Annotated in this window: 119 protein-coding genes and 1 pseudogene (2 of these 120 running past the window's edge); 115 read left to right on the top strand and 5 right to left on the bottom strand. The window is 30.9% G+C overall.

All coding sequences use genetic code 11. The annotated features are described in order from the left end of the window. On the bottom strand, positions 1-2,560 hold the 5' portion of the coding sequence (locus tag ACUN3A_RS06355) for a SusC/RagA family TonB-linked outer membrane protein (RefSeq protein ID WP_445550470.1). The gene continues 680 nt to the left of window position 1, outside the view; the window shows 2,560 of its 3,240 coding nt (coding positions 1-2,560); the start codon lies at positions 2,558-2,560; the stop codon falls past the left edge of the window. A 272-nt stretch (positions 2,561-2,832) separates the two neighbouring features. Continuing rightward, a complete protein-coding gene (locus ACUN3A_RS06350; protein WP_445550469.1) occupies positions 2,833-4,527 on the bottom strand; it encodes a hypothetical protein in 1,695 nt (564 codons plus the stop codon). Positions 4,528-4,794: 267 nt separating this feature from the next. Between ACUN3A_RS06350 and rpsL the strand changes: the two genes are divergently transcribed. The 37 genes from rpsL to ctlX all read left to right on the top strand — a co-directional run bounded on the left by rpsL (position 4,795) and on the right by ctlX (position 28,250). After that, positions 4,795-5,178: a 30S ribosomal protein S12 gene (rpsL, locus tag ACUN3A_RS06345; protein WP_007136570.1), complete on the top strand. Its 384-nt coding sequence runs from the start codon at positions 4,795-4,797 to the stop codon at positions 5,176-5,178. A 73-nt stretch (positions 5,179-5,251) separates the two neighbouring features. Next, on the top strand, positions 5,252-5,728 hold the full coding sequence (gene rpsG / locus ACUN3A_RS06340) for a 30S ribosomal protein S7 (RefSeq protein ID WP_026727879.1): 477 nt from the start codon (positions 5,252-5,254) through the stop codon (positions 5,726-5,728). A gap of 10 nt (positions 5,729-5,738) precedes the next feature. Further along, positions 5,739-7,895: an elongation factor G gene (gene fusA / locus ACUN3A_RS06335; protein WP_445550468.1), complete on the top strand. Its 2,157-nt coding sequence runs from the start codon at positions 5,739-5,741 to the stop codon at positions 7,893-7,895. An 11-nt stretch (positions 7,896-7,906) separates the two neighbouring features. Further along, complete coding sequence (rpsJ, locus tag ACUN3A_RS06330) at positions 7,907-8,212, top strand: 30S ribosomal protein S10 (protein ID WP_007803605.1); 306 nt, start codon at positions 7,907-7,909, stop codon at positions 8,210-8,212. A 154-nt stretch (positions 8,213-8,366) separates the two neighbouring features. Beyond that, on the top strand, positions 8,367-8,984 hold the full coding sequence (gene rplC, locus ACUN3A_RS06325) for a 50S ribosomal protein L3 (RefSeq protein WP_315262992.1): 618 nt from the start codon (positions 8,367-8,369) through the stop codon (positions 8,982-8,984). Beyond that, positions 8,984-9,613 carry a 50S ribosomal protein L4 gene (rplD, locus tag ACUN3A_RS06320; RefSeq protein WP_445550467.1) on the top strand — a complete coding sequence of 210 codons (630 nt, stop codon included), beginning with the start codon at positions 8,984-8,986 and terminating at the stop codon, positions 9,611-9,613. The genes rplC and rplD overlap by 1 nt, the downstream gene beginning before the upstream one ends. Positions 9,614-9,619: 6 nt before the next feature. After that, the gene (gene rplW / locus ACUN3A_RS06315) at positions 9,620-9,910 is read left to right on the top strand and encodes a 50S ribosomal protein L23 (protein WP_077377770.1); all 291 of its coding nucleotides are present in this window, start codon (positions 9,620-9,622) and stop codon (positions 9,908-9,910) included. Between the two features lie 6 nt (positions 9,911-9,916). Next, positions 9,917-10,741: a 50S ribosomal protein L2 gene (gene rplB / locus ACUN3A_RS06310; protein WP_077377767.1), complete on the top strand. Its 825-nt coding sequence runs from the start codon at positions 9,917-9,919 to the stop codon at positions 10,739-10,741. Between the two features lie 6 nt (positions 10,742-10,747). Then, positions 10,748-11,026, top strand: coding sequence for a 30S ribosomal protein S19 (gene rpsS / locus ACUN3A_RS06305; RefSeq protein WP_024981511.1), 279 nt, complete (start codon positions 10,748-10,750; stop codon positions 11,024-11,026). A 6-nt stretch (positions 11,027-11,032) separates the two neighbouring features. Further along, positions 11,033-11,446 (top strand): 50S ribosomal protein L22, encoded by a 414-nt coding sequence (gene rplV / locus ACUN3A_RS06300; RefSeq protein WP_007803631.1) that lies wholly within the window; start codon positions 11,033-11,035, stop codon positions 11,444-11,446. 5 nt (positions 11,447-11,451) lie between these two features. Then, positions 11,452-12,204: a 30S ribosomal protein S3 gene (rpsC, locus tag ACUN3A_RS06295; protein ID WP_115813675.1), complete on the top strand. Its 753-nt coding sequence runs from the start codon at positions 11,452-11,454 to the stop codon at positions 12,202-12,204. Positions 12,205-12,224: 20 nt separating this feature from the next. After that, positions 12,225-12,650 carry a 50S ribosomal protein L16 gene (gene rplP / locus ACUN3A_RS06290; protein WP_100433326.1) on the top strand — a complete coding sequence of 142 codons (426 nt, stop codon included), beginning with the start codon at positions 12,225-12,227 and terminating at the stop codon, positions 12,648-12,650. 13 nt (positions 12,651-12,663) lie between these two features. Next, the gene (gene rpmC / locus ACUN3A_RS06285; RefSeq protein ID WP_445550466.1) at positions 12,664-12,855 is read left to right on the top strand and encodes a 50S ribosomal protein L29; all 192 of its coding nucleotides are present in this window, start codon (positions 12,664-12,666) and stop codon (positions 12,853-12,855) included. A 17-nt stretch (positions 12,856-12,872) separates the two neighbouring features. Beyond that, positions 12,873-13,133 (top strand): 30S ribosomal protein S17, encoded by a 261-nt coding sequence (gene rpsQ, locus ACUN3A_RS06280; protein WP_026706247.1) that lies wholly within the window; start codon positions 12,873-12,875, stop codon positions 13,131-13,133. Positions 13,134-13,135: 2 nt separating this feature from the next. Further along, a complete protein-coding gene (gene rplN / locus ACUN3A_RS06275) occupies positions 13,136-13,504 on the top strand; it encodes a 50S ribosomal protein L14 (RefSeq protein ID WP_007803649.1) in 369 nt (122 codons plus the stop codon). 11 nt (positions 13,505-13,515) lie between these two features. Next, on the top strand, positions 13,516-13,830 hold the full coding sequence (rplX, locus tag ACUN3A_RS06270; RefSeq protein WP_035668111.1) for a 50S ribosomal protein L24: 315 nt from the start codon (positions 13,516-13,518) through the stop codon (positions 13,828-13,830). Positions 13,831-13,832: 2 nt separating this feature from the next. Beyond that, positions 13,833-14,384, top strand: coding sequence for a 50S ribosomal protein L5 (rplE, locus tag ACUN3A_RS06265; protein ID WP_315263014.1), 552 nt, complete (start codon positions 13,833-13,835; stop codon positions 14,382-14,384). A 3-nt stretch (positions 14,385-14,387) separates the two neighbouring features. Next, positions 14,388-14,657: a 30S ribosomal protein S14 gene (rpsN, locus tag ACUN3A_RS06260; protein WP_026707007.1), complete on the top strand. Its 270-nt coding sequence runs from the start codon at positions 14,388-14,390 to the stop codon at positions 14,655-14,657. A 163-nt stretch (positions 14,658-14,820) separates the two neighbouring features. Next, entirely contained in the window at positions 14,821-15,219 is a 399-nt protein-coding gene (gene rpsH / locus ACUN3A_RS06255) for a 30S ribosomal protein S8 (protein ID WP_100433328.1), read from the top strand. Positions 15,220-15,237: 18 nt separating this feature from the next. Beyond that, positions 15,238-15,780 carry a 50S ribosomal protein L6 gene (rplF, locus tag ACUN3A_RS06250; RefSeq protein WP_445550465.1) on the top strand — a complete coding sequence of 181 codons (543 nt, stop codon included), beginning with the start codon at positions 15,238-15,240 and terminating at the stop codon, positions 15,778-15,780. Positions 15,781-15,791: 11 nt separating this feature from the next. Beyond that, positions 15,792-16,142 (top strand): 50S ribosomal protein L18, encoded by a 351-nt coding sequence (rplR, locus tag ACUN3A_RS06245; protein ID WP_100843392.1) that lies wholly within the window; start codon positions 15,792-15,794, stop codon positions 16,140-16,142. Between the two features lie 6 nt (positions 16,143-16,148). Continuing rightward, positions 16,149-16,673, top strand: a complete 525-nt coding sequence (gene rpsE / locus ACUN3A_RS06240; RefSeq protein WP_100433331.1) for a 30S ribosomal protein S5 — start codon at positions 16,149-16,151, stop codon at positions 16,671-16,673. A gap of 12 nt (positions 16,674-16,685) precedes the next feature. Further along, positions 16,686-16,868 (top strand): 50S ribosomal protein L30, encoded by a 183-nt coding sequence (gene rpmD / locus ACUN3A_RS06235; RefSeq protein ID WP_017495010.1) that lies wholly within the window; start codon positions 16,686-16,688, stop codon positions 16,866-16,868. An 11-nt stretch (positions 16,869-16,879) separates the two neighbouring features. Beyond that, positions 16,880-17,332: a 50S ribosomal protein L15 gene (gene rplO / locus ACUN3A_RS06230; RefSeq protein WP_100433332.1), complete on the top strand. Its 453-nt coding sequence runs from the start codon at positions 16,880-16,882 to the stop codon at positions 17,330-17,332. 13 nt (positions 17,333-17,345) lie between these two features. Further along, positions 17,346-18,692, top strand: a complete 1,347-nt coding sequence (gene secY, locus ACUN3A_RS06225; RefSeq protein ID WP_445550464.1) for a preprotein translocase subunit SecY — start codon at positions 17,346-17,348, stop codon at positions 18,690-18,692. A 3-nt stretch (positions 18,693-18,695) separates the two neighbouring features. Further along, positions 18,696-18,911 carry a translation initiation factor IF-1 gene (gene infA / locus ACUN3A_RS06220; RefSeq protein ID WP_007136545.1) on the top strand — a complete coding sequence of 72 codons (216 nt, stop codon included), beginning with the start codon at positions 18,696-18,698 and terminating at the stop codon, positions 18,909-18,911. A gap of 12 nt (positions 18,912-18,923) precedes the next feature. Beyond that, a complete protein-coding gene (gene ykgO, locus ACUN3A_RS06215; protein ID WP_008992256.1) occupies positions 18,924-19,040 on the top strand; it encodes a type B 50S ribosomal protein L36 in 117 nt (38 codons plus the stop codon). A 2-nt stretch (positions 19,041-19,042) separates the two neighbouring features. Then, positions 19,043-19,417 (top strand): 30S ribosomal protein S13, encoded by a 375-nt coding sequence (gene rpsM, locus ACUN3A_RS06210; RefSeq protein WP_100433334.1) that lies wholly within the window; start codon positions 19,043-19,045, stop codon positions 19,415-19,417. Between the two features lie 8 nt (positions 19,418-19,425). Then, on the top strand, positions 19,426-19,809 hold the full coding sequence (rpsK, locus tag ACUN3A_RS06205; RefSeq protein ID WP_024981527.1) for a 30S ribosomal protein S11: 384 nt from the start codon (positions 19,426-19,428) through the stop codon (positions 19,807-19,809). Between the two features lie 92 nt (positions 19,810-19,901). Continuing rightward, positions 19,902-20,507: a 30S ribosomal protein S4 gene (rpsD, locus tag ACUN3A_RS06200; RefSeq protein WP_100433335.1), complete on the top strand. Its 606-nt coding sequence runs from the start codon at positions 19,902-19,904 to the stop codon at positions 20,505-20,507. Positions 20,508-20,528: 21 nt separating this feature from the next. Further along, on the top strand, positions 20,529-21,521 hold the full coding sequence (locus tag ACUN3A_RS06195; RefSeq protein WP_035637337.1) for a DNA-directed RNA polymerase subunit alpha: 993 nt from the start codon (positions 20,529-20,531) through the stop codon (positions 21,519-21,521). A gap of 38 nt (positions 21,522-21,559) precedes the next feature. Beyond that, complete coding sequence (gene rplQ, locus ACUN3A_RS06190; RefSeq protein WP_100433336.1) at positions 21,560-22,048, top strand: 50S ribosomal protein L17; 489 nt, start codon at positions 21,560-21,562, stop codon at positions 22,046-22,048. Between the two features lie 269 nt (positions 22,049-22,317). Continuing rightward, on the top strand, positions 22,318-23,421 hold the full coding sequence (gene carA, locus ACUN3A_RS06185) for a glutamine-hydrolyzing carbamoyl-phosphate synthase small subunit (RefSeq protein ID WP_445550463.1): 1,104 nt from the start codon (positions 22,318-22,320) through the stop codon (positions 23,419-23,421). Between the two features lie 118 nt (positions 23,422-23,539). After that, a complete protein-coding gene (eno, locus tag ACUN3A_RS06180) occupies positions 23,540-24,832 on the top strand; it encodes a phosphopyruvate hydratase (protein ID WP_445550462.1) in 1,293 nt (430 codons plus the stop codon). A 153-nt stretch (positions 24,833-24,985) separates the two neighbouring features. Next, complete coding sequence (locus ACUN3A_RS06175; RefSeq protein ID WP_445550461.1) at positions 24,986-26,260, top strand: citrate synthase; 1,275 nt, start codon at positions 24,986-24,988, stop codon at positions 26,258-26,260. A gap of 73 nt (positions 26,261-26,333) precedes the next feature. Beyond that, positions 26,334-27,248 carry a dimethylarginine dimethylaminohydrolase family protein gene (locus ACUN3A_RS06170; RefSeq protein WP_445550460.1) on the top strand — a complete coding sequence of 305 codons (915 nt, stop codon included), beginning with the start codon at positions 26,334-26,336 and terminating at the stop codon, positions 27,246-27,248. A gap of 66 nt (positions 27,249-27,314) precedes the next feature. Continuing rightward, a complete protein-coding gene (gene ctlX, locus ACUN3A_RS06165; RefSeq protein ID WP_445550459.1) occupies positions 27,315-28,250 on the top strand; it encodes a citrulline utilization hydrolase CtlX in 936 nt (311 codons plus the stop codon). A gap of 69 nt (positions 28,251-28,319) precedes the next feature. Here ctlX and ACUN3A_RS06160 read toward each other — a convergent pair whose 3' ends face one another. After that, entirely contained in the window at positions 28,320-28,949 is a 630-nt protein-coding gene (locus tag ACUN3A_RS06160; RefSeq protein ID WP_445550458.1) for a MarC family protein, read from the bottom strand. Between the two features lie 233 nt (positions 28,950-29,182). Between ACUN3A_RS06160 and ACUN3A_RS06155 the strand changes: the two genes are divergently transcribed. From ACUN3A_RS06155 to ACUN3A_RS05770, 78 genes and pseudogenes are all read left to right on the top strand, one after another. Then, positions 29,183-29,548 (top strand): CoA-binding protein, encoded by a 366-nt coding sequence (locus tag ACUN3A_RS06155; protein ID WP_445552814.1) that lies wholly within the window; start codon positions 29,183-29,185, stop codon positions 29,546-29,548. A gap of 128 nt (positions 29,549-29,676) precedes the next feature. Next, complete coding sequence (gene recR / locus ACUN3A_RS06150; RefSeq protein WP_445550457.1) at positions 29,677-30,297, top strand: recombination mediator RecR; 621 nt, start codon at positions 29,677-29,679, stop codon at positions 30,295-30,297. A gap of 69 nt (positions 30,298-30,366) precedes the next feature. Beyond that, entirely contained in the window at positions 30,367-31,161 is a 795-nt protein-coding gene (locus tag ACUN3A_RS06145) for a polysaccharide biosynthesis/export family protein (protein WP_445550456.1), read from the top strand. Between the two features lie 5 nt (positions 31,162-31,166). Beyond that, positions 31,167-33,620 (top strand): polysaccharide biosynthesis tyrosine autokinase, encoded by a 2,454-nt coding sequence (locus ACUN3A_RS06140; protein ID WP_445550455.1) that lies wholly within the window; start codon positions 31,167-31,169, stop codon positions 33,618-33,620. Positions 33,621-33,646: 26 nt separating this feature from the next. Beyond that, complete coding sequence (locus tag ACUN3A_RS06135; protein WP_445550454.1) at positions 33,647-34,633, top strand: SDR family oxidoreductase; 987 nt, start codon at positions 33,647-33,649, stop codon at positions 34,631-34,633. Positions 34,634-34,657: 24 nt separating this feature from the next. Beyond that, positions 34,658-36,049, top strand: a complete 1,392-nt coding sequence (locus ACUN3A_RS06130; protein WP_445550453.1) for a UDP-glucose 6-dehydrogenase — start codon at positions 34,658-34,660, stop codon at positions 36,047-36,049. Positions 36,050-36,343: 294 nt separating this feature from the next. Then, complete coding sequence (locus ACUN3A_RS06125) at positions 36,344-37,627, top strand: nucleotide sugar dehydrogenase (protein ID WP_445550452.1); 1,284 nt, start codon at positions 36,344-36,346, stop codon at positions 37,625-37,627. Positions 37,628-37,686: 59 nt separating this feature from the next. Further along, a complete protein-coding gene (gene rfbB, locus ACUN3A_RS06120; RefSeq protein WP_445550451.1) occupies positions 37,687-38,733 on the top strand; it encodes a dTDP-glucose 4,6-dehydratase in 1,047 nt (348 codons plus the stop codon). A gap of 40 nt (positions 38,734-38,773) precedes the next feature. After that, positions 38,774-39,244, top strand: coding sequence for a UpxY family transcription antiterminator (locus ACUN3A_RS06115; RefSeq protein ID WP_445550450.1), 471 nt, complete (start codon positions 38,774-38,776; stop codon positions 39,242-39,244). A 349-nt stretch (positions 39,245-39,593) separates the two neighbouring features. Next, positions 39,594-42,059: an SLBB domain-containing protein gene (locus tag ACUN3A_RS06110; RefSeq protein ID WP_445550449.1), complete on the top strand. Its 2,466-nt coding sequence runs from the start codon at positions 39,594-39,596 to the stop codon at positions 42,057-42,059. 143 nt (positions 42,060-42,202) lie between these two features. Continuing rightward, positions 42,203-43,273: a lipopolysaccharide biosynthesis protein gene (locus ACUN3A_RS06105; RefSeq protein ID WP_445550448.1), complete on the top strand. Its 1,071-nt coding sequence runs from the start codon at positions 42,203-42,205 to the stop codon at positions 43,271-43,273. Between the two features lie 19 nt (positions 43,274-43,292). Next, positions 43,293-44,060, top strand: coding sequence for a cytidylyltransferase domain-containing protein (locus tag ACUN3A_RS06100; RefSeq protein ID WP_445550447.1), 768 nt, complete (start codon positions 43,293-43,295; stop codon positions 44,058-44,060). Next, a complete protein-coding gene (locus ACUN3A_RS06095) occupies positions 44,057-45,091 on the top strand; it encodes an N-acetylneuraminate synthase family protein (protein WP_445550446.1) in 1,035 nt (344 codons plus the stop codon). Before ACUN3A_RS06100 ends, ACUN3A_RS06095 begins: the two co-directional genes overlap by 4 nt. 7 nt (positions 45,092-45,098) lie before the next feature. After that, on the top strand, positions 45,099-45,617 hold the full coding sequence (locus tag ACUN3A_RS06090; RefSeq protein ID WP_445550445.1) for a KdsC family phosphatase: 519 nt from the start codon (positions 45,099-45,101) through the stop codon (positions 45,615-45,617). 112 nt (positions 45,618-45,729) lie between these two features. Beyond that, positions 45,730-46,791: a sialidase family protein gene (locus ACUN3A_RS06085; RefSeq protein ID WP_445550444.1), complete on the top strand. Its 1,062-nt coding sequence runs from the start codon at positions 45,730-45,732 to the stop codon at positions 46,789-46,791. A 260-nt stretch (positions 46,792-47,051) separates the two neighbouring features. Continuing rightward, entirely contained in the window at positions 47,052-48,251 is a 1,200-nt protein-coding gene (locus ACUN3A_RS06080) for a capsular polysaccharide export protein, LipB/KpsS family (protein ID WP_445550443.1), read from the top strand. A gap of 19 nt (positions 48,252-48,270) precedes the next feature. Beyond that, positions 48,271-49,704 carry a lipopolysaccharide biosynthesis protein gene (locus tag ACUN3A_RS06075; protein WP_445550442.1) on the top strand — a complete coding sequence of 478 codons (1,434 nt, stop codon included), beginning with the start codon at positions 48,271-48,273 and terminating at the stop codon, positions 49,702-49,704. Positions 49,705-49,706: 2 nt separating this feature from the next. Next, positions 49,707-50,312, top strand: coding sequence for an acyltransferase (locus ACUN3A_RS06070; protein ID WP_445550441.1), 606 nt, complete (start codon positions 49,707-49,709; stop codon positions 50,310-50,312). Next, on the top strand, positions 50,312-51,451 hold the full coding sequence (locus tag ACUN3A_RS06065; RefSeq protein WP_445550440.1) for an NAD-dependent epimerase/dehydratase family protein: 1,140 nt from the start codon (positions 50,312-50,314) through the stop codon (positions 51,449-51,451). The genes ACUN3A_RS06070 and ACUN3A_RS06065 overlap by 1 nt, the downstream gene beginning before the upstream one ends. Next, complete coding sequence (locus tag ACUN3A_RS06060; RefSeq protein ID WP_445550439.1) at positions 51,451-52,431, top strand: hypothetical protein; 981 nt, start codon at positions 51,451-51,453, stop codon at positions 52,429-52,431. Before ACUN3A_RS06065 ends, ACUN3A_RS06060 begins: the two co-directional genes overlap by 1 nt. Before the next feature lie 168 nt (positions 52,432-52,599). Continuing rightward, complete coding sequence (locus ACUN3A_RS06055; RefSeq protein WP_445550438.1) at positions 52,600-53,700, top strand: O-antigen polymerase; 1,101 nt, start codon at positions 52,600-52,602, stop codon at positions 53,698-53,700. A gap of 9 nt (positions 53,701-53,709) precedes the next feature. Beyond that, complete coding sequence (locus tag ACUN3A_RS06050) at positions 53,710-54,582, top strand: glycosyltransferase family 2 protein (protein ID WP_445550437.1); 873 nt, start codon at positions 53,710-53,712, stop codon at positions 54,580-54,582. Positions 54,583-54,616: 34 nt separating this feature from the next. After that, the gene (locus tag ACUN3A_RS06045; RefSeq protein WP_445550436.1) at positions 54,617-55,333 is read left to right on the top strand and encodes a glycosyltransferase; all 717 of its coding nucleotides are present in this window, start codon (positions 54,617-54,619) and stop codon (positions 55,331-55,333) included. Position 55,334: 1 nt separating this feature from the next. Beyond that, positions 55,335-56,477 (top strand): N-acetyl sugar amidotransferase, encoded by a 1,143-nt coding sequence (locus tag ACUN3A_RS06040; RefSeq protein WP_445550435.1) that lies wholly within the window; start codon positions 55,335-55,337, stop codon positions 56,475-56,477. Between the two features lies 1 nt (position 56,478). Beyond that, positions 56,479-57,093 carry an imidazole glycerol phosphate synthase subunit HisH gene (gene hisH, locus ACUN3A_RS06035; RefSeq protein WP_445550434.1) on the top strand — a complete coding sequence of 205 codons (615 nt, stop codon included), beginning with the start codon at positions 56,479-56,481 and terminating at the stop codon, positions 57,091-57,093. 3 nt (positions 57,094-57,096) lie between these two features. Further along, the gene (locus ACUN3A_RS06030; protein ID WP_445550433.1) at positions 57,097-57,867 is read left to right on the top strand and encodes an AglZ/HisF2 family acetamidino modification protein; all 771 of its coding nucleotides are present in this window, start codon (positions 57,097-57,099) and stop codon (positions 57,865-57,867) included. Further along, on the top strand, positions 57,867-58,907 hold the full coding sequence (locus ACUN3A_RS06025; protein ID WP_445550432.1) for a polysaccharide biosynthesis protein: 1,041 nt from the start codon (positions 57,867-57,869) through the stop codon (positions 58,905-58,907). The genes ACUN3A_RS06030 and ACUN3A_RS06025 overlap by 1 nt, the downstream gene beginning before the upstream one ends. An 8-nt stretch (positions 58,908-58,915) precedes the next feature. Continuing rightward, the gene (locus ACUN3A_RS06020; RefSeq protein WP_445550431.1) at positions 58,916-59,332 is read left to right on the top strand and encodes a WxcM-like domain-containing protein; all 417 of its coding nucleotides are present in this window, start codon (positions 58,916-58,918) and stop codon (positions 59,330-59,332) included. A 9-nt stretch (positions 59,333-59,341) separates the two neighbouring features. Next, complete coding sequence (locus ACUN3A_RS06015; RefSeq protein ID WP_445550430.1) at positions 59,342-60,460, top strand: polysaccharide biosynthesis C-terminal domain-containing protein; 1,119 nt, start codon at positions 59,342-59,344, stop codon at positions 60,458-60,460. Positions 60,461-60,490: 30 nt separating this feature from the next. Beyond that, positions 60,491-61,633 carry a non-hydrolyzing UDP-N-acetylglucosamine 2-epimerase gene (gene wecB / locus ACUN3A_RS06010; protein ID WP_445550429.1) on the top strand — a complete coding sequence of 381 codons (1,143 nt, stop codon included), beginning with the start codon at positions 60,491-60,493 and terminating at the stop codon, positions 61,631-61,633. A 2-nt stretch (positions 61,634-61,635) separates the two neighbouring features. Continuing rightward, on the top strand, positions 61,636-62,850 hold the full coding sequence (locus tag ACUN3A_RS06005) for a glycosyltransferase family 4 protein (protein WP_445550428.1): 1,215 nt from the start codon (positions 61,636-61,638) through the stop codon (positions 62,848-62,850). Between the two features lie 254 nt (positions 62,851-63,104). Continuing rightward, positions 63,105-63,653, top strand: a complete 549-nt coding sequence (gene rfbC, locus ACUN3A_RS06000; RefSeq protein WP_445550427.1) for a dTDP-4-dehydrorhamnose 3,5-epimerase — start codon at positions 63,105-63,107, stop codon at positions 63,651-63,653. Continuing rightward, the gene (gene rfbD / locus ACUN3A_RS05995; RefSeq protein ID WP_445550426.1) at positions 63,653-64,519 is read left to right on the top strand and encodes a dTDP-4-dehydrorhamnose reductase; all 867 of its coding nucleotides are present in this window, start codon (positions 63,653-63,655) and stop codon (positions 64,517-64,519) included. The genes rfbC and rfbD overlap by 1 nt, the downstream gene beginning before the upstream one ends. 61 nt (positions 64,520-64,580) lie before the next feature. Beyond that, positions 64,581-65,450: a glucose-1-phosphate thymidylyltransferase RfbA gene (gene rfbA, locus ACUN3A_RS05990; RefSeq protein WP_445550425.1), complete on the top strand. Its 870-nt coding sequence runs from the start codon at positions 64,581-64,583 to the stop codon at positions 65,448-65,450. A 71-nt stretch (positions 65,451-65,521) separates the two neighbouring features. Beyond that, positions 65,522-66,475, top strand: coding sequence for a UDP-GlcNAc--UDP-phosphate GlcNAc-1-phosphate transferase (locus ACUN3A_RS05985; RefSeq protein ID WP_445550424.1), 954 nt, complete (start codon positions 65,522-65,524; stop codon positions 66,473-66,475). 51 nt (positions 66,476-66,526) lie between these two features. Next, on the top strand, positions 66,527-67,117 hold the full coding sequence (locus ACUN3A_RS05980; protein ID WP_445550423.1) for a sugar transferase: 591 nt from the start codon (positions 66,527-66,529) through the stop codon (positions 67,115-67,117). Positions 67,118-67,303: 186 nt separating this feature from the next. Further along, complete coding sequence (locus ACUN3A_RS05975) at positions 67,304-69,253, top strand: polysaccharide biosynthesis protein (RefSeq protein ID WP_445550422.1); 1,950 nt, start codon at positions 67,304-67,306, stop codon at positions 69,251-69,253. 241 nt (positions 69,254-69,494) lie between these two features. Beyond that, positions 69,495-69,602: pseudogene (locus ACUN3A_RS05970) on the top strand (XRE family transcriptional regulator); the annotation flags it as partial. Positions 69,603-70,569: 967 nt separating this feature from the next. Next, positions 70,570-71,364 (top strand): ABC transporter permease, encoded by a 795-nt coding sequence (locus tag ACUN3A_RS05965; RefSeq protein WP_445550421.1) that lies wholly within the window; start codon positions 70,570-70,572, stop codon positions 71,362-71,364. Between the two features lie 2 nt (positions 71,365-71,366). Beyond that, complete coding sequence (locus ACUN3A_RS05960) at positions 71,367-72,563, top strand: ABC transporter ATP-binding protein (RefSeq protein ID WP_445550420.1); 1,197 nt, start codon at positions 71,367-71,369, stop codon at positions 72,561-72,563. Then, complete coding sequence (locus tag ACUN3A_RS05955; protein ID WP_445550419.1) at positions 72,556-73,629, top strand: DegT/DnrJ/EryC1/StrS family aminotransferase; 1,074 nt, start codon at positions 72,556-72,558, stop codon at positions 73,627-73,629. The genes ACUN3A_RS05960 and ACUN3A_RS05955 overlap by 8 nt, the downstream gene beginning before the upstream one ends. After that, positions 73,629-74,333, top strand: a complete 705-nt coding sequence (locus ACUN3A_RS05950) for a WbqC family protein (RefSeq protein ID WP_445550418.1) — start codon at positions 73,629-73,631, stop codon at positions 74,331-74,333. The genes ACUN3A_RS05955 and ACUN3A_RS05950 overlap by 1 nt, the downstream gene beginning before the upstream one ends. A gap of 1 nt (position 74,334) precedes the next feature. Further along, on the top strand, positions 74,335-75,015 hold the full coding sequence (locus tag ACUN3A_RS05945) for an acetyltransferase (protein WP_445550417.1): 681 nt from the start codon (positions 74,335-74,337) through the stop codon (positions 75,013-75,015). A 1-nt stretch (position 75,016) separates the two neighbouring features. Further along, positions 75,017-75,949, top strand: coding sequence for a hypothetical protein (locus tag ACUN3A_RS05940; protein WP_445550416.1), 933 nt, complete (start codon positions 75,017-75,019; stop codon positions 75,947-75,949). Next, a complete protein-coding gene (locus ACUN3A_RS05935; protein WP_445550415.1) occupies positions 75,946-76,833 on the top strand; it encodes a glycosyltransferase in 888 nt (295 codons plus the stop codon). Before ACUN3A_RS05940 ends, ACUN3A_RS05935 begins: the two co-directional genes overlap by 4 nt. Positions 76,834-76,842: 9 nt before the next feature. Next, a complete protein-coding gene (locus ACUN3A_RS05930; protein WP_445550414.1) occupies positions 76,843-77,949 on the top strand; it encodes a glycosyltransferase family 4 protein in 1,107 nt (368 codons plus the stop codon). After that, on the top strand, positions 77,949-79,034 hold the full coding sequence (locus ACUN3A_RS05925; RefSeq protein WP_445550413.1) for a glycosyltransferase WbsX family protein: 1,086 nt from the start codon (positions 77,949-77,951) through the stop codon (positions 79,032-79,034). The genes ACUN3A_RS05930 and ACUN3A_RS05925 overlap by 1 nt, the downstream gene beginning before the upstream one ends. Positions 79,035-79,081: 47 nt before the next feature. Further along, positions 79,082-80,077 carry a glycosyltransferase gene (locus ACUN3A_RS05920; protein WP_445550412.1) on the top strand — a complete coding sequence of 332 codons (996 nt, stop codon included), beginning with the start codon at positions 79,082-79,084 and terminating at the stop codon, positions 80,075-80,077. Beyond that, complete coding sequence (locus ACUN3A_RS05915; protein WP_445550411.1) at positions 80,074-80,925, top strand: glycosyltransferase; 852 nt, start codon at positions 80,074-80,076, stop codon at positions 80,923-80,925. Before ACUN3A_RS05920 ends, ACUN3A_RS05915 begins: the two co-directional genes overlap by 4 nt. A 4-nt stretch (positions 80,926-80,929) precedes the next feature. Beyond that, the gene (locus ACUN3A_RS05910) at positions 80,930-81,853 is read left to right on the top strand and encodes a glycosyltransferase family 2 protein (protein ID WP_445550410.1); all 924 of its coding nucleotides are present in this window, start codon (positions 80,930-80,932) and stop codon (positions 81,851-81,853) included. 10 nt (positions 81,854-81,863) lie between these two features. Further along, positions 81,864-82,694: a glycosyltransferase family A protein gene (locus ACUN3A_RS05905; RefSeq protein WP_445550409.1), complete on the top strand. Its 831-nt coding sequence runs from the start codon at positions 81,864-81,866 to the stop codon at positions 82,692-82,694. A gap of 5 nt (positions 82,695-82,699) precedes the next feature. Further along, positions 82,700-83,515 (top strand): hypothetical protein, encoded by an 816-nt coding sequence (locus ACUN3A_RS05900; RefSeq protein WP_445550408.1) that lies wholly within the window; start codon positions 82,700-82,702, stop codon positions 83,513-83,515. A gap of 2 nt (positions 83,516-83,517) precedes the next feature. Further along, positions 83,518-84,447 (top strand): glycosyltransferase family 2 protein, encoded by a 930-nt coding sequence (locus ACUN3A_RS05895; protein ID WP_445550407.1) that lies wholly within the window; start codon positions 83,518-83,520, stop codon positions 84,445-84,447. Then, positions 84,444-85,550, top strand: coding sequence for a non-hydrolyzing UDP-N-acetylglucosamine 2-epimerase (wecB, locus tag ACUN3A_RS05890; protein ID WP_445550406.1), 1,107 nt, complete (start codon positions 84,444-84,446; stop codon positions 85,548-85,550). The genes ACUN3A_RS05895 and wecB (ACUN3A_RS05890) overlap by 4 nt, the downstream gene beginning before the upstream one ends. 1 nt (position 85,551) lies before the next feature. Beyond that, positions 85,552-86,799: a UDP-glycosyltransferase gene (locus tag ACUN3A_RS05885; RefSeq protein WP_445550405.1), complete on the top strand. Its 1,248-nt coding sequence runs from the start codon at positions 85,552-85,554 to the stop codon at positions 86,797-86,799. 2 nt (positions 86,800-86,801) lie between these two features. Further along, complete coding sequence (locus ACUN3A_RS05880; protein WP_445550404.1) at positions 86,802-87,713, top strand: glycosyltransferase family 2 protein; 912 nt, start codon at positions 86,802-86,804, stop codon at positions 87,711-87,713. Positions 87,714-87,744: 31 nt separating this feature from the next. Beyond that, positions 87,745-88,761, top strand: a complete 1,017-nt coding sequence (locus ACUN3A_RS05875) for an N-acetylneuraminate synthase family protein (protein WP_445550403.1) — start codon at positions 87,745-87,747, stop codon at positions 88,759-88,761. 68 nt (positions 88,762-88,829) lie between these two features. Beyond that, complete coding sequence (neuC, locus tag ACUN3A_RS05870) at positions 88,830-89,987, top strand: UDP-N-acetylglucosamine 2-epimerase (protein WP_445550402.1); 1,158 nt, start codon at positions 88,830-88,832, stop codon at positions 89,985-89,987. Position 89,988: 1 nt separating this feature from the next. Next, positions 89,989-90,855: an FkbM family methyltransferase gene (locus ACUN3A_RS05865; protein ID WP_445550401.1), complete on the top strand. Its 867-nt coding sequence runs from the start codon at positions 89,989-89,991 to the stop codon at positions 90,853-90,855. Positions 90,856-90,918: 63 nt separating this feature from the next. Then, complete coding sequence (locus tag ACUN3A_RS05860) at positions 90,919-91,905, top strand: glycosyltransferase family A protein (RefSeq protein WP_445550400.1); 987 nt, start codon at positions 90,919-90,921, stop codon at positions 91,903-91,905. A gap of 3 nt (positions 91,906-91,908) precedes the next feature. Continuing rightward, complete coding sequence (locus ACUN3A_RS05855; RefSeq protein WP_445550399.1) at positions 91,909-92,607, top strand: acylneuraminate cytidylyltransferase family protein; 699 nt, start codon at positions 91,909-91,911, stop codon at positions 92,605-92,607. Then, on the top strand, positions 92,607-94,316 hold the full coding sequence (gene asnB, locus ACUN3A_RS05850) for an asparagine synthase (glutamine-hydrolyzing) (protein WP_445550398.1): 1,710 nt from the start codon (positions 92,607-92,609) through the stop codon (positions 94,314-94,316). The genes ACUN3A_RS05855 and asnB overlap by 1 nt, the downstream gene beginning before the upstream one ends. Then, positions 94,316-95,254 carry a polysaccharide deacetylase family protein gene (locus ACUN3A_RS05845; RefSeq protein WP_445550397.1) on the top strand — a complete coding sequence of 313 codons (939 nt, stop codon included), beginning with the start codon at positions 94,316-94,318 and terminating at the stop codon, positions 95,252-95,254. Before asnB ends, ACUN3A_RS05845 begins: the two co-directional genes overlap by 1 nt. Then, positions 95,255-96,082, top strand: a complete 828-nt coding sequence (locus tag ACUN3A_RS05840) for a hypothetical protein (RefSeq protein WP_445550396.1) — start codon at positions 95,255-95,257, stop codon at positions 96,080-96,082. Then, positions 96,079-97,473, top strand: a complete 1,395-nt coding sequence (locus tag ACUN3A_RS05835; protein WP_445550395.1) for a hypothetical protein — start codon at positions 96,079-96,081, stop codon at positions 97,471-97,473. Before ACUN3A_RS05840 ends, ACUN3A_RS05835 begins: the two co-directional genes overlap by 4 nt. A gap of 27 nt (positions 97,474-97,500) precedes the next feature. Next, on the top strand, positions 97,501-98,565 hold the full coding sequence (locus ACUN3A_RS05830; RefSeq protein ID WP_445550394.1) for an acyltransferase family protein: 1,065 nt from the start codon (positions 97,501-97,503) through the stop codon (positions 98,563-98,565). After that, entirely contained in the window at positions 98,562-99,662 is a 1,101-nt protein-coding gene (locus tag ACUN3A_RS05825; protein ID WP_445550393.1) for a glycosyltransferase family 4 protein, read from the top strand. The genes ACUN3A_RS05830 and ACUN3A_RS05825 overlap by 4 nt, the downstream gene beginning before the upstream one ends. 353 nt (positions 99,663-100,015) lie before the next feature. Then, the gene (locus tag ACUN3A_RS05820) at positions 100,016-101,449 is read left to right on the top strand and encodes an MBOAT family O-acyltransferase (RefSeq protein WP_445550392.1); all 1,434 of its coding nucleotides are present in this window, start codon (positions 100,016-100,018) and stop codon (positions 101,447-101,449) included. A gap of 199 nt (positions 101,450-101,648) precedes the next feature. Continuing rightward, on the top strand, positions 101,649-102,041 hold the full coding sequence (locus ACUN3A_RS05815) for an endonuclease domain-containing protein (RefSeq protein WP_445550391.1): 393 nt from the start codon (positions 101,649-101,651) through the stop codon (positions 102,039-102,041). A 236-nt stretch (positions 102,042-102,277) separates the two neighbouring features. Next, positions 102,278-103,159 (top strand): hypothetical protein, encoded by an 882-nt coding sequence (locus ACUN3A_RS05810; protein WP_445550390.1) that lies wholly within the window; start codon positions 102,278-102,280, stop codon positions 103,157-103,159. Between the two features lie 36 nt (positions 103,160-103,195). Beyond that, positions 103,196-104,344, top strand: a complete 1,149-nt coding sequence (locus ACUN3A_RS05805) for a glycosyltransferase family 4 protein (protein ID WP_445550389.1) — start codon at positions 103,196-103,198, stop codon at positions 104,342-104,344. Then, positions 104,341-105,879, top strand: coding sequence for a glycosyltransferase family 2 protein (locus tag ACUN3A_RS05800; protein ID WP_445550388.1), 1,539 nt, complete (start codon positions 104,341-104,343; stop codon positions 105,877-105,879). The genes ACUN3A_RS05805 and ACUN3A_RS05800 overlap by 4 nt, the downstream gene beginning before the upstream one ends. Before the next feature lie 3 nt (positions 105,880-105,882). Further along, the gene (locus tag ACUN3A_RS05795; RefSeq protein ID WP_445550387.1) at positions 105,883-106,884 is read left to right on the top strand and encodes a glycosyltransferase family 2 protein; all 1,002 of its coding nucleotides are present in this window, start codon (positions 105,883-105,885) and stop codon (positions 106,882-106,884) included. Beyond that, positions 106,884-108,032 carry a glycosyltransferase gene (locus ACUN3A_RS05790; RefSeq protein WP_445550386.1) on the top strand — a complete coding sequence of 383 codons (1,149 nt, stop codon included), beginning with the start codon at positions 106,884-106,886 and terminating at the stop codon, positions 108,030-108,032. Before ACUN3A_RS05795 ends, ACUN3A_RS05790 begins: the two co-directional genes overlap by 1 nt. After that, on the top strand, positions 108,029-109,102 hold the full coding sequence (locus tag ACUN3A_RS05785; protein WP_445550385.1) for a glycosyltransferase family 4 protein: 1,074 nt from the start codon (positions 108,029-108,031) through the stop codon (positions 109,100-109,102). The genes ACUN3A_RS05790 and ACUN3A_RS05785 overlap by 4 nt, the downstream gene beginning before the upstream one ends. A gap of 1 nt (position 109,103) precedes the next feature. Further along, a complete protein-coding gene (locus ACUN3A_RS05780) occupies positions 109,104-110,447 on the top strand; it encodes an O-antigen ligase family protein (RefSeq protein ID WP_445550384.1) in 1,344 nt (447 codons plus the stop codon). Continuing rightward, positions 110,419-111,426 (top strand): glycosyltransferase family 4 protein, encoded by a 1,008-nt coding sequence (locus ACUN3A_RS05775; protein ID WP_445550383.1) that lies wholly within the window; start codon positions 110,419-110,421, stop codon positions 111,424-111,426. Before ACUN3A_RS05780 ends, ACUN3A_RS05775 begins: the two co-directional genes overlap by 29 nt. A 58-nt stretch (positions 111,427-111,484) precedes the next feature. Then, on the top strand, positions 111,485-112,879 hold the full coding sequence (locus ACUN3A_RS05770) for an exopolysaccharide biosynthesis polyprenyl glycosylphosphotransferase (protein WP_445550382.1): 1,395 nt from the start codon (positions 111,485-111,487) through the stop codon (positions 112,877-112,879). 1 nt (position 112,880) lies between these two features. On the opposite strand, the gene ACUN3A_RS05765 is transcribed toward ACUN3A_RS05770, so the two are convergent. Beyond that, entirely contained in the window at positions 112,881-114,020 is a 1,140-nt protein-coding gene (locus tag ACUN3A_RS05765; protein WP_445550381.1) for a lipoprotein N-acyltransferase Lnb domain-containing protein, read from the bottom strand. Between the two features lie 258 nt (positions 114,021-114,278). Next, positions 114,279-115,343, bottom strand: partial view of a putative type IX sorting system protein PorV2 gene (locus ACUN3A_RS05760; protein ID WP_445550380.1) — the 3' portion only. It continues 6 nt past the right edge of the window; 1,065 of the gene's 1,071 nt are visible here — the last part of the coding sequence; its start codon lies off the right edge, out of view; the stop codon is at positions 114,279-114,281.

Raw genomic sequence — 115,343 nt, 5'->3', positions numbered from 1 at the left:
CAGGTGTTGCATTTACAGTAACACCACCTTGGAAAGATCCTAATTGTAAGTTATCTACTCCTTCAGGTAATGAAATTACTTTACTTTTATTGTTAGACCAGTTTACAGTAATATCCCAACTAAAATCTTTAGTTCTGATTGGTGTTCCAGTTAGTTGTATCTCTAAACCTTTGTTTTCGATATTACCACCGTTTACATAAGCGTTTGTATATGAGGATGCAGATGAAACTGCTGCAGCAACGATTTGATCTACAGAGTTAGTTTTGTAGTAAGTTGCATCAAAACCTAAACGTCTGTCAAAAAAGCTACTCTCTAAACCAACTTCAAATGATTTTGTTCTTTCAGGTTTAAGGTTTGGATTATTATTGATACTACGGAATGGATTTTGTAATGCGTTCGTGTAAACAGGTTGGTCTTGGAAATTTGGATTTCTGTTGTAAGTGTTTACTAAGCTTAATGCAGGTGCATCATTACCAACTTCAGCATAATTTACTCTAAGTTTTCCTAAGTTTAACCAATCAGCTTTAAGTACATTAGAAAAAACAAATGACCCAGAAACTGCAGGATAAACGTATGAGTTATTTCCTTTTGGTAATGTAGAAGAAGCATCTCTTCTGATAGATGCGTCAATAAAATAAGTATCTAGATACCCAACAGATCCTTGAGCATAAATACCATTTACACCAGCATTAATATCTTGCTCTTTAGGGAAAGGTAGTTCATATCTAGAATTAGATAATGCATAAATACCTGGAGTTACTAAACCACCAAGTGTTGAAGCAAGTACATTGTCTTTATCAGTTCTTCTGATACTTCCACCAAGTACTCCGTTTAAGCTAATGTTTTCGCCGATTTTTTTGTTAAAATTTAACATTAAATCATAGTTAACTTCTTGGAAGTTAATAGTGTTTCTTTGGTATCCTGAAGCTTCATCTGCAGGAGAAAGTCCAAATGCTGCTGGTATAGAACCTACTGCTCTTCTTTCTTCTTGAAGTTGATTATAAGTATCTAATGATACTCTACCTAGAGCACTCATCCAATCTGTAATCTTGTAGTCAAGAGAAGCATAACTAAATAAACGTGTTCTGTTATCTGATGAATAATTTTGATAACGTGTGAAGTACGGGTTATCCCAGTAAATAGGTGTTAGTCCTTCAGGAGTTGTTGGGTCAGCCCAGTTCCATGTCACATTTTGACCTCCAGAAGCATTGTAAACTTGCTCTAAAGATTTAATGTCTGTGTTTGTTTGCCACCATTGTCTAAAAGTACCCATGATGTTGTCATTGTAACCTGTAGAGTTTCGACCTACAGTATTTTGTAGTGTTACAGCAGCATAAACATTTGCAGTTAATCTATCTGTTATTTTTTGACTGAATCTAGCGCTTAATTGATTTTTTTTCAATTCACTATTTGGCATAATACCAGTTTGATTCGTGTTTACATAAGACATAGATAAACTTGATCTTTCAGTAGATTTCTCAAGTGAGATACTGTTTGTAAAAGTTTGTGCAGTTTCGAAGAATGTAATTGGGCCATTTTTAGCAGCTGTCCAAGGAGTAGCTTTTCCGTAATTTGGAGAGTATGGAGTGAAAGCATCCCATTGGTATACTGGTTCACCAGTAAAGGCATCTCCGTATGAAGCATCATTTGATGTATCTACAGTGTCAGGTGTTCCGGTTCCTAAGAATGAACTTCCAAATCCATAACCTGATCCGTATTTGTTTTGGTATTCTGGGAAAGTTGATTTATCAACAGTTCCAATAGATGCATTACTAGAAAAAGTAAAACCAACTTTATTATCTTTAGTTGCTTTACCTTTTTTTGTAGTAACCATTACTACACCATTACTCGCTCTTGATCCGTATAAAGCTGTTGCAGCCGCACCTTTAAGAACGTTAATACTCTCGATGTCTTCTTGGTTAATATCAGAAATAGTGTTACCGTAATCATAACCACCACCACCAGTTAACTGAGTTGTAGCGTTTGAATTGGAATTATCAACAGGTACACCATCAATTACCCATAGAGCTTGATTGTTTCCTGTTAAAGATTTATTACCTCTAATTACAACGTTTGTAGAACCACCAAAGTTAGTATTTCTTGATACTTCAAGACCTGCTACTTTTCCTGAAAGTAGATTTGCGACGTTAGGTGTTGCAGTACCACCGTTTAGGTCTTTTCCTGAAACTTGTTGAGAAGAGTATCCAAGAGATTTTTTCTCTCTTTTAATTCCCATAGCTGTAACAACTACACTTTCTAATTGTGTTGCATCACTAGCTAATTTCACATTGAGTGTTGTAGAGCTTGCAGATTTCTCTGAAGATTTCATACCAATGTAGCTAAATACTAGTACATCATTTGGTGTTGCTTTGATGGAGAATTTCCCATCAAAATCTGATTGAGTTCCATTTTTTGTTCCTTTAACTAATACACTCACACCTGGTAAAGGTATGCCTGCATTGTCCGAAACAACTCCTGAAACAGATCTTTCTTGCGCAAAAGTAATTTGCGCTACTAGCACTACAAGGAGTACTAGGAATCCATTTAACTTTAGTTTCATTTTTAAATATTTTGAATTAGTGCAGCAAAAATCATAATAATTTGTTAACCATCCTATAACATTCAAAAATTTTTATGCATGCATAATGATTTTACATTTTTAACCCATAACGATAATAATGTTATAAATAATAATAAGTTTTATGTCATTAAGGAGATTTTTTAACAGATTTATTTCTGAATATTTAAAAAAGTAGTTTTTTGCAATACTAATAATATTTTTTTGTAACAAATTAACTAATTTTTGTTATAAAAAAAACAAGCTTTGTAGTGTTAAAATTTAACGTTGTAATTTATGGTAACGATGGTGTTGGAGAACTTTAATTCCTCATTTTTTGTCTTACCGTTTGAGATGGCAAATTTTAATAACCCATTTAAAGTTTGGGCGCCTAAACCGAGTCCGATCCCTAGAAGCTTTTCGTTTTTTGTAAAGCTTGAAAGTGTAGGGTCTTCATAATAACAGTAGTCTAGGATTGAATTTAAGTATAGACTAGGGGATAGTAGGTATTTGTATTCTGTAATGACGGCTAACATCAAATTGGCTTGTAGGCTATTTTCTGAAAATCCTCTTATGGAGTTGATTCCTCCAAAACGATATAGTTCATTTGTGATGTAGTCTTTGCTTTTTAGGTAATAATTTTGGCTTTTAAAAGTTATGATGTTTTTTTCGTCAATATAAAAGTCATTCATTAAGTTGAGATTGATGAAATTTTGTTTTAACGAGGGATTTGTGGTTGTTGTTCTATTTCCAGTGCCGAGAATGAGGTTTAGATATGATTTTGTTGGTAGTAGTTTGTTTTTGGTGTTGTTTTTCTTGTATTCTACTGTAGAGGTGTAAAAAGTGTTTTTGTAATCAGTTATATTTTGACTGTTTAGATTTTGGATATCGCTTGACTCAGTTGATTCGAATCCAAGGTAGATTCGTTTGTTGTAGTTTAAGAAATATCCCAATTGTAATGCGGTTTTGGTGTTTTGAAAAATACTGTCTTGTTTGAAAATATTGATCTGTGCTTTTATGGCAATTGGACTATTGAATAAATAAGGGATATTTAAATTGGCATTAAATAGTTTTTGGTTATTTCCATCGTTCTTCCAGTAAATGGATAGTTCTTCTCCGTTTCTAAGGGCGTTTACTAAAGTTAGGTCTAGGTAGCCATTAAATTTTACTTTTTCGTTTTCTTCATTGTTGAAGCCTAAGTATCCGTCAAAATTATTGGCTTTTCTTTTTTCTAAATAAACAAATACTTTAGTGGTGTCTTGAGTGAATAATATTTCAGGAAATTTAATTTGGCTGACAAATCCGAATTCTTCAAAGTCTAGACTGATTTGTTGAACGGTTTCCTGGTTGAAAATTTTGTTTTTATATTTTTTGCTAATTTGTTTTTCGGCTCCTTTTGGAAATATTTTTTTTTGTTGTTGATCGCTGTATTTTATTTCAATAGAGTTTAAATTTCTCCTGTTGCTTGTTGAGATTGATAAGTCGGCATATAGATTTTGGTTTCTTTGTTGGATATTAATGAGTTTTATTTTTGCGAATGCATATCCATTTTTTTCTAAATTTTGTAGAGTGTGTTTTAAAAAGACTTCTGTTTGTGAATATGGTAATGTTATAGAATCTTTGTTTGTTTCAAATAAATTGAATGGTAACGAATTATTTTTTGCACCTATATATATATGTATGTGTTTGATTTTTTGTCCAAGAGAAATTTTAGCACTATAACTACTGTTGTTTTCTTTGATTTTGTCTAATAGCTGATTGTTGATATAGCCTGTTTCTGATAGCTTTTTGCTAATTGTATTTATTTCTTCAATTATTTGCTTAGTGTTTTGTTTTTCTTTGGAGTAGCCAATGGAGTCAATTATTTTGGTTTCAAATGTTGTTTGTCCAATTATTTTTAATTGAATGGTTTGACTTTTTGAAGTCAAATAAGTAAGTAAAAAAAATAGAATAAGAATTTTTGATTTCAATTTTTGATTTCTTTTGATATTTGATAACGCAAATATCCATCGTTTGTTACAATAATCATAATGTTTGTCTTTGAAGTTGTCATTGTTGTTGTTCTCTTTTTTGGCTTCTTGGGTGTTTTGTTGGTGTGATGTATTTTGTTAAAAGACAAATGTTTACTTCTTTTGAAAATAAATCAATTATGGTTTGTAGAGTGAAAATTAATTTATACATTTGCAACCCCGTAAAAAGCGGGATTTTAATATAATAAGAAATTTTAGTATTTAATTATGCCAACAATTCAACAATTAGTAAGAACAGGAAGAACTCAGATAACTAAGAAGAGTAAATCGGTTGCTTTAGATTCTTGTCCTCAAAGAAGAGGGGTTTGTACGCGTGTTTACACTACTACACCAAAAAAACCAAACTCTGCAATGCGTAAAGTTGCGCGTGTACGTTTGACAAATGGTAATGAAGTGAATGCTTACATCCCTGGAGAAGGACACAATTTACAAGAGCACTCGATAGTATTAGTTAGGGGTGGAAGGGTAAAAGATTTGCCAGGAGTTAGATATCACATCGTTCGTGGTGCACTTGATACATCAGGTGTAGCAGGAAGAACGCAAAGAAGATCTAAATACGGAGCAAAACGACCAAAAGAAGCGAAAAAGTAATTTAAAAAATTATTCTTGTAGAGTTGCGATCTATTGCGACTAGATAAGTATGAAATTTTATTAAAAAAAAGACATGAGAAAAAGAGCGGCAAAGAAAAGACCACTTTTACCAGATCCAAGGTTTAACGACCAATTGGTAACGCGTTTTGTGAACAACTTAATGTGGGATGGTAAGAAATCAACAGCTTTTAAAGTTTTTTATGATGCAATTGACATCATTGAAACTAAAAAGCAAAATGACGAAAAAACTTCATTAGAAATCTGGAAAGATGCTTTAACAAACGTTATGCCTCACGTAGAAGTACGTAGTCGTAGAGTAGGTGGAGCTACATTTCAAATTCCAATGCAAATTAGACCAGACAGAAAAATTTCTATGGCTATGAAATGGTTGATTCTTTATTCAAGAAGAAGAAACGAAAAATCTATGGCTCAGAGATTAGCTTCAGAATGTTTAGCTGCGGCTAAAGAAGAAGGAGCTGCTGTTAAGAAAAGAATGGATACTCACAAGATGGCAGAAGCTAATAAAGCTTTCTCTCACTTTAGATTTTAATTCTTAAGAAATGGCTAGAGAACTTAAATATACAAGAAACATAGGAATTGCTGCTCACATTGATGCTGGTAAAACAACAACAACTGAGCGTATATTATTCTATACTGGAAAATCACACAAAATTGGTGAAGTACACGATGGTGCTGCAACAATGGACTGGATGGCACAAGAGCAAGAAAGAGGTATTACAATTACTTCTGCAGCTACAACTTGTGAATGGAATTTTCCAACTACACAAGGTAAAATTTTACCTGAAACATTGCCTTACCACTTTAATATTATTGATACTCCGGGACACGTTGACTTTACAGTTGAAGTAAACCGTTCTTTGCGTGTACTTGATGGTTTGGTTTTCTTATTTAGTGCTGTTGATGGTGTTGAGCCTCAATCTGAAACTAACTGGAGACTTGCAGATCAATACAGAGTGCCGCGTATTGGTTTCGTTAATAAAATGGATAGACAAGGTTCTAACTTTTTGGCAGTTTGTCAACAAGTAAGAGATATGTTGAAATCAAACGCTGTTGCAATCACTTTGCCAATCGGTGAAGAGAATGATTTTAGAGGTGTTGTAGATTTAGTAAGAAACCAAGCTATTGTTTGGGATGATGCTGGAATGGGGGCGACTTATGAAGTTGTTGATATTCCTGCTGATATGATCGCTGAAGTAAAAGAATACAGAGATATTCTTATTGAAGCAGTTGCTGATTATGATGAGAACTTGCTTGATAAGTATATGGAAGCTCCAGAATCTATCACGGAAGAGGAGATTAACACTGCATTAAGAGCTGCAGTAATGGATATGGCTATCATTCCTATGATTGCTGGTTCATCTTTTAAAAACAAAGGAGTTCAATTCATGTTAGATGCTGTATGTAAATACTTGCCATCTCCAATGGATAAAGAAGGTATCGAAGGAATTCACCCTGATGATGCTGAATTATTAGAAGAAGATCAAACTAAAATCTTGCGTAAGCCAGATGTTAAAGAGCCATTCGCTGCTTTAGCATTTAAAATTGCTACTGACCCATTCGTTGGTCGTTTAGCTTTCTTCCGTGCTTATTCAGGACGTTTAGATGCTGGTTCTTATGTATTGAATACTCGTTCTGGCAACAAAGAAAGAATTTCTCGTATCTACCAAATGCACGCTAACAAACAAAATCCAATCGAATATATTGAGGCTGGAGATATTGGAGCTGCTGTTGGATTTAAAGATATCAAAACTGGAGATACATTGTGTGATGAAAAACACCCAATTATTCTTGAGTCAATGAAATTCCCTGCACCGGTAATTGGTATTGCTATTGAGCCTAAAACTAAAGCTGACGTGGATAAAATGGGTATGGCTTTGGCTAAATTAGCTGAAGAGGATCCAACTTTTACAGTTAGAACTGATGAGGCTTCAGGGCAAACTATTATCTCTGGTATGGGTGAGCTTCACTTGGATATCTTAGTTGATAGAATGAAACGTGAATTTAAAGTTGAAGTAAACCAAGGTGAGCCTCAAGTTGAATATAAAGAAGCGTTTACTAAAAAAGCACAACATAGAGAGACTTATAAAAAACAATCAGGTGGTCGTGGTAAATTCGGTGATATCGTATTTATTCTTGAGCCAGCAGATGAAGTTGATGGTAAAGCTCCAGTTGGATTGCAGTTTGTTAACTCTGTAAAAGGAGGTAACGTACCAAAAGAATATATTCCTTCTGTAGAGAAAGGTTTCCGTGAAGCTATGAAAACTGGTCCTTTAGCAGGATACCAAGTGGATAGTTTGAAAGTTACTTTATTGGATGGATCTTTCCACCCTGTGGATTCTGATGCACTTTCTTTTGAGCTTGCAGCTAGAATGGGTTATAGAGAAGTAGCAAAAGCTGCTGGAGCTGTAATTCTTGAGCCAATCATGAAAATGGAAGTTATTACACCAGAAGAAAACATGGGAGATATCGTAGGTGATATTAACCGTCGTAGAGGTCAAGTGAATGACATGGGAGATAGAAATGGTGCTAAAACTATTAAAGCAGATGTGCCATTGTCTGAAATGTTTGGATATGTAACAACTTTAAGAACTTTGTCTTCAGGTCGTGCAACATCTACAATGGAATTTTCACACTACGCTGAAACACCTTCTAATATTTCAGAAGCAGTTATCAAAAAAGCAAAAGGAAACGCATAATCTTTAAGAAAATGAGTCAAAAAATCAGAATAAAATTGAAATCTTACGATCACATGTTGGTAGATAAGTCTGCTGAAAAGATTGTAAAAACAGTAAAAACTACTGGTGCTGTTGTAACTGGGCCAATCCCATTGCCAACTCACAAAAAACTTTTTACAGTATTGCGTTCTCCACACGTAAACAAAAAAGCAAGAGAGCAGTTTGAAGTAATGTCATACAAGAGATTAATTGACATTTATTCATCTTCATCTAAAACTATTGATGCTTTAATGAAACTTGAATTGCCAAGTGGAGTTGAAGTTGAAATCAAAGTTTAAGTACTTTAAGAGTAAAAAGGAACGCTGTTTTTAGGTAAAAAATATTTTTTTGGTTTGTGTGTAAATATGTTATACATTTGCACCCACTTAAAAAATAGGATTTGCTTAAAAGCTGCGTTCTATATTTATATTTAATAATTAATAATTAATATTTATGTCTGGGTTAATTGGTAGAAAAATCGGCATGACTAGTATTTTCGACGAAAACGGGAAGAATATTCCTTGTACAGTAATCGAAGCTGGACCATGCGTTGTTACCCAAGTCAGAACCAAAGGTGTTGACGGGTACGAAGCGTTGCAACTTGGTTTCGATGACAAAAACGAGAAACATTCCACAAAAGCGGCTGTAGGTCACTTTAAGAAAGCGGGAACTGTTGCTAAGAAAAAAGTCGTTGAATTCCAAGATTTCGCAACTGAACAAAAATTAGGAGATCTTATTGATGTTTCTATTTTTGCTGAAGGAGAATTTGTAGATATACAAGGTGTATCTAAAGGTAAAGGTTTTCAAGGGGTTGTTAAACGTCACGGTTTTGGTGGTGTTGGACAAGCAACTCACGGTCAACACAACCGTTTAAGAGCGCCAGGTTCTGTAGGAGCTTCTTCTTATCCATCTAGAGTATTCAAAGGAATGCGTATGGCTGGAAGAATGGGAGGAGATAATGTAAAAGTTCAAAACCTTAGAGTTTTAAAAGTAGTTTCTGAAAAGAATTTACTTGTTGTTAAAGGATGTATTCCTGGTTGCAAAAACTCTTATGTAATCATTCAGAAGTAATGGAAGCAAAAGTATTAGATTTCAACGGAAAAGATACTGGAAGAAAAGTTCAACTTTCTGATTCAGTATTTGGTATAGAGCCAAATAATCACGCAGTATATCTTGATGTTAAGCAATATCTTGCTAATCAACGTCAAGGAACGCACAAGGCTAAAGAAAGAGCTGAAGTAGCGGGAAGTACTCGTAAGATAAAAAAACAAAAAGGAACTGGTACTGCTCGTGCGGGTAGTGCAAAGAATCCATTGTTTAAAGGTGGTGGAACAGTTTTCGGACCAAGACCAAGAAGTTATTCATTCAAATTGAATAAAAGCTTGAAACGTTTGGCTAGAAAATCTGCTTTCTCAATTAAAGCAAAAGAGTCGAATATTATCGTTCTTGAAGACTTTAATTTTGAAACACCAAACACTAAAAATTTCATTAATGTTTTGAAAGCTTTAGAGTTAGAAAATAAAAAATCACTGTTTGTGTTGGGTGATACCAATAAAAACGTATATTTGTCGTCACGTAATTTAAAAGCGTCTAACGTTGTAAGTAGTTATGAATTAAGCACTTACGCTATTTTAAATGCTAATAATTTAGTGCTTTTAGAGAGTTCTTTGGAAGTAATTGAAGAAAATTTAAGTAAATAATAGGATATGAGCATCATAATTAAACCTATAGTAACGGAAAAAGTAACCAAAGAAAGTGAAGTTTTAAACCGCTTCGGATTCGTTGTTGACAGAAAAGCAAACAAAGTACAAATTAAGAAAGCTGTTGAGGCTGCTTATGGAGTAAATGTTTTGAGTGTTAATACAATGAATGTGAGACCGGATAGAACTACAAAATACACTAAAAGTGGTTTAATCAGTGGAAAGACTAACGCTATTAAAAAAGCGATTGTTCAAGTACAAGAAGGAGAAACAATTGATTTTTACAACAATATCTAAGATAAAATGTCAGTAAGAAAATTAAAACCTATTACCCCAGGTCAGCGATTTAGAGTTGTGAATGGTTATGACGCCATTACAACTGATAAGCCGGAACGCTCTTTGATAGCACCGATAAAAAACTCTGGAGGTAGAAATAGTCAAGGAAAGATGACCATGCGTTATACGGGTGGTGGTCACAAGCAGAGATATCGTATTATTGATTTCAAACGTACAAAAGAAGCAATTCCAGCTACAGTGAAATCAATTGAATATGATCCAAATCGTACTGCATTTATCGCTTTATTAGCTTATGCTGATGGTGAGAAAACTTATATTATTGCTCAAAATGGATTGAAAGTTGGACAGAAAGTTGTTTCTGGACCAGAATCTCAACCTGAAATTGGTAATACTTTACCTTTAAGCAGAATTCCTTTAGGAACTGTTATTTCTTGTATCGAATTGAGACCAGGTCAAGGAGCTGTAATTGCTCGTTCTGCTGGAACATTTGCTCAATTAATGGCAAGAGATGGAAAATATGCAACAATTAAAATGCCTTCAGGTGAAACGAGATTAATCTTGTTGACTTGTTCAGCTACAATTGGAGCAGTTTCTAATTCAGACCACCAATTAGTTGTATCAGGAAAAGCTGGTAGAACAAGATGGTTAGGAAGAAGACCTAGAACAAGACCTGTTGCAATGAACCCTGTTGATCACCCAATGGGTGGTGGTGAAGGACGTTCTTCTGGTGGACATCCACGTTCAAGAAATGGAATACCAGCTAAAGGTTATAGAACTCGTTCTAAGAAAAACCCGAGTAACAAGTATATCGTAGAACGTAGAAAGAAATAATAAGATATGGCACGTTCATTAAAAAAAGGACCTTTCGTTCATTATAAGTTAGAAAAGAAAGTTGAAGAAAACATCGCAGGTGGAAATAAAGGAGTAGTAAAGACTTGGTCTAGAGCTTCTATGATTACTCCTGACTTCGTTGGACAAACTATCGCAGTTCATAACGGTCGTCAATTTGTACCAGTTTACGTAACAGAAAACATGGTAGGTCACAAATTAGGAGAATTTTCACCAACTAGATCTTTTAGAGGTCATGCTGGAGCAAAAAATAAAGGTAAAAAATAAGAAGCAATGGGAGTTCGTAAAAGAGAAACAGCAGATGCGAGAAAAGAGGCTAATAAGTCTATAGCTTTCGCAAAATTGAATAACTGCCCTACTTCACCTAGAAAAATGCGCTTAGTAGCGGACTTGGTAAGAGGTCAGAAGGTAGAGAGAGCACTTAACATATTAAGATTCAGTTCGAAAGAAGCTTCAAGAAAATTAGAAAAACTATTATTATCTGCAATCAATAACTGGGAGCAAAAAAATAGTGAAGGTAATCTTGAAGAAGCTGGATTATTTGTTAAAGAAATCCGTGTAGATGGTGGAATGATGTTAAAAAGACTTCGTCCAGCTCCACAAGGTAGAGCACACAGAATAAGAAAACGTTCTAATCACGTTACAATCGTGTTAGGAGCTATCAATAACACACAAAGCAATTCTTAGGCAGCATGGGACAAAAGACAAATCCAATTGGAAATAGACTTGGTATCATCAGAGGATGGGACTCAAACTGGTATGGTGGAAATGATTACGGTGATAAATTAGCCGAAGATCAAAAAATCAGAAAGTATATCCACGCTCGTTTATCAAAAGCTAGTGTATCAAAAGTAATCATCGAGAGAACTTTGAAACTTGTAACCGTTACTATCACTACTGCAAGACCTGGTATCATTATTGGGAAAGGTGGACAAGAGGTAGACAAGTTGAAAGAGGAACTTAAGAAAATTACTGACAAAGAGGTTCAAATCAACATCTTTGAAATTAAAAGACCTGAACTTGACGCGTATCTAGTTGCTACAAGCATCTGTCGTCAAATCGAAAGCCGTATTTCTTACAGACGTGCAATCAAAATGGCTATTGCTGCTTCTATGCGTATGAACGCTGAAGGTATCAAAGTTTTGATTTCTGGTCGTTTGAATGGTGCTGAGATGGCTCGTTCAGAGGGTTTCAAAGAAGGTAGAATTCCTCTATCAACTTTCAGAGCTGATATTGATTATGCTTTGGCTGAAGCTCATACTACTTATGGTAGAATGGGTATCAAAGTATGGATCATGAAAGGTGAAGTTTACGGAAAGAGAGATCTTTCTCCACTTGCCGGAATGGACAAAAAACAAGCTGGTGGTAAAGGTGGAGATGCTCCAAGAGGAGACAGAAAGCCTTTTAATAAAGGTGGAAAACCTGACGCTCGTAAAAGAAAGTAATTTTTTAAATTTAAAGAAAAATGTTACAACCTAAAAGAACAAAATACCGTAAGGTACAAAAGGGTAAAATGAAAGGGAACTCTCAAAGAGGGCATGAACTTTCTAATGGAATGTTTGGTATTAAATCTGTACATGAAGATGGAATGTTCTTAACCTCTCGTCAAATCGAAGCTGCACGTATCGCTGCAACTCGTTTTATGAAAAGAGAAGGACAATTATGGATCAAAATATTTCCAGACAAACCTATCACTAAGAAACCTCTTGAGGTACGTATGGGTAAAGGTAAAGGTGCCGTTGAATATTGGGCTGCCGTTGTTAAACCCGGAAGAATTATGTTTGAAGTTGGAGGAGTTCCTTTGTCAGTTGCAAAAGAGGCGTTACGTCTTGCAGCTCAAAAACTTCCAGTAAAAACTAAATTTGTCATAGCTAGAGATTTCGAAGCATAATTAATATTATATTATGAAACAATCAGAAATAAAAAATCTTTCTATAGCTGAGTTGCAAAGTGCACTTAGCCAAGCTAAGAAAGCACATGCTGACCTAAAATTAGCTCACGCTATCTCACCAATTGAAAATCCACTTCAAATTAGAAGTGCTAGAAGAACAGTTGCAAGATTAGCTACAGAGCTTACTAAAAAAGAATTACAATAATTGTATTCTGCTTAAAGATGGAAGAAAAAAGAAATTTAAGAAAAGAAAGAATTGGGGTTGTTACTTCAAACAAAATGGATAAATCCATTGTAGTTGCTCAAGTAACTAAAGTAAAACACCCATTATACGGTAAGTTCGTGTTGAAAACAAAGAAATTTGTTGCACATGACGAAACAAACGACTGTAACATTGGAGATACTGTAAGAATTAGCGAAACGCGTCCTTTGAGTAAATCAAAATGTTGGAGATTAGTTGAAATCCTAGAAAGAGCTAAATAATTATGGTACAACAAGAATCAAGACTAAAAGTAGCAGATAACACAGGAGCTAAAGAAGTTTTAACTATCCGTGTTTTAGGAGGTACCAAAAGAAGGTATGCCTCTGTTGGAGACAAGATTGTAGTATCAATTAAAGACGCAACACCTAACGGAAACGTTAAAAAAGGTGCTGTTTCAACTGCAGTTGTTGTACGTACCAAAAAAGAAGTGAGAAGAGCTGATGGTTCTTATATCCGTTTCGATGATAATGCATGTGTTCTTTTGAATGCTGCAGGGGAAATGAGAGGAACTCGTGTTTTTGGTCCGGTAGCAAGAGAACTTCGTGAAAAACAATTCATGAAAATTGTATCATTAGCACCAGAAGTGCTTTAATTCGTTTTAAGATGATAAAGCTAAAAATAAAATCAGGAGATATCGTAAGAGTAATTGCTGGGGACCATAAAGGTGCTGAAGGTAAAGTATTACGTGTTTACCGTGAGAAAAACAAAGCGATTGTTGAAGGTGTAAACATGGTTTCTAAACATACGAAACCTAGTGCAAAAAGCCCTCAAGGTGGTATTGTAAAAAAAGAAGCTTCTATTCAAATATCTAACATTTCTCTAATTGATCCTAAAACTAAGGAAACAACAAGAGTAGGTATTAGAGTTGAAGGAGATAAGAAAGTAAGATTTTCAAAAAAATCTAATCAAGTACTATAGTAATGGCATATATACCTAGACTAAAAGAAGAATATAAGAGTAGAGTTATCTCTGCTCTTAAAGAAGAATTCGGTTACACAAACGTTATGCAAGTTCCAAAATTGGAAAAAATCGTTTTGAGTAAAGGAGTTGGTGCAGCAGTATCTGATAAAAAATTGATTGACTATGCAGTTGATGAATTAACTAAGATTACTGGACAAAAAGCAGTATCTACTATTTCAAAGAAAGACGTTGCGTCTTTTAAATTGAGAAAAGGGATGCCTATTGGAGCAAAAGTTACTTTGCGCGGTGAAAGAATGTATGAGTTTTTAGATAGACTTATTACTTCTTCATTGCCACGTGTTAGAGATTTCAGTGGTATTAAAGCAACTGGTTTTGACGGTAGAGGAAACTATAATTTAGGTGTTTTAGAGCAAATCATTTTCCCTGAAATTGATATTGACAAAGTAAATAAAATATCTGGAATGGACATTTCTTTTGTTACTACTGCAAAAACAGACAAAGAAGCAAAGTCATTGTTGGCTGAATTAGGTTTACCTTTTAAAAAGAATTAAGATATGGCTAAAGAATCAATGAAAGCCCGTGAGGTTAAAAGAGAAAAAACGGTAGCTAAGTATGCTGAGAAAAGAAAAGCTTTATTAGAAGCTGGAGATTTCGTAGGTTTGCAAAAATTACCGAAAAATGCTTCGCCAGTTCGTTTGCACAATCGTTGTAAATTGACAGGTAGACCAAGAGGGTATATGCGTCAATTCGGTATTTCACGTGTTACATTTCGTGAAATGGCAAATAATGGACTAATTCCAGGTGTTAAAAAAGCAAGCTGGTAATAAATATTATTTGCGATTTTGATATTTCAACAGATAGTTGTAAGTTTGCCGGATTTTTGTCGGTAAATTGACAACTATCTGTTGATTAATTATTAATGAGTTTAATGGTTTAAGGTTCTTCCGGAAGGTCCGGTAAGAAAACCAAGACCACAATTTTATACATATGTATACAGATCCAATTGCAGATTATTTGACGAGAGTTAGAAACGCTGTGGCTGCAAACCACAAAGTTGTCGAAATTCCAGCATCTAATCTTAAAAAAGAAATAACAAAGATCTTATTTGATCAAGGTTATATCTTAAGCTACAAGTTTGAAGACAACTCTGTTCAGGGTTCAATCAAAATCGCTTTGAAGTATGATAAAGATACTAAAGAGCCTGTAATCAAAGATATCCAAAGAATTAGTAAACCAGGTTTACGTAAGTACGCAGGTGCTTCTAAAATCCCGAGAATCCTTAACGGATTAGGAATTGCTATTGTTTCAACTTCAAAAGGTCTTATGACTGGGAAACAAGCTAAGCAATTAAATGTAGGTGGAGAAGTAATTTGTTACGTATACTAATTTTAAAGACTATATAAGATGTCAAGAATAGGTAAAAGCCCAGTAACAATACCAGCTGGTGTAACTATTACAGTTGCAGACGGTATTATTACTGTAAAAGGAAAAAACGGTCAACTAACTCAGGAGTTTTCGGACGTAACTGTAACAGTTGAAGGAGATCAAGTTCTAGTAGAAAGATCTTCTGATCATAAAGACCAAAGAGCAAAACACGGTTTGTACAGATCTTTAATTAATAACATGGTTATTGGTGTAACAGAAGGTTTTACAAAATCTTTAGAATTGGTTGGAGTTGGTTATAGAGCTTCAAATCAAGGACAAAAATTAGATTTAGCACTTGGTTTCTCTCACAATATTATATTAGAAATAGCTCCAGAGGTTGCTCTTGAAACTATCTCTGAAAAAGGTAAAAACCCTATTGTGAAATTAACATCATTGGATAAACAACTTTTAGGTCAGGTTGCTGCGAAAATCAGAGGTTTCCGTAAACCAGAGCCGTACAAAGGAAAAGGTGTTAAATTTGTAGGTGAAGTATTAAGAAGAAAAGCAGGTAAATCAGCTTAAAAAATAAGATTATGTCATTAACAAAACCTGAAAGAAGACAACGTATTAGATTCAGAATTAGAAAAACGATTAGTGGTATTGCTACTAAACCGAGACTATCTGTTTTTAGAAGTAACAAAGAAATTTATGCTCAATTAATTGATGATGTAAATGGAGTTACTATATTAGCTGCTTCTTCAAGAGAAAAAGAAATTGGAAACGGTACGAATATTGAAGTGGCTACTGCAGTAGGAAAACTTATTGCAGAGAAAGCTTTAAAAGCTGGTATAAATGATGTTACTTTCGATAGAGGAGGTTACTTATACCACGGTCGTATTAAATCATTAGCGGAAGGCGCGAGAGCGGCTGGACTTAAATTCTAAGATAGTATGTCTAATAAATACAAGAATATAGAGTTAGTAAAACCAAGTGGTCTTGAATTAAAAGATCGTTTGGTGAGTGTAAATCGTGTTACTAAGGTTACAAAGGGTGGTAGAGCTTTCGGTTTTTCTGCTATTGTAGTTGTAGGTGATGAAAACGGAGTTGTAGGTCATGGATTAGGAAAATCTAAAGACGTTTCTGAAGCAATTGCGAAAGCAGTAGAAGATGCAAAGAAAAATCTTGTAAAAATTCCTTTGAATGGACAATCAGTTCCTCACGAACAAAAAGGTAAATTTGGTGGTGCACGTGTATTTTTAATTCCTGCCTCTCATGGTACAGGAGTTATTGCTGGTGGAGCTGTTCGTTCAGTTCTTGAATCAGTTGGAATTCATGATGTATTATCTAAATCACAAGGATCTTCAAATCCTCACAACGTAGTGAAAGCAACTTTTGATGCTTTATTACAAATGAGAAGTGCTTATACTGTTGCAAAACAAAGAGGTGTTTCTTTAGAAAAAGTTTTTAAAGGTTAATTCAAGGAAATTATGGCTAAATTATTAGTAAAACAAGTTCGAAGCAAAATCAACTGTCCTCTTTCTCAAAAGAGAGGTTTGGAAGCTTTAGGCCTACGTAAAATGGGACAAGTTGTAGAGCATGATTCAAATCCTGCTATCCTTGGGATGATAAATAAAGTTAAACACTTAGTTTCTGTTGAAGAAGCTAAATAACAAATACTGTTATGAATTTAAGTAACTTACAACCTGCTGAGGGTTCTACACACAATCAAAATAAAAGATTAGGTAGAGGTGAAGGTTCTGGTAAAGGTGGTACTTCTGCAAGAGGTCACAAAGGAGCAAAATCTCGTTCTGGTTATTCTAAAAAGATTGGTTTTGAAGGTGGACAAATGCCACTTCAAAGACGTGTGCCTAAGTTTGGTTTCACTAACATCAATCGTAAAGAATACGAAGGTGTTAATCTTGATACTCTTCAATTATTGGTTGATAATGGAGTAATTACAGATACTGTTGATATGACAGTTTATGTAGCTAATCGTCTTGCTACTAAAAATGAAATCGTTAAGATTTTAGGTAGAGGAGAATTGAAAGCAAAATTAAAAGTAACTGCTCACAAATTTACTGCTACTGCAAAAGCTGCTATTGAAGCTGCTGGTGGAGAAGCTGTAATCATGTAATTCGACACGTAAGATGAAGAAATTTATTGAATCAATAAGTAATGTTTGGAAAATTGAAGAGCTAAAAAATAGAATCCTAATTACTTTAGGTCTACTTTTAGTTTATCGTTTTGGTGCTCATGTTACGTTACCGGGAATTGACGCAACTCAATTAACTGGTTTAGCGGGACAAACCAAAAACGGTTTAGGTTCTATTCTAGACATGTTTACCGGAGGTGCATTTTCTAAAGCGTCAGTTTTTGCTTTAGGGATTATGCCTTATATTTCTGCATCTATTGTTGTGCAACTTATGGGAATTGCGATTCCTTATTTGCAAAAACTACAAAGTGATGGAGAGAGTGGTAGAAAAAAAATCAATCAAATTACCCGTTGGTTAACTATTGTTATCACTTTGGTACAAGGTCCAACTTATATCTACAATCTTTACAGAACTTTACCTAGTTCAGCTTTCATTTTGGGATTTAATTCTTTTGAATTTTTATTTTCATCAGTTGTTATTTTAGTTACAGGGACAATTTTTGCCATGTGGTTAGGAGAAAAAATTACTGATAAAGGTATTGGAAACGGTATTTCCCTTTTGATTATGGTTGGTATCTTAGCTAGGTTGCCACAAGCTTTTATTCAAGAATTTACAACTAGAGTTACTAATAATAATGGAGGACCAATGTTATTGGTTGTTGAAATCATTATTTGGTTGCTTGTAATTATTTCTTGTGTATTACTTGTAATGGCAGTTAGAAAAATTCCAGTACAGTATGCTCGTCGTACAACATCTGGAGATTTCGAACAAGATATGATGGGTGGTAACAGACAATGGATTCCATTAAAGCTTAATGCATCTGGTGTAATGCCAATTATATTTGCACAAGCAATTATGTTTATTCCTGCTGCTGTTGCTGGTTTGTCTAAGTCAGATGCTTCTCAATCTGTTGTTGGTGCTTTTAGTAATATGTTCGGTTTTTGGTATAATTTCTTATTTGCAACATTAATTGTTGTATTTACTTTCTTTTATACTGCAATTACAGTTCCTACTAATAAGATGTCTGATGATTTAAAGAGAAGCGGAGGTTTTATACCAGGTATTAGACCAGGTGTTGAAACTTCAGATTATCTTGACAAAGTGATGTCTTTAATAACTTTTCCAGGATCTTTATTTCTTGCTTTGATAGCTGTGTTCCCAGCCATTGTTGTAAGTCTTATGGATGTTCAACAATCTTGGGCTATGTTTTTTGGAGGGACTTCATTGATAATTATGGTTGGAGTTGCAATAGATACGATTCAACAAATTAATTCATACTTGTTGAATAAGCATTATGATGGTTTGATGAAAAGTGGTAAAAATAGAAAAGCGGTAGCTTAATTTATGGCAAAACAATCAGCAATAGAACAAGACGGATCAATCATCGAAGCGTTATCAAATGCGATGTTCCGTGTAGAGTTAGAAAATGGACATATCGTAATTGCTCATATTTCTGGAAAAATGCGAATGCATTATATCAAATTATTACCTGGTGATAAAGTGAAACTAGAAATGAGTCCTTATGATTTGTCAAAAGCAAGAATTACTTATAGATATTAAAGGATATTCACTATGAAAGTTAGAGCATCAGTAAAAAAGAGAAGTCCCGAGTGCAAAATTGTGCGTAGAAAAGGGAGATTGTACGTAATAAACAAAAAGAATCCTAGATTTAAACAAAGACAAGGATAATTATGGCAAGAATAGCAGGGGTAGATATCCCAAAAAATAAGAGAGGTGTTATAGCACTTACCTATATCTTCGGATTAGGAAGAAGTAGAGCAATTGAGATTTTAGAAAAAGCTCAAGTTAGCCAAGATAAAAAAGTTCAAGATTGGAATGATGACGAGATCGGAGCAATTCGTGAAGCTGTTGGAACATTCAAAATTGAAGGAGAATTACGTTCTGAAGTTTCTTTGAACATCAAACGTTTAATGGATATTGGATGTTATAGAGGTATTCGTCACAGATCTGGTCTTCCATTAAGAGGACAAAGAACTAAAAACAACTCTAGAACAAGAAAAGGTAAAAGAAAAACTGTTGCGAACAAGAAAAAAGCAACTAAATAATAAGTAATATGGCTAAAGCAACTGCAAAAAAACGTAAAGTTATCGTTGAATCAACGGGAGAGGCTCATATTTCTGCTACCTTCAATAACATCATCATCTCTTTGACTAATAAAAAAGGTGAAGTTATTTCTTGGTCATCAGCTGGTAAAATGGGTTTTAGAGGTTCTAAAAAGAATACTCCATACGCGGCTCAAATGGCAGCAGAAGATTGTAGTAAAGTAGCTCTTGAGGCTGGATTGAAAAAAGTTAAAGTTTATGTTAAAGGACCAGGAAACGGACGTGAGTCTGCTATTCGTTCTTTGCATAATGGTGGAATTGAAGTTACAGAAATTATTGATGTTACTCCAATGCCTCATAACGGATGTCGTCCTCCAAAAAGACGTAGAGTATAATACTCAAACAAATTATAGTATAATAAAGGTAGAATAACGATTATCGAAGGATAAGACCTGAATTCATAATCTCTACCTTAAATTTTTTTAAAATGGCAAGATATACTGGTCCAAGTACAAGAATCGCACGTAAATTCGGCGAAGCAATTTTCGGAGATGATAAAGCTTTCGAAAAAAGAAATTACCCTCCTGGACAACACGGGATGGCAAAAAAAAGAGGAAAAAAATCTGAGTACGCTGTTCAGTTAATGGAAAAGCAAAAAGCTAAATATTCTTATGGAATTTTAGAAAAACAATTCAGAAATTTATTCGAAAAAGCATCAGCTACTAAAGGTGTTACTGGTGAAGTTTTATTACAATTATGTGAAGCTAGATTAGATAACGTTGTTTTTAGAATGGGTATTGCTCCTTCTAGAAGAGGTGCTCGTCAAATCGTTTCTCATAGACACGTTACTGTAAACGGTGAAGTGGTTAATATTCCTTCTTACCACCTTAAGCCTGGTGATAAAGTTGCTGTTCGTGAAAAATCTAAATCATTAGAGGCTATCGAACGTTCTTTATCAAATTCAAGTCATGTTTATGAATGGATTACTTGGAATCAAGATCTTAAAGAAGGAACTTTTGTTTCTGTACCTGCAAGACTTCAAATTCCAGAAAACATTAAAGAACAATTAATCGTAGAGTTGTACAACAAATAATAATTGACTTAGTCGAAATTTATGGCAATATTTAATTTTCAGAAGCCCGATAAAGTTATCATGATCGATTCAACCGATTTTGAAGGTAAATTTGAATTTAGACCTTTAGAACCTGGTTATGGATTGACTGTTGGTAATGCACTTAGAAGAGTTTTGCTTTCAGCATTAGAAGGTTATGCAATTACATCTGTTCGCATTGAAGGTGTAGATCATGAGTTTTCTACTATTTCAGGAGTTGTTGAAGATGTTACCGAAATTATCCTTAATCTTAAACAAGTGCGTTTCAAACGTCAAATTGAAGATATCGATAATGAATCAGTTACTATTTCTGTTTCTGGTAAAGATCAATTAACAGCTGGTGATTTTCAAAAATTTATTTCAGGTTTCCAAGTTTTGAATCCAGAACTTGTTATCTGTAATTTAGATAGTAAAATTAAACTGAATTTCGATTTAACTATCGAAAAAGGTAGAGGATATGTTCCTGCTGAAGAGAACAAAAAACAAAATGCTGCAATAGGAACTATATTTACTGACTCAATTTTTACTCCGGTAAAGAATGTTAAGTATGCAATTGAAAACTTCCGTGTAGAGCAAAAAACAGATTATGAAAAATTAGTTTTTGAAATAAAAACTGATGGCTCAATCAATCCTAAAGATGCTCTTACTGAGGCTGCAAAAGTTTTAATTCACCATTTCATGTTGTTTTCTGATGAAAGAATTACACTTGAGGCTGACGAAATTGCACAAACAGAATCATATGATGAAGAATCATTACACATGAGACAATTGCTTAAAACTAAGCTTGTTGATATGGATCTTTCTGTTAGAGCATTAAATTGTTTGAAAGCGGCTGAAGTTGATACACTTGGTGATTTAGTATCGTTCAATAAAAATGACCTAATGAAATTCCGTAATTTCGGTAAAAAATCTTTAACTGAGCTAGATGAACTAGTTGCAATTAAAAATTTGACTTTCGGAATGGATTTAGCAAAATACAAACTAGATAAAGAATAATCTAATCCTGATTAATCAGGGTTAAATTTCATAAAGCAATGAGACACGGAAAAAAATTCAATCACTTAAGCAGACAGACTGCACATAGAAGTTCTATGTTGGCTAATATGGCTTGTTCTCTTATAGAGCACAAACGTATTAACACTACTGTTGCTAAAGCTAAAGCGCTTAAACAATTTGTTGAGCCGCTTATAACAAAATCAAAATCAGATACTACTCACAATCGTCGTATCGTTTTTGCTTACTTACGTAGTAAATATGCAGTAACTGACTTGTTCAGAGATGTTGCAGCTAAAGTAGGTGACCGTCCAGGTGGATACACTCGTATCATTAAAGTTGGAAATCGTTTAGGAGATAATGCTGATATGGCAATGATCGAATTAGTAGATTTCAATGAACTTTACAATGGAGGTAAAAAAGAAGTTAAAAAAGCGAAAAGCCGTCGTGGTGGAAAAGCTAAAAAAGCAGACGAAGCTACTGAAGCTCCAGCTGCTGAAGCAGAACCTACAACTGACGCAGCTGAATAATTATGAAAATAATAATTCAATAATAATCAAGGATAAGCTATTTATAGTTTATCCTTTTTTTTTGAAAAATAAATAAGCATTTTTTGTCAAACCTTAAAAAATTACACACATTGTATTGCAGTTTGATTTATATAGGGTATTCTTTTTTAAAACATTTTATTGTCATTTTGTTAGTCTTTAGCTTACTGTTTTAAATTGATTGAATTATTCCTAAAAAAGATTGCGTTCACTGTTTTAAAAATTTAAATTTGCACAATATTAAATTACATATGAAATATACAACACGAAAAAGCGCTATTCTTTTATTAAGTGACGGAACTATTTTTCACGGTAAATCAATTGGGATTACTGGAAAAACATTTGGTGAGGTTTGTTTTAATACTGGTATGACTGGATATCAAGAGATTTTTACAGATCCTTCTTATTTTGGTCAATTAATGGTTGCTACAAATGCTCATATTGGAAATTATGGGGTAAATGACAAGGAAGTTGAATCTAGTAGTATAAAAATTGCTGGATTGATTTGTAAAAATTTTAGTTTCAATTATTCTAGAGTTGATTCATCAGGTAGCCTAGAAGATTATTTTGCTAAAGAAAATTTGATTTGCATTTCTGATGTTGATACACGTGCGTTGGTAAGTTACATACGTGATAATGGTGCTATGAATGCAGTTATTTGTACTGATGATACGCCTATCGAAGAATTAAAAGCATTATTGGCTGATGTTCCAGATATGAAAGGATTGGAATTAGCTTCTAAGGTGTCTACGCTGGAGCCATATTTCTATGGGGATGAAAATGCAACGTATAAAATTGCTGCTTTAGATTTGGGTATTAAAGAGAATATTCTTCGAAACTTAGCTAAAAGAGATTGTTATATTAAAGTTTATCCTTATAACGCTTCGTATTCTGAATTAGCGTCTTTTAATCCAGATGGTTTTTTCTTGTCTAATGGTCCTGGTGATCCAGATCCTTTAGATAGTGCAATACAAGTTGCTAAAGAGATTCTTCAGAATAATAAACCTTTGTTTGGTATTTGTTTAGGACATCAGGTTATTGCTTTGGCAAATGGAGTTTCTACTTATAAAATGTTTAATGGTCATAGAGGTATTAATCACCCAGTGAAAAATATCATTACAGGTAGAGGGGAGATTACTTCTCAAAATCATGGTTTTGCTGTGAATAAGGAAGAATTGGATAAACATCCAGATTTAGAAATCACACATTTGCATTTGAATGACGGAACAGTTGCAGGTATGCGTATGAAAAATAAGAATTGTTTTTCTGTACAATATCACCCTGAAGCAAGTCCAGGACCACACGATTCTTCTTATCTTTTTGATCAGTTTATAGAAAATATCAAATCAGTATAAGACTAAAACGTTATCGTTAATAAATAAAATTATATTAACGTTTGAATAATAAAGACTAACGAATTTTTTTACTTAGTTTTGAATAAAATACAAATTAATAACATAAAAAATAAGAATAATGAGTATTATTGTTAAAATCCACGCAAGACAAATTTTTGATTCAAGAGGAAATCCTACAGTAGAAGTAGATGTAGTAACAGAAAACGGAGTTTTAGGAAGAGCTGCTGTGCCATCAGGAGCATCAACTGGTAAATTTGAAGCTGTTGAGTTACGTGACGGAGGGAAATCTTTCTTAGGAAAAGGTGTTTTAAAAGCGGTTGAAAATGTAAATACTAAAATTGCTGAAGAATTAATTGGATATTCAGTTTTTGAACAAAACTTGATTGACCAAGCAATGATTGACTTGGATGGTACGCCAAACAAAGCAAACTTGGGAGCAAATGCTATTCTTGGAGTTTCTCTTGCTGTTGCAAAAGCAGCTGCTAATGAACTAGGATTGCCTTTATATAGATATGTAGGTGGTGTTTCTGCAAATACTTTGCCAGTTCCTATGATGAACATCATCAATGGAGGTTCGCACTCTGATGCGCCTATCGCATTTCAAGAATTTATGATTTTTCCAGTAAAAGCAACTTCTTTTACACATGCTATGCAAATGGGAACTGAGATTTTTCACAATCTTAAAAAAGTATTACACGATAGAGGTTTAAGTACAGCTGTTGGTGACGAAGGAGGATTTGCTCCTAACTTAGCTGGAGGTACTGAAGATGCTCTAGATACTATCAAATTGGCTGTTGAAAAAGCTGGCTATACTTTTGGAGACGAAATTATGGTTGCTTTAGATTGTGCTGCTTCAGAATTTTATGTTGATGGAAAATATGATTATTCTAAATTTGAAGGACCAACTGGAAAAATTAGAACTTCTGCTGAACAAGTTGATTATTTAGCTGAATTAGCTGCTAAATATCCAATTATCTCTATTGAAGATGGAATGGATGAAAATGACTGGGATGGATGGAAATTATTAACAGAGAAAATTGGAACTAAAACACAATTAGTTGGTGATGATTTATTTGTTACTAACGTAGAGCGTTTGTCAACTGGAATTGAAAAAGGAATTGCTAATTCAATTTTGATTAAAGTAAACCAAATCGGAACTTTAACAGAGACTATTGCAGCTGTAAATATGGCTAAAAATGCAGGATATACTTCAGTAATGTCTCACCGTTCAGGAGAAACAGAAGATAATACAATTGCAGATTTAGCAGTAGCTTTAAACTGTGGTCAAATTAAAACTGGTTCTGCTTCACGTTCTGATCGTATGGCAAAATACAATCAATTATTAAGAATTGAAGAGGAATTAGGGAATTCTGCATATTTTCCAGGAAAAAATGCTTTTAAAATAAAGTAATTATAATGGATTTATAGTAATTGAGCCATTCATCTATGATGAATGGCTTTTTTATTGAATTTTTAACAAATTCATTACGTAATAAGTTTTTAAATTACTTAGAAATTACTTAGATTTGGTAAATTATAAATTAAATTTTATTTCATAAAAAATATGTCAAAAATAGCAATATTAGAAATTGACGGTAATAAATTTGAGCTCCCAATTATCGTAGGAAGTGAAAATGAGGCTGCCGTTGATATTAGTAAATTACGTGATATGTCTGGTGTAATTACACTTGATCCAGGGTATAAAAATTCAGGTGCTTGTAAAAGTGAAATTACCTTTTTGGATGGTGAACTAGGTATCTTACGTTATAGAGGATACTCAATCGAAGATCTAGCCGAAAAATCTCATTTTTTAGAAGTTTCATATTTAATAATTTTTGGAGAATTACCTTCTGCTGAAAAATTGCAACAATTTGAAAATGACATTAGAAAACATACTTTGGTAAGTGAGGAAATGAAGATTATCTTAGATGGTTTTCCAAGAACAGCTCATCCAATGGGAGTTTTGTCTACCTTGACTAGTGCTTTAACAGCTTTTAATCCTAAATCTGTTGATGCTAGTAATGAAAAAGACATGTATGATGCTATTTGTAAAACTATTGCTAAATTCTTAGTTATTGCTACTTGGACTTATAGAAAAAGTATGGGATTTCCATTGAATTATTATGATAATACAATAGGATATGTTGAAAACTTCATGAGTTTGATGTTTAAATTGCCTACTGAGCCGTATATTGCTGATCCAGTTATTACGGATGCTTTAGATAAATTATTTATTCTTCATGCAGATCATGAACAAAACTGTTCAACTTCTACAGTTAGGATGGTAGGTTCTTCACATGCAGGACTTTTTGCATCTTTATCAGCTGGAGTTTCTGCTTTATGGGGACCTTTACATGGAGGGGCAAATCAAGCAGTTCTTGAGATGTTAGAGGAAATACATGCTAATGGTGGTGATGCTGATAAGTATTTAGCTAAAGCTAAAGATAAAAATGATCCTTTTAGATTAATGGGATTTGGTCATAGAGTTTATAAAAACTTTGATCCTAGAGCAAAAATTATCAAGAAAGCTGCAGATGATGTTCTTTCAACTTTAGGAGTGAATGATCCTATTCTTGAAATTGCTAAAAAATTAGAAAAATCTGCTTTGGAAGATGAATATTTCAAATCAAGAAATTTATATCCGAATGTTGATTTTTATTCTGGTATTATTTATAGAGCTTTAGGGATTCCAACTGATATGTTTACTGTATTGTTTGCAATTGGAAGATTACCAGGTTGGATTGCTCAATGGAAAGAAATGAGAGAAAATAAAGAACCGATTGGAAGACCAAGACAGATTTATACAGGATATCCTTTAAGAGAATTTGTTAAAGCGTAATTTATTAAAATAGATCATCAAAGCTTCACTTTCTAGTGAAGCTTTTTTTTTATCTTTGACAAAATTTATAACAATGATAGAGTTAAATGTTAAGAATGAAACTTCAAGGTTAAGGACGGTAGTGTTGGGGTTGGCAGTGAATAATGGGCCTACACCAAAAGTTGAAGAAGCATATGATCCTAAATCTTTGGAACATATCTTGGCGAATACCTATCCGATTGAAGCTGATATGGTTGTTGAAACCGAAGCGTTTAATTCTGTTTTTGAAAAATATGGAGTGACAGTTTTACGCCCAAAAATGATTGAAAATTACAATCAAATATTTACAAGAGATATTGGTTTTGTAATCGATGATATTTTTATAAAATCTAATATTTTACCAGATCGCGAAAGAGAGTTAGATGCGATACAATATGTAATCGATGAAATAAATCCAATAAAAGTTGTTTGTCCACCAGAAGAAGTTCATATTGAAGGAGGGGATGTGATGCTTTGGGGTAACTATGTATTTGTTGGGACATATAAAGGAAGCGATTATGCGAGTTATATTACCGCAAGGACTAATATGCATGGAGTTAACTTCATAAAAAAGCTGTTCCCCAATAAAATAGTCAAAGAATTTGATTTGATAAAATCTAAAATTGAAGCGCGTGATAATGCATTGCATTTGGATTGTTGCTTTCAACCTGTTGGGAAAGACAAAGGGATTATTTATAAAAGAGGATTTAGAGAAGAATCGGATTATCTGTTTTTGGTAAATCTTTTTGGTAAAGAAAACCTGTTTCATATAACAAGAGATGAGATGTATAGTATGAATTCTAATGTGTTTTCGATAGATGTCAATGTAGTTGTTTCTGAAAAAAAATTTACTAGATTGAATAATTGGCTAAGAACCAATGGATTTGTGGTTGAAGAAATTCCATATGCTGAAATTTCCAAACAAGAAGGATTGTTAAGATGTTCTACTTTGCCATTAATAAGAGATTAATATTTTATTTTAATTTTTATTGTTTAATTTTAAGCAATAGATTTCGAAAAATAAAACAACATAAATATGACACAAACAACAAACTCCATTTTGATGATTCGGCCAGTTGCATTTCGTATGAATGAACAAACGGCGGTGAATAATTACTATCAAAAAGTTTTAGATGGTCTTTTGCCAGCAACAGTTAATGCAAAAGCACAACAGGAATTTGATGTTTTTGTTGATAAGCTTCGTGCGGTTGGCGTAGATGTTACGGTAGTAGATGATAAAGAAAATTCAGATACGCCAGATAGTATTTTTCCAAATAATTGGATTTCTTTTCATGAGAACGGAGATGTCGCATTATATCCTATGTTCGCTGAGAATCGTCGTCTAGAAAGGCGAGAAGATATTCTTGATATTTTGGAAGAAGAAGGGTTTGTAATAGATAATATTATGGATTATACTTCTGCTGAAGAAGATGGTTTTTTCTTAGAAGGAACAGGAAGTATAGTTTTGGATAGGGAAAATGGAAAAGCCTATTGTGCTCTTTCTCCAAGAGCAGATGAAGAATTGTTTATTGAATTTTGTGAAGATTTTGAATTTACACCAGTAATTTTCGAAGCTTTTCAAACTGTTAATAAAGAGCGAAAATTGATTTATCATACCAATGTTATGATGTGTATTGGGGATACATTTGCAGTTATTTGTGCAGATTGTATTGACGATAAAAAAGAACGAAAAATGGTTCTTGATAGTCTTAAAGGGGATGAAAAAGAAGTGATTCTGATTACCGAAGAGCAGTTGAATAATTTTGCGGGTAACATGCTTGAAGTAAAAGGCGCAGATGACAGAAGGTATTTAGTAATGAGTACTTCTGCATATCAAAGTTTAACTAAAAAGCAAATTGCTCAAATAGAAGAGCATGTAACTATTCTAAGTTCAAGTTTAGATACTGTCGAGGCTTGTGGTGGTGGAAGTGCCCGCTGTATGATGGCTGAGATTTTTTTGCCAAAAGAATAAATCTTTAAATTGTAATAAAAAATCCAAATCTTAAATATTGTTATTTAAGATTTGGATTTTTTTTTGGAGTTACATCAAATTGCTTTTGATAATATTGATTGCAGCACCAACTATATATTGAATTCCGATAGCAACAACAATAAACCCAATAATTCTAGATATTGCGACAATACCTGATGCTCCGAGTATTTTTGCTAAATAATGAGCACTTCTTAAAATAATAAAAATTGAAATTGCAATGGCTAATATTGCTAAAGAGGCAATTATAAGTTCGTTAGTTGCATGATGTTCTTGGTAAAACGCAATTAATAATGAAATAGAGCCTGGTCCAGCAAGCATAGGGATTGCCAATGGAGTTAGAGCGATATCATTTCGTTTTTGAGCATCGGTTTCTATCTTTTTATTAATACCACGCTTTTTGTTGAATTTTCCAGAAAGTAAAGAAAACCCAGAACTTACGATAATTAAACCTCCGGCAATTCTAAGGGAATCGATACTAATTCCAAAAAAACTCAAAACATATTTTCCTATAAAAAATGAAATTATAAGAATTAGAAATACATTTATAGAAGTCCATAATGAAATTCTTGAACATTCTTGTTTGGAGTCACCATGTGTTAAGCCTACAAAGATAGGAACAGTTCCAATAGGATTTAACACAGAAAACAAAGCGACAAATAAGTAAATAAATAAATCCATCTAGTTTTTGTTTGTAAAATTACGATTTTCTCTATAATTAAGTTGAAATGAGGATTAGATTATTGTTTATTTCAGTGAAAATTAAAATTTAATGAAAAAAGTTGAATAATAAGTGTTTTGGTTGAATTGTTAAATATTTTAGATTTCTAATAGAGAATGTGGGTTTAAAATAACTATTTAGTTAGTGCTTACCGCTTTTTGCTTACTTTTGCATCTCATAAAGATTTAAAATGATAAAAAATAAAAAGACCTTAATAATTGGAGCTACATTAAAGCCAGAGAAAGCAGCTTTCAAAGCAATTGAAATGCTTGTAGGTAAAGGACATTCTGTGCTAGCATTGGGACAAAATACGGGAGAAGTAGCAGGTGTTAAAATAAATACCAAAGCAATTCCTGTAAAAAACATTGATACCATTTCACTTTATATAAATGCTACGCGTCAAAGGGATTATTATAATTATATCGTAGACGCCAAGCCAAAACGTGTTTTGTTTAATCCTGGGACTGAGAATCCAGAATTTTATCAGCTATTGGAATTAAATAATATAAAATTTGAAGCCGCTTGTACATTAGTTTTATTGACATTAAATAAATATTGATTTTTTGGAAATAATTTGCATTGGCTCATACTAAAAAATGAAAGTTGTTTGTTTAAAGTTAAATATTGTCTTTAAAATAGCTTTAATTTTCTAAATGACAGTTTGTCAAATTGCTTACTTTTGTGCCCATGGAATTTTCTTCAAAATTAATAGAAAAAGCAGTTAATGAAATGGCTCAATTACCAGGAATTGGTAAAAGAACTGCTTTGCGTTTGGTTTTGCATATTTTAAAGCAACCCAAAGAACAAGCAACTTTTTTAGCTCAGGCATTAGTCAACATGCGGGAAGAAATTAAGTATTGTAATAGTTGTCATAATATATCTGATAGAGAGATTTGTGAAATTTGTAGCAATTCAAATAGAAATCATCAAATTATATGTGTAGTTGAGGATATTCGAGATGTAATGGCTATCGAAAACACAGGGCAATTTAGAGGGATTTATCATGTATTAGGGGGGAAAATTTCTCCAATAGATGGAGTAGGGCCTAGTCAGCTTACAATTAATACTTTAGTAGAGAAAGCCAAGTTGGGTCAAGTCACAGAGATTATTTTTGCTTTGAGTTCTACTATGGAAGGTGATACTACCAATTTTTATATCTACAAACAAATAGCTAATTTACCTATTATAGTTTCAACAATTGCAAGGGGAATAGCCGTTGGAGATGAATTAGAATATGCTGATGAAGTTACTCTAGGAAGAAGTATATTACAGAGAGTTCCTTTTGAAAAATCATTAAAAACCAATTAAGCTGTCTATTAAGTTTCATGCTTTTTAAATAGTAATCTAAAAACTAAATTTGTTATTAAATAAATACAAATGAACAAACATTTACTATACATATACGTAGGTATCATTGTCTTATTCTCGTCCTGCATTTCTGTAAAAGATTTAGTTTATCTTCAGAAAAAAGAAAATTCTGAAAAAGAAAATCCGATAACAATGGTTGAATCAAAACCATATCGGTTGCAAACACATGATGTTTTAAGTATTACTATTAAAGCACCAGATCCCAAACTCGTTGCTATTTTTAATCCAACAGCTGATGGCGCTGCAGCGGATCAGTCAGAATCTGCTTTGTACTTTAATGGTTTTACAATAGATGATCATGGGAATATTAGAATTCCTGTTTTAGGAGAAATGAATGTAATAGGATTTACTCTTGATGAAGTGCGTGTTAATATTGAAAAGAAATTATTAGCGGATTATTTTAAAGACAATGCAAGTATTTTTGTAACAGTAAAATTAGCTGGTTTTCGATATACAATAAATGGTGAAGTAGGTAGTACTGGTACAAAAACTTTGTTTCAAGAAAAAGTAAATATAATGGAAGCCATTGCTAATGCAGGAGATATAACTATTACAGGAGATAGAAAATCGGTAACGATTATCAGGCAAACACCAAATGGTACAGAAATGAAAGATATTGATTTAACTAATGTTAAAGTAATGAATTCACCCTATTACTTCTTACAGCCGAATGATTATATATATGTAAAGCCACTCAAACAAAAAACATGGGGAACGGGTACTACAGGAATACAATCTTTAGCGACTATTATTACTTTGTTGTCTTTATTTACAACTACTTATTTGTTACTTAAAACATTATAAATAATATGTTAGATATTAAAGATTTTGCAGTTTTTGAAAATGGTCCAAGTTTTGACTTTAAGGGATTTTTACTTAAAATAGTAAGTTATTGGATATGGTTTTTAATATCTATATGTATTGCCTTAACGATTGCGTATCAGGTTAATATACGTAAAGAAAAAATATATACTATCGATACTTTAATTTCGGTAAAAGAAGAAACTAATCCACTTTTTACCTCGAGTACTAATTTGGTTTTTAATTGGGGAGGAGCTTCAGATCAAATGCAAACTATTTCGACCACATTGCAGTCTCGCTCTCACAATGAATTAGTGGTAGATAAATTACAATTTTATATTGATTATTTAGTTCAAGGTGAATATAATCTTGAAGATGCTTATGGAGCTGTACCGTTTTATGTAGATATCGATAAAAAGCAAGGGCAATTAGTTGGGAGTCTTATTAAAATTAAATTTTTAAGTGAAAATGTGTACGAAATAAGTACTCCTTTTATAGGTTCTTCTGTTTCATTATTTCATTACTCGGATAATAGTTATAGTAATACTTCAGTTGCTCAGGGAGAATTTGTCAAAAGATATAAAGTTGGTGAACAAGTGTCATTACCTTTTTTGAATTTGAAATTACAAATAAAAGATAACCCAGGTTTATACAAAGGGAATGAATACTTTATTCGATTTAATGACTTTAATGGAACTGTTTCGGGTTATAGAGGGGTAAATGTTAAAACAGATGATAAAGGAAGTTCTATAATTACTTTATCAATGCAAGGTACCAATAAAGCTAGAATGGTTGAGTATCTGAATGCAACTGTAAAAATGTTGATAAAAAGGCAATTAGATAGTAAAAATCAGTTTGCAACGAATACTGTTAATTTTATTGACAGCACGCTTGTGGCAATGGAGTCTGAATTGAAAAAAACGGGCGATGAACTAAAATCTTTTAGAAAAGATAAAAATATCTATGAGATTGAAGGAGAAGGAGGGTCTAAATTTTCGGATAAAATTCTTGATATTGATGCTGAAAAGGATGCTATAAATAGAAAAATAACCTATTATAATTCGTTAAAAGCGTATTTAAAAAATAGTGTAGATTATTCGAAATTACCAGCTCCTTCGGTAGCAGGAATTGAAGATCCTAATATAGTTGTCAATGTGTCTAAATTAATTGCCCTTTCTACCCAAAGATCGGAAATGGCGTATGCTGTAAAAAGCGAAAAAATATTTAGAGATTTTGATAATCAAATGGAAGCTGTTAAGAATGTTTTGTTAGAAAATATAGTTTCAGCAAAATCTTCTTTACAATATGATTTGGCAATTGCTGAAAGTAAAATCAATGAAGCAGAGAGTAAGATTAAACGACTTCCGGATGAACAGCAAGAATTAATTAAAATTAAAAGAAAATACGATTTAAATGATAATATCTATAACACTTTTTTACAAAAACGAAGTGAAGCAGATATTGTAAAAGCTGCAAATTTATCGGATATACATTTTATAGATCCAGCAAAAGATATTGGTGGAGGACCTGTTGGACCTAAAACAGGGGTAAATTATATTTTAGCTTTATTTTTAGGGGTTTTGTTACCATTGCTAGTTATTACAGTTATTTTCTTTCTTAATAATACCATTCATAATCCTGAGGACATTAGGAAGTTAACATCTATTCCTATAATTGGTACGGTTGGAGTTAATCATGATGCAACAGAATTGGCAGTTTTTGATAAACCAAAATCAGCATTGTCCGAATCTTTTAGAGCTATTCGATCTTCCCTTCAATTTTTATACAAGAAGAGTAATGTAGAAGGTGCAAAAACCCTTATGATAACGTCTTCAGTGAGTGGAGAAGGAAAAACGTTTTGTTCTATTAATATTGCGACAGTATTTGCTTTAAGCGAAAAACGAACAGTCATTGTTGGTATGGACTTAAGAAAACCAAAATTATTCGATGAATTTAATTTAACCAATACGGTAGGTGTTGTAAATTATTTAATCAAAGATAAAAAATTGGAAGAGGTTGTAAATCACACTTCAATTCCTCATTTAGATGTAATATTAGCTGGTCCAATACCTCCTAATCCGTCAGAATTGATTTTGAGTGATGTAATGAAAGAATTAATAGACGAGCTCAAAACCAAGTATGATTATATAATATTAGATACACCGCCAGTAGGATTAGTAGCTGATTCTCTTGAATTGGTGCAGTATAGTGATGTCATTTTATATATAGTGAGGCAAAATTTCACTAAAAAGGAGATGATAACATTATTGAATAACAGAATCGGTAGAGAAGAGCTTAAGAATACGAGTATCATTTTGAATAGCTTTGAAAATAAAGCTAAATACGGAGGAGGATATGGTTACGGTTATGGTTATGGAGAAGGAAATTATTCAAATGGTTATCATGAAGTTGAAAAGAAAAAAAGTTTTATAGAAAAAATTGTAATTAAAAAGAAATCATAGTATCCTAACTTAAACCTAATATTGAAATGACTGGAAATACTAGAAAAACAATTCTAATTACGGGAGGAGCTGGATTTATTGGTTCCAATCTTTGTGAGTATTTTTTATCCAAAAAGTATAAGGTGGTTTGTCTGGATAATTTTGCAACAGGTCATCGTCACAATTTAAAAGATTTTTTGGACAATGATAATTTTACTTTAATCGAAGGAGACATACGTGATTTAGAAACTTGTAAGTTAGCAGTACAAGGAGTTGATTATGTATTGCATCAAGCAGCATTAGGTTCTGTGCCAAGATCTATAAACGATCCAATTACGACTAATGATGTTAATGTTTCTGGTTTTTTGAATATGTTAGTTGCTGCTAGAGATGCTAATGTAAAGCGTTTTGTTTATGCGGCAAGTTCTTCTACTTACGGAGATTCTGAAGGATTGCCAAAAGTTGAAGAAATAATTGGGAAGCCACTTTCTCCTTATGCTATTACAAAATATGTAAATGAGTTGTATGCTGAAATTTTTAGTAGAACTTATGGATTGGAAACTATCGGATTGCGCTATTTTAATGTATTCGGACGCAAACAAGATCCTAACGGGGCTTATGCTGCAGTAATTCCTAAATTTGTAATACAATTGATGAAACATGAAAGCCCAAAAATAAATGGAGATGGAAATTATTCAAGAGATTTCACCTATATCGATAATGTAATTCAGATGAATGAATTGGCGATGACGACTGAAAATCCTGAGGCTATAAATACGGTTTACAATACCGCTTATGGTGATCGCAATACATTGAATGATTTAATTGGTTACTTGAAAACATTTTTAGCGGAGTATGATCCGGAGATTACTAAAATAGAAATTGAATACGGTCCTAACCGAGCAGGAGATATTCCTCATTCTTTAGCAAGTATTGATAAAGGCAAAACAGTTTTAGGGTATAATCCTCAGTTTTCCTTACAAGGAGGTTTGAAAGAAGCAGTGAGTTGGTATTGGGAGAATCTTAAAAAATAAAGACTAGAAATAAAGATTAACTATATGAAAATTACAAAAATTTGTTGCATTGGAGCAGGATATGTTGGTGGTCCAACGATGGCTGTTATTGCACAAAAATGTCCTCACATTCAAGTGACAGTTGTGGATTTGAATGCAGAAAGAATTGCCGCATGGAATGATGAAAATACAGATAATATTCCAATTTATGAACCAGGTTTAGATGCTATTGTTGCCGAAGCAAGAGGAAGAAATTTATTTTTTTCTACTGATGTTGATAAGGCAATAGACGAAGCTCAAGTTGTTTTTATATCGGTAAATACGCCAACTAAAACTTATGGTAAGGGAAAAGGTATGGCAGCCGATTTGAAATATATTGAATTGTGTGCGAGACAAATTGCACAAGTTGCTAAAGATAATAAGATTGTAGTTGAAAAATCAACTTTGCCAGTGCGCACTGCAGAAGCTATCAAAAGTATTCTTGATACAACTGGAAATGGCGTTCAGTTTCAAATTCTGTCAAATCCTGAGTTTTTAGCTGAAGGTACCGCTGTTGAAGATTTGTTGAATCCAGATAGAATATTAATTGGAGGTGACACTTCGGTTGAAGGAGAAAAAGCAATTCAAGCTTTGGTTGATGTGTATTCGAATTGGGTAGATCCAGAGAAAATATTGACTACAAATGTTTGGTCATCAGAGTTGTCGAAATTGACTGCTAATGCTTTTTTAGCTCAGAGAATTTCCTCTATCAATGCGATGTCTGAGTTATGTGAAAAAACAGGAGCAGATGTTAATGAAGTAGCTAAAGCCATTGGGATGGATAGTAGAATCGGTTCTAAATTCTTAAAAGCATCAGTTGGATTTGGAGGTTCTTGTTTCCAAAAAGATATCTTGAATTTGGTTTATATTGCAAAATCGTATGGATTGAATGAAGTGGCTGATTATTGGGAACAAGTAATTATTATAAATGATCATCAAAAACGTCGTTTTTCAAATAATATAGTGCAAACACTTTATAATACTGTTGCTGATAAAAAAATTACCTTTCTGGGTTGGGCATTTAAGAAAGATACCAATGATACCAGAGAATCGGCAGCCATATATGTGGCTAATGATTTGATTAATGAGCAAGCCAAAATTGTGGTTTACGACCCAAAGGTTTCAAGAAAGAAAATACTAGCAGATTTAGATTATTTAGAAAGTAGAAATGCTGAAGCTAATGATGCTGGCATTATTACTTTAGATGATCCATATTTATCTTGTGAAAAAGCACATGCTATAGCAGTACTTACTGAGTGGGATGAATTTGTAGAATATGATTGGCAAAGAATTTATGATAGTATGCAAAAACCAGCTTTTGTTTTTGATGGAAGAAATATATTGGATAAAGAAAAATTGGAAAAAATTGGTTTTGTATATAAAGCTATCGGCTCATAATGCTTTAATATGTAATAAAAAGAAAGTTAAAATAGCGTTGCATTAGAATCACAAAAAGAACAGTTATTGTTGCTTTTTTTAGAAATAAATAAAAAGATTTTTACTGACTATTAGTAGCTTATACTTTTAGTTTGTGAAAATCTTTTTTTTGGATTTAGAGGTGTTTTTTTTGATGAAATAGCTTATATATTTTATGTATCTTTGTCCGCTGAATTTAAGGGGGTATTGTGTTTTATTTTTAATAATATAATTCCTTTTTATAATTGAAATTTATAACCAACAATAGTTAAAAACTTGAATAAAGACATAAAAATTGCAGTAATAGGTTTAGGGTATGTTGGTTTGCCTTTGGCTCGATTGTTTGCTACTCAATTTTCTGTTGTAGGATTTGACATCAATCGATCAAGAGTTGAAGCATTACAATCGGGTATAGATAGTACACTTGAAATAGATTTCGAAACTTTACAAAAGGTATTAGTTCAAAAGAGTAGCGATAAAAAAGGATTATATTGTTCTTCAGTAATAAAAGACATCGCTGATTGTAATTATTTTATTGTTACAGTACCTACACCTGTTGATAAAAATAACCGCCCTGACTTAACTCCATTATATAAGTCCAGTGAAACAGTTGGTTCTGTTTTAAAAAAAGGGGATATTGTTATTTATGAATCTACAGTATATCCAGGAGTTACTGAAGAAGAATGTGTGCCTGTTTTAGAAAAAATTTCGGGCTTAAAATTTAATGTCGATTTTTTTGCGGGATATTCTCCAGAGAGAATTAATCCAGGAGACAAAGAACATACTGTTGATAAAATATTAAAAATCACTTCTGGATCTACTCCCGAAATTGGGAAGAAGGTAAATGAATTATATCAATCAGTAATAATTGCGGGTACGCATCTTGCTCCTTCAATAAAAGTAGCTGAAGCGGCAAAGGTAATTGAGAATTCTCAGCGAGATATTAATATTGCTTTTGTCAATGAATTGGCTAAAATTTTCAATCTCTTAGATATAGATACGGCTGATGTGCTTAAAGCAGCGGGAACTAAATGGAATTTTTTACCTTTTAAACCTGGTTTAGTTGGTGGACATTGTATTGGGGTAGACCCGTATTATTTAGCTCAAAAAGCTCAAGAAAAAGGGTATCATCCAGAAATTATATTGGCAGGTCGTCGCTTGAATGATAGTATGGGTGAATATGTGGCTTCCCAAGTAGTCAAATTAATGATTAAACGTGGAGTAACTATTAATGGTGCTAATTTGTTGATGTTGGGTATAACATTTAAAGAAAATTGCCCAGATGTTCGAAATACTAAAATAGTAGATGTGATAAAAGCATTAGAAGATTATGGAATTCAAATCACTGTTTATGATCCATGGGCTAATCCAGCAGAGGTTAAACATGAATATGGCCTTAAAACTGTGAATGAAAAACCTAGCACAGTTTTTGATGCGGTGGTTTTAGGTGTGGCTCATACCGATTTTCAGAGTTTAGATATTCCTTCATTAAGAAAAGCATGTAGTGTGCTATATGATGTTAAAGGAGTTTTGGATGATGGTGTTGACGGTAGACTGTAAAAGGTGCAGAAAAAGTTTTAAAATTTAACTATAAAAGATAAAATTATAAATAAAGAATAATGAAAAAGATACTTATTACAGGAGGTGCTGGATTTATTGGATCGCATGTCGTAAGACAATTTGTGAAAAACTATCCTAATTATCAAATTTTTAATTTAGATGCATTGACTTATGCAGGAAATTTAGAAAACATTCAGGATATCGAAAATGAAACTAATTACACTTTTGTGAAAGGGGACATTACTGATGAAACTTTTATTAATAATTTGTTTCAGGAACATTTATTTGAAGGAGTGATTCATCTGGCAGCAGAGTCTCACGTTGATCGTTCTATTGAAGATCCTTTGGCTTTTGTAAAGACCAATGTAATTGGTACTATGAATTTATTGAATGCAGCCAAAAAAGAGTGGTTAGGGAATTTTGATGGAAAACGTTTTTATCATGTAAGTACAGATGAAGTATATGGTTCACTTGGGGCTGAAGGTTTGTTTACTGAAACGACTGCATATGATCCCAATTCACCTTATTCTGCATCTAAAGCTAGTTCGGATCATTTTGTAAGAGCTTATGGTGAAACTTACGGATTGCCATATGTAATTACAAATTGTTCTAATAATTACGGACCTTACCATTTTCCAGAAAAATTAATTCCATTGTTTATTAATAATATCATTAATAATAAACCGTTGCCTGTTTATGGAGATGGAAATTATACTAGAGATTGGTTATTTGTAAAAGACCATGCAGTAGCCATTGATTTAGTTTTTCATGATGGAAAAAATCATGAAACCTACAATATTGGAGGTTTTAATGAATGGAAAAATATTGATTTGGTTAAAGTTTTATGCCAAATTATGGATCAAAAGCTGGGAAGATCTAAAGATGAATCAGCTAAATTGATTACTTATGTTAAAGATAGACCTGGACATGATTTACGTTATGCTATTGATGCATCAAAAATAAATACTCAATTAGGATGGAAACCATCTGTAACTTTCGAAGAAGGGTTGGAAATTACCATTGAGTGGTATTTAAATAATCAAGATTGGTTAAATAATGTTACTTCTGGCGCATACGCTTCCTATTATGAAAAACAATATTCATAGTAAATTAAATTTTTGAGTTTCTTATTAAAAATAAAAAAAAATGAACTGGTACGTAGTTTATACCAAATCCAAATGGGAAAAGAAAGTTGCGGAACGGTTAAACGAAATAGGAATTACCACCTATTGTCCTTTGGTGACCAAATTGAGCCAATGGTCGGATCGTAAAAAGAAAATACAAGTACCATTATTTAATTCCTATATTTTTGTCCAAGTTGAGGAAAAGGATCGCAATGTTATTTTTGAAATTCCTGGAGCTGTGCGATATTTATTTTGGTTGGGAAAACCTGCTATTGTTAAAGAAAATGAAATTCAAATTATTCAAGATTGGTTAAATGTACCAGATGCTTTTGAAGTAAAGGTAGAAAAATGGCAAAAAGGAGATAAAATTGTCTTAGAATCAGGGCCGTTTTTAGCACAATCTGCTATTGTACAAGAGGTCAAACACAGTCATTATGTTCTCGTTTTAGAGTCTTTAGGTTGTATCCTTAAAGTTGAAAAGAAAATAATTTAATTGTTTTTTGTTTTAAGTTTTTCAATTAGAGTTGGTTATAATTGTGTAAAGGTTAAATTTGTTATTAATAAGAGTGAATTTTAAAATAATAATTTGAAATAGATATAAACTCTTTTTTTTAATTAGATTTGCAAATTCTTAAAAAAAAGTAAAAGTGAGCCATAAAATGGGATTCAGAATGGCGGAGCCGTGTAGTTGTATCTTTTTTTGTGAGATAAATAAGTGTTTTTTTTTTGTGAATTTCTGCTGAAATTCTAAATGTGTGTTTTCTTAAACACAAAATTTTTTATACCTAATAAATCGCAGTGAAATTTAATAGTTTCATTTTCTTCTAAAATTAATATTTATAATGAAAAAAATATTTGCAACAATTTTCTTTTTAATGGTTCTTTTTTATTCAAGTACTGCAATAGCTCAAGATCTTTTAAAGGGAACTGATTTAAAAACGATAAACGTTGATTATTTATCAGACAGTGACATAGCAAAGGTAAAATCACAATTGGAAACTAATAATATGACTATAGATCAAGCTGAACCTATAGCGCTTGCGAAAGGTATGAGTGCGACTGAGTTTGCCAAACTAAAAAAACGTTTAGAGTCATCCTCCTCATCTTCTTCTAAAGGAATGTCAAATAAGGCTTCAGAAAGAAATAAAAAAGAAATCATGAGTTTTGAGAATGAAGAAACAGGGGAAGATGAATCCAGTAGAAAGCAAGAAAAAATAGTAAATGAGAAAGTAAAAGATAGTATTAATTCGCTTGTTTTTGGTTCTGAATTGTTTGATAATCCTACTTTAAATTTCCAACCCAATTTAAAGTTAGCTAGTCCAGTTAATTATGTTCTGGGTCCGGGTGATGTATTACAAGTAAGTATAAATGGGGTTCAAGAGTTTAGTGATGATATACCTGTATCAGTTGAGGGGAAGGTAAATGTTGAATACGTAGGTCAAATTTCTGTTTCGGGTCTAACAATTGAAGCAGCAACTCAAAAAATAAAAACAGCTGTTGCTAAAGTATATAGTTCTGTTCGTTCTGGACAATCTCGTGTTGAGGTAAGTTTGGGAAGAATTAGAACGATCAAAGTAACATTAATAGGCAGTAAACAACCAGGGAATTATTCTATTTCTTCATTGGCAACGGTTTACAATGCTTTATTCATGGGAGGAGGACCTGGTAAAAATGGAAGCTATAGAAATATTGAATTAATTAGAAATAATAAAGTTTATAAAAATATTGATATTTACCGTTTTTTGGTTAGTGGGAATCAGTCTGATAATGTGGGATTAAAAGATAATGACGTTATTCGTATTCCTACTTATACCAATAGGGTTGTAGTTAAAGGAGAGGTGAAAAGACCTGGGATTTTTGAAATGAAGAAAGGAGAGAATTTCTCTAATTTATTAAATTTTGCTTCTGGATTCAATGACTTTGCTTATACTGCGTCTGTAAATGTTTTACAAAAAACAGGAAAAGAATTTAAGGTTGCTGATATACAAGCCGCAGGATATAGTAGTTATATACCTTTAAATGGAGATGTATTCCGTGTTTCTAAAATTTTAAATCGTTTTGAAAATCGTATTGTAATTAATGGTGCTGTTTTTAGACCTAACACATATTCTTATTACCAAGGGATGAGATTTTCGGATTTAATTCGTCAAGCTGAGGGACTAAAAGAAGATGCTTATCTAAAAAGAGCTAGAATAGTTAGATTGAAAGCAGATTTAACTACCGAAATTGTAAATGTTGATTTAACGAAAGTAAACGCTGGTGATTTTAATGCTAATATTGAATTAAAAAAAGAAGATATAGTAACGATATATTCTATTTTGGATTTTAAAGAGGACTATACAGTAACTATTGATGGTGAAGTTAAAAAGCCAGATGTTTATGAATACCAAGAGAATTTAACGCTCAACGATATTATCATTACTGCTGGGGGGTTAACTGGTACCGCTTCTAAACGTGTAGAAATCGCAAGAATGATTAAGGCTGAGAATATAGATGAAATGAGTTCTAAAAAGGTAGAATTATTTAATATTGAAATCACTCCAGAGTCTAATGAACAGCTTAATAATTTCATATTAAAACCTTTTGATGTAATAAACATCAGAAGAATGGCAGTTAATGAAAAGCCTGAAATGGTTTTTGTAAATGGCTCTGTTACCTACCCAGGTAAATATGTATTAGCAACCAAAAAAGAAAAAATCTATGACATTATACAAAGAGCTGGTGGGCTAACATCAGTTGCAAGTTTAAATGGTATAAAAATTAAAAGACCGATCAAGAAAGATCAAATTGAAGATCTTGAAAATGTAAGCCTGAATTTGGGAAAAAAGGACAGTATTCAAAACAAATTAGAGAAAAAATTAAAAGAAGATATAAAATTTGCAACTATTCCAGTAAATTGGAAAAAGGTATCTAAAAATCAGAAAAGTAATGCAAATGTAACTTTATTGCCAGGTGATGAAATAATTGTTTCTGTTTATAATGAAACTGTCAAAGTCACAGGTAATGTATTGTTGACTTCTGAGATACCGTATGTTAATAAAAAAGGATTCAATTATTATTTAAATTCGGTTGGAGGTCTTGATGCTAAAGGTTGGAGAAAAAAAGCATATATTATCTATCCTAACGGACAAGCAGCAGTTTCACATACTTTTTTAGTTTTTTTTAGATCCAATCCAAAAGTTTTACCTGGTTCCCAAATTGTAGTACCGGAAAAACCTGAAACTGTAAAAATGAATCCTACTCAATGGGTAAGTATTGCATCAGTATTAGTTAGTATGGGAGTACTTATTGTTACGGCTCTGAAATAATCAAAATAAAAGGAATAGAATTATAGATTGTAGTTATTAAGAGAAAAATGTTTTGGAAATAGTATCGATAAGATTTAAATATTTAATTGATTTGTTCTATTTGCATAAAAAAAATAATAACTCAAAATCGAAAATAAATTTAAATGAAAGAACAGATTACTAATGATGAAATTACTTTAAAAGAGTTAATTGGAAAAGTAAAAAATTGGAATGCTTATTTGCTATCACAATGGAAAATTGTTATAATAGCAGGAATGATAGGATCTTCTTTGGGATTGGCTTATTCTTTTATTAAAAAACCAGAATATAAAGCAACTTTATCATTTGCACTAGAAGAAGATAAAGGAAGCGGAGGCGGATTAGGAAGTGCATTAGGACTTGCTAGTTCTTTAGGATTGGATTTAGGTGGGGGAGGTGGTGGTAGTATTTTCTCATCATCTAATTTGGCAGTGTTATTCAAATCGCGTGCTATGGTTGAGAAAACATTGATGACTCCTGTTACAGTAAAAGGGAAAATAATTTCTTTGGCAGAAATGTATATTCAAGATAAAGAGTGGAGAAATAAATGGGATGAGCAGCCAAAATTTAAAAAGATACAATTTTTACCAGATACCAAACGTAAATATTTTACCCGTGTTCATGACAGTATTTTGGGGTGTATCTATGAGGATATATCCAAAAATTTATTAACAGTTGCTCAAAAAGATAAAAAGATTGCAGTAACTACAATGGAAGTTGTATCTACCAATGAATTGTTTTCTCTTTATTTTTGTGAAGGACTTGCTCGACAGGTTGGTAAATTTTATGTAGATACTAAAAGTAAAAAATCCCGTATGAATATGGAGATACTTAGTAGACAAACCGATTCTATTCGAGGAGAGTTAAATAGTGCCATTACAGGTGTTGCTGTTGCTAATGATAATGCTTTTATGCTAAATCCTGCTTTAAATGTGCATCGTGCACCATCAGCTCGTCGACAAGTAGATGTACAAGCAAATACAGCAATATTGACAGAGCTAGTGAAACAAATGGAATTAGCAAAAGTCACTCTCCGAAAAGAAACCCCTTTAATACAAGTAATTGATCGTCCTATTTTGCCTTTACCAAAAGAAAGATTTGGAAAACTTCAAGGTATCTTGTTAGGTGGGTTTTTAGCTTCTTTTTTGACTTTATTATATCTTATTTTTATAAAACTTTGGAGAAATATTATATAGTTTTTATCAGTAATATATTATGATCAAGAAAGATAAAATTACTTTAGGTGTCGTTATTCAGGCAAGAACAGGTTCAAGTAGATTACCTAATAAAATCTTGAAGAACTTTTATAATAATGAGTCTATACTCGATATTTTACTTGAAAATATAAAATCCAAATTTTCTCATTTACCCATAATACTCGCTACATCTACAAATGAAAAGGATAATATTTTGTCTGAAGTAGCAGCTAAATGGGGTGTTCATTTTTATCGCGGAAGTGAAGAAAATGTTTTGAAAAGATTTATAGATGTCGGAGAAAATTATGGATTAACACATTTGGTAAGAATATGCTCTGATAATCCATTTTTAAATATGGATTCGATAGCTAAATTAATTGAAGAACTTACCTCTTCAAATATTGATTATCTAAGTTATAGTAATCATTTAGGGATTCCAGTCATAAAAACTCATATAGGGTTATTTACCGAGATTGTTTCATTAAAGGCTTTGTTGGAAACGAATAAGAGACAAAATGAATTAATTTATCAGGAACATGTAACCAATTTTATTTACTCAAATCCACAGTATTTTAATATTAATTTACTCAAGAGTCCTGTAGAAGTTCATTTTAGAGATGATATAAGGTTAACATTAGATGATGAAGATGATTTTGAAAATTTAGCATCTCTTTATAAATCTATTAAGAGCGAGAAAGAAAATTTAGGTTATTTAGTTGATTATATAGATTTAAATAAGGATTACAAAATTAAAATGATTAATAACATAAAAAAATATTCAAAATGACATATATTATTGGAGAAATTGGTCAAAACCATAACGGTTCTGTAGATATTGCAAAATTAATTATTGATGTAGTATCTAGACCAATTGTAGACAAACTTTTCGGTAAAAAATTGAAAGGTATGGATGCTGTAAAGTTGACTAAGCGTGATTTAAAGCAGGAACTTTCTGCATCACAAATGTCAAAATTATATGATACTCCTCATTCTTTTGGTAAAACTTATGGAGAACATAGAGAAGTTTTAGAGTTAGATGATCAAGAACATTTAGAAATTTATAATTATGCTAAAAGTTATGGATTAGACTTCGTTGAAACTCTTTGTGCTATTGGTTGTTTAAGTTTATTGAAATTGTTTACTCCAGACAAACTTAAAGTAGCTTCTAGGGATTTGACAAATTTACCATTATTAAGCGCAATGGCAGAGACTAAAATTCCAATAATTCTTTCTACAGGTATGGGAGGTGTTAGAGAAATTGATAATGCTTTAGAAGTTATAACAAAGTATCATAGTCAAATTGGTATTCTTCATTGTGTTTCGGAATACCCTACTAGATATGAAAATGTAAATCTAAATACGATAAAATATCTTCAAAAAAATTATTCTGATTATGTTATTGGTTATTCAGATCATACAATAGGCATTGCCACTCCAATAGCTGCAGTAGCTATGGGATCTGAAATAATAGAAAAACACATAACATTAGATCGACTTATGAAAGGTACCGATCAGGCTGGTTCTTTGGCAGTTGAAGGTATTGAAAGAATGGTTAGAGACATTAGAAATTTAGAGATTTCTATGGGTAAAGAAGAAATTTTTATTGCTGATTCGGTACATTCTGCAAGAGTTAAATTAGAAAGATCTATAGCAACTTTAAATGATTTGAAAGCAGGGCATATTATTTCTGAAGGAGACTTACATTTATTAAGTCCTGGGGATGGATTGAAATGGGAAGAGAAAGGGCGTCTGATTGGGAAAATTTTAAAACAGGATGTTTTGGCTAATGAAATAATTTATTCTGATTTTATAAAATAATTTTTTTATGCTTCCTAAACTTATTTTGACAGATATTGATGGCGTTTGGACCGATGGTGGAATGTATTATGATAATACTGGTAATGAGTTTAAGAAGTATAATACATCTGATAGTGCAGGAATCCTTTTTTGTAAATTACTAAATATACCAGTTGGCATTATAACAGGAGAGACTAATTTAATTGTTAAAAATAGAGCCAAAAAATTAGGTATTGATATTTTATTCATGGGAATTAAAAATAAGCTTCAAGTTGTAGAAAGTTTATGTTTGGAACATAACATATCTATTACGGAGATTGCTTATATTGGTGACGATCTAAATGATATTCAAGTTTTACAGAAGGCTGGTATAAGTGCTTGCCCGATAGATGCACCAGAATACATTAAAAAGTACACAAACTTAGTATTAACTAAGAAAGGTGGAAGTGGAGTTTTTAGAGAATTCGTTGAGAAAATTTTAGGGCAGGAAAATATAGAAAATGCATTAGGAATTTATCTTACATCTCTAGATAATTTTAACCAATAATATATAATTACCTCAATATCTTTTTACAGTATGTTAGTAATGTTGGTTTTATAAAGCCATTTTTTTTATTTTTGCGAATAATTTTCCAAAATAAAAATTAAATACCACTAGAATGAAAAAAATAATACTTGCAGTTTTATCTGCATTTTTAGTAATTTCATGTACTTTCCAGGAAGACAATCAAGTTTCAGAAGAGGAATTAAAAATAAATTCTCTAGTTCCATTAGATGAAAATAGTTCATACTATTTTACAGATTTAGTGTATTTTAAAAATGTATGGTATTTGACTTTTAGAGAATCGGATAAACATGTTTTTGGGAAAGATGGAGTTATCCATTTGTATTCTAGAGGGAATTATGAAAATTGGAAACTTATCAAAACTTTTATTGTAGATAGTATTGATTTAAGAGACCCTAAATTTTCCGTGAATGGCGATCAATTGATGTTATATATTCATGGCTCAAAATATAGTAATAAGGAGCTATTAGGGTTTTATGACTATAGGGCAGTTTGTGTGAATAAGCATAATTGGTCTGATTTAAAAAGTGTTAAACTTGATAATTTAAAAAAAGTCGATAAACCAATTCCTGGGAATGAGTCTTGGCCTTGGAGAGTTACTTGGTATAAATATATAGCCTATACTTTCGGTTATAATTTTATGGTTGGAGCTGAAGTATTTGATATGTACGAAAGTAAGGATGGTTTAAATTTTAAAGCTTTAAATTCTGTTCAAAACCTTTCACCAAATAGAGGGGAAACTACCATTCGAGTAGATCAAGATGGAGTTTTCTATGCAATAATTAGGGAAAAAAATTTGCTATTGGCAAAGAGTACGGATAACAATAAAACGTGGCAGATTTTTGACAGAATACCTATTTATTCCTTTGGCGGACCTAACTTTTTATTGTACAAAAATAAAATGCTAATTACTGGTAGAGATGATACTAATATAAATACAAAGGTAAGGAAAGTGGTTTTATATAGTTATGATTTGGAAACAAAAACCTATTCCAAATTATTAACTTTGGCAAGTGGTGGAGATTGTGGTTATGCAGGGATGGTGATTAAGGATGGTTATTTATGGCTAAGTTACTATTCATCACATGAAAGTCCTAAATTAGATCATTCTAATGTTTACGTTCAAAAACTTAATTTGAGTGAGTATGGTCTTTAAATTTAGAATTTGAATACTATTTTAGTCAAAAGTTTTAGCTGTTGTTGTGTTATTAATTTATTTAGAGAGATTTTAAAATGATGAGTGTGTCAAATGAGAGAGAAGTAAAGCATTTTGATCAGAATGTTTTTTTTGATTTTGAACAGAAGTATAATTTATTTGAAAGAAAAAAAAAAACTATTTATTATTGGGATTTAATACGTTTTCAGTTATACTATCATTTATTGTGGTGTCAAAATTCTACGACAAAGGGAGTTGAAATGAGGCTTAAAAAGAGCCAAATTATAAAAGAGTTGTGTTCTTTTTTGTCTTTCTTGTTTTTCAAAAAATGTGATTATTTATTTTTTACTGCTTCACGTAATAAAATTAATGAAACTAAAGTTTTTGATCAAAATTTAGGGGATGTATTAAATACAATTTCTGGGAAGTATTTTGCTTTTGAAAATTTCGAAAGAGATAAAACAAAATGGTATTATGATAATACTTTATTTGATCCCATATTTATATTTAGAAAAGTATTTAATTTTTTTTTCAAAACACAAGATTATTCAGATTTAGTATCATTAATTACTTCAGAACATGAAAATTCTAAAATTGGAAACGAAGAAATTAACAATATTGTAATTGATTTTAAAATTGATTATGCTTTTTATTATTTTATCTTAAAATGGAAAAAAGTAAAAGCAGTTTTTATTACACAGAATGGTATTCAAAAAGGACTTTTTGCTGCTGCCAAAAAGTGCAATATTCCAGTTATTGAAGTTCAGCACGGGATTATTGACGAAGGACACTTGGCTTACAATTATAATAAAACAATTAGTTATGATGACCATCGAATTTATATGCCAACTTATTATTTTTCTTTTTCAGATTTTTGGATTGAAAAATTAAATATACCTGTAAAAAAGATTTTTTCCATGGGGAATTCTTTTTTTTATAATGATCAGGATACTAAGATTGCTCTTAAAGATAGTTCTGCTCAAGGATTATTAGTTGCAAGTTCAGATGTTTTTGGAGAAAATTTAAAAAATTTAGTTCTTGAGTTTGCTAATAGAAGAAACGAAACAAAAGTGTATTTTAAATTACACCCCAACCAATTCTCCGAAAAACAATATTATGTTGATCAATTTGCAAATTTTGAGAATGTAAAAGTCTATACGAATGAGAAAAGTCTATATGAACTTTTAGAAATTTCAAAAGCAATTTTATTGATTCAATCTACTGCTTTGTATGAGGCATATCATTTAAAAATTAGAGGAATTATATATAAAAAACAGACCTATACTAGGCATAGTCATGTATTTGAACTTCCTAATATTAGTCTAGTAGATAATGTAGATGAACTTGTTAAAGCATTTGAAACAGAATTTGTAGATGATGTCTTAAAAAAAGATTTATTTTTTAAAAAATTTGATACAGCTCAGTTTACTCAGTTTATGAATAAAATAGGAATTAATTAATTATGATTATAAAATTTTAATGTCAAAAAAAATAATTAAAACCACAATATATTATTCATTAGGAGAAATAGTACCAAGAATTATATCATTTCTTTTATTACCAATATTAACTAAGTTTTTGAATACAGAAGAGTACGGAATTGTAAGTTATACTAATTCAGTAATGACATTTGTATTCGTAATTGCAACGTTGTCATTAAATACATTTGTTTTAAAAAATTATTATGCCACAAAGGATGAAAACTATAGAAAGGAAATAATAGGAAGTGTTTTTTTGTTCATTTTTGGTTTTAATTGTATTTTAATTGTATTTCAATTGCTCTTTTTTCCGTTTTTGATTGACCTTTTTAATATCAATGTACCTTTTAAACCTTACTTTCAGTTAGCAATTTTAAATAATTTTTTTGATGTAATTTCTATAATACCATTAGTATTATATAGAGTTAGAGAAAATGCAAAAGGATTTTTGATTTTAAGCCTTTCTCGGACTTTGTTACAGTTTTTGATGGTGTATCTATTAGTTGTGGTATATAAAGAAGGCATTTTGGGGAGTTATTATGCACGTTTAATCATAAATATACCATTCATGTTTATCTATTTTTATATGATATATAAGAATAGTATTTTTAAGATCAATTTTAAATTGATTAAAGAAGCTTTACATTTTACATTACCAATTCTTCCTGGTAGTTTAGCTTTTTTGTTTGTTTCATTAAGTGACAGAGTAATTTTAGAAAGATATATTTCATTAGATGAGTTAGGTATATTTTCTGTAGCGATTACTTTGGCTACAGTTTTAAATATTGTGATTCAAGCTTTGTATAAAACATTTGAACCTGTTTTGTTTAAAGAATATTTCAATGAAAATTTTCAGGAGACAAATCTTAAATTATATAAAATTTATTTATTGGCAATTTTTGTGGGAGCTTTTGGAGCATCTATTTTTAGCAAAGAATTTTTTATTATAGCAACATCAGGTGCTTTTAGGGAAGGGTATAAATTGGTGCCACTTTTTATTGTTTCTGTCGTTATTGCCGGAGTTAATACTTATTTAAATATTTTAATGATTGCAGATAAAAAACAAAAGTTAGTTTCATTAGTTTCTATTATTTCTGCTGTTATTTCAGTTGCTCTTAATTTAATTTTCATTCCTTATTATGGCTGCTACGGAGCTATACTTGCTTCTGCAGCTTCATTTTTATTCTCAAATATTATATTTCAATTTCATACGGTCATTACAAAAAAATATATTGTAACTCAGATCCTATTAATGTTATTAGTCGTTTTAATACCAACAATATACGATGCCCTATTCGAATTTGAACTAATCTCAAATATTGTAATAAAAATAATTATTTCGTTGGTATTTATTTTTCTTAGTTTTAAAATTTTAAACATTGATCTTAGTTTTATTAAAAGCAAATTTTTTACTAAAAAAGTAAAAGAGATATAATTATGAATAGGATTTATATTGCATTATTTAGAAAACTATGGTTTGTTATTAATAAAAGAAATTACAAGAAATTAGGTGGAAATTCATTTATTAAGAATCCGTTGATTGTTACTCCGAAATTTATATCCGTTTCGGATAATGTTTTTGTTCAGGCCAATGCTAGGATAGAAGGGATAACAAGTTATGAAGGAATAAGCTTTTATCCTCACATTGAAATTGGGGAAAATTGCACTATTCAACAAAATTTACATTTAACATGTGCTCAAAGTGTTTTTGTGGGTAAGAATACAGCTATCGCAGCAAATGTTACAATTACAGATATTAATCATCCATACGAAAATATTGATTTATCAATTGAAAAACAGCCTCTAGAAGTTACACCAGTAAGTATTGGAGAAGATTGTAAAATTTATAATAATGCAGTCATTCTGCCAGGAACAAAAATTGGTAAACATTGTGTAATCGGTGCAAATAGTGTTGTTCTTGGGAATTTTCCTGATTATAGCATTGTAGTTGGCGCACCAGCTAAAATAATTAGACGTTATTGTTTTGCAACGAATCAATGGAAGAAAACAAATAAAAAAGGAGATTTTACAAAAGAAGAATGATGAAAAATATTTTAATTACAGGAGGAGCTGGTTTTATAGGTTCAAATTTAGCATTAAAGTTAATAGATAAGGGGTATAAAGTTAGTGTTTTAGATAATTTATCACCTCAAATACACGGTGAAGATGCAGAAAATGAATCAGTTCTCTACCTGTCAATAAAAGATAAAGTTACTTTTTTTAATGGTTGTGTTACGTCACGAACAGATTGGGAAAGAGCTCTTTATGGTCAAGATGCCATAGTGCATTTTGCAGCAGAAACAGGTACAGGACAATCGATGTATGAAATAGAAAAATATAGTTCCGTTAATATTGGTGGTACCGCAATTATGTTGGATATACTAGCTAATAAATCTCATTCAGTAAAAAAAATTATAATTGCTTCTTCAAGATCAATTTATGGTGAGGGCAAATATTGGTCTGATGAATTGAATTCAGCAGTTTATCCAAAACATCGAACTGATGATTTTATGGAGAATGGTGATTTTGAAGTTAAATATAATGGTTTATCTAGTTCATTACGATTAGTTGCAACCGATGAAGATTCTAAAATTCATCCTTCATCTGTTTACGGTATAACAAAGCAAAATCAGGAACAAATGATAATGACAGTTTGTCCAACTATTGGTATTTTACCTGTTGCTTTTCGTTATCAAAATGTTTATGGGCCTGGGCAGTCTTTGACAAATCCTTATACAGGAATTTTATCAATATTTTCAACTTTAATAAAAAACGGTAAAGACATTAATGTTTTTGAAGATGGAAAAGAAAGTCGTGATTTTGTTTTTATTGATGATGTTGTTGAAGCTACTATTTTAGGGTTAGAAAATGAGAATGCAAATGGAGAAGTTTTTAATGTGGGTACTGGAGAACCAACGGATGTAATTACAGTTGCTAAAGAATTAATTAAAAATTATTCTAGTAACACTAAGATTAATATTACAGGTAATTATCGTTTAGGAGATATCAGACATAACTATGCTGATTTGAAGAAGATAAATGATTTGTTAGGTTTTTCGCCAAAATATAATTTTGTCTCTGGGATTAAAAAGTTTACAGATTGGGTACTTACTCAAGAAGTTAAGGATAGTAAATATGATGAGTCTATTGCTGAAATGAAAGAAAAGGGACTATTCAAATAATGAGCAAGAAACGTGTATTATTTATTGGTATAGGGTTTTATGATTACGAGGAAGCTATAATTCAAGAATTTAAAAAACTGGATTATGATGTGGATTATTTGTCGGAAGTCCCGCCTAATACCATACAATATAGATTGAATACCAGATTTGGCAAGACTAGAAAGTTAGAGGCTCAGAGAGCTGCGTATAGTTTGGAGATTTCTAATAAATCTGCAACGGATTACGATCTGATTTTTATTATAAAATGCGAATATTTAACAGAAGAGGCATTACATATAATAAAAAATAAAAATTTAAAAGCAAAATTTGTTCTTTATTTATGGGACTCGTTGAAACGGTTTAAAACAATTGAAAACAAATTCCGATTTTTTGACAAAGTATATTCTTTCGATAGGTTTGACTGTCAGCAGCATAAGGAATTAATATTTCATCCACTTTTTTTTAGAAATGAATATGCAAATAGAAGTGAGGTAATTAAAACCGATTATGATCTTTATCATTTAGGGTGGTATCATTCAGACCGTTTGAATCTTATTAAGAAATTAGTTAATGCTATTGAACCTTATGGTATGAGGTATAAAATGGTCTTGTTTACAGGCTATCTGAGTTATCTTCTAGATAGTATTATAGGGGGAGATTTAAAAGGTAATAGAAAATTTTTTGTATTCAAACCAGTGTCAGCAAAAGATAATTTTGAGACTCTAATCAGGTCTAAGGTTATTCTCGATATTGCTCATCCGGACCAGAGTGGTTTGACAATGAGGACTATAGAAATGGTGGGGGCTCAAAAAAAAATAATTACTACCAATAAAGATATTGTAAATTATGATTTCTACCATCCTAATAATGTGATGGTAATTGATCGTGAAAATCCAGTTTTGGATTTAAATTTTTTTAAAGTAGATTATTTTTTTATTTCTGAAAAAATAGCTTCTAAATATTCTATTAAAAATTGGTTAAAGAGAATGTTAGAAGAGTAAAGTGATTATTATATCAGAAGATATATTTGATTTAAAAGATCCAAATTGAAAAATAAATAAACTTTAAGTTTTTAAAAAACCATCTTAGATAAAGGATTATACCACATGGGGCTTGAATTGAATAAAAGAGTTAATCTCTTGTTTTTATATTTTTTTATTTTGTCATTAATGTTTCCCACAACATTATTTAATAAATTAATATACTTAATTATAGTTGTTTTTGTAGTGATTAATCATAAATTATATAGATTAAACACTATTTCTCCATTTATTGTACTTTTTATTTTTTTGTATGGATATGTTTTTTCCTTTTTTAATTTTGTTGATAAAGAATTAGCATTACAGTTTTTTCTTTCGGCCTTGGTACTATTTCTGATATATCCAATATCTAGATATAGAATTGACATTGATAAGATTGCAAAAATATCTGGTTTTGCTATGGCAGTATATACTGGGATTTCATTGTTGATTGTTGTGGTATTTATGGATCTGCCAATTTCAGCCCCTTATTATATGTTTTTTAGTAATTATAGTGCTGGTTCTAATGGGCTAAGAGAATTTGCAGAAGAAGGATCGTTAAGTTTTCATATGGGAACTGTTCCGTTTTTATATTTACCTTATTGTTTATTTGTTATTTCTTATTTAGATAAAAGAAAGTTTAGAAGTCTTTTATGTGCTATTATTTTATTTATAACTGTTTTTATAAGTGCTTCTAGAGGTTTGATTTTGAGCTGTCTTATTGCAACAATAGCTATAATTTTTTTTAAATCAAGCCTTAAAAATAAAATATACTTTTTATCGTTCACTATTCCATTAGTAATACTTCTAATTTTTTATTTATTAGCAGCTACAAATGTTTTTGATTCAAAAGAAGAATCTAATAGTGTTAAAATAGGACACTTTGAATCTTTTATAGAGCATCTGAATTTTTTTAATTTTTTTCTCGGAGAAGGATTAGCTTCTTTTTACTATTCAAAAGGATCTCAAACGATGAAGGCACATACTGAAATAACACCATTGGATATGTTGAGATATTTTGGTTTTATACTTACTCCAATATTGTATCTAGTTATAATCTTGCCTACAAAAAAGATTGCATCTTATTTAGGGGATAATGTTTTATATGTAGTACTGTTTTTAATCTATGTTGCTAATTCATTTACTAATCCCACATTTTTTAATTCATACGGTTTATTATTAGCACTATGGTATTGGAATAAAATACTTAATGTATCCAATCTTAGTTCAGAACAAACTGTTCAAGTCTAGTCAAAAAAAATGAATATTTATTGTGTTATTGTCTGCTATAATCCAGACATAAAGAATTTATTTAGAATTTGTCAAGCATTATTGTTTAGCAATACAAATGTAATCTTAGTAGATAATAGTGAGAACGGTTATATAAAAGATTTGTCAAAAGATTCGGGAGTACATTTGATAAATCTCAATGAAAATTGTGGTATTGCAAAAGCCCAGAATATTGGAATTAGGTATGCAATTGAAAGCGGAGCTGAAGTTTTGGTGTTTTTTGATCAAGATTCGCAAATAGATAATGATTTTATTTCTAGTTTGACTAGTTCCCTAAAAAAAAATCAACCAATGGTTATCTCTCCTGTATTTTATGATAAGAATTGCGGTTTTCGATTTCCAAGTTATAAATTGAATAGTTTTGGATTACTTAAAATAATTCAGACTCCAGATAATGAAGATATTTATTCTGCTGATGTTATTATTTCTTCCGGTAGTGCGGTCAATAAAGAAGTGTTTGATATTGTTGGATTTATGAATGAAGATTACTTTATTGATTTTGTCGATACCGAATGGTGTCTAAGATGCCATTCTAAAGGAGTTCCGATATTTGTTAATCCAAAAGCAAAGATGATTCATGCAATTGGGGAAAAGTCTATAAATTTGTATTTAATAAGACTTTTTGTACACGGTCCATTAAGATCTTATTATAAAATAAGAAATTCATTTCTATTTATACGAAACAAAAATGTACCTATTCTTATGGGGCTGAAAGAAATTGTATCTGCATTGGTTCATAATTTTTTAATTATTTTGTTTGTAAAAGGTAAAACAAAATATGTAAAGAATTATTTTCAAGCAATTAGGGATGGGGTATTTAATAGAAAAGGTAAAAAGGGTTAAGATAGATATAATATAAATGGAGATAAGTGTCTGTATGGCTTCTTATAATGGAGCAGAGTTTATTAAACAACAATTAGAATCAATTTTAAATCAATTGAACGAAGGAGATGAGATAATTATTGTTGATGATTGTTCAACTGATTCAACAGTTAAAACTATTAAATCTTTTGAAGACAAAAGAATAAATGTATTTAGAAATGAAGTTAATAAGGGACATGTTTATTCTTTTGGACGAGCAATTTCATTAGCAACAAAAGATTTAATTTTTATGTCTGATCAAGATGATATTTGGATAGATGGAAGAGTTGATTTAATTAGAAATAAGTTGTTGAATTCTGACGCAATGTTAATTTCTTCAAATTCTAATTTTATAAATTCACAAGGAGATAGAATTGATTTTAAGATTACTGGAGTTGAGTCAAAAAGTTCTCAAAAATATATGAAAAATATTTTTGATATTTTTGCAGGCAAAGAAAATTATTACGGGTGTTCAATGGCATTTAAAAAAGAAATGCAAAAACTCATTTTGCCAATACCTAATTATGTAGAATCACATGATTTATGGATTGCTATGGCTGCAAATATAGCGAAGTCTAATTTGCATTGTGATGAAGTGACTTTTGAAAGAAGAGTACATGGTAATAATGCTAGTATTGTAAAAAGAAAATTAATTTTGAAGATATGGTCAAGGATAATATTTGTACAATCACTAGTCCAATTAACGTGTAGAAAAATATTAATAAAAAATTAAAATGGATAATAGAAAATACCAAATCTGCACTAAGACCATTATGGATACTTCAGATCCGAATATTGTTTTTGACGAAAATGGAGAGTCCGATTATTATCATAACTTTCAAAATGTAATTTTGCCTAATTGGCATACTGATGAAAAAGGTTATGAAGAATTAATGCGTGAAGCTGCAAAAATAAAGAAAGAAGGTAAGGGAAAGGATTTTGACTGTATTATTGGTTTGAGTGGTGGTTTAGATAGCTCATATGTAGCTTATGTGGCCAAAGAAATTATGGGTCTTAGGCCTCTTTTGTACCACGTAGATGCAGGTTGGAATACAGATAAGGCTGTCGGTAATATTGAAAAATTAGTCAATGGTCTTGGAATTCATTTATATACCGATGTAATTAATTGGGAAGAAATGAAAGATTTACAGTTGGCTTTTTTGAGATCCCAAATTGTTGATCAAGATTTACCACAGGATTACGCATTCTTTTCTTCTTTATACAAATTTGCAAAGAAAAATAAAATAAAGTATGTTTTAACAGGGGGGAATTATTCTACAGAATGTTGTCGTGAGCCTGAGGAATGGGGAGGTTTTCCAGGAATAGATAAAATATTAGTAAAAGATATTCATACAAAATTTGGTAAAAGAGAATTAAAAACGTTTCCATTAGTAGATATTTTAAGTTATAAAATATATTACAGATATGTTTTAGGTATGAAAGTTTTTAAACCTTTAAATTTAGTACCCTATATTAAAAAAGATGCAGAAAATTTATTAGAACAAAAATTTGGATGGGAGCGATTTCAACATAAACATCATGAGTCGAGATTTACTCGATTTTATGAAGACTATTGGATGCCTAGAAAATTTGGCTTTCAAAAAAGGAGAGCCCATTTTTCAAGTTTAATTTTAACTGGACAAATGACCAGAGAAGAGGCTTTAGAAAGAGTTTCTAAACCAGAATTAAGTGATGATTTTCTTGAAAAAGAATTTGAATATGTGGCTAATAAATTGGATTTAACTAAAGATGAACTTCAAACTATTTTTGAAGGAGAAAATAAAACATTTCATGATTATAAAAACAAAATAAAATTAATTGGTTTTGGAGCTAAAATAATGATGAAACTTGGTTTAGAAAAAAGGTTATTTAGATAAAATGATAACAATAATTGATTATGGTGTTGGTAATATTAATGCTTTTGTAAATGTCTATAAAAGGGTAAATGTTCCAGTGAAAATTGCTAAAGTTGCTGCTGATTTAAATGGTGCTCAAAAAATAATTTTACCAGGAGTTGGTCATTTTGATCATGCAATGTCAGAATTAATAAAATCTGGAATGCGTGAAAAATTAGATGAATTAGTAATGGTAGAAAAAGTTCCAGTTATTGGTATTTGTGTAGGAATGCAAATGATGGGAAATTCGAGTGAAGAGGGCAATATGGAAGGCTTGAAATGGATTGACGCTTCAGTCAAAAAAATTGACGAGTCAAAAATTAAACAAGTCACAAGGCTTCCACATATGGGATGGAATGATGTACAACCTGTAATTTCTAATAAACTATTTGAGGGATTAGAAAAAGATGCTTTGTTTTATTTTTTGCATTCTTATTATTTTGAATGTAATAATCCAGCAGATATTTTAGCTGTTTCAGAATATGGTGGACAATTTACTTGTGCTGCTCATAATGATAATGTGTATGGAATTCAATTTCATCCGGAAAAAAGTCATCATTATGGCGAAACTTTATTACATAATTTTTCAAAATTATAAAGGATGTTAAGACCTAGAATAATTCCAAGTCTTTTGATACAAGATAATGGTTTGGTAAAAACTGTTAATTTTAAAAGCCCTAAGTATGTTGGAGACCCTATCAATGCTGTTAAAATATTTAATGAAAAAGAGGTTGATGAATTGGCTATTTTTGATATTGATGCAACGGTCCATGGGAAAGAACCTAATTATAGTCTAATAGAACGATTGGCGAACCAATCAATGATGCCCTTGTGCTATGGAGGAGGAGTGAAAACTGTTGAACAAGCACAACGTATTTTTAGTTTAGGGGTTGAGAAAATTGCATTAAGTTCATCCGTATTGCAGTATCCTGAACTGATAACTGATATTTCGGAACGTGTTGGATCACAAAGTGTTATTGTGGTCTTAGATGTTAAGAAAAAAATTCTTGGAGGATATGAAGTATATACTCATAATGGAAAGAAAGCTACGGGTATAAATCCTCTAAAATTTGTAGAACAAGCTCAAAAACTTGGTGCAGGTGAAATTGTAATCAATTCTATTGATAGAGATGGTACTATGAAAGGATATGATTTAGATTTAATTGATAAAGTTAGAGAGAAAATAACTTTGCCAATGACTGTATTGGGTGGAGCTGGCTCTTTGGATGATATTGAAAAAATAGTTGATAAACATGGTGTAATTGGTGTTGCTGTCGGTAGTTTATTTGTATTTAAAGGTCCATATAAAGCGGTTTTGATTAATTATCCAACTCAAATAGAAAAAAATAAGATTTTTAAAATCAATCAATAATGAAAATACAGAATAAAACACTTTTAATAACTGGAGGAACTGGGTCATTTGGTAATGCGGTGTTAAACAGATTTTTGAATACAGAACATTTTAGCGAAATTCGTATTTTTTCTCGTGATGAGAAGAAACAGGATGATATGAGAAATCAGCTTAAAAATGATAAGCTGAAATTTTATATTGGAGATGTTCGTGATTATAGCAGTATTGAGAGAGCTATGCATGGAGTGGATTATGTTTTTCATGCTGCCGCTTTAAAACAAGTTCCTTCTTGTGAGTTTTTTCCACTTGAAGCTACAAAGACAAATGTTTTTGGTACTCAAAATGTAATTGATGCTGCTGTAGCTAATGCTGTTGCAAAAGTAATCTGTCTAAGCACTGATAAAGCTGCATATCCAATTAATGCAATGGGAATTTCTAAAGCTTTAATGGAAAAAGTAGCAATTGCGGCTTCAAGAAATATTCTTGGGAACAAAACGACAGTTTGCTTGACACGATATGGAAATGTAATGGCTTCCAGAGGTTCAGTTATTCCATTGTTTTTAAATCAAATAAAGACTGGTAAAATTCTAACAATCACAGACCCGAAAATGACGCGTTTTCTGATGTCATTAGACGAGGCAGTAGAGTTAGTCCTTTTTGCTTTTGAACATGGTAATCAAGGAGATTTGTTTGTCAATAAAGCTCCAGCAGGAACAATTGGTGATTTAGCCGAAGCACTTAAAGGACTTTGTAATGCCAATAATGATGTTAAAGTTATTGGAACACGTCATGGTGAAAAACTATATGAAACACTTTGTACTCGTGAAGAAATGGTTAAAGCAGAGGATATGGGAGAATTTTATAGAATTCCTGCTGATAATCGTGATTTGAATTATGCTCAATATTTTTCAGAAGGAGAACAGGATGTTTCTTTAATTGAAGATTATCATTCTCACAACACAGAACAATTAGGTATTGAAGGAATGAAAAAACTATTAGTTAAGCTACCATTAATCCGAAAAGAAGTTTTTGGAGAAGATGTAGCTCAAATGCCAGGTTAATATAATTTATGGAACCAAACTTAATTACGGGAAATTACCATTCTGACCAAAGAGGTTTTTTATTTTACAATAATGATTTTGATGCGTCTTTAGTCAAAAGAATATATATAATAGAGAATAAAGATATTGATTTTATTAGAGGCTGGCAGGGACATAAAATAGAACAAAGATGGTTTTGTGCAATTTCAGGTAAATTTAAAATTGAGTTAATTCAAGTTGATAATTGGGAAAATCCTTCTAAAATATTAAAGATAGATAGTTTTATAATTGAGGCAGAAAAATTAGATATAATTCATATTCCATCAGGTTATATAAGTAGTATTCAATCTTTAGAACCTAATTCTAAATTATTGATAATGGCCGATTATTTGCTTGGTGAGATTAATGATGAATTTCGTTACGATATTGATTATTTTAAAAAATAAACTTAAACAATGTTAAAAATAGGAATTACTGGGCAAGCTGGTTTTGTTGGTACACATTTGTATAATACAATAGGGTTGTTTCCAAAAGAGTTTGAACGAATTGATTTTAAGAAAGAGTATTTTGAAGATGATGCTAAATTAAATGATTTTGTAGTGCAGTGTGATGTAATTGTCCATTTGGCAGCTATGAATCGTCATAACGACCCACAAGTTATCTATGATACTAATTTAAGTTTGGTTTTAAAATTGGTTCAATCGCTTAAAGTCACAAATAGTAAAGCTCATCTTCTTTTTTCTTCATCAACACAAGAAGATAGAGATAATCTTTATGGCAAATCCAAAAAAGAGGGAAGAGAATTAATGATTAATTGGGCGGATAATTCAGATGGCGAATTTACAGGCATGATTATTCCTAACGTTTTTGGCCCTTTTGGGCATCCTAACTATAATTCTGTAGTAGCAACATTCTGTCATAAATTAGTTTATAACGAAATTCCAACTATTGATGTAGATGGTGGTTTAAAATTAATTTATGTTGGAGAATTAGTAGAAATAATAATTTCTGAAATTAGAAGTAAAAAAGGAAAGTCAGAAGTAATTGTTGAGCATACCTCAGAAGCAAAAGTTTCAGAATTGCTTTCACTTTTAGAATCATATAAAACACAATACCAGAATAATGGAATTATTCCAAATTTAGCGAATACATTTGAATTGAATTTATTCAATACATTTCGTTGTTACATGGATATAAAAAATCACTTTCCAGTAAAATTTGTAGAACATACAGATTCAAGAGGTTCATTCGTCGAGATAGTTCGTTTAGGAGTTGGTGGGCAAGTGTCTTTTTCTACAACTGTTCCAGCTATAACAAGAGGAAATCATTATCATACTCGAAAAATAGAACGCTTTGCAGTAATTAAAGGCAAAGCTTTAATTCAGTTACGTCGAATTGGTACTGATGAAGTTTTAGATTTTTATCTCGATGGAAATCAGCCAGCCTATGTTGATATGCCAATCTGGTATACACATAATATAAAAAATATTGGAGAAGAAGTATTGTATACCAATTTTTGGATTAATGAATTTTATGATCCAAATGATCCAGATACTTATTTTGAAAATGTTTAATATAAATCAAATAACAATTTCTTATATATAATGAAATCAAGATTAAAAGTAATGACTGTAGTTGGAACTCGTCCAGAGATTATTCGTCTTTCACGAGTTATGGCGGCTTTAGATAGTTCGGATGCAATTGAGCATGTAATTGTTCATACTGGACAAAATTATGATTATGAATTAAATCAAATTTTTTTTGATGATTTAGGAATCCGTAAACCAGATTTTTTTCTAAATGCTGCTGGGAAATCAGCAACAGAAACTGTAGGTCAAATTTTAATTAAAATTGATCCATTATTAGAATCTGAAAAGCCAGAAGCTTTTTTAGTTTTAGGAGATACAAATAGTTGTCTTTGTGCAATTCCAGCCAAGAAAAGACACATTCCTATTTTTCATATGGAAGCAGGAAATCGTTGTTTTGATCAGCGTGTCCCAGAAGAAACAAATCGAAAAATTGTTGATCATGTATCAGATATTAATTTGACATATAGTGATATTGCAAGAGAGTATTTGTTAAGAGAAGGATTACCTGCTGATAGAATTATCAAAACAGGTTCGCCTATGTTTGAGGTCTTAAATCATTATTTACCATCGATAGAATCTTCAGATGTTTTGAAAAGATTAAAATTAGAAGAGGGTAAGTTTTTTGTTGTTTCTTCCCATAGAGAGGAAAATATTAACAGCGAGAGAAATTTTCAAGGTTTAATGGATAGTTTAAATTTAATTGCTGAAAAGTATAATTATCCAATTATTGTAAGTACTCATCCCCGTACTAGAAATATGATTAATAAGAAAAATATTCAAATGCATAAAAATGTGCAATTCTTAAAACCATTAGGGTTTAATGATTACAATGCTTTGCAAATGAAATCTTTTGCTGTTTTATCTGATTCTGGAACTATTTCAGAAGAGTCTTCAGTTTTGAATTTTAGAGCCCTTAATATTCGCGACGCACATGAAAGACCTGAAGCTATGGAAGAAAGTTCAGTGATGATGGTTGGTTTAAGTCCAGAAAGAATTATGCAAGGATTAACACAATTACAATATCAAAAAATAGGTAAAGAAAGAAATTTTAGACCTGTAGCAGATTATTCTATGCCAAATGTTTCTGAAAAAATGGTTCGTATAATTTTGAGTTATACGGATTATATTAAAAGAACTGTTTGGAATGAGTTGATTTAATTATGAAAATCTTATTCGTTTCCCAATATTTCTATCCTGAAACTTTTAAAGGCAATGAGATTGTTTTTGATTTAGTAAAGAGAGGACATCAAGTGACTGTTTTAACAGGAAAACCAAATTATCCTGAAGGCAAGTTTTATAAAGGTTACAGTTTTTTTGGAAAAAAAAATGAAACAATTAATGGAGCTAAAATTGTTAGAAGTTTAATTTATCCTAGAAAAAACGGTAAAGGAATTCATCTAATTTTAAATTATTTGTCGTTTGTTCTTTTTTCCTATTTCACTTTTATATTTAGGGTAAGAGAGAAATTTGATATAATTTTTGTTCAGCAATTGTCTCCAGTTACGATGGCCTTACCAGGTTTGTGGGCAAAAAAGAAACATAATACTCCATTAGTGTTATGGGTTTTGGATCTTTGGCCTGAAAGTATTTTGGCGGCAAGTAGTTTTAAGAATAAAACAGTTATCGGTTTTTTAGAAAAATTAGTTCAAAATATTTATAACAAGTCTGATTTAATACTAATAAGCTCGAAATTCTTTAAGGAATCAATTTACGGAAAGCTAAAAAATAAATCAAAGGAAATAATATATTTTCCTAATTGGGCAGAAGAAGTTTATACTAATAAAGTTAATTCTAATTTAAGTATTCCAGATTTACCAAAAGGATTTAACATTATGTTTGCTGGAAATGTAGGTGAATCTCAAGATTTCGAAACAATTTTAAAGGCAGCACAAGAGACAATGTCTAAAAAAATAAATTGGATTATTGTTGGAGATGGAAGAAAAATAGATTGGATTAGGAGTGAAATAAAGAAAAATCAAATCAATAATGTTTTCTTACTTGGAAGATATCCATTAGAAACAATGCCTTTATTTTTTGATAAAGCAGATATTATGTTGGTTACTTTAAAAAACGAACCTGTTTTTGCTTTGACAGTTCCAGCAAAAGTACAGGCATATATGGCTTCAGCAAAAATAATTTTGGGAGCATTGAACGGAGAAGGTAATAAATTAATAAACGAATCTGGTTCTGGTTTTGCTGTATCAGCAGGCGATTATATCTCTTTGGCGCTTAAGGCAAGTGAGTTGTTAGAAATGGATCAACAAAGGAAATTAGAAATGGAATATAAATCAAAAAGCTATTACGAGGATAATTTTTCAAAATTAATGTTGTTAGATAAATTAGAATCAATTTTAAAAGACAATGTAAAATGTTAATTACGATCTTTAAATAATATTTTGATTCACTTTTAGCAAAGTATTATTAGTTAAATGAGATTAAAAATATTATTTAGCTAGCTTTTTTGAATCAAATTCTTTAGAATTTTTATAATAAAAGAAATGATTTAGTACTTTATAATATATTAAAATTTAGACACACAAAAATAAAAATTGAGAATAGGAAAAAGATTATCAATACATACTTTAGGAATATTAACTACTTTTGACCTCATTAAAAATTAATTAATACAATGAAAATACAAAAAACTCCAATAAATGATTTAGTGATTATAGAACCAACAGTTTTTGGCGATGAAAGAGGTTTTTTCTTTGAGTCTTATAGTAAAACTAAATTTGAAGATTTAGGGATAGATATTGATTTCGTTCAAGACAATCAGTCTTTTTCTAAAAAAGGAACTTTAAGAGGATTACATTATCAAAATCCACCTTTTGCACAAACGAAATTAGTTCGTGTTTTAGAAGGAGAAATTATAGATGTTGCTGTCGATTTGCGAAAAGATTCTCCAACCTTCGGAAAAGCATTTAGTATTTTGCTTTCTGCAGAAAATAAAAAACAATTGCTAGTGCCTCAAGGTTTTGCTCATGGCTTTTCTGTTATCAGTGAAACAGCTTCAGTAATGTATAAATGTGATCAGTTTTATAATAAAGCTTCTGAAGGAGGAATTAGATATGATGACCCATCTTTGAATATCGATTGGGGAATGGATTTAAAGGATGCTATTGTTTCTGAAAAAGATCAAATTCTTCCTTCTATTGAAAATTGTAATAGCTTATTTTAATGAAAAAAATACTAGTAACAGGAGCTCATGGACAGTTAGGTTCAGAATTAAAAGTATTATCCACGAAATATACTCAGTTTGAATGGATTTTTACGGATAGGGAAGAACTGGATTTATCTAATTTAGATGAATTAGCTTCTAAATTGGATATTTTGAATCCACAAATAATTATTAATTGTGCGGCACATACAGCTGTGGATCGTGCTGAAAGCGAATTTGAACTCTCTGACATTTTGAATCATCAATGTGTTGCGATTATGGCGAAGTGGAGTGCTCAAAATAATTGCCAGTTCGTTCATGTTTCGACAGATTATGTTTTTGATGGTACTGCTTCTGTTGCTTTGAAAGAAGAAGCGATAACCAATCCAATAAATGTTTATGGACAGACCAAGTTAGCAGGGGAAATTGCTTGTATACGAGAGAATCCTGATGCAATTATTCTTCGTACTTCATGGGTATATTCTAGTTTTGGGGCCAATTTTGTAAAAACAATGTCTCGCTTGATGCAGGAACGTGATAGTTTAAATGTAGTTAATGACCAAATAGGTAGTCCTACTTATGCAGCAGATTTGGCAAAAGCTATTCTTGTAATTTTAAGCCATCCTAAATGGACGGCAGGTATTTATAATTTTTCAAACGAAGGAGAAATTAGTTGGTACGAATTTGCTTTAGCTATAAAAGAGATTGGAGAGTTTGATTGTTCTATTTCAGGTATTCCAAGTAGTGCTTATCCAACACCAGCTAAACGTCCACAATATTCTTTACTAGACAAATCTAAAATTAAAAATACATTTGGAGTAAGTGTTCCGCATTATAAAGAAAGCTTAGTTCAATGTATGGAATTATTGAATAAAGTATTACCATAGTTGATTTCTTGTAAAATTTCGTAACAGAAGAATTATAATACATAACTCAAAAAACAAATAAATGAAAGGAATTATATTAGCAGGAGGATCTGGCACTAGATTGCATCCGTTAACGCTGGCCATGAGTAAACAAATGATGCCAGTTTATGATAAACCTATGATTTACTATCCATTGTCAACATTAATGATGGCAGGAATTAACGAAATATTAATTATTTCTACTCCACATGATTTACCTAATTTTAAAAAATTATTAGGAGATGGATCAGCTATTGGTTGTCAATTTAGTTATGCCGAACAAGCAATTCCGAATGGATTAGCACAGGCTTTTGTTATTGGAGAAGAGTTTATAGGTTCGGATAGTGTTGCATTAGTATTAGGGGATAATATTTTCTTTGGAGCTCATATGCATGAATTATTGCAGTCAAATACTAATCCTGAGGGAGGAGTTGTATTTGCATACCATGTTTCGGATCCCGAAAGATACGGGGTAGTGGAGTTTGATAAAAACTTAAAAGCACTTTCTATTGAAGAGAAACCGTTAGAGCCGAAATCGAATTATGCCGTTCCAGGATTATATTTTTATGATAATTCGGTGGTAGAAATTGCTAAAAACATCGAGCCTAGCGCTAGAGGAGAGTATGAAATTACTGATGTAAATAAAGTGTATTTAGAAAAAGGTATTTTAAAAGTTGGAATTTTGAGCAGAGGTACAGCTTGGTTGGATACAGGAACTTTTAATAGTTTAATGCAAGCTGGACAATTTGTACAGGTTTTAGAAGAACGTCAAGGACTAAAAGTAGGTTGTATTGAAGAAATAGCTTGGAGACAAGGTTTTATCACAGAAGAAGAATTGAAAGAATTAGCAGAACCTTTGAAAAAATCGGGTTATGGCGAATATTTATTGGGACTTTTGAAGCATAAATTATAATAATTAGTTGTTTTAATAATTTTTACTAATGTAGTAAGGCAATTTAAAGCCAACAATTGATAATATTTTCTATGTTCTATATTGCATTACTTTTTTTATTTATAGGTATTGAATTGATTTATTTCAAAATTGCTGATTATTTCAATATAATTGATAAGCCTAATAGTCGTTCATCTCATACAGCAATTACTTTGAGAGGGGGAGGAATTATTTTTCCTTTGGCAATTTTGACTGCTTGTTTATTGGGATATGTTTCTTGGATAGTGACCTTAGCGGTATTTTTAGTAGCTATTGTTAGTTTTATTGACGATATTAAACCTATTTCTCAATTGCCAAGGTTTATTTGTCATGCTATAGCAATCTTATTAATTTTTTATGATTTAGGCTTATTTATGCAAGTAATTTGGCCTTTACCAATAGTTTTTATTTTGTTAATAGGTTGGGTGAATGTCTTTAATTTTATGGATGGTATCAACGGAATAACTGTATTGTATTCATTTGTTGCTATTCTAAGTTTTTCTTTTTTAGAAATAAATAAAGAGAGTTTACCGTTGTTAATTACTGTTGGAATGTCTTGCTGTGCATTTGGAATATTTAATGTCAGAAAAAAAGCAAAAACGTTTGCTGGTGATATCGGGAGTATTAGTATGGCTTTGTTTTTAGGATATTTTATGATAAAAACGATTTTAGATTCGGGTCAAATAGGCTATTTGTTGTTTTTATCGGTGTATGGAATTGATGCCGTGATTACCATTTTTACACGCATCAAAAAGAAAGAAAATATTTTAGAACCTCATAGATCTCATTTGTATCAATACTTGGCTAATGAATTGGGGTATTCTCACATTAAAGTATCCTTGTTGTACGCAGGGATTCAGTTATCGATTAATATTTCATCAATCTATTTACAACAAATTGGAAAATTATCACTTCCAATTATCATTTCTCTTTTTTTATTTCAAATTTCATTTTATATATGGATCAGAAATAAAGTGGTTCAGAAAATTGCTTTGGAAAAAATATAATAATTATTGTTAATATAAAAAGTGTATGCTTTTTACTAAATAAATTTTTATTTGCAACGCGTAAAAAAGAGACTGTTTGATATTTTATTTGCAACATTAACCCTTTTGTTCTTTTTTTGGATATTAATTATTGCTTGGATTATAGCAATTATTGATACTCAAACTAATGGGTTTTTTATTCAAAAACGAATTGGACAACATGGGAAAGTATTCAAAATCTATAAACTTAGAACCATACAAGTTGCTAAAGATTTTGAAGAAGCAAAAATTTCTAAACTTGGTCAATTACTCCGAAAATTTAAATTAGATGAGTTACCACAACTCGTTAATGTATTGAAAGGAGAAATGAGTATTGTAGGGCCTAGGCCTGATATTGCAGGCTATTATGATTTGTTGGAAGGAGAGAATAGAAAAGTCCTTAGTTTGAAACCAGGATTAACCAGTTTGGCTTCTTTGAAATATTTTAATGAAGATGCATTGTTAAAAAAACAAGACAATCCTTTAGTTTATAATAATGAGGTTCTTTTTCCAGATAAAGTTAAAATGAATTTGGATTATTACTATCATCAAAGTTTTTATACCGATTTTAAAATCATTGTTACCACATTTAAATGTATCTTTAAAAGGCATAAAATTAAATAAATCTTTTTCTTTAGAGTTTAGTTTTAAATACTATAAAATAGTTTTTACTCAGGGAGTTACTATTTCTCTTTATGTTAATTATTTATGAAACATTATTTAGTTTATTTAATTCATTTCAATAAGAATAATAAATTGTATTTTTGTTTTTTAGCCAATATTTCTTTTTGAAATTAAAAATAATATAATATGCTTAAAAATCCCATGGATACTGGATTTTTTTCTAGAGATAATTTGAAATTAAACATACGTAATCTGAGTTATTTACCTAGATGGATTATTGTTTTGATTGATTTCTCTATCTTGATAATAACTTTTTTTTTCACCTTACTTATTTTTAGAGGAACGGGTTTAAAATATATCAATACTACGCATGATGTATTTTTTACGGTTTCTTTTTTGGGATGTAATATTTTCTTTTTTTGGTTATTCAGGACCTATTCAGGCATTATAAGGCATTCATCTTATAATGATGCTGTGAAGCTTTTGTTTTCACAAATGTCGGTTTTAATAGTTTTTCTGTTTTTTAATTTTACTTATGAGTTATTATATAAAGAAAGAATATTTTTGACAACAGCTCTTTTTATCAATATTGTGCTTTCATTTTGCGCTTTGTTTTTATACCGTGTTGTTGTAAAGCAAACTTTTGAATTGTATTTGTCTGATAAAAATACAACTAAATTAATCAGAACCATTATTTATGGCACAGACGCTAATGCGATTTCTGTAGCCAATGCTTTGAAATTTGAAACACCGAGCCGTTTTAAAATAGTTGGTTTTGTTGATAGAAATAATCAAAATGCATCTAAAAGAATGTTGGATTTACCAATATTAATTCAAAAGAGAAAATTACCGTCGTTAATTCGATCTGTAGGAGCTGAGGCAGTTATTATGGCCGATAAAAGTATTAGCAAGGATGAGCAATTAATTATTGTAGATCAATGTCTAGAATTTAATTATAGAGTTTACACAGTTCCTTTGATTACTGACTGGGAAAATCAGAAAGAGATTTCTCAAAAAGTAAAAAACATTCAAATTGAAGATTTATTAGAAAGAAAACCGATTGTTTTAGATAAAAAGTCAATTTCCAGACAATTAAGGGATAAAACAGTTTTAATTACAGGAGCGGCAGGTTCAATAGGAAGTGAGATAGTTAGGCAAGTATTGACATTTAACCCTCAAAGAGTAATTATTCTGGATCAAGCCGAAACACCTCTGCATCATTTAGGTCTTGAATTAGAAAAAAAATATCCGAAATCAAAAATTCGAAATATCATAGCGGACGTTCGTAATAAAGAAGCTATGGAAAAGGTTTTTAAAATGTATAGGCCTGAAGTTGTATATCATGCTGCAGCATATAAACACGTGCCTTTGATGGAAGAAAATCCATCACAGGCAATTTTAACCAATATACTAGGGACTAAAATTTTGGCTGATTTATCCTGTGAGTATCACGTTGTGAAATTTGTTATGGTTTCTACTGATAAGGCAGTTAATCCTAGTAATGTCATGGGAGCAAGTAAGAGAATTGCTGAAAAGTATGTTCAATCTTTGCAAATAAAGAATCAAAATGAAAATAAACAAAACACCACCAAATTTATAACCACTCGTTTTGGGAATGTTTTAGGCTCAAATGGATCAGTAGTCCCATTGTTTACTAAACAGATTGCCAATGGGGGACCAGTTACTATTACTCATCCTGATATTATTCGTTATTTTATGACGATTCCTGAAGCCTGTCAGTTGGTTTTAGAAGCAGGAGCTATGGGTAATGGAGGCGAAATTTATATTTTCGATATGGGTAAGCCTGTTCGTATTTTAGATTTGGCTAAAAAAATGATCAAATTAGCAGGGTTTATACCTGATAAAGAAATAAAAATTGAGATAGTTGGTTTGCGTCCGGGCGAAAAACTGTATGAGGAATTGCTTAATGATACAGCAAAAACGATTCCAACGTATCATGAAAAAATTATGATTGCTCAAGAAATTCAAGATGAATTCGAAAATTTGCATGTTGATATTAATGAACTGATTGGGATTGCAAATTTCTTTGGAAATGATGATATAGTTGCCAAAATGAAAGTTATAGTTCCTGAGTTCAAGAGTATGAATTCTACTTTTGAAATTTTGGATAAATAAGATTCAAATAAAGACAAATAGAAAAGGTTTACAAGATTATTCTTGTGAGCCTTTTCTATTTAAAGATGATCTTAGTAGTTAGATATGTATAATTTCAATTGGAAGTAATCGTGCGTAACGATAGTTTTGCATTCTCTTTCTGTTTTTATTTCATACATTATTCATACACTATCCATGCCTTTGATACGCCTTTGATATACCTTACAGTAATTCATAATTACTGAGCAATTAATATCATTCGATTGAAAAATTGATTGCACTACATGAAGAAAAGATAGCTTTGTACGAGCGAATGCTGAAAGAGAAAGATGAAATGATGCAGAAACTTGAAAAACTAATTAATAAATAATCATTTAGAAAAGATCTATTAATTGAAAAAAGAAAGAGACTTCGGGTCTCTTTCTTTTTTGTGTAATGTGTCAAAAATAGTTGACAGATTTTCATTTTAGATTGATTATATTTTAAAATAAAATTGAAGAGGGAGAGGGAATCAGCTCTGCCGAGGAGCAATCAATCAGCAATAGATTTGATGTACATACAAAAAATGAGGGCAGTTTTATCTGCCCTTTTTTATACATTTTTTGGTGTACCTAATGCCTAAAAAAACATCCTAAGTTTGATTACTATAATACAGATGTCATTTGATGAAGTTCTTACGGTTTGCCAACCTAAATCCTTTTTGAATGTTAGATTGCCCTTTAAATGCCCAAAAAAATATTCCAGTGAATTCGTGGAATTGGATTTCTTGTCGTATTTGAAGTACAGGAACATATTAGATAGTGCTTTCTTTATTATATTTAGTCCTATTTGCTTTTATTGTTTGTTTTTTCGTACGTAAAAAATTGTAAATAGTCTTTTTTAATAATTAAACTCATAGGTTAATTTAAGTATATTTGCCGATAAAAATTTCGTTTGAATTCAACTGATTATGTGAGTCTGAATCGCGAAGCGATGCCGTTTATTTGAAGAATTTGTCTGGAAATTGTTAAAAAAAGGTATTCAAAAAAAATAATTTATTGTTTTGGTTTGCAATCAAAATATTGAGATTGAGACCAGTTTTTGAATAACTATGAAAAAGCTGTTTAGAGCCTTATTTCAATACAATAATTAAATGTTGCAGATAGTATCACTCTTTTTAAAATTGTAATTTTGCTTTATATATTAATGATAAATAATATTATACATATTGTTTTTTGCTACAAATACTAATGAATACTAATTCTTCTCAAAACACCAATTGGCTGTTTGAATAATCCTGTAACAGAACAATGAATCTAGAAAAACATATTTATACAAGTTCTAATAGTTATAGTTTTTTGAGCATAATAAAATCTAGTGTAAAAGGATTTAAAGACTCTTTTTATTTAGCCAAGCAATTAGCAAAAAGAGACATAAAAGCTCAGTATCGTCAATCTTTTTTAGGTGTGTTTTGGGCAATTTTCCCTGTACTAATCAATTCTTTGGTTTGGATCTTTTTACAATCATCGGGGACTATTCAGATGACAGCTACGAATGTGCCTTATCCTGCTTTTGTGTTAATAGGAACAACTTTGTGGGGTATTATTGGAGAATGTATCAACCTGACGTCACAAAGTGTGAATGCTAATAAAAGTATTATCACTAAAATTAACTTTGACAAAGAGGCTTTAATTACTCTTGGATTAATTAAGTTTTTCTTTAATTTTCTAATTAAAATTGGATTGATAGTCCTTTTTTTAATTTTCTTTAAAATAGTTCCTTCTATAGAAATTCTATTTTTTATACCTCTTTTGTTTTTATCAATTATTTTTTTTGTGGCTATAGGAACTTTATTAATGCCAATAAGTTTGTTGTATACCGATATTAGCCGTTTGATACCTATAGCCTTACAGTTTTTAATGTACGCTACACCTGTAGTATATGCCGTGCCTCCTGATGGGCTGATGCGTAAAGTAATGTTATGGAATCCCTTGAGCTATATTATTGTTGATATGCGCAATGTGCTAACTGGCTACGGTATAGAAAACCCTTATTTTTGGTCTTTTGGTCTTTTAATAACAATTGTTTTATGCACAATTGCTTTAGTAGTATATAGAGTTTCGATGCCAATACTAACCGAGAGAATGAGCTAATTATGGGAGAAGTATTGATAAAAGTAGATCATGTTTCTAAGAAATTTGCCAAAGACCTCAAGAAAAGTTTACTGTACGGCTTGTATGATGTCTTTAGTGGTATCACAAGGAAGAGACAAGATAAATCATTGCGAAACGATGAATTTTGGGCTGTAAAAGATATTAATTTTGAAGTGCGCCGTGGCGAATGTTTGGGACTTATTGGACATAATGGTGCAGGAAAAAGTACATTACTTAAAATATTAAATGGCTTGATAGCTCCTGACGAAGGTAGTGTTACAATGTATGGCAAAGTAGGAGCTTTGATAGAATTGGGTGCGGGTTTTAATCCAATCCTTACAGGTAGAGAGAATATTTATAATAATGCTGCTATTATTGGGTTTAGCAAGCAAGAAATAGAAGCTAAATTAGATATCATTATTGCTTTTGCTGAGATAGAAGAATTTATCGATATGCCAGTGCAAAATTACAGCTCTGGAATGAAGGTGCGTTTGGGTTTTGCCATAGCAGCACAGATGGAACCAGATGTACTTATTATTGATGAGGTTTTGGCTGTTGGGGATTTAGGGTTTATTTTGAAATGTTTTAAGCAAATAGATCAATTATTGCCACATACTGCTGTAGTTTTTGTTTCTCATTCGATGCCAATGGTTGCCAGAGTTTCAAATCAAATTATGTTGATGGAGAAAGGGGTAGCTGTTTTTCAAGGAAAAGAGGTAAGTAAAGGTATAAATTCTTATTATAATCGATTTAATTCCAATGACCAAAATATAATGTTCGATGACGGAACATTTAGTTTGATAAAGCATTCTCTAAATGGGAGTAATAATACGACTTTGCAAAGAGGAGACGATTTAATTATTGAATTAGAAATTGAATTTAAAGGAGACAATTTAAAATTCCCTTTGATTTATATTGAATTTAGAGATAAGGAGCAACGTCCAATTGCAGCAGTTTTTAATGAAAAAGGGAGTTCTGAATTTATTAATGACAAATTGTTTGTAAAGATAAAAATACCTAAAGTTTTATTTGCTCAGGGAATTTATACCTATGATTTATCAGTGAGTCATGTTGAAAATAAATCTCCTATATTGCGAATAAATAATGTCGATATTTTTCAAATTGAAAGTGAAACCGAAATGTGGGTTCCATTCCATTTAGAAGCAGATTGGCAAATAACGGAGAAAGCTAATGATTAATGTAACCAAAATTTTTTTACCGCCCATTGAGAAATATCATAAGCAATTACAACGTGCTTGGGACAATCAATGGCTTACGAATAGAGGTGAGTTAGTTTTGGAATTGGAAGAAAAACTAAAAAAATATTTAGAAGTTTCTAATATCATTGTAACCAGTAATGGAACTGTACCTTTACAAATTGCCCTCAAATTGTTAGGAAAACAAGGAGAAATTATAACTACACCATTTAGTTATGTAGCTACGACAGCAGCAATAGTATGGGAAAATTGCACACCTGTTTTTGTGGATATTCATCCTGAACATTTAACAATAGACGAAACAAAAATTGAGGAAGCTATTACAGTTAAAACAACTGCCATTTTAGCGACGCATGTTTTTGGTAATCCATGTAATGTTGAGGTTATTCAAAAAATTGCAGAAAAATATAATTTAAAAATAATTTATGATGCCGCTCATGCCTTTGGAGTAACTTATAATGGGAAATCAATTTTTGACTTTGGAGATATAAATACCTGTAGTTTTCATGCGACCAAGTTGTTTCATACTGGAGAAGGAGGAGCAATGTTTGCTAAGGATCCAGACTTACAGCATCAATTGTTTTATAGCCATAATTTTGGGCATAAAACAGCATTAGCATTTTATGGATTAGGAATAAATGGTAAAATGACGGAATTGCAAGCTGCAATGGGATTGTCGGTTTTGCCTTATATAGAAGAAATATTTTCTGAAAGAAAAAAAGTGGTAGATTATTACAACTCAAATTTAAATTTATCAAAACTTCAAGTTATAAAAATAAGGGAAAATACAGATTGGAATTTCAGTTATTATCCCATAATTTTTGAAACTGAAGAGGGGTTGCTTAAAGTTGAAAAAATATTAAATGATAATCAAATTTTTCCAAGACGCTATTTTTATCCTTCGTTAAATACAATTGAATATACTAAAGGAGAAATAATGCCTATATCGGAAAGGATTGCTTCTAGAATTATCTGTTTGCCTTTATATGTAGGCTTGTCAATTTCGGAATTACAAGAAATAGTTTCACTTATAAATGCCAATTTGTAATGAAAGTAGCAATCATGCAACCCTATTTATTTCCATATTTGGGTTATTTTCAATTAATTAATGCAGTGGATAAATTTATTATTTATGACGATGTTAATTTCATCAAGCAAGGATGGATTAACCGAAATACCATCTTGGTTAACAATTTGCCATATTTGTTTACTGTTCCATTAAATAACCAAAGTTCTTTTGATAAAATAAATAATATAAAAATTCATGAAAAGATTTATTATAGTTGGTCAAGTAAATTTTTAAAAACAATTGAGCAAAATTATGGTAAGGCTCCATTTTACAACGATGTTATATTACTTTTGCAAAATATATTTCAAATTAATGAAGAATATATTTCATCAATAGCTGTAAAAAGTTTAAAATTGGTCTCTGAGTTTATTGGAATTAATACGGTTTTTGAGGATTCTTCTGTAATATATGGCAATCAATATTTATCTTCTCAAGATAGAATATTGGACATTTGTATGAAAGAACAAGCCAATTATTATATTAATCTAATTGGAGGAATTGATTTATATTCAAAAGAAGAATTCTCAGAGAAAGGGATTGTTTTAAATTTTATAAAATCAAAAAAAATTGAGTATAAACAATTTAATGATGACTTTGTACCTAATTTATCTATAATCGACATATTGATGTTTAATGATGTTTCAAGTATAAAAAGAATTCTCAATAATTATGAATTAATATAAAATGGAAAAGATAGTAATTTTTGGCATAAGCCAACTAGCAAGTTTAGCTCACTTTTATTTTGAACATGATTCACCTCATGAGGTTGTGGCTTTTACAGTTGATAAAAACTACATTACAGATGACAATTATCGAGGATTACCAGTAGTTGCTTTTGAAGAAGTAGAAAAATTATTTCCTCCGTCAGAATATAAAATGTTTTTACCAATAAGTTTTAAGCAAATGAGTTATTTTAGAAAAGCAAAATTTGAGGAAGCGAAATCAAAAGGTTATAAATGTGTTAGTTATGTATCATCAAAAGCAACAACATGGACAGATTTATGCATAGGAGAAAATTGTTTTATTTTTGAAGATAATACAATTCAGCCATTTGTTAAAATTGGGAATAATTGTATTCTTTGGAGCGGTAATCATATAGGTCATCATACAGAAATTAAAGATCATGTATTTATTACTTCACAAGTAGTAATATCTGGTTGTTGTGAAATTGGCGAGAATTCTTTTTTTGGAGTAAATGCAACGGTTAGAGATGAAACTGTAATTGGAAAAGGATCATTAATTGGTATGGGAGCAATTATTACAAAAGATACTCCAGATTTTAGTATTTGGTTAGGAGCTAAATCAATTATGAGGGAAGGAAAAAGTATTGATATTGATAGTATATCACATAAAACAAATGGTTAATATGTGGTCTAAAAAAGGAGTTATAATTAATGTTGAGAATTATAATGATTTAATGATTTCCCACGCATGTGTCCCAACGGCAATTGCTATTGATGATTTTATTACTAGAGTTTATTATGCACCCAGAAATAAAGATGGGAAAAGTATTCCAACTTATTTTGATGTTGATTCAAGTAATCCAACTAATGTTAAATATATTCATGATAAACCAATTTTAGAACTAGGCGAATTAGGGACTTTTGATGATGATGGAATCATGCCTTGCTCTGCTGTTAGAGTTTCTGAAAATTGTATTTACTTATATTATGTAGGCTGGAATCCAAGTGTTTCTGTTCCATATAGGAATGCGATAGGATTAGCTATAAGCAATGATAATGGATTAACGTTTCAAAAAGCATTTCAAGGAGCTATCGTAGAAAGAAATAGAGATGAACCTTTTTTTACTGCTTCACCTTTTGTTTTAAAAGAAGGTGAAAAATGGCATCTTTGGTATGCATCGAGTACAGGATTTGTAGTTGTTAAAAATAAGCCTGAACCACTTTATGAAATAAAATATGCATATTCTAATGATGGAATAAATTGGATCCGACCAAATATAACATGTATTCCTCCAGCAGAAAAGTATCAGTGTACAGCACGACCAAGCGTAATAATTGAGGAGGGTATTTACAAAATGTGGTTTACCTATAGAGGATCTTTTGATTACCGCGATGGAAAAGAAAGTTATAGAATTGGTTATGCGGAATCTGTGGATGGAATAAAATGGAATAGATTAGATAATAAATGTGGCATTGAATTGTCTAAATCTGGCTGGGATAGTAAAATGCAAACATATCCTTCAGTTATTAAAATTAAAGAAAAAAAGTACTTATTTTATAATGGCAATGGGTTTGGAAAAACGGGTATAGGAGTTGCTGAATGGATTAATCAATGAGAAAAAAATTAAGTTGTCATATTATTACGTATAATCAAAAAGATTATATATCAAAATGTATTGATGGGGTTTTGATGCAGAAAGTCAATTTCTCGATGGAAATAGTTATTGGTGATGATAAATCCACTGATGGGACACGAGAAATACTAATGGAATATGTGAATAAATATCCTGATTTGATAAAGCTTAATTTACGAGATGCCCGTGGAGAGGGAATTCTAGGTAAACAAAATTTTATAAGTACCTTAGAGATGTGTGAAGGGGAATATATTTCCTTGTGTGATGGCGACGACTACTGGACAGATCCATCGAAACTGCAAAAACAAGTTGATTTTCTAGAAGCGAATCCCGATTATGTTATGTGTACTCATGTTGCAGAAGAGAAAAATGAAGTGACCAATTCAAGTAGTTTTTTTCCTAGTATAAATCAAAATACTACTAAACAGATAGAAGATTATATTATCAATAATCTAACAGCGACTTGTTCTTTAATGTTTAAAATAGAGTACCTGAAACCTATTCCTAAATGGTTTAAAAAAATTCATTTTGGAGATTTAGGATTAATGTTATTAATTTTTTATCGTTCAAATAAAAAAATGATGGTGTTAAAGGACTCTATGAGTGTTTATAGGGTTAACTCTGGAAGTATTCATGGCTCCCTAAAAAATAATAATGCTTCATTAATTAAGGCGTATAAAATGCATCTTGATTTTATTGACACAATTGATAATGAGTTGTTTTTAAAAAGTAATTTTGAAAAGGTTGTTGTAAGAAAGAAAATCAATACACATTCAATTTTAGCAGATTTGTATAAAAATAGCAGTGTTACAAATTATTATAAGCATTTGTTTAAAAAGTTTCTATTAACAAGATTCAAATGCTAATTTATTAAGATGAAAAAAATTCTATTCATATCTCATGATGCTTCAAGAACTGGAGCTCCTATTTTACTTTTGAATTTGGTAAAGATGTTATTGTCTTTTAATGAATATGAAGTCAACTTTCTTTTAAAAAAAGGAGGAGTCTTAGAAAATGATTTTAAAAATTTAGTACCCACTTATTGCTTGTATCAACATAAAAAGAAGAGATTCAATTTTGTAAAAAATAAATTATTCAAAACCAAATCGTTATTAGAAGATGAGCAGTTTTTAAATCAATACCATTATATCATTTCAAATACAATAACTAATGGAGATGTTTTAGAAAAAATAAGAGTTAATTATAAAGGGCAGATAATAAGTTATATTCATGAACTTGAAGTAGCAAGTAAAACTTATACAACTTCAAGTGGAATTAATGCGGTTATGAAAAGCTCAGATAAGTTTTGGGTTCCTAGTATTTTAGTAAAAGAATTTTTGTGTAGGGATTTTAATATATTAGAAAATAAGATTTTAAAAATACCTTATTTTATAGAAAATAAAAATATTTTGTTTTTTGAAGGGGAAGAAAATAAAAATCGCTTTGTTATAGGAGGATGTGGTACAATTGATTGGCGTAAAGGACCTGACTTGTTTTTACAAGTAGCTAATGACATATTTTTAAGACATCCAAATGCTTCCATTATTTTTAGATGGAAAGGAGCCAATAATGGATTGGAATTAATTAGATTACAATATCAAATTAAAATGGCTAATCTAGAAGGAAAGGTTTTTTTTGAATCATCTTCAGATAATTTGGATTCTTTTTATCAGGAAATTGATTTGTTTCTGTTAACATCTAGAGAAGATCCTTACCCATTAGTTATTTTAGAAGCAGCTCAATGTGCAAAACCTTCTATTTGTTTTGATAAAGTTTGTGGCAGTAGCGATTTTATTAATGATAGTGATGGAGGAGTTATAGTACCATTTTTAGATATTGTAGCAGTATCTAATGCTATTTTATCCTTTTACGATGATTCAAATTATACAATTGAAAAAGGAAAAAATGCTAAGCAGTTTTTATTGAAAACACATTCAGATAAACAATATGTTTATAATGAATTTAATAAAGCATTATTATAATGAGTTATATAAAACCCATAGCAATTTATTTACCACAATTTCATCCCATTCCAGAGAACGATTTATGGTGGGGTAAAGGCTTTACAGAATGGACTAATGTGACAAAAGCTCAACCTAGATTTGAGGGTCATTATCAGCCACATCTGCCAGCCGATTTGGGTTTTTACGATTTAAGACTAGAAGAAGCAAGATTAGCACAAGAACAATTGGCAAAAGATTATGGAATTCATGGTTTTTGCTATTATCATTATTGGTTTAATGGAAAAAGAATTCTGCAGCAACCTCTGGACCGAAAAATGCGAAACGCCAAAGAAGATTTACCTTTTTTAATGTGTTGGGCAAATGAAAATTGGACTAGAACTTGGGATGGTTTAGATAAAGAAGTGCTTCTTAAACAAGAGTATGATTTTGATGATGATTTGGTACATATTCAACATTTGATTTCTTATTTTAGAGATGAAAGATATATAAAAGTAGAAGGTAAACCTGTTTTTATTGTTTATAGGCCTAATTTATTTCCAGATATTCAGAAAACAATTTCTATGTGGAGAAAAGCTGTTTACGATGCGGGTTTTCCAGATTTGTATATAGGATATGCCCTTAACGGAGAAAATCATTTTAGTCCTCAAAGTTTGAGTTTTGATTTTGCATTTGAATTTCAGCCTAATTCAATTAATTTCCCCGCAACTATTCCATATCCTAATACTGTTAAAGATAAAATTTTTCGTGAAATTAAAAAAAAGCTAAGGATTAAAGATTCTGAGCAGAAATGTTATATAGATTACTCTGCCTATGTATCAAATCAAATCAAAAAAGAATTTAGAGATAATATATATCCTGGAATAACTCCAATGTGGGACAATTGTGCAAGGAGGAAAGAAAATAATTTCATATTACATGATTCTACTCCGATACTATTTAAAAAATGGTTAATTCATATTAAAGAGAATTATCCATGGAATAAAGTCCCTGAAAATTTTTTATTCATCAATGCATGGAATGAATGGGCGGAAGGAAATCATTTAGAACCTTGTCAAAAGTGGGGAACTAAATATTTGGAAGCTATAAAAGAAATGCTTAAATAAATTTACTAGTAATATAATCATCTATAATTTAGCTTATTTTTTGTTAAATGAACTTAAGTCCTTTAGTATCCATAATTATTCCGAATTACAATCATTCAACTTTTTTGGTTCAAAGGTTAGAATCTGTTTTTAATCAAACGTTTCAAGATTTTGAAGTAATTTTGCTCGACGATAAAAGTACAGATGATAGTGTAGCCATTTTAGAGCAATATGTTAATCATCCAAAAGTGTCTTGTTGTGTTTTTAATGAGATAAATTCAGGTAATACATTTGTTCAATGGAGTAAAGGGATTGATTTAGCCAAAGGTAAATTGATTTGGATAGCGGAATCGGATGATTTTTGTGAACTTAATTTTTTAGAAGAGGTGGTTAAGCCACTTTTAAATGACAAAGAGGTTGTTATGTCTTATTGTCAGTCTAATAAAGTGGATGAAAATAATAATATAACTGGTAATTGGATAAGTTACACCCAAAATCTAGATTCACAAAATCTGTTTTTAGATAATTTCACCATGCAGGGAAATTTGTTTATAGAACAATTTTTAATAGATAGGAATGTGATTCCAAATGTTAGTGCTGTGGTATTCAAAAAAACAGCAATAAAAAATGAATGCTATTTAAGTATAGATCCAGAATTTCGATATTGCGGAGATTGGATGTTATATTTAAAATTGATTGTCAATTATAAAATTGCATTTATAGCAGAATCTTTAAACCATTTTAGATATCATAGCAGTAGTGTTATTGCGAATGCGCTAAAATCTGAGAATCGAATTCGTATTATTGATATTGATTTCAATATGCGAAAGGTTTTGATGCAGTTTATAAGGGAACAAGATGTTTTAGATTCCTCTTATAATGGAATTAAAAGGCGTAATGTTAATGTTATTAGGGTTTTGAAACATGAAAAAGCATTACTTTTAATACGATCATCAAAGAAGATAAAAGGATATTTGCTTATGCTTACAGTGTTTGATATTTATTGTGAAAAATATAATATTCGAAAGAGAATTAGAATAAAAATCAGTAATTTTTTAAAATGATTTCAATAATTATTTGTTCACGAAAAAATACAATTCCCGATCTATTATCGATAAATATAAATGAAACTATAGGCTCTGATTTTGAATTAATAATAATCGATAATTCTGAAAATAGATACTCTATTTTTGAAGCTTATAATATAGGAATTGAAAAGAGTAAGGGCAAATACTTATGTTTTGTTCACGATGATATATTATTTCACACAAAAGGATGGGGTAATGTAATATCAGATATTTTTGAGACTAATCACGATTATGGATTGATAGGAGTTGCTGGTTCCAGCCAAAAAACTAGAGTACCATCAGGCTGGTGGGATTGTAAAAATGAATACAAATCAATTAATATAATACAGCATTATCCAAATGGAAAAATAACCAAAGAACAATTTGGTTTTGAGAACAGTATTTTAAATGAAGCTGTTATTGCTGATGGTGTTTTTTTAGCATTGCGGAAAGAAATGAATGTTGCTTTTGATCAAAAATTAAAAGGATTTCATAATTATGATTTTAATATTGCTATTGAAGTTTTAAGGAAAAAATATAAAATAGGTATTACGAATCAAATATTAATCGAACATTTTTCTATTGGAAATTTGAATCGTCAATGGCTAGAATCAATGATAAGAGTGCATAAATACTATCATAAATTTTTGCCTATAGCTATAGATAATTTTATAGATTCTGATGCAGAAATGTTTAGTTCTAAAAGATTAATTAATAATTGTTTATTAACAAAGGGCAATAAAAAAACAGTTTTGCAATATTCTTTAAAAATATTTTTGAAAGAACCATTTTCTAAATCAAATATTAATTTATTTAAAAAAGCATTAATTTATTTAAAAAATTAAAAACATGAGAACATCTGTAATTATAGTAACTTATAATGGGATGAAATGGATTAAAGATTGTTTAAATAGTGTTTTGAATTCTTCGATTCCTATTTCAATAATTGTGGTTGATAATTGCAGTACAGATGGTACAGCTGAATTTATAAAATCAAACTTCCCTCAAGTGTCTCTTATTGATCAAAAAGAAAATTTAGGTTTTGGCAGAGCCAATAATATTGGTATCTCATTGGCCTTGAAAGAATCTTCAGACTATGTTTTTTTATTGAATCAAGATGCTTTTATTGAAAAAGATACAATTGAAAAATTGATAAAAGTATCTCAGGAAAATATAGAGTATGGCATCTTAAGCCCTATACATACTAATGGGAATGCTACCGAACTGGATGAAAGTTTTTGTTATTATATAAGTAAATCTTCGGGGCGTAGGTTTGTGTCAGATTTTGTTTTGAATAAAATTAAAAAAGATATTTATAACTTGCCAATGATTAATGCTGCAGCTTGGTTAATTCCTAAAACTGTATTAGAAAATGTTGGAGGATTTGATTCTGCCTTTTTTTTATACGGTGAAGATGATAATTATTGTCAAAGAGTTTTATATCATAATTTTCAAATAGGAATCGTTCCAACAGTTTGTATAAAACACGATAGTGAAAATAATAATACTAAGGCTGTAATAAAAGGCAGTGAAAGATATTATGCTAAATTTTTAAACAATTTTAGAATTAGCTATAGTAATGTTAATAATGACAATTACAAGAATGTTAGTAAGCTGAAATATTTTTTTTTGAAACGAAGTATAATAAGTATAATAAAATTTGATTTATTTGATTTTAAAGTTAATTGGACTAAAGCAAATTTATTAGCTAAAGAAGATTTAGAAGCAAAAGTTTTGTTTAATAGACAAAAAGGGGAAAAATATCTTGAATAAATAATATTTTATGCAAAGTTTAATATCAATAATAATTCCATGTTATAATGATTGGCAATATGTGGAACAAGCTGTAAATTCTGCATTAAATCAAACGTATGTTAATAAAGAAGTTATTGTTGTTGATGATGGTTCAAATGCAAAAACTAAAGAAGTTTTAAAAAGGTTGGAACCCAAAATAACAAAACTTATTACCCAAGAAAATCAAGGGCAAAGTAAAGCGAGAAATGTAGGTATTAAAGCTTCGAAAGGAAATTATATTCTAGTATTAGACAGCGATGATTATTTTGAATTAACTTTTTGTGAAAAGGCAATTTTATTTTTTTTAAATGATGATGAGGTGAAAATAGTAAGTTGTTTTGCAAACTTACTTTTGGAAGATGGTACTTCATCTGTTTATAAGACACAGGGAGGTGAAATTTCTGATTTTTTAGGTGCTAATAATGCACTAGGTACATCATTGTTCAAAAAATCTGATTGGGTAAATTCGGGGGGGTATGATGAGAGCATGAGAAAAGGATTTGAAGATTGGGAATTTTTTATTAGATTATTAAAAAATGGAGGTTATACAAAAGTAATTCAAGAACCTTTGTATAATTATAGAAAAAAAAATAATTCAACAACAACTATTGCTAATAGTAAGAAATATGAATTGTTGGAATATATTTATCTAAAACATCAAGAATTATATAAGATTCATTTTCATTCATTTGTAACTTTTATGTTGTCAAGAATCGAACGAGAAGAAACCGAAAAATTGAAAAACCTACGAAGGATTGAGTATAGAATTGGGATGACTATTTTAAAACCATTTAGAATAATTAAATCTCTGTTAAAATGAATTGCATGGGTCAAAATTTGAATAAAGAAACCATTGCAATTATTACGACTGTCAGTAACATGGAACTCTTTAAAAAGACAGTGGCTTTTTTTCCAGTTAATATCAAGCTTTTTGTAATTGATGGTTCAGATGGTTTATTTGGTTTAAACAGTATTAAATTTATGTTTAAAAAATTGCGGTCCAAAAAAATTAAATGGATTATTATGGCTGATGAAGATGTAATTTTTATGAATACTGGAAGTATTTTTTCTATTATAAAGGAGATGGAAGAAAAAAAATATGGTGTTGCGGGAATACGAGATGGAGGTATATTGTCTTGGAGAGGTAAAAACCCTTATTTAATAAATCCTTTTTTTTGTATTTTGGACTTTGAAAAAATAAACTCTTTTTATGATGAAAAAGAGTTTATTAAGCATAATTATCTGGTGGAAAATGAATTTAATGAGAATTTAGAAGATTTAAAATTTAATTATTCCACATCGTCTTTATTCGAAAACTATTATTGTTTTTTTATCTGGTTAAGAAGAAAAAATATAAGTTTTAAATTTTTAAACGCAACAACCAGTGGTTTTGAAAATGATTTAGAAACGACAACTGTATTTGGATTAAATACGGATATAGTATTATATCATACATGGTATGCAAGGACCTACGGGATAGATACTAAGAATACTGATAGGATAAATGAGGTGATAAAAAAGGGAGTTTTTTTGAAAGAATTTAATGAAAGAAAAATAATATATTTGAAAAACCATTCTTTTTCGATTAAGAAAAAACTTAAAAAGTTTTATAATAGAGTTTCTAATTTTTTTTTTAAATAGTTATGATACTCAAAGTAACTATAATTATGGCAACTTATAATAGAAGCCATTTTATTCAGGAAACTTTGTCTTCGATTCAAAATCAAACATATCAAGATTGGGAATGTTTAATTATTGATGACGGAGGAACCGATAATACTTTAGAGGTTATTACTCCTATTTTAGAGCAAAATTCTAGGTTTACTTTTTTAAAGCGTCCTGATGGTTATACAAAAGGATTGCCAGGATGCAGAAATTACGGACTTGATATAGCAAAAGGCGATTATATAATTTTTTTTGATGATGATGATATTGTCCATGCTGATAATTTAAAAATTTGTTTGGAGTCTCTTGATAATGAAAGTTTAGATTTTTGCCATTATCAAAAGTTATCTTTTAACGGAGTAAGTCCTTCAATTAAGAAACATCAAACTGTATTAGTTATAGAAAAAAGTTTGGCTAAAGATAATATTGAGAAAGTCATCACTCAAAAAATTGGACTTGCTTCTTGTACTGTAATGTGGAAAAGTAAGTGTTTTAGAGAAATTAGGTTCAATGAAAATCTACTTTACGCTGAAGAATGGGAATGTTATAGTCGTATTATTTCTGAGAATTTTAAAGGAATCATAATAGACTCAATTTTGTATTTTAATAGAAAACATCCAAATTCAAATACAGGCGAGTTTTTTACAAATAACCCTATTCGTAGAGCTTCACAGGCAGATGCAATTGTTTTAGTTTTACAAAATCTTAAAGACAAGCATTTGCTTAACGAAACATTGATTCGATATTTTATAACCAATTCTGTAGGTTTTAAAGAATTTGATTTGTATAATAGAATAATCGAAATCTTGGACTTGAATATTTTGCAAAAATTAAAATGGGTTTCTTTTTACAAATCTTATTCTTTACGACTGCCTATTTACAAAATAAAAAAAAGGTTTAAAAAATGAAAATCCTTCTGTGTTTTGGTACTCGCCCAGAAGCTATAAAAATGGCACCACTTTATCACGAATTACAACAAAGTAATTTTGATATGAAAGTATGTGTTACGGCACAACATCGAGTGATGTTAGATCAGGTTCTGGATTTCTTTGAAATAATTCCAGATTATGATCTTGATTTGATGCAAGCCAATCAAAGCTTGAATGATCTTAGCGCTAGGATTCTCTCGAAGATGGATGCCGTTTTGTCAACAGAAAAACCTGATTTAGTTTTGGTACATGGAGATACTACAACTTCAGCGATGGTGGCTTTGGCAGCATTTCATTTGGGTATAAAAGTTGGGCATATAGAGGCTGGATTACGAACATATAATAAGCAAGCCCCATTCCCAGAAGAAGTCAATCGTCAAATTTCTAGCCGAATTGTCGATATTCATTTTACACCAACAAAACAAGCTGCTCAAAACTTGTTAAACGAGGGAATAGCTGACAATGCAATTGTTGAAACTGGAAACACGGTTATTGATGCCTTGTTTTGGACGCTTGCTAAAATTGGAAATGAAAAGTATAAACTTCCCGAGATTGAAGAATTAAAAAATACAATTCCATTGAACAAAAAGATTGTATTAGTAACAGGTCATCGCCGAGAGAATTTTGGTGAAGGAATGAAAAACCTTTGTGAAGCCTTGTTAACAATCTCTCATCGTGATGATGTAATTATTGTATACCCTGTTCATTTGAATCCGAATGTAAAAGAAGTTGTCTATGAATTGTTATCTAATAAAAAAAATATTCTATTGCTATCTCCGGTGTCATATCCTGCTTTTGTTTGGTTGATGCAGCAATCATTTTTGATAGTTACTGATTCAGGAGGTATTCAAGAGGAAGCACCATCATTAGGAAAACCCGTTTTAGTTACTCGAACCGTTTCTGAAAGACCAGAGGGAGTAGTAGCTGGATTTTCAACTTTGGTAGGAACAGATCGTACTATAATTGTAAATAACATTCAAAGTATTTTAGATAATTTCACGGGTTTTAAAAATCCTGAGAATCCGTATGGAAATGGTAATGCATCCAAACAAATTACAGATTACTTATTAAAACAGCAGTAAAATGAAGATACTAGTAGTAGTTGATTCCATAAATATAGAAGATAGCAGTGGCTCTAAAGCTAATGTTGCATTTATTAAGAATTTGATTGCAGCAGGTTTTGAGGTTTTGGTTTATCATTATACTCGGAAACCTATTCAGTTGGAAGGAATAACTTGTTTTTCTATTTCTGAAATAAAATACAGCCCTTTCTATTTTTTGAGTCGTTTTCAAAGGGTTTTACAGCGAAATACGGGCATAAATACAGTTCCATTTTTTGAGAGAATATTAGGTTTTTCTTTTACTTTTTTTAATGATGTTAAGAGTATAGAGAAAGCATTAAACAATTGTAATTTCAATGCTGATTTAGTATTGACTTTAAGTAAAGGAGCAAGTTTTAGACCTCATTATGCGCTTCTAAAAATGCCTCAGTTTCATACTAAATGGATGACTTATGTCCATGATCCTTATCCATTTCATTTTTACCCCAGACCTTATAATTGGGTAGAATCTAGTTATAAACAAAAGGAAAAATTCTTCACCCAAGTTTCTGAAAAAGCAAAGTATAGTGCTTTCCCAAGTCAATTGTTGTTGGAGTGGATGTCGAGTTATTTTCCTGATTTTTTAAAAACGGGAGTGATTATTCCTCATCAAAATGCAGCGTATAATTTGCAGAATAATGATTTTCCAGATTATTTTGATACTACAAAATTCAATTTATTGCATGCAGGTAATTTGATGAAAGAAAGGTCTCCTGAAGGTTTGATAGAGGGTTTTAAATTGTTTTTGAATAAAAACCCAGAAGCAAAAAAAGATTCAAAATTAATTTTATTAGGCAACGCTTCTTATCATGTAGCAATGCTTAAAGAATGGGAAAGTGATACTCCTGAAATTTATATTTATAATGGAAATGTGGCTTTTGATATCGTTTATAACCTTCAAAAAAATACTTCGGTGAATGTCATTTTGGAGTCAAAAGCGGAGATTAGCCCTTTTCTTCCTGCGAAGTTTCCACATTGTATAGATGCTAATAAACCAATATTGTCTTTAGCTCCTTATTATAGTGAGGTAAGACGATTATTGGGTAGTGAATATCCGTATTGGGCAGAAGTAGATGAGGTTACTAAAATCGCAGATATTATTGAAAAATTTTATCAATTATGGAACCAAAATCCTAATGATTTGAAATTGAATAGACAAGATTTGGCAGACTATTTATCCGTTGATTATCTGAAAAAGGTAATTGTGAATTTGAAGAATAGCAACAATTAATAATGATAAATCCAACATTCTCCATCCTCATTACCACCAAAAACCGTAAATCTGATTTAGAATTTACTTTGGTTAAAATTCAGCATTTGTTACTTAGAGAAGATGTTGAATGTATTATTTGTGATGATGGTTCTACAGATGATACAGTAGTGTTTTTACAATCAAATTATCCAGAAATTCGATTAATTGAAAATAAAAAAAGTAGAGGTTTAATATTCAGTCGAAATCGATTAATGAGTTTAACAAATGCTGAATTTGCCCTTTCAATAGATGACGATTTGCATTTTATTACTCATAATCCCTTAGGAATTATTGAGAAAGCTTTTAGCCAGAATCCAAAAATTGGATTGTTTAGTTTTAGAATTTTTTGGGGTTTAGAAGAACCTAAAATAACACAATGTGATGAAGTTTCACATCGTATGAAAAGTTTTGCTGGTGGAGCAAATGTTTGGCGAATGTCGGCTTGGCGAGATGTTCCTGAGTATCCTGCTTGGTTTGTATTTTATGGTGAAGAAGATTTTGCATCTTATCAATTGTTCAAAAAAAAGTGGGAGGTGTATTATTTGCCGGAAGTTTTGGTTAATCATCGAGTAAGTATTAAAGACCGGAAAAAAGATAAGGATTACAGTTTACGTTTGCGCAGATCTTTGCGATCAGGATGGTATCTTTATTTTTTGTTTTATCCAATTGCTAAAATTCCCAGAAAGATAGCATATTCTATTTGGATGCAATTTAAATTGAAAGTTTTTAAAGGAGATTTTAAAGCCTTAAAAGCAATTGTTCTATCATTGTTTGATTTGTTGTTTTCAATTCCGAAAATTATTAAAAATGCAAACCGCTTATCAAAAGAAGAATATAAGACTTATCAAAAATTAGAAGAAACAAAATTGTATTGGCGACAAGAAGATAAGTAACTTTGTTTCGCATCAAGAAAATAATTCACATATGGCATTGAAAAATATATCTCCTTATATAATTGCTGAAATTGGCCAGGCACACGATGGCAGTTTAGGAATTTTACATTCTTATATTGATGTCCTTGCACAAACAGGAGTTGATGCTGTGAAATTTCAAATGCATATTGCTGAGGCAGAAAGCAGTGAACATGAACCTTTTCGTGTAAAGTTTTCATTGGAGGACAAAACAAGATTTGATTATTGGAAACGTATGGGGTTTACTTTAGATCAATGGAAAGGAATTAAAAAACATTGTGATGAAGCTGGATTAGATTTTATCTGTTCACCATTTAGTAATATGGCTGTTGATTGGCTGGAAGAAATTGGAGTAAAACAATACAAAATAGGCTCAGGTGAAGTGAATAATTTTTTGATTTTGGAAAAAATCGCTCAAACAGGAAAACCTGTGATTTTATCTTCAGGAATGAGTTCTTATGAAGAATTAGACAAAACTATAGATTTTTTGAGAAAAAGAAATGTCGATTTTTCTATTTTACAATGTACTACCGCATATCCTACACAACCAGAACAATATGGCTTGAATGTAATTAAGGAATTGAAAAATCGCTATAATGTGCCTGTTGGTTTTTCAGATCATTCGGCAAAAATTGAAACCTGTATAGCTGCAACTGCTTTGGGAGCAAGTATTCTAGAATTCCATGTTGTTTTTGATAGGCAGATTTTTGGACCAGATTCAAAATCTTCTTTAACTATTTCAGAAAGTATAGATTTGGTAATTAGCGTTCGAAATATAGCAGCAGCATTGTCAAATCCCATCGATAAAAACAATACAGACGATTTTTCTCCGCTGAAACAAATTTTTGAAAAGTCATTGGCGGTCAACAAAGATTTACCTAAAAATCATGTTTTGACTTTTGATGATTTGGAATCAAAAAAACCAAAAGGTTTCGGAATAGAGGCATATCGTTTTCAAGAAATAATTGGAAAAACGCTGAATAGAGATTTAAAACAATGGGATTTTTTAAATAATACAGACTTGTTATAATCTGTTTTTAATAACTTTTCCGTTTTCTCATTTTTACCTACATTTAACCCAAGTATAATAAATTCAAAATGCAAAAAAGAAAAATTGCTGTAGTCATCACGGCTCGTCCTTCATACAGTCGTGTCAAAACGGTTTTACAGGCAATAGACAAACATCCTGATTTGGAATTGCAGTTGATAGTAGCCGCTTCGGCTTTGTTAGATCGATATGGTTCTGCTGTGAATTATATCGAAAAAGATGGTTTTATCATTGCAGCCAAAGTATTTAATGTACTGGAAGGAGAGAATTTGACAGCAGCTGCAAAAACAACTGGAATAGGTATTTTAGAATTATCTACAGTTTTTGATAATCTAAAGCCAGATATTGTTGTAACTGTTGCCGATAGATTTGAAACAATGGCAACTGCTATCGCAGCTTCTTATATGAATATTCCCTTGGCACACATTCAAGGAGGAGAAGTTACCGGAAATATTGATGAAAAAGTTCGTCACGCTATCACAAAATTATCTGATTATCATTTTGTAGCTTCGGAGAGTGCTAAAGAAAGAGTGATAAAATTAGGAGAAGATCCGACGATGGTTTTTAATACAGGTTGTCCTTCTATTGATTTAGCTTCAGCAATAATAAATAGTAAAACACTACCATTTGACCCATATGAAAAATATGGTGGAGTGGGAGCAAAACCAGATTTGTCTCAAGGTTATTTGGTTGTTATGCAGCATCCAGTAACTACCGAATATAAGGATTCCAGAAAACATATAGAGGCGACACTTGAAGCAATTTATAAATTAAACAAACCTACACTTTGGTTTTGGCCTAACGTAGATGCGGGAGCAGACGGAACTTCAACGGGAATTCGTGCTTTTAGAGAGCAGCATCAGTTGCCGAATGTTCATTTTTTTAAAAACATGGAAGGTAAAGATTTCCTAGAATTGTTGAAACATAGTGATTGCTTGGTAGGAAATTCCAGCGTCGGGATACGGGAATGTGCCTTTTTGGGAGTTCCAGTAATTAATATTGGTTCGCGTCAAAATAGAAGGGACAGAGGTGGAAATAGTGTCGATGTAGATTATTCGCAAGAACAAATAGAAGCTGCGATTGTAGCTTCTGTACAAAAAGGAAAAACTATTTCATCCTCTATTTATGGAAATGGAAAAGCAGGCGTACAAATTGCTGAATTGCTGGTCGAATTGCCTTTGCGATTCCATAAAACTATAATGTATTAAGATGAAAATTCTAATTAAAAAACATATTATAAGATTATTTCTATTTTTTTATATAAATTTTAAAAGAAGTAATTTTTTAAGAAATTTAATAAAAAAAATAATTGGTGATGACAAAATTGAAATAGCTTTTAATGATTTTAAAGTTAAAGCTGGAGTAAAAACTGCATTTGAAATTGACGTTGTTTTTAATAGTTATAATGAAGTAATGGTTTTAGAGCTTATAAAGTCATATACTTTGAAGGGATATAATTTTATTGATATAGGAGCGAATATAGGACTACATTCATTAACTGCAGCAAGTTCAAATCCTACTATTGAGATTTATTCATTTGAACCAGAGCCTAATAATTATCAAAATTTCGTTGAAAACATTGTTTTAAATAAATATTTAAACATAAGACCATTTAAAATGGGGTTAGGGGATTTTTCTATTAACAAAACTTTAAATATTAATGAAGGATGGAATAAAGGAAAGCATTCATTAAAATTAAATTTCGAAGGGAGTAATAAAAAAATAAATATCCCATTAACAACTTTAGATTCATTTAAGGAGAATATTAAATTTGAAAAATTAATTATAAAAATTGATGTTGAAGGTTATGAAAAGGAAGCTATAGATGGGGCTAAATCTGTTTTTTATCAAACTGAAAATATTATTTTAATAATTGAACTTTTACAAGAGAATAATGGTTTTTTAAATTGTGAAGTTATTACAAACAATTTAATAGAAAATAAGTTTGAATGTATATACAAAATAAGCGACAATAATAATCTTCACAAAGTTGATGGTTTTAAAGGTAGTGCAGATTATATATTTGTAAAAGGAATTGATGCTAAAAAGCATATTTTGAATCATTACAAATGTTAATTAAATTTTCAAGGGAAACTCTATATAAAATTATGGATAAAAGGTTTAAAATATAAGTAAAGAATGAGAATAGGTTCAAATCCTCAAAAGAGTGAAAGAAAAATTACATTAACAACTCATCACAGAATAATTGTAGTTGTATATATACCAAATGAGGAAGGATTTTATGAACATTCATTTGAGGTATTTAAAACTTGTTTAGACTCTTTGAGTTCAACTATAAATTCTGAGGCTGCAATTACTGTTGTTAATAATGGATCGCATGAAAAAGTGTGTAGTTTTCTCTATCGTTATTTGGAAGAAAAAAAAATAGATAATTTAATATCTCACAATACAAATATTGGAAAAATTGATGCATTAATTGGCGCAGCAAGAGGTACGAGAGAAAAATACATTACACTTACAGATGCAGATATTCTTTTTACAACAGATTGGCAAGAAAAGGTTGAGGAAATTTTCTTTAATTTCTCTAATGTAGGTTCAGTTTCACCTATTCCTGTTAGAGAAGGGCTGTATTTTGCTACTTCTTCAGTTTTGAAAAAAATTCTATTGCGTAGAATAAAATTTAAGTCTATGCCAATTCCCGAAAATTTTAAGGCTTATAATCGGTACTTAGAAAGTATAAATTGGGATTTAGAAATTAAGGAAGATAATAAATGGAATGTGGTTGAAAGTAATAACTGTAAAGCAAATATTGGAAGCGGACATCAGGTATTAACAATCAATCGAGATATCTTATTTGAAACAGTTCCAACAAATCCTTCGTTGACACTAGTTGGAGGAACTTCTGAAAATGATTATATTGATTTTTCAATTGATAAAGCAAATAAACTTCGATTATCTACGTATCATAATTATGCTTATCATATGGGAAATAAATTAGAAGACTGGATGATTGATATTCAAAAAAACAATAAAAAATCTCAACTTGATATTAGAAGCGGCTTAGACACAAAATCAATTGATTTGCATTATAGTTGGTTTTTTAATAAATACTTTGGACTGCAAAAAAAAATTATAAAAAAAAGTTTTAAACAATTTTATAAATAATTGATGAGTATTTTAGCTATAATCCCAGCCCGTGGTGGATCTAAAGGAGTTCCAGGTAAAAATATTAAATTATTAAACGGAAAGCCATTATTGGCCTATACTTCTGAAATCGCTTTACAGTCTCAACGTCTGACGGAAGTTATTATCTCAACCGAAGATGAACAAATTATAGAGGTAGCAAAAAACTTAGGTATAAAAGTGCCGTTTGTTAGGCCAATGACATTGGCACAGGATAATACTCCAACTATTGATGTAATTATTCATGCTTTGCAATGGTATGAAAATCAAAATATTTTCTTTGATGCTGTTTGTCTTTTGCAAGTAACAAGCCCGTTTAGAACAGTTGAGTTTTTGGATAAAGCCATTGAAAATTTTATAGAGCAAGATACAGATTCATTAGTTTCTGTTCTGAAAGTGCCACACGAATACAATCCGCATTGGACATTTGAAGTAAATGCTGCAGGAAATTTGAAAATTGCTACTGGTGAAGATCAGATTATTAGTCGCAGACAAGAACTTCCAACGGCTTACCACAGAGATGGAAGTATTTATATTACTAAGACAAAAGTTCTTTTAGAAGAATATTCGTTGTATGGAAAAAGTACTGCTTTTATCGAATCAACCCCTGAATTCTATGCCAATATTGATACCTTGCAAGATTGGGAAAAAGCTGAAAAAATGATTCAAAATAAGTTAAAATAATGTGTGGTATTGCAGGAATCATTGGTGATTATAACGAATTTCAATTAGATGCGATGCTCGTTAGTCAGCACCATCGCGGACCTGATGCAACAGGAAAATATTTTGATGCCGAATATGCAGCTTTAGGACACAATCGTTTGGCTATTATTGATTTGTCAGAACAATCCAATCAGCCTTTTATAGATAATTCAGGACGTTATGTTTTGGTTTTTAATGGAGAAATCTATAATTATATAGAAATAAAGGAGGCTCTTCAAAATCAATATAACTTCAAAACAGAATCAGATACTGAAGTTTTATTGGCGGCATTTATTGTTTACGGAAAATCTTGTTTAGAAAAATTCAATGGAATGTTTGCCTTTGCTATTTGGGATAATCAGGAAAAAAAACTATTTGCAGCCAGAGATCGATTTGGAGTAAAGCCTTTTTATTATAGTCGATTCAATAATACTTTTTATTTTTCGTCAGAAATAAAAGCTTTGCATACTGCTGGAATTAAGAAAGAGCCTAATGAAAAAGTATGGGCATCTTATTTTGCATTCGGTTCTTATGGAATGCCTGAAGAAACTTTTTGGATGGATATTATGCAATTGGCAGGAGGTCATTTTTTGGAATATGAAAGCAAAAATCTGACGATAAAAAAATGGTATTGTTTTAAAGAAGAAGTAGAAAAACAACCTAAAAATGTAACTTTTGAACAAGCCAAAGAACATTATGTAGCTCTTTTAAAAGATAGTATCAATTTACGTTTTAGAGCAGATGTTTCTGTTGGGTTTAATGTTAGCGGTGGATTAGACAGCTCTGTTTTATTGGCTTTGGTTAATCTTCAGGAAGACAATTCAAAAATTAACGCTTATACTTTTTATACCAATAATTCAGATTATGATGAACTGCCTTGGGTGGAAAAAATGATTGCCAATACTAATAACCCTTTGACAAAAGTTCTTCTTCAAACTAATGAAATTCCAACTTTGGAGCAAAAAATAGCTTGGCAACAAGATGAACCTTTTGGAGGCATTCCCACTTTGGCGTATGCCAAAATCTTTCAGCAGGCTCAAAAAGATAAAGTCTTAGTACTTTTGGATGGACAAGGTATGGATGAACAATGGGCAGGATATGATTATTATATGCAGAATAATGATGCCACGATTCAGGGCGTTCAGGATTCTCCATACAAAATCGAAATGCTTTCAGATTCTTTTTTTGCTAAAGCTGAAAAGCCTTCATATCCAAAACCTTTTGAAGATGAAGTCTTAAATAAGCAATATCGTGATTTATTTTATATCAAAATCCCTCGTGCGTTACGATTTAATGATCGAATTTCGATGGCATTTTCAACAGAACTAAGAGAACCTTTTTTAGATTATCGTTTAGTAGAATTTGCCTTTTCCTTACCGTTGGATTTTAAAATAAAAAATGGGATTTCTAAGTTTATCTTAAGGGAAATTGCTTCAGAATATTTGGCAAATGATTTGGTTTTTGCACCCAAAAGACCTTTGCAGACCCCTCAACGAGAATGGCTAGCAAGTGATTTGAAAGAATGGGTAAACGAATGTTTTACAGAATTAGAAAGCTCAGTCTATATAAATTGGTTTGATAAGAAAGGTCTAAAAGCTGAATTAAAAAGTTACTATGCAGGCAATATTCAGTCTAGCTTTCATATTTGGCAGTGTATCAGTTTTTGTGGAATGTTTAAAAGATTCGAATAATGAGTTTTTATCATTTACTTAAAAAACTTTACTTTACTTTGTTAAAAGTAAAAAATAGACTTCTAATTGGTAGACCCGTTTTGGTATTGATGTATCATAGGATCAATGATGAAGTTGGCGAACAATTAACAGGTTTAACGGTTAGTCCTGAGAATTTTGAAAAACAGCTGTTGTATTTTAAAAAACATTTTCAAATATTGAGACTAGAAGAAAATTGGACTTCTTTAAAAAAAACTGGAGTGGTAATTACTTTTGATGATGGTTATGCAGATAATATTATAAATGCTTTACCACTATTAGAAAAGTATCAGATCCCTGCAACTATTTTTATAACTACATTAAATATCAATACAAAAAATGAATTTTGGTGGGATAGATTAGTTTTTGATTATTCTAATTGTCAGGAATCTTTTTATTTACCAGATCAAAGTGACAAAATTTCAAAGTCAAATAGTTCCTATAAGTATATTACAGGTTATGTTCATAAAATGCGAAATGAAGACAAAGAAAAATGGTTTTTAGAATTTGAAAAAATAAATAAAATATCATTTTATCCTCGTGAAGAATATCGTTCGCTAGCTGATTCAGAACTGAAATTACTCTCGGAACATCCATTAATTACATTAGGAATTCATACTCATAATCATTATTCTTTGGGGGCTTTAAGTTATGATGTACAGAAACAAGAAATATCTTTTTCTATTGAAAAATTGAAAGAATTCACTACTAAGATAATTAAATATTTGGCTTTACCAAACGGTTCTTATAATACATATACTTTGAAAATTACCGAGGAATTAAATTTAGAAGGATTTCTTCTCGCAAATGATTATTATTCAAATATAAAAAACAAGCACTCAAAAAAAATAAACAGAATTTTAATGCCAAATATTGAAGGAGAAAAATTGGTTAAATGTTTGAAAAAATTTGATTGGTAAATGAGTTCAATTAATGATTCAAAAACAGCTATTCTTTCAACAGTAATTAACTTTGAATTGTATCGAAAAAGTGCACAACTTTTTCCTAAGAATACTAAGAAGTATGTTATTGATGGTACCAATGGCATGCATGGACTTCAGAGTATTTTTTATATGATGAAAAAGCTGAGAGGAAAAGGCATTGAATGGTTGGTAATGGCAGATGAAGATGTTTTATTTCAAAACTCGGAGTTAGTTTCTGAAATTATTCAAAAAATGAAAAAGGGAAACTATACTGTTTGCGGTGTTCGTGACGGTGGTTTATTGTCCCATAGAAACTACAATCCATTCCTTATTAATACTTTTTTTTCGATTATTAATTTTAAAGAGATTGAATCAAATTGGGATAAAAAACAGCTGGTAAAGAATGATTTTGTGTTAGATAATGAATTTGATGATGATATAAAAGGGCTAAAAGGAATGTATGATGTCAAAAGTTTATATGAACCTTATTATGTTTTTTACCTTTGGCTCCGAAGAAATAATAAACGTTTCCTTTTTTTAGATTCCAATCATCCTTTTGAAGAGGATCAAATTTCGAATACAGTTTATTTTGAAAATAAAATTTTGTTGCATCATACCTGGTTCGCGAGGGCTTATGGAACAAATGAGAAACACACCAAACGTATAAATGCCATTTTTGATTTATTAAATTTTGAAAGTAATATTGAAGTTAATCCTGTTGTTTTTAAAGATAAATGGTATTACTTGTCAGCAAAAGTTAGTAAATGGATTAGAAGAATTATGAGACGTTTGAGGATAAAGAAGAAAGAAGAAAGAATAAAATGAAAAAACTAGGAATAGTAATAACAGATGGCGTTGGATTTCGGAATTACATTCTAAGTGATTTCTTGTCAGAAGCAGAAAAGCAATTTGATGAGGTTGTCATTTTATCGTGTTTACCTGGGTCTGTTTATGGAGGTTTTTTACAAAAATCAAGAGTAATTGAGCTTGCTGTTTTTCAAGAAAAATTTCCAACTTGGTTTTTTAGAAAAACCAAGGAAATTGCGCATCTTCAATTGCATAAAAAGAACAATTTTGGAATTACAGATAATTTAAATACAAATAAATCGAAATCAAAAACTCCAAGAGGGTATGCAACCCGATTCATTTTTAAATGGACGTCATTATTTTATTCAGAAAGCCATATCCAGTTTTATAATAAATTGCAACAACTTTCTTTTAAAAATAACTCAAATGTAAAAGGCTATAAGGCTATTTTCGAAAAGGAAAAATTTGACATTTTGTTTTTTACACATCAACGACCACCATTTATTGCGCCATTGGTTTATCAGGCTGAGCAATTGAAAGTTAAAACAGCATCTTTTATTTTTAGCTGGGATAATTTAGCTTCTAAGGGAAGAATGGCTGCCAATTTTGGTTATTATTTGGTTTGGAGTGATTTGATGAAAAAAGAATTGCTTCAATTTTATAAAAAAGTACAATCACAAAATGTAGCAGTAGTAGGAACTCCACAATTTGAGCCGTATGCTTTAGAAAGATATAAAACAGTGAAGAATGATTTCTTTACTCGATTTAATTTAGATCTTTCCAAAAAAACGATTTGTTTTAGCTGTGGAGATATTTCAACCAGTAAAAATGATGAATTGTACATTACTACTATTGCGCAAGCTATTCAAGAAAATAAAATTCAGAATGTAAATTTATTAGTTCGAACTTCTCCTGCTGAGGACCCTATTCGTTTTGAAAGTTTTGTAGCAAAATTTCGATTTGTAAAATGGAATTATCCCAAATGGCATTTGGCACGAACAGGGCATCAAGAAGAATGGTCACAACGTATTCCTTCAAAAGAAGATGTTACTGATTTGAGAGGCATATTAGAATATTCGGATTTGAATATCAATATGTTGTCCACCATGAGTTTAGATTTTATACAATTTGATAAACCTGTGATAAATCCAGTATTTGGGAATGCAGCAAATGGACTTTATGACGACCAACGGTTTTTACAATATCCGCATATAAAAAATGTTGTGGATTCTAAGGCAACTACAATTGTCAAGAATGAACAGGAATTAATTGAAGCAATAAATTTATATATAGAAAATCCTGATGCTGATGCTAATAACAGAAAGCAATTAATTCAACTACAAATAGGAAAACCACTTGAAGGTACTTCAGCAAGAATTGCTATAGTATTGAGAAGTATAGCTGAATAATTATTACAATCAATCAATAAAGAATCTATGGATAAAACTAATACAAACAGAATAGCAATTTTAGATGGTTTTAGAGCAATTGCGATTGTATCAGTTATTTTATTTCATTATTTTTATCTTAGAAATGATTCAAAATTTCCCTATTTTGGAGGGGATTATTTTCATTATGGATTTAAAGGAGTTCCTTTTTTCTTTATGATTAGTGGTTTTGTTATTTTTTATACCCTAGAAAATACAGTTAGTTTTAAATTATTTTGGAAAAAAAGATTCATTCGCCTTTTTCCTTCTGTCTTTATTGCTTCTGTCTTTACTTTTGTATTTCTTTTGTATTTCGATCATAATCAAATGTTTAAAGATAGTGGTCATTTAAGTAATTTAATTATAAGTCTGACTTTTTTGCCTCCTAATTTTTTTAATTGGGTTATGGATTGTGATAATTGTTATAGTTATTTAAATAGTGATTACTGGAGTCTTTGGCCTGAGATTCAGTTTTATTTATATTCAAGTACAATTTATTTTTTTAGTAAAAAAAAAATCAAACGAAATTTTGCTGTAATCAGTTTGCTTTATTTATTTAGTTTTCAGATAATAATGTATTTCAATTTTTATTCGATTCCAGTAATTCAAAAGATTTTCAATTTATTTAATCTTATAAAGTATCTACCTTATTTTGTATCTGGTTCTGTTTTTTATTTCTTGTATCAAAGTAATAAAAATGTGAAGTTAAAAATAACTTTGATTTTGATTCTTTTTGTATTCGTTAATTTAGGGTTTTCTCTAATTGAATTAATAGCTTCATCTATAATGTTTGGTTTGTTTCTCTGCTTTATTTTTTATCCCAAATATTTGGTTTTTTTTGAAAATAAATGGATTTTAAGAATAGGGATTTCGTCTTATTTTTTGTATTTGATTCATGATAATATTGGAAGCGTTTGGAAACATAATATTGTTTCTTCGTTTTATCCTTATAGTTTTATTGCTCCTGTATTGATGGGGATTTTAATGTTTTTTATAAGTGATTTTTATACCCAAAAAATAGAGCCAACTATTAGTATGCAATTAAAAAAATATTTGTTAAAATGGACAAAATGATTAAGATAGCCATTGTATGTAATTATGCATTGAATCCAAATCGCATTGGTGGTATGGATTATTTTTATTGGGAATTAGATAAACAATTGAAATTGAGAAATTATGAAATCTTATGGCTTTTTCAAAATGGAGGCAGACAGGAACATTATCAGGAGAAAAATTTAAATTTTGACTTAGTTGATAAAAATACAGATTTTACAAAATCTATGGTTTCTTGGCTGAAAGACATAAAGGATTTAGATCTTTTTATAGGTATTTTTATGGATTATCAATCTACAACTCCCAGAAACATAAAAAAACAACTCCAAATTCCTTGTCTTTTTGTCGATCAAATGTCAAGATCCTATTATGGAAAAACTTGGCTTTATAGATTTAAAAGAAAAATTAAAGGATTATTATTTTATAATAAAATAGACAAAATAATTGCGATTTCAGATTTTGTAAAAAAGTCGATTATAAAAGAAAGTGGTTTTTTTTGGAAAAATAAAATAGAGGTAGTTTATAATGGCTTACCTCTTGATAATTTTAAAATTGAAGAAAAAGTCAAAGTTAACTCAGAGGTGCTTTCCATTTTTTGTATTGGGCATTTAATTCCTGAAAAAGGATTTCAAACTGTCATTTCAGCCTGTAAAAATTTGGAAGAAAATAATATTCCATTTTATTTGACAATAGCAGGAGATGGTGTTTTCAAAAATGAATTAATAGCTCAGGCAATGAGGGAATTATCGAGTGATTCTTTTAAGTTCGTAGGGAATATAACCAATCAATCGCATTTTTTTAATCAAACTGACATAGTTATTATTCCGTCATTATGGAAAGAAGGCTTTGGATATACTGTTGCTGAGGCAATGTTAATGAGAAAAGTTGTGTTTGGTTCTAATATAGGAGCCATTCCAGAGGTTTTAGGTAATGAAAATATTTTATTTCAAGCAGGAAATAGTTCTCAATTAGTAGAATTAATTAAAGATTATTATTTTAATAAAGAAAAATACAATTTCATTGCTGAAGAACTTTATCAGCGTGCAATTAATAATTTTTCTTTAAATAAAATGGTAGAAGAATATATCAAGATTATTGAAAATCAATTAAAAAAATAAAAGTATATTTTTAACTCCCAAATATTCAGATACCAAAAAAGTAAAGTTAGATTTGCAAGTTAGAGTGCTAAGAACTTAGATAATCTGCTTTTGTAGAGAGACTATGTTATCAATAATGTCATGCTCTAGATAATATTCAAATGTGACTGAGACAGAGCAAAAGGGGACATGATTTTTTAAAGCCTTCATGTCCACAATAAATAAAACGGGTTTTAGTAGAAACTATGAAAGAAGAAATTGTTATAGATATTTATTGAAAATCATTTTCTTTAGAACAAATGGTTGACCAACATTTTGCCTTGCTAATCCATAATTAATCTTAAATTTGCATTCCAATTCCCTTACCTTAATTTATGTTTTTTAATTCTTTAGCTTTCGCTATTTTTTTGCCAATTGTATTTCTTCTCTATTGGTTTGTTTTCAATAAAAATAAGAGTACTCAAAATGCGGTATTGATTATTGCGAGTTATTATTTTTATTCTTGTTGGGATTGGCGTTTTTTGTTTCTGTTGGTTTTTTCCACCTTTTTAGATTATTATACAGGTATTAGAATTGAAAAAAGCCAGACAGAGAAAAGCCGAAAATTTTGGTTTTGGCTGAGTATTTCAGTCAATCTGGGTTTTTTAGGTGTGTTTAAATATTATAACTTTTTCGCCAATTCGTTTGCTGAATTACTCACAGGAGTAGGCTTCAAGGCAAGTCCCTTTTTGTTGGATATAGTTCTGCCTGTTGGGATTTCATTTTATACTTTCCACGGCTTATCTTATGTCATTGATATTTATTACAAGCGTATCAAAGCAGAATATAATTTTGTTGATTACTCCTTATTTGTTAGTTATTTTCCGTTGCTGGTAGCGGGTCCTATCGAAAGAGCTACTCATTTATTGCCTCAAGTAAAAGTGAAGCGAACGTTTGATTATAAGATGGCAAAAGAAGGAATTTATCAATTAATCTGGGGATTGCTTAAAAAAGTAGTTATTGCAGATACTTGTGCGACTTATGCCAACGCTATTTTTGATAATTATAATGGTATGAATTCCTTGTCACTAATTTTGGGAGCCGTTTATTTTGCGTTTCAGATTTATGGAGATTTTTCAGGTTATTCGGATATGGCATTGGGAATGTCTAAATTGTTTGGAATTGATTTGCTAAGGAATTTTAATTATCCCTATTTCTCTAGAGATATTGCTGAGTTTTGGCGTCGCTGGCACATTTCGTTATCTTCTTGGTTTAAAGACTATTTATATATTCCTTTAGGAGGAAGCAAAGGTGGTATCTGGATGAAAATCAGAAATACTTTTATCATTTTTGTAGTAAGTGGTTTTTGGCATGGTGCTAATTGGACTTATCTGGCTTGGGGGTTTATTAATGCCGTATATTTTTTACCCTTATTATTGTTGAAGAAAAACAGAAATAATATTGAAAGTGCTGACTTGAGTTGGAATTTAGAATCGATTAAAGTTCGACTTAATATTGTGCTAACTTTTTTACTTTCCTGTGTAGCCTGGGTATTTTTTAGAGCCAAAACAATAACAGATGCTGTATTATATTTGAAGAGAATCTTTGTTAATGGTGAATTTGCATCGCAATACCTTTCCAACGAGAGATACAATTATGAGTTGTTAATTATGGTTGTTTTGTTTGTTTTAGTAGAGTGGAATAACCGAACAAAGATAGAACCCATTTCAGGAAAATATTCTTATCTAAAATTGAGTTTGTGTTTGGCTGCTATTATTGCACTTGGAACTTATTCAGATTATAAAGAATTTATCTATTTTCAGTTTTAATGAAGGAAGAGGGATATTTTCGTTTTGCCCCGACCCTAAAGGGAGCCGAAAATGGGTAATTTATTTGAAAGTGATGATGATTTTCGTTTTGTCCCGGCCCTAAAGGGAGCCGAAAATTAGGGAATTAGGTTTTGCTCTGACCGTAATGAGAGCCGAAAATGGGGCTATAGATTTTTGAATTAAAACTATTTAATATGCTATGGATCAGAATCCGCTTAAACCAGATGATATGTGGAAAGGTGCATCTCCACAGATTTTTTCAAATGCAAAAAAATTAAGAGAGAATCCAACAGAGGCTGAGGAAAAGCTATGGTTAGCAGTAAAAGATAATCAGATAGAGGGATATAAGTTTAGAAGGCAACATCCTCTTAGTATTTATGTCGCTGATTTTTACTGCCATGCTCTAAAGTTAGTAATTGAGGTTGATGGTGATTATCATTTGGTTGAAGAACAACAGCTTTTGGATAATAAAAGAACAAGTGATATTGAATTTCAAGGATTAAAAGTAATTCGATTCACAAATGAGGAAGTATTGTTAAAATTATCAGAAGTTATAGATAGAATTAAAGAGTTTATTAAGACAGTATCTTAGATTTTTGTTTTACCCCAGCCCTAAAGGGAGCCAAAAATGAGGAATTGAAGATCTTAGGTTTTACTCCAGTCCTTAAGGGAGCCAAAATGAGTAATTAAAGATCTCGGTTTTACCCCGAGTCTAAAGGGATCCGAAAATGAAGCGATGATCTGAAATGGAAGATGTTGTCTCTTTTTTACCCTTTGGAGTTGGCGAAAGAAAAAAGAAATATAAATAAAAAACAGAATACGATTTTAATGCAAAAACTTTTATTATTTATTTTAAAAACATTAATCCTAGCAATAGGAATTGCAGTTGTGTTGGATTTTATATATACAGCTATCTATCTGCAATCGAACAATAGAGGGAAAATAGATTATGTGTACAACTCAAAACCTAGAAATTATGACGTAGTTATTTTGGGTTCATCCAGAGCCAATAATCATTTTGTGTCTCAAATGTTTGAAGATAGAGGTTTAAAAACCTTTAATTTTGGAATGAGTGGGGGACATTTGTTCGAAGCCGATTTGTTATTAAAATTGATGATTGAGCGCCATTATAAAATTAAAAATGTAGTCCTTGAAGCCGATTTGAATTTGTCTAATGAACATCGAGCCGATGGAATTTCTTCGAAGTTTTTACCGTATTTGCATGATTCCAAAATTATTGAAGAGCATTTTTCAACAGAAGAAGATTTTAATTCTTTATACTATATCCCATTTTATCGTTACATTAAATTTGATCCTCAGATTGGATTTAGAGAGACTATCAAAACAGCTCTTAAGGAAAGAACTAGCAATTTAGAAAATGCAGGTTATTATCCTTTAAAAAAACATAAAAAAGGAAATATGAAAAACAATATTGTGAATCTAAATCCATTGCCACATAATAAATATTATGAGGGAATCAAAAAGATTTGCAAAACAAATAATATCAATTTAATTGTAGTTATGACACCAATGTGTGAAAATGTAGTTGGAATGAATTATTTTGATAAAGTAAAAAAAGCCTATCCCGAAATCCATAATTATGAAAATGTGGTTAAAGAAGATCAATATTTTTCCTCTTGTGGACACATGAATGATACAGGAGCAAGATTATTTACTGCTCGAATTTTAAAAGATTTTTTTAATAAATAATTCGAAGGCCTTCCATTTACAAATAACTAAAACCTAATGAAAATAGCTTTTTTAACTCCAGAGTACCCACATACCAGAACTGGAAATTCAGGAGGAATTGGTACGAGTATCAAGAATTTAGCTAAAGGACTTTTGGAGGAAGGTTGTCAAGTTCGTGTATTGGTTTATGGTCAAAAGGAAGAAAATATTTTTGAGGATGACGGCGTTGTAATCCAGCAAATCCGAAATGTAAAAGTTAAGGGATTGTCTTGGTTTTTTACACGAAAAAAAATAGAAAAAATCATCAATCAATTGTATGCTAATGCAGCAATAGATTTGGTAGAAGCACCAGATTGGACTGGAATCACCTCTTTTATTCAGCCAAAAAAATGCCCAATTGTTATAAGGCTAAATGGCTCTGATACTTATTTTTGTAATCTAGATCAGCGGAAGGTGAAATGGAATAATAAATTTCATGAAAAAAGAGCCTTGCAAAATGCAGATGCTTTGCTTTCGGTAAGTCAGTTTACAGCAGAGGAAACGAATCGGGTTTTTGATTTGCAAAAGCAATTTACCATTATCCCCAATTCAATAGATATTACTTCTTTTGGAACAGATAAAACAATTCAGGAAGTACCTAATACTGTTTTGTATTTTGGAAGTTTGATTCGGAAAAAAGGATTATTAGAACTTCCTTTGATATTTAATGAATTGATACAGCTTAACCCGTCAGCAAAATTAGTTTTAGTAGGCAAAGATGTACCAGATATTATTTCGGGTTCGCCTTCTACTTGGGTAATGATGCAATCGTTATTTTCAGAAAAAGCCTTGACTAATGTTAGTTATTTAGGAAGCGTGCCTTATCAGGATATTCAAAAGTATATTAGTGAATCATCGGTTTGTGTGTTTCCTTCTTTTGCGGAAGCGTTACCCGTTTCTTGGATAGAGGCTATGGCAATGCAAAAAGCGATTGTAGCATCAAACATAGGCTGGGCAACCGATGTAATTGATGATGAAGTTAATGGTTTTTTGGTTAATCCTAAAAGTCATGCAGTATATGCTTCTAAAATTAATATATTGCTTTCCAATGCTCAAAAGCGTCAGCAATTTGGAATTTTGGCTAGAGAAAAAGTGATTCAAAAGTTCAGTATTTTGGTCGTGGCACAACAAAGTTTGGCATTTTATAAACAACTCTCAAACAGATGATATTAAAAGAATATAAAACGAATTCAGGTGAGATTATTTTATATAATGGAAATCCAGATTTCGACAAATTAGAACAGCTTTCGAATGGAGCAGGAGATATTTGGCACAGTTCTTTTGAACAAGGTTATAAAAATGCCTTTCCAGAATTAGTGTATCAAACTGCTGTTTTCTTTTGGTACATCAATGATTTTGATAATTTAAAAGAATGTGTAAGCTGGAGAATTAATCCCAATGCATTTGCTCTTAGAAAATCGGTTTGGGAAACATTAAAAGGTTTTGATAATGAATATGGAAATCTTCAGTTACAGGCGCTAGATTTTGGTTACAATGCGGTACGTAATTCGGGAGCAGTTTCATTGTATGTGAACCATTTATTTGCAACTACTGAAATTGAAAAAATAAATATCTCCGCTAGAGATCGCTATACTTTTTTCGTAAAAAATTTCAAGTTAGATCATGCGTTATTTATGATTTATCGACAAGGTTTTTGGAAATATACCGAATGGGACGCTTTTTTTTATACTAAAAATAAATTCAAGAAAACTTCAGCAAAGCCGGTGCTACAACCAAAGGAATTGCAACCTATTGAGGGTAATCCAACAGTAAGTTATATTATTCCAACGATGTTTCGCCAAGATTATACTTTGCAATTATTAGCTGATTTAGTAAAACAAAATTATCAAGTTAATCAAGTAGTCGTAGTTGATGCAACTCCTGTGAATGATCGTGATGAGAGTTTGTATAATCCAAAAGATTACCCATTTGAATTAATCGTAAAATGGCAGGAATCCAAAGGGAGTTGTCGGGCAAGAAATGAAGCAATTGATTTATGTACAGGAGATTATATTGTTTTTGGGGATGATGATATCCGAATTCCATCGGATTTTATAGAAAATCATATTCGATTTTTGCAGACAAATAATGCTGGAGCTTGTAATGGATTGGATATTCGTGCCGATCATCAAAAGCAGGATTTACAGGATTTAGAAAATAAATTAGAAAGAATTGGTGATAAAAGATGGATTGCTGGCTGTACCCAAATGTTTAGTAATGCCAATTCCTGTGTAAAAAGAGAATTTGTTGAACAGTTGGTTGGGAACGATGTTAATTTTGATGGGGGTTACGGTGAAGACAGCGATTTTGGTTTGTCTTTGTCAAAAATAGGAGTTACGGTATTGCACAATCCTTTTTCTGTAAATCTGCATCTTAAACCTCCATTAGGTGGCTATCGTTTTTGGGGATTACAGGCTAAAGTTACTGGTAAAAAAAGAAAGGCACAACCATGGGAGTTAGACGTTCCAGTAAAAAAAATTAAACCTGTTCCTAGTCCCACGGTGATGTATGGGATTGTTAAACATTTTACGCCTCAACAAGTTATTGAATATAAGAAAAAGCATTTTTTTCTATATCTTTTTAAAGGGAAAAAAACCTCTTTTTTATACCGATTGATTCGGATTCCATATAAAAACATTCAATTTAAAAAATCCTTGTTTTATGCCAAAAACTTATTGGCTTTAGGAAAAAGAACTAATTAGGGTATGAATTTTTCTTTAATAATCTGTACTTATATGCGTCCTAAACCGCTGTTGCAACTGTTGCAATCGGTTAAGGAGCAAACGATATATCCCGATGAAATTTTGATTATTGATGGATCAACTAATCAGGAAACTGAATTTATTTTAAAAGAAAATTATTTTCAAAATTTATATTATTTTTTGGTTTCCGATGCGAATAGAGGATTGACTAAACAAAGAAATTTTGGTGTTTCGAAAGTGAATTCGAATTCAGAAATTGTTTGTTTCTTGGATGATGATACGGTTTTGGAAAAAGATTACTTTGAACAATTATTACAGACGTATCAAATTCATCCAGAAGCTTTGGGAGTTGGGGGGTATATAAGTAATGAAACCAACTGGAATTTTGTTGGAGATAATTACCATGTTTCAATTAATGAGTTTTATTTTGATGGCTGGAAACGCAAAGATGGCTCTCGTTTTATTCTTCGAAAGAAATTAGGTTTAGACAGCGATTGTCCTCCTGGATATTCATCATTATATTCCCATGGAAGGAGCATTGGATTTTTGCCTCCAAGTGGAAAAGTTTATGAAACAGAAATGCTTATGGGAGGTGTTTCTTCTTTTAGAAAAAAAGTGTTTGACACGATAGAATTCTCCACTTATTTTGAAGGTTATGGTTTGTATGAAGATGCTGATTTTACGTTACGAGTTGCCAAAAAAGGTAAATTGTATCTAAATACTGCTGCCAAATTAAATCATTATCACGATGCTTCTGGAAGACCAAATTTATACCTATACGGAAAAATGGTGGTGAGAAACGGCTGGTACGTATGGAGAGTGAAAAATCCTGTTCCTAAATTCAAAAATCGTTTAAAATGGCATTTGATTACAATAGTATTGATATTGATACGATTTTCGAATACATTTACGATGGCTCAAAAAAGGCATGCATTTACAGAAGCAATGGGCCGAACTATAGGTTGGTGGAGTTTAATTTTTAATAGGCCTAAAAATAAACAATAATGGTGTTTTGTATTGTAACACATGTTGAACATATTGAGTATAAAGGCAACTATTTTGCTTATGCGCCTTATGTAAATGAAATGAATATATGGGGAGCAAACGTTAATGAAATTGTTTTGTTAGCTCCTCGAAAAAAAAATACTATTTCTCCTATTCATACTTTTTATACAAATCCAAGAATCTCTTTTAATCGAATTAAGGAGTTTGATTTAGTTTCATTTAGAGGGATTTTAAAAACTTTTTTTGCAATATCGTTCAATTGTTGGGCTATTTTTTGGGCTATGAGAAGTGCAGATCATATTCATCTGCGTTGTCCTGGTAATATAGGGCTTTTGGGCTGTTTCATTCAAGTTTTGTTTCCTAATAAAAAGAAAACAGCCAAATATGCAGGTAATTGGGATCCAAGAGCAAAACAGCCTTGGAGTTATCGTTTGCAAAAATGGATATTGAGTAATACATTCTTGACTAGAAATATGCAAGTTTTGGTGTATGGCGAATGGGAAAATCAATCTAAAAATATAAAACCCTTTTTTACTGCAACTTATTTAGAATCAGATAAAAATGACTTTAAAGAAAAATCATTTACTCAAACGATTCGTTTTATTTTTGTTGGAACATTAGTAAAAGGAAAAAATCCACTATATGCGATTCAATTGATAGAAAAATTATTTAAAAAAGGTTATCAAGTACATTTGGATTTATATGGTGAAGGAGTAGAAAGAGATTTTTTAGAACGTTATATTTTAGATGCTAATTTAAGAGGAGTGGTAGAGTTGAAAGGGAATCAGTCTAAAGACTTTGTAAAAGAGGCGTATCAAAATAGTCATTTTGTTATTTTGCCCTCCAAAAGTGAAGGTTGGCCAAAAGCAATTGCTGAAGGTATGTTTTGGGGCTGTGTACCAATTGCTTCACCAGTTTCCTGCGTACCCTTTATGTTGGATTTTGGAAATAGAGGACTACTGTTGCAAATGACCCGAGAGTCTGGCTCGAACTGGCGAAGCAATTTAGATCAAGATATTCAGCAATTAGAAGCTTTGTTAAATGACGAATTAGAATTTGTAGCTAAAGGTCAAAAGGCTTTTGAGTGGTCAACAAAATATACACTTGATGTTTTTGAAACTGAAATAAGAAAACTACTGTTACCATGAGAATAGTTCAACTAATAGATTCTTTGGAAGCGGGTGGCTCAGAACGCATGGCGGTAAGTTATGCCAATACTTTGGCTAATAATATTGAATTTTCAGGGTTGGTTGTTACTAGAAAACAAGGAGTTTTGTTAGATCAAATTAATCCGAATGTCTCGTATTTGTTTTTGAATAAAAAGAAACAGCTGGATTTCAATGCTCTTTTTCGATTACGTTCTTTTGTTTTAAAAAATAAGGTCACTCATATCCATGCGCATAGCACTTCCTTTTTTTTAGCTTTTTTATTAAAATTGATTTGCCCTTTTGTAAAGTTGATTTGGCATTATCATTATGGTAATATTAAAATATTGCCTAAAAAAAGAATCATAATTTTTAGAGCAGTAATGCCTTTTTTTCATGGAGTTATAGCCGTTAATCAAAATCTAAGGTTATGGATTGAAAACAATCTAAAATCAAAAAATGCCATTTATTTACCGAATTTTCCTGTACAGACTACAGTTTCAGAACATAAAACTCAATTGTTTGGAATTGAAGGGAAACGGATAGTATCTTTGGCAAATCTTAGGGAAGACAAAAATCATTTTTTATTATTGAAAGTGGCTGAAAAATTAAAACAATCTCATCCCGATTGGACTTTTCATTTGGTAGGGAAAGATTTTGATGACGATTATGCCAAACAAATTAAAGATTTAATTACAGCATATGATTTAGAGAATAATGTCTTTCTTTATGGTTCTAAACAAGACATAGAAAATATACTTAATCAAGCAACAATTGCAATTTTGACTTCACAGTCAGAAGGGTTACCTGTATCACTTTTAGAATATGGTTTGTTGAAAAAAGCAGTAGTAGTGACCCATGTGGGGGAAATCCCTATGGTAGTTCAACATGGAAAAAATGGATTTATTGTAGCTTCAAATGAAGCTGATTTATTTTATCAATCGTTATTAAATTTGATAGAAAATAAGACTTTACGAACTGATTTTGGAGAAGCTCTTTTTAATACTATTCAGGCTGATTATACAGATGAAAGCGTTATAAAAAAATATTTAAATTGGTTGCAAATTAGTTAAAATGAAGAAAGAAGAATTGTCATACATCTACTTAATGCTGTTTCATGCTTCTCTTGGAGTATTGGTATTTGTGTTGCCTTTTATTTCAAAAATCTATACAATTGCCATATTGACTTTTGGTATTTATTATATAGTCAAGACTAAAAATAGAAATAATGAAGTTCTTGTAATGTCTGCTTATGTAGTAAGTGTTGAAGTGCTTTTGCGCATGACCGACGGTATGCTCTTGAATGAATTTGGTAAATATTCTATCCTTATTTTTATGTTTTTAGGAATGATTTATTCGGGATTCACTAATAAAGCATTTTTATATTGGATTTTTTTACTGCTACTGATTCCTGGAATTATTTTAGCCACACTTACTTTAGATTTGGATACAGATGTAAGGAAGGCAATTGCATTTAATTTATCTGGTCCTGTTTGTTTAGGGGTTAGTGCAATATATTGTTATCAAAGGAAAATATCCTTTGATCGATTATTTGGAGTAATTACAGCATTTTCTTTGCCTTTAATTGCTGTTGTGGTTTATTTATTTTTATATACGCCAAGTGTAAAAGCAGTAGTGACTGGAACTCAATCTAACTTTGAAACTTCTGGAGGATTTGGTCCTAATCAAGTAGCTACTATATTGGGATTAGGGGTTTTTATATTTTTTGTTCAGTTGGTTTTGAATTCCAGAATCAAATTATTACTGATTGTAAATGCTGGATTCGTGATGGTTTTTGCTTTTAGAGGAATTGTAACTTTTTCCAGAGGAGGTATTTTGACAGCATTAATGATGGTTATTGTGTTTTTGTTAGTATTGTATTTTCAGGCTAATTTAAAAACAAAACCTAAAATTGGAATGATAATTATGTTGTCGTTTGTAGCAGGGTTAGGTGTTTGGGGATATAGTTCACTACAAACTAGCGGATTGATTAATAAACGCTATGCCAATCAAGATGCCGCTGGAAGAGAAAAGAAAAGTCAATTGACAGGTAGAGAAACTCTTATAGCCACAGAAATGCAAATGTTTTTTGATAATCCTATTTTAGGTGTTGGAGTGGGCAGGAATAAGGAAATTAGGGAGAAAGAAACTGGAATTGTATCTGCCTCGCATAATGAAATTACCAGAATGTTAGCAGAGCATGGCTCTTTTGGGTTGATTGACTTGCTGATTTTATTATTCACTCCTTTGTTTTTATTTATGGTGGATCGTCAAAATATTTTGGCGCTTTCTTTTTTAGTTTTTTGGCTATTAACCATTAATCATGCAGCCATGCGATTAGCGGCACCTGCGTTTGTTTATGCCCTTTCATTATTAAAAGTTTATACTGTTGAAAAACCTACTATACATAGGGAATAAATTATCCAAGCACGGAGTTACTCCAACTACAATAGAAATTCTTGGTCCTTTTTTGGAACAGGAAGGTTTTAGTGTGAAATATAGTTCTTCTCAAAAAAATAAAATCCTGCGGCTAATTGTTATGTTGTGGAATGTTTTTCAGTACAGGAAAGTAGATTTTGTACTTATTGATACCTACAGCACAAATAATTTTTGGTATGCTTTTGCAATTTCTCAGTTGTGTCGTTTATTGAAAATAAAATATATTCCAATATTACACGGGGGAAATTTGCCTTTTCGATTAAAGAAGAATCCAAAAATTTGTAAAATGATTTTTAAACATTCTTTTCAAAATGTGGCACCTTCTCTTTTTTTGGTTAATGAATTTAAAGCTGAAGGTTATGATAATGTAATTCATATCCCAAATGCTATTGAATTAGATAAGTACCCTTTTTTGGAACGAAAAAAAGCAGTCCCCAATTTATTATGGGTTCGTTCTTTTGCCAAAATATACAATCCAATAATGGCTGTTGAGGTGTTTGCTTCTTTAAAAGAAAGATACCCAGAAGCAACTCTTTGTATGGTTGGACCTGAAAAGGATGGCAGTTTATTAGGAACTAAACAAAGAGCAAAAGAGCTTAATGTTGAGGTGTCTTTTACAGGGAAATTATCCAAAGAAGATTGGATTGCTATATCTAAAAATTATTCTATTTTTATAAATACAACTCATTTTGACAATATGCCTGTGAGCGTGATTGAAGCCATGTCCTTAGGTCTGGCTATAATTTCTACGAATGTTGGAGGTATTCCTTTTTTATTAAAAAATGAAAAAGAGGCTTTATTAGTTCCAGATGAGGATGTTGATAAAATGGAAGAGGCAATCATTAGATTAATGGAAGACCCTGATTTATTTAGTGTAATTACAACTAATGCCAGAAATAAATCAAAACAATTTGAGTGGCAGGAAGTTAGAGAGCAATGGCTGACTGTTTTAAAATAAAAGAGATTATTTCCTTAATATAATAGCTAACTTGCAACCAAATTCAAGCCTAGAAGTCATGAATAGTTCAAAAAAAATGCATTTCGAAATATCTGAGCGTAAAGTGCTTTTACGGATTTTTGATGTGCTTTTTGTTTTATTTGGTTTGTATTGTTTGAGTTTTGTTTCTGATTTTAATTATTTTCATTTCTCAATGACTAATTATTATTGGATCATTGTTTTAACCGTATATATTAATGTATTTGGAGCTATTTTTGAAATGTATAATCTTCAAGTAGCAAGCAATCATTTTCAGGTGTTACGTAGCACAATTTTGACTACTACTTCTACAGTGCTATTTTATTTGTTGACACCCGTTTTCTCTCCTGAATTACCTAAAAGTCGTTTACAAATACTCCTTTTTTATATTTTCTTTTTTATGTCATTATATGCTTGGAGAATGATTTATGTTCATTTTTTGGCATCCAATAGATTTGTTCAAAATATAATTTTACTTTGTGATAGAGAACAAGTTGAAGAACTTGTTTTAGGCTTAGAAAGCGTTGACCCACATTATAGAATTATTGGATACATAAATTTAGAAACGGATGCTACTTCCGAATTTGAATATAAAAAAGTGAAACATGTTGAAGCAAACGAGCTGAGTAAATTTGTTAAAGAAAATGGCATTTCTGAAATAGTAGTAGCTTCTCAAAAAACAGATGGAATCACTGCCGATTTATACCAGCAATTACTTTATTTGTTAGAATCGGGTAAGAGTATTAGAGAATATACTCAAGTGTTTGAAAGTAAAACACAGCGAATCCCTGTTCAATATATTTCTAGAGATTTTTATCGATTTTTCCCGTTTAGTCGCAGTAATCAAAACAAATTATATTTATCATTTGTTCGATTACTTGAAATTGTTTTATCGTTGATAGGATTGAGTATTGGGCTTGCTATACTTCCTTTAATTCTGATTGGGAATGTTTTTTGGAACAAAGGAAAATTGTTTTATACTCAAAAAAGAGTAGGCAAAGATGGAGTTGTCTTTAAAATAATTAAGTTTAGAACGATGGTTAAAAATGCCGAAAAGGCAGGAGCTGTTTTTGCCAAAAGTAATGATGTTAGGGTAACTAAATTTGGGAAAATTTTAAGAAAAACGAGAATAGACGAATTCCCTCAGTTTATTAATATTTTAAAAGGCGATATGGCAGTAATTGGACCAAGACCTGAGAGGCCTGTGTTTGTTAAAGAAATTGCAGAAACAATGCCATTCTACGAAACTCGTCATATTATTAAACCAGGTTTAACTGGTTGGGCTCAAGTTAATTATTCCTACGGAGAAAAACTAGAGGACAGTTTGATAAAGTTGCAATATGATTTGTATTATATCAAACACCGAAGTATTTATTTGGATTTAGATATTTCTTTCAAAACGATATCCACTATTTTGTTTTACAGAGGCCAGTAAATTAAATAATTATCGGAATACGCTTTTTGTTTTTAAGAGCCAATCGTGTTAAAACAAATAGATTGGTTATCAGTATTGGTAAAACGATAATTAAATGAACTTTTGTAATCATCAAACTGCAATAAACAATCAATAAAAGAATACTAAAAACAGATGTTTTGTATGTCCATTTTGAGTTTTTAGTGCTCCAAAAATACAATACAATCAAAAGGATTGGATTAAACAGTAATATGTTATAGTTGTACCCTAATTCTAAGTGTGTGGAATAAAATCCTAAAAAGACAAATAATACGCCTAAAATCCCCATTGTCAATAGATAAATAAAATCAACATTTTTCTTATTTATCAGAGTTATAAAACCTAAAACAAAAAGATAGGTATAACAGTTATTCCACCAAGAAGTAGGGGCTTCTTCTTCAAAATTTAAGATTGTTTTGTTCTCTTTACATAAAGGTTGATTTTGATAGCGAATGACTTTTAAATTTTTTTGAAGTTCAAGAGGCAAGAATATTTTAGTGCCCATTTGATCTACTTTGGTACCAAACAATATACTTGTTCCTAGTTTTTCATAAAAATGATGATTAAAATAAGGAAATAAAATAGATCGATAGGTTTGGTCAGTATCTACTTTTTTGGTAATTACTTTTTCTTTTAAAGTTTTATTAATGATATCTACGACCTTCGAGGTACAATTATTATCAATGAATTTATACTGATATAAACGCTCATCAGATAGCATTGATTGCGCTAAGTTGTTAAATAACTCTTGTTTAAGTGCTAACGGAATATTTAATTCTTGTTCGTAAACATCTCTTTTTTCATAATTGTACTGATTAACAAAATCAATATAACGATTGTTTACTATAAAATAATCTAGATTTCCTTTTGCAAATTGCAGAGCGAAATTTGGGGTGTCAAAATCAAAAGCACCATAATTATATACCACATCAATATTGTTTTCTATATCACGAACTCTTATGGCAGTGTGTCCAAATAAGGAATAGAGTTCGTTTCCAATTCCACAAGTCATAACACTAATAGTAGCATTTTTTGAAAGTATGGCATCTTGTGCAAATGCATTATAAATCGAACTCAATAAAAGAATGGAAACGAATATTTTTTTAAGAAGTGAAGTTTTCATACGAAGATAATATTTGTTTTTTTATTTGAATATGGTATGCTTTGCCTGTTCGCTTTCGCTCGAGTCGCCATTCTTCATCCCGATTTGTCTTTTGAAATCATGGCGATTTCATTTTGTTTTCTTAGATATTTTGAAATAATAAAAGATAAATATTAATCTAATAGAATGTTGCCTTTTAAAATCAAATAATGCAATATATTGATTTTTAACTATTTTTTTTAGTCTTTTGACTTGATGACTTTTAAACTTTGGATTTATTTAGTTTCTAAAAAGCGATAAATCAATTTTTAAAGAAAACACATTCGAATACATAGCAGTACTTTGATTCCCTAATGCAGTCAAAGCATAATCAATTGCAATTCCTTTGTATTTAAAACCTAGACCAATATTCGGCTGAAATCCTATTTTTTCACCATTATCCAATTGTGTTACATGTTGAAAATTTCCAACGCCTGCTCTTAAAAAAGCCAAATCGGTATATCCAAATTCCAAGCCAATAGCAGGATCTATACTCACAAATGAACTTGAAATTATATCATTTGTTTGTGTAAACTGCATATTCATGTTTGTAGTTGCCAAGAGGCTATAATCGTAATGAAAAATGAATTTTTTAGCGATTCCAAACTGAGCTTTTGGAAGTGTGATTTCAGTGCTTTCAGGCATTTCTTGGTTTTGACCAGGAATTGCATCTGCTATTTTTTGATAAGCTTCTTCGTTGATATTCCAAACATTATATGTTGTTGTAATGTCTCGAAGCATTAATCCAAATTGCCAATCATTTTTTTCAAATTGTAAACCAAAATCAAAGCCAAAACCCCAAGAAGTAGCAAAATCTCCAATTATTCGTCGGATAATTTTAGCATTTACTCCATATTGTAATCCAGGTACAGGTAGTTTTACAGCGTATGAAAAAGTAAAGCCATAGTCAGCTGTTGAGAAAAGTTTGATTCTATTGTAATCAATGTTGCCTTCATTATCAATTAATTCGGTAGTATTCAAAATATCATCTACACCAAAACGGATTAATGAAATTCCCCAAGCACTTCGGTCGTCAATCGGACTAGCATAAGCCGCATAATCATATTTGGCAATATTAGCGAAATAATTGGAATGCATTAAGGAGATTTGATTGTCTTCTAAATGCATTAGCCCTGCTGGATTCCAATAAGTAGAATTAACATCAGAAGTGGAGGCAGTAACCGCATTAGACATTCCTAAAGCCGCTGCATCAACACCAATATTCATAAACTCATTAGAGTATTTTCGAACCGTTTGGCAATAGATTGTATTGACAATGAAAAGGAATAAAAAAAGCTGTAATTT

Source organism: Flavobacterium sp. WC2509 (genome assembly GCF_052683105.1).
This window is presented reverse-complemented; position numbering and strand designations above follow the sequence as displayed.

Coding starts and splice junctions, on each gene's coding strand:
- rpsL (WP_007136570.1), top strand. CDS start 4,795: ATGCCAACAATTCAACAATTAGTAAGAACAGGAAGAACTCAGATAACT.
- rpsG (WP_026727879.1), top strand. CDS start 5,252: ATGAGAAAAAGAGCGGCAAAGAAAAGACCACTTTTACCAGATCCAAGG.
- fusA (WP_445550468.1), top strand. CDS start 5,739: ATGGCTAGAGAACTTAAATATACAAGAAACATAGGAATTGCTGCTCAC.
- rpsJ (WP_007803605.1), top strand. CDS start 7,907: ATGAGTCAAAAAATCAGAATAAAATTGAAATCTTACGATCACATGTTG.
- rplC (WP_315262992.1), top strand. CDS start 8,367: ATGTCTGGGTTAATTGGTAGAAAAATCGGCATGACTAGTATTTTCGAC.
- rplD (WP_445550467.1), top strand. CDS start 8,984: ATGGAAGCAAAAGTATTAGATTTCAACGGAAAAGATACTGGAAGAAAA.
- rplW (WP_077377770.1), top strand. CDS start 9,620: ATGAGCATCATAATTAAACCTATAGTAACGGAAAAAGTAACCAAAGAA.
- rplB (WP_077377767.1), top strand. CDS start 9,917: ATGTCAGTAAGAAAATTAAAACCTATTACCCCAGGTCAGCGATTTAGA.
- rpsS (WP_024981511.1), top strand. CDS start 10,748: ATGGCACGTTCATTAAAAAAAGGACCTTTCGTTCATTATAAGTTAGAA.
- rplV (WP_007803631.1), top strand. CDS start 11,033: ATGGGAGTTCGTAAAAGAGAAACAGCAGATGCGAGAAAAGAGGCTAAT.
- rpsC (WP_115813675.1), top strand. CDS start 11,452: ATGGGACAAAAGACAAATCCAATTGGAAATAGACTTGGTATCATCAGA.
- rplP (WP_100433326.1), top strand. CDS start 12,225: ATGTTACAACCTAAAAGAACAAAATACCGTAAGGTACAAAAGGGTAAA.
- rpmC (WP_445550466.1), top strand. CDS start 12,664: ATGAAACAATCAGAAATAAAAAATCTTTCTATAGCTGAGTTGCAAAGT.
- rpsQ (WP_026706247.1), top strand. CDS start 12,873: ATGGAAGAAAAAAGAAATTTAAGAAAAGAAAGAATTGGGGTTGTTACT.
- rplN (WP_007803649.1), top strand. CDS start 13,136: ATGGTACAACAAGAATCAAGACTAAAAGTAGCAGATAACACAGGAGCT.
- rplX (WP_035668111.1), top strand. CDS start 13,516: ATGATAAAGCTAAAAATAAAATCAGGAGATATCGTAAGAGTAATTGCT.
- rplE (WP_315263014.1), top strand. CDS start 13,833: ATGGCATATATACCTAGACTAAAAGAAGAATATAAGAGTAGAGTTATC.
- rpsN (WP_026707007.1), top strand. CDS start 14,388: ATGGCTAAAGAATCAATGAAAGCCCGTGAGGTTAAAAGAGAAAAAACG.
- rpsH (WP_100433328.1), top strand. CDS start 14,821: ATGTATACAGATCCAATTGCAGATTATTTGACGAGAGTTAGAAACGCT.
- rplF (WP_445550465.1), top strand. CDS start 15,238: ATGTCAAGAATAGGTAAAAGCCCAGTAACAATACCAGCTGGTGTAACT.
- rplR (WP_100843392.1), top strand. CDS start 15,792: ATGTCATTAACAAAACCTGAAAGAAGACAACGTATTAGATTCAGAATT.
- rpsE (WP_100433331.1), top strand. CDS start 16,149: ATGTCTAATAAATACAAGAATATAGAGTTAGTAAAACCAAGTGGTCTT.
- rpmD (WP_017495010.1), top strand. CDS start 16,686: ATGGCTAAATTATTAGTAAAACAAGTTCGAAGCAAAATCAACTGTCCT.
- rplO (WP_100433332.1), top strand. CDS start 16,880: ATGAATTTAAGTAACTTACAACCTGCTGAGGGTTCTACACACAATCAA.
- secY (WP_445550464.1), top strand. CDS start 17,346: ATGAAGAAATTTATTGAATCAATAAGTAATGTTTGGAAAATTGAAGAG.
- infA (WP_007136545.1), top strand. CDS start 18,696: ATGGCAAAACAATCAGCAATAGAACAAGACGGATCAATCATCGAAGCG.
- ykgO (WP_008992256.1), top strand. CDS start 18,924: ATGAAAGTTAGAGCATCAGTAAAAAAGAGAAGTCCCGAGTGCAAAATT.
- rpsM (WP_100433334.1), top strand. CDS start 19,043: ATGGCAAGAATAGCAGGGGTAGATATCCCAAAAAATAAGAGAGGTGTT.
- rpsK (WP_024981527.1), top strand. CDS start 19,426: ATGGCTAAAGCAACTGCAAAAAAACGTAAAGTTATCGTTGAATCAACG.
- rpsD (WP_100433335.1), top strand. CDS start 19,902: ATGGCAAGATATACTGGTCCAAGTACAAGAATCGCACGTAAATTCGGC.
- ACUN3A_RS06195 (WP_035637337.1), top strand. CDS start 20,529: ATGGCAATATTTAATTTTCAGAAGCCCGATAAAGTTATCATGATCGAT.
- rplQ (WP_100433336.1), top strand. CDS start 21,560: ATGAGACACGGAAAAAAATTCAATCACTTAAGCAGACAGACTGCACAT.
- carA (WP_445550463.1), top strand. CDS start 22,318: ATGAAATATACAACACGAAAAAGCGCTATTCTTTTATTAAGTGACGGA.
- eno (WP_445550462.1), top strand. CDS start 23,540: ATGAGTATTATTGTTAAAATCCACGCAAGACAAATTTTTGATTCAAGA.
- ACUN3A_RS06175 (WP_445550461.1), top strand. CDS start 24,986: ATGTCAAAAATAGCAATATTAGAAATTGACGGTAATAAATTTGAGCTC.
- ACUN3A_RS06170 (WP_445550460.1), top strand. CDS start 26,334: ATGATAGAGTTAAATGTTAAGAATGAAACTTCAAGGTTAAGGACGGTA.
- ctlX (WP_445550459.1), top strand. CDS start 27,315: ATGACACAAACAACAAACTCCATTTTGATGATTCGGCCAGTTGCATTT.
- ACUN3A_RS06160 (WP_445550458.1), bottom strand. CDS start 28,949: ATGGATTTATTTATTTACTTATTTGTCGCTTTGTTTTCTGTGTTAAAT.
- recR (WP_445550457.1), top strand. CDS start 29,677: ATGGAATTTTCTTCAAAATTAATAGAAAAAGCAGTTAATGAAATGGCT.
- ACUN3A_RS06145 (WP_445550456.1), top strand. CDS start 30,367: ATGAACAAACATTTACTATACATATACGTAGGTATCATTGTCTTATTC.
- ACUN3A_RS06140 (WP_445550455.1), top strand. CDS start 31,167: ATGTTAGATATTAAAGATTTTGCAGTTTTTGAAAATGGTCCAAGTTTT.
- ACUN3A_RS06135 (WP_445550454.1), top strand. CDS start 33,647: ATGACTGGAAATACTAGAAAAACAATTCTAATTACGGGAGGAGCTGGA.
- ACUN3A_RS06130 (WP_445550453.1), top strand. CDS start 34,658: ATGAAAATTACAAAAATTTGTTGCATTGGAGCAGGATATGTTGGTGGT.
- rfbB (WP_445550451.1), top strand. CDS start 37,687: ATGAAAAAGATACTTATTACAGGAGGTGCTGGATTTATTGGATCGCAT.
- ACUN3A_RS06115 (WP_445550450.1), top strand. CDS start 38,774: ATGAACTGGTACGTAGTTTATACCAAATCCAAATGGGAAAAGAAAGTT.
- ACUN3A_RS06110 (WP_445550449.1), top strand. CDS start 39,594: ATGAAAAAAATATTTGCAACAATTTTCTTTTTAATGGTTCTTTTTTAT.
- ACUN3A_RS06105 (WP_445550448.1), top strand. CDS start 42,203: ATGAAAGAACAGATTACTAATGATGAAATTACTTTAAAAGAGTTAATT.
- ACUN3A_RS06100 (WP_445550447.1), top strand. CDS start 43,293: ATGATCAAGAAAGATAAAATTACTTTAGGTGTCGTTATTCAGGCAAGA.
- ACUN3A_RS06095 (WP_445550446.1), top strand. CDS start 44,057: ATGACATATATTATTGGAGAAATTGGTCAAAACCATAACGGTTCTGTA.
- ACUN3A_RS06090 (WP_445550445.1), top strand. CDS start 45,099: ATGCTTCCTAAACTTATTTTGACAGATATTGATGGCGTTTGGACCGAT.
- ACUN3A_RS06085 (WP_445550444.1), top strand. CDS start 45,730: ATGAAAAAAATAATACTTGCAGTTTTATCTGCATTTTTAGTAATTTCA.
- ACUN3A_RS06080 (WP_445550443.1), top strand. CDS start 47,052: ATGAGGCTTAAAAAGAGCCAAATTATAAAAGAGTTGTGTTCTTTTTTG.
- ACUN3A_RS06075 (WP_445550442.1), top strand. CDS start 48,271: ATGTCAAAAAAAATAATTAAAACCACAATATATTATTCATTAGGAGAA.
- ACUN3A_RS06070 (WP_445550441.1), top strand. CDS start 49,707: ATGAATAGGATTTATATTGCATTATTTAGAAAACTATGGTTTGTTATT.
- ACUN3A_RS06065 (WP_445550440.1), top strand. CDS start 50,312: ATGAAAAATATTTTAATTACAGGAGGAGCTGGTTTTATAGGTTCAAAT.
- ACUN3A_RS06060 (WP_445550439.1), top strand. CDS start 51,451: ATGAGCAAGAAACGTGTATTATTTATTGGTATAGGGTTTTATGATTAC.
- ACUN3A_RS06055 (WP_445550438.1), top strand. CDS start 52,600: ATGTTTCCCACAACATTATTTAATAAATTAATATACTTAATTATAGTT.
- ACUN3A_RS06050 (WP_445550437.1), top strand. CDS start 53,710: ATGAATATTTATTGTGTTATTGTCTGCTATAATCCAGACATAAAGAAT.
- ACUN3A_RS06045 (WP_445550436.1), top strand. CDS start 54,617: ATGGCTTCTTATAATGGAGCAGAGTTTATTAAACAACAATTAGAATCA.
- ACUN3A_RS06040 (WP_445550435.1), top strand. CDS start 55,335: ATGGATAATAGAAAATACCAAATCTGCACTAAGACCATTATGGATACT.
- hisH (WP_445550434.1), top strand. CDS start 56,479: ATGATAACAATAATTGATTATGGTGTTGGTAATATTAATGCTTTTGTA.
- ACUN3A_RS06030 (WP_445550433.1), top strand. CDS start 57,097: ATGTTAAGACCTAGAATAATTCCAAGTCTTTTGATACAAGATAATGGT.
- ACUN3A_RS06025 (WP_445550432.1), top strand. CDS start 57,867: ATGAAAATACAGAATAAAACACTTTTAATAACTGGAGGAACTGGGTCA.
- ACUN3A_RS06020 (WP_445550431.1), top strand. CDS start 58,916: ATGGAACCAAACTTAATTACGGGAAATTACCATTCTGACCAAAGAGGT.
- ACUN3A_RS06015 (WP_445550430.1), top strand. CDS start 59,342: ATGTTAAAAATAGGAATTACTGGGCAAGCTGGTTTTGTTGGTACACAT.
- wecB (WP_445550429.1), top strand. CDS start 60,491: ATGAAATCAAGATTAAAAGTAATGACTGTAGTTGGAACTCGTCCAGAG.
- ACUN3A_RS06005 (WP_445550428.1), top strand. CDS start 61,636: ATGAAAATCTTATTCGTTTCCCAATATTTCTATCCTGAAACTTTTAAA.
- rfbC (WP_445550427.1), top strand. CDS start 63,105: ATGAAAATACAAAAAACTCCAATAAATGATTTAGTGATTATAGAACCA.
- rfbD (WP_445550426.1), top strand. CDS start 63,653: ATGAAAAAAATACTAGTAACAGGAGCTCATGGACAGTTAGGTTCAGAA.
- rfbA (WP_445550425.1), top strand. CDS start 64,581: ATGAAAGGAATTATATTAGCAGGAGGATCTGGCACTAGATTGCATCCG.
- ACUN3A_RS05985 (WP_445550424.1), top strand. CDS start 65,522: ATGTTCTATATTGCATTACTTTTTTTATTTATAGGTATTGAATTGATT.
- ACUN3A_RS05975 (WP_445550422.1), top strand. CDS start 67,304: ATGCTTAAAAATCCCATGGATACTGGATTTTTTTCTAGAGATAATTTG.
- ACUN3A_RS05960 (WP_445550420.1), top strand. CDS start 71,367: ATGGGAGAAGTATTGATAAAAGTAGATCATGTTTCTAAGAAATTTGCC.
- ACUN3A_RS05955 (WP_445550419.1), top strand. CDS start 72,556: ATGATTAATGTAACCAAAATTTTTTTACCGCCCATTGAGAAATATCAT.
- ACUN3A_RS05950 (WP_445550418.1), top strand. CDS start 73,629: ATGAAAGTAGCAATCATGCAACCCTATTTATTTCCATATTTGGGTTAT.
- ACUN3A_RS05945 (WP_445550417.1), top strand. CDS start 74,335: ATGGAAAAGATAGTAATTTTTGGCATAAGCCAACTAGCAAGTTTAGCT.
- ACUN3A_RS05940 (WP_445550416.1), top strand. CDS start 75,017: ATGTGGTCTAAAAAAGGAGTTATAATTAATGTTGAGAATTATAATGAT.
- ACUN3A_RS05935 (WP_445550415.1), top strand. CDS start 75,946: ATGAGAAAAAAATTAAGTTGTCATATTATTACGTATAATCAAAAAGAT.
- ACUN3A_RS05930 (WP_445550414.1), top strand. CDS start 76,843: ATGAAAAAAATTCTATTCATATCTCATGATGCTTCAAGAACTGGAGCT.
- ACUN3A_RS05925 (WP_445550413.1), top strand. CDS start 77,949: ATGAGTTATATAAAACCCATAGCAATTTATTTACCACAATTTCATCCC.
- ACUN3A_RS05920 (WP_445550412.1), top strand. CDS start 79,082: ATGAACTTAAGTCCTTTAGTATCCATAATTATTCCGAATTACAATCAT.
- ACUN3A_RS05915 (WP_445550411.1), top strand. CDS start 80,074: ATGATTTCAATAATTATTTGTTCACGAAAAAATACAATTCCCGATCTA.
- ACUN3A_RS05910 (WP_445550410.1), top strand. CDS start 80,930: ATGAGAACATCTGTAATTATAGTAACTTATAATGGGATGAAATGGATT.
- ACUN3A_RS05905 (WP_445550409.1), top strand. CDS start 81,864: ATGCAAAGTTTAATATCAATAATAATTCCATGTTATAATGATTGGCAA.
- ACUN3A_RS05900 (WP_445550408.1), top strand. CDS start 82,700: ATGGGTCAAAATTTGAATAAAGAAACCATTGCAATTATTACGACTGTC.
- ACUN3A_RS05895 (WP_445550407.1), top strand. CDS start 83,518: ATGATACTCAAAGTAACTATAATTATGGCAACTTATAATAGAAGCCAT.
- wecB (WP_445550406.1), top strand. CDS start 84,444: ATGAAAATCCTTCTGTGTTTTGGTACTCGCCCAGAAGCTATAAAAATG.
- ACUN3A_RS05885 (WP_445550405.1), top strand. CDS start 85,552: ATGAAGATACTAGTAGTAGTTGATTCCATAAATATAGAAGATAGCAGT.
- ACUN3A_RS05880 (WP_445550404.1), top strand. CDS start 86,802: ATGATAAATCCAACATTCTCCATCCTCATTACCACCAAAAACCGTAAA.
- ACUN3A_RS05875 (WP_445550403.1), top strand. CDS start 87,745: ATGGCATTGAAAAATATATCTCCTTATATAATTGCTGAAATTGGCCAG.
- neuC (WP_445550402.1), top strand. CDS start 88,830: ATGCAAAAAAGAAAAATTGCTGTAGTCATCACGGCTCGTCCTTCATAC.
- ACUN3A_RS05865 (WP_445550401.1), top strand. CDS start 89,989: ATGAAAATTCTAATTAAAAAACATATTATAAGATTATTTCTATTTTTT.
- ACUN3A_RS05860 (WP_445550400.1), top strand. CDS start 90,919: ATGAGAATAGGTTCAAATCCTCAAAAGAGTGAAAGAAAAATTACATTA.
- ACUN3A_RS05855 (WP_445550399.1), top strand. CDS start 91,909: ATGAGTATTTTAGCTATAATCCCAGCCCGTGGTGGATCTAAAGGAGTT.
- asnB (WP_445550398.1), top strand. CDS start 92,607: ATGTGTGGTATTGCAGGAATCATTGGTGATTATAACGAATTTCAATTA.
- ACUN3A_RS05845 (WP_445550397.1), top strand. CDS start 94,316: ATGAGTTTTTATCATTTACTTAAAAAACTTTACTTTACTTTGTTAAAA.
- ACUN3A_RS05840 (WP_445550396.1), top strand. CDS start 95,255: ATGAGTTCAATTAATGATTCAAAAACAGCTATTCTTTCAACAGTAATT.
- ACUN3A_RS05835 (WP_445550395.1), top strand. CDS start 96,079: ATGAAAAAACTAGGAATAGTAATAACAGATGGCGTTGGATTTCGGAAT.
- ACUN3A_RS05830 (WP_445550394.1), top strand. CDS start 97,501: ATGGATAAAACTAATACAAACAGAATAGCAATTTTAGATGGTTTTAGA.
- ACUN3A_RS05825 (WP_445550393.1), top strand. CDS start 98,562: ATGATTAAGATAGCCATTGTATGTAATTATGCATTGAATCCAAATCGC.
- ACUN3A_RS05820 (WP_445550392.1), top strand. CDS start 100,016: ATGTTTTTTAATTCTTTAGCTTTCGCTATTTTTTTGCCAATTGTATTT.
- ACUN3A_RS05815 (WP_445550391.1), top strand. CDS start 101,649: ATGGATCAGAATCCGCTTAAACCAGATGATATGTGGAAAGGTGCATCT.
- ACUN3A_RS05810 (WP_445550390.1), top strand. CDS start 102,278: ATGCAAAAACTTTTATTATTTATTTTAAAAACATTAATCCTAGCAATA.
- ACUN3A_RS05805 (WP_445550389.1), top strand. CDS start 103,196: ATGAAAATAGCTTTTTTAACTCCAGAGTACCCACATACCAGAACTGGA.
- ACUN3A_RS05800 (WP_445550388.1), top strand. CDS start 104,341: ATGATATTAAAAGAATATAAAACGAATTCAGGTGAGATTATTTTATAT.
- ACUN3A_RS05795 (WP_445550387.1), top strand. CDS start 105,883: ATGAATTTTTCTTTAATAATCTGTACTTATATGCGTCCTAAACCGCTG.
- ACUN3A_RS05790 (WP_445550386.1), top strand. CDS start 106,884: ATGGTGTTTTGTATTGTAACACATGTTGAACATATTGAGTATAAAGGC.
- ACUN3A_RS05785 (WP_445550385.1), top strand. CDS start 108,029: ATGAGAATAGTTCAACTAATAGATTCTTTGGAAGCGGGTGGCTCAGAA.
- ACUN3A_RS05780 (WP_445550384.1), top strand. CDS start 109,104: ATGAAGAAAGAAGAATTGTCATACATCTACTTAATGCTGTTTCATGCT.
- ACUN3A_RS05770 (WP_445550382.1), top strand. CDS start 111,485: ATGAATAGTTCAAAAAAAATGCATTTCGAAATATCTGAGCGTAAAGTG.
- ACUN3A_RS05765 (WP_445550381.1), bottom strand. CDS start 114,020: ATGAAAACTTCACTTCTTAAAAAAATATTCGTTTCCATTCTTTTATTG.